79 protein-coding genes, 1 tRNA gene and 1 pseudogene (1 of these 81 running past the window's edge) are annotated in these 115343 nt (G+C 72.8%); 39 read left to right on the top strand and 42 right to left on the bottom strand.

Translation table 11 applies throughout. The features are described from left to right. The 3 genes and pseudogenes from ABZ822_RS09560 to ABZ822_RS09570 form a co-directional block, all read left to right on the top strand. A pseudogene (locus ABZ822_RS09560) lies at window positions 1–56 on the top strand (Gfo/Idh/MocA family oxidoreductase) (its annotated part extends 1087 nt beyond the left edge of the window); the annotation flags it as partial. Between the two features lie 161 nt (window positions 57–217). Next, entirely contained in the window at window positions 218–1426 is a 1209-nt protein-coding gene (locus tag ABZ822_RS09565; RefSeq protein ID WP_360849526.1) for a dihydrodipicolinate synthase family protein, read from the top strand. Continuing rightward, on the top strand, window positions 1423–2286 hold the full coding sequence (locus tag ABZ822_RS09570) for a sugar phosphate isomerase/epimerase family protein (RefSeq protein ID WP_360849529.1): 864 nt from the start codon (window positions 1423–1425) through the stop codon (window positions 2284–2286). The genes ABZ822_RS09565 and ABZ822_RS09570 overlap by 4 nt, the downstream gene beginning before the upstream one ends. Before the next feature lie 55 nt (window positions 2287–2341). On the opposite strand, the gene ABZ822_RS09575 is transcribed toward ABZ822_RS09570, so the two are convergent. Then, the gene (locus ABZ822_RS09575) at window positions 2342–2650 is read right to left on the bottom strand and encodes a hypothetical protein (protein WP_360849532.1); all 309 of its coding nucleotides are present in this window, start codon (window positions 2648–2650) and stop codon (window positions 2342–2344) included. Window positions 2651–3012: 362 nt separating this feature from the next. Further along, the gene (gene rbsK, locus ABZ822_RS09580) at window positions 3013–3936 is read right to left on the bottom strand and encodes a ribokinase (RefSeq protein ID WP_360849535.1); all 924 of its coding nucleotides are present in this window, start codon (window positions 3934–3936) and stop codon (window positions 3013–3015) included. A 125-nt stretch (window positions 3937–4061) separates the two neighbouring features. Here rbsK and ABZ822_RS09585 point away from each other — a divergent pair, with 125 nt between their 5' ends. After that, window positions 4062–6323, top strand: coding sequence for an ATP-dependent RecD-like DNA helicase (locus ABZ822_RS09585; RefSeq protein ID WP_360849538.1), 2262 nt, complete (start codon window positions 4062–4064; stop codon window positions 6321–6323). Between the two features lie 159 nt (window positions 6324–6482). Further along, on the top strand, window positions 6483–7772 hold the full coding sequence (locus tag ABZ822_RS09590) for a citrate synthase (protein WP_360849541.1): 1290 nt from the start codon (window positions 6483–6485) through the stop codon (window positions 7770–7772). A gap of 654 nt (window positions 7773–8426) precedes the next feature. Here the strand turns inward: ABZ822_RS09590 and ABZ822_RS09595 are convergent. Together ABZ822_RS09595 and ABZ822_RS09600 are read right to left on the bottom strand one after the other, a co-directional pair. Then, window positions 8427–10898, bottom strand: a complete 2472-nt coding sequence (locus ABZ822_RS09595) for a heavy metal translocating P-type ATPase (protein WP_360849544.1) — start codon at window positions 10896–10898, stop codon at window positions 8427–8429. Window positions 10899–10908: 10 nt separating this feature from the next. Continuing rightward, a complete protein-coding gene (locus ABZ822_RS09600) occupies window positions 10909–11148 on the bottom strand; it encodes a heavy-metal-associated domain-containing protein (protein WP_360849547.1) in 240 nt (79 codons plus the stop codon). A 199-nt stretch (window positions 11149–11347) separates the two neighbouring features. Here ABZ822_RS09600 and ABZ822_RS09605 point away from each other — a divergent pair, with 199 nt between their 5' ends. Continuing rightward, a complete protein-coding gene (locus ABZ822_RS09605; protein WP_360849550.1) occupies window positions 11348–12190 on the top strand; it encodes a VTT domain-containing protein in 843 nt (280 codons plus the stop codon). Window positions 12191–12267: 77 nt separating this feature from the next. Here the strand turns inward: ABZ822_RS09605 and ABZ822_RS09610 are convergent, their stop codons facing one another. Next, window positions 12268–12921 (bottom strand): TetR/AcrR family transcriptional regulator, encoded by a 654-nt coding sequence (locus ABZ822_RS09610; protein WP_360850452.1) that lies wholly within the window; start codon window positions 12919–12921, stop codon window positions 12268–12270. A 221-nt stretch (window positions 12922–13142) separates the two neighbouring features. Here ABZ822_RS09610 and ABZ822_RS09615 point away from each other — a divergent pair, with 221 nt between their 5' ends. Then, window positions 13143–15485 carry an MMPL family transporter gene (locus tag ABZ822_RS09615; RefSeq protein ID WP_360849553.1) on the top strand — a complete coding sequence of 781 codons (2343 nt, stop codon included), beginning with the start codon at window positions 13143–13145 and terminating at the stop codon, window positions 15483–15485. A gap of 336 nt (window positions 15486–15821) precedes the next feature. Here the strand turns inward: ABZ822_RS09615 and ABZ822_RS09620 are convergent, their stop codons facing one another. The 4 genes from ABZ822_RS09620 to ABZ822_RS09635 form a co-directional block, all read right to left on the bottom strand. After that, window positions 15822–16025, bottom strand: a complete 204-nt coding sequence (locus ABZ822_RS09620) for a MerR family transcriptional regulator (protein WP_360849556.1) — start codon at window positions 16023–16025, stop codon at window positions 15822–15824. A 217-nt stretch (window positions 16026–16242) separates the two neighbouring features. Then, window positions 16243–17262, bottom strand: coding sequence for a Gfo/Idh/MocA family oxidoreductase (locus ABZ822_RS09625; RefSeq protein ID WP_360849559.1), 1020 nt, complete (start codon window positions 17260–17262; stop codon window positions 16243–16245). A gap of 565 nt (window positions 17263–17827) precedes the next feature. Then, window positions 17828–18847, bottom strand: coding sequence for a Gfo/Idh/MocA family oxidoreductase (locus ABZ822_RS09630; RefSeq protein WP_360849562.1), 1020 nt, complete (start codon window positions 18845–18847; stop codon window positions 17828–17830). A 229-nt stretch (window positions 18848–19076) separates the two neighbouring features. Beyond that, a complete protein-coding gene (locus ABZ822_RS09635; protein ID WP_360849565.1) occupies window positions 19077–20003 on the bottom strand; it encodes a sugar phosphate isomerase/epimerase in 927 nt (308 codons plus the stop codon). A 229-nt stretch (window positions 20004–20232) separates the two neighbouring features. On the opposite strand from ABZ822_RS09635, the gene iolC reads away from it, so the two are divergent. The 13 genes from iolC to ABZ822_RS09700 all read left to right on the top strand — a co-directional run bounded on the left by iolC (window position 20233) and on the right by ABZ822_RS09700 (window position 36939). Beyond that, on the top strand, window positions 20233–21246 hold the full coding sequence (gene iolC / locus ABZ822_RS09640; protein ID WP_360849568.1) for a 5-dehydro-2-deoxygluconokinase: 1014 nt from the start codon (window positions 20233–20235) through the stop codon (window positions 21244–21246). A 100-nt stretch (window positions 21247–21346) separates the two neighbouring features. Beyond that, on the top strand, window positions 21347–22225 hold the full coding sequence (locus tag ABZ822_RS09645) for a deoxyribose-phosphate aldolase (RefSeq protein ID WP_360849571.1): 879 nt from the start codon (window positions 21347–21349) through the stop codon (window positions 22223–22225). Window positions 22226–22256: 31 nt separating this feature from the next. Next, window positions 22257–23159, top strand: a complete 903-nt coding sequence (gene iolB, locus ABZ822_RS09650) for a 5-deoxy-glucuronate isomerase (protein WP_360849574.1) — start codon at window positions 22257–22259, stop codon at window positions 23157–23159. Further along, window positions 23156–25033 (top strand): 3D-(3,5/4)-trihydroxycyclohexane-1,2-dione acylhydrolase (decyclizing), encoded by a 1878-nt coding sequence (gene iolD / locus ABZ822_RS09655; protein ID WP_360849577.1) that lies wholly within the window; start codon window positions 23156–23158, stop codon window positions 25031–25033. Before iolB ends, iolD begins: the two co-directional genes overlap by 4 nt. Window positions 25034–25134: 101 nt before the next feature. Continuing rightward, on the top strand, window positions 25135–26634 hold the full coding sequence (gene mmsA, locus ABZ822_RS09660; protein ID WP_360849580.1) for a CoA-acylating methylmalonate-semialdehyde dehydrogenase: 1500 nt from the start codon (window positions 25135–25137) through the stop codon (window positions 26632–26634). A gap of 117 nt (window positions 26635–26751) precedes the next feature. Continuing rightward, complete coding sequence (locus ABZ822_RS09665) at window positions 26752–27477, top strand: flavodoxin family protein (RefSeq protein ID WP_360849583.1); 726 nt, start codon at window positions 26752–26754, stop codon at window positions 27475–27477. A gap of 249 nt (window positions 27478–27726) precedes the next feature. Beyond that, window positions 27727–30558 (top strand): alpha/beta fold hydrolase, encoded by a 2832-nt coding sequence (locus ABZ822_RS09670; protein WP_360849586.1) that lies wholly within the window; start codon window positions 27727–27729, stop codon window positions 30556–30558. Continuing rightward, complete coding sequence (locus ABZ822_RS09675; RefSeq protein ID WP_360849589.1) at window positions 30555–31427, top strand: ABC transporter permease subunit; 873 nt, start codon at window positions 30555–30557, stop codon at window positions 31425–31427. Before ABZ822_RS09670 ends, ABZ822_RS09675 begins: the two co-directional genes overlap by 4 nt. 232 nt (window positions 31428–31659) lie before the next feature. Further along, the gene (locus ABZ822_RS09680) at window positions 31660–32022 is read left to right on the top strand and encodes a VOC family protein (protein ID WP_360849591.1); all 363 of its coding nucleotides are present in this window, start codon (window positions 31660–31662) and stop codon (window positions 32020–32022) included. 16 nt (window positions 32023–32038) lie between these two features. After that, a complete protein-coding gene (locus ABZ822_RS09685) occupies window positions 32039–32458 on the top strand; it encodes a TIGR03668 family PPOX class F420-dependent oxidoreductase (protein ID WP_360849594.1) in 420 nt (139 codons plus the stop codon). A 328-nt stretch (window positions 32459–32786) separates the two neighbouring features. Then, window positions 32787–34160, top strand: a complete 1374-nt coding sequence (locus tag ABZ822_RS09690) for a potassium transporter TrkG (RefSeq protein WP_360849597.1) — start codon at window positions 32787–32789, stop codon at window positions 34158–34160. Next, window positions 34153–34875: a TrkA family potassium uptake protein gene (locus ABZ822_RS09695; RefSeq protein ID WP_360849600.1), complete on the top strand. Its 723-nt coding sequence runs from the start codon at window positions 34153–34155 to the stop codon at window positions 34873–34875. Before ABZ822_RS09690 ends, ABZ822_RS09695 begins: the two co-directional genes overlap by 8 nt. 96 nt (window positions 34876–34971) lie before the next feature. Continuing rightward, window positions 34972–36939: an NAD-binding protein gene (locus ABZ822_RS09700; RefSeq protein WP_360850455.1), complete on the top strand. Its 1968-nt coding sequence runs from the start codon at window positions 34972–34974 to the stop codon at window positions 36937–36939. A 78-nt stretch (window positions 36940–37017) separates the two neighbouring features. On the opposite strand, the gene ABZ822_RS09705 is transcribed toward ABZ822_RS09700, so the two are convergent. Beyond that, window positions 37018–37290, bottom strand: a complete 273-nt coding sequence (locus tag ABZ822_RS09705) for a GlsB/YeaQ/YmgE family stress response membrane protein (RefSeq protein WP_360849602.1) — start codon at window positions 37288–37290, stop codon at window positions 37018–37020. Window positions 37291–37545: 255 nt separating this feature from the next. Between ABZ822_RS09705 and ABZ822_RS09710 the strand changes: the two genes are divergently transcribed. Continuing rightward, a complete protein-coding gene (locus ABZ822_RS09710) occupies window positions 37546–37959 on the top strand; it encodes an ATP-binding protein (RefSeq protein ID WP_360849605.1) in 414 nt (137 codons plus the stop codon). Between the two features lie 255 nt (window positions 37960–38214). Then, window positions 38215–39306, top strand: coding sequence for a winged helix DNA-binding domain-containing protein (locus ABZ822_RS09715; RefSeq protein WP_360849608.1), 1092 nt, complete (start codon window positions 38215–38217; stop codon window positions 39304–39306). A 21-nt stretch (window positions 39307–39327) separates the two neighbouring features. Here the strand turns inward: ABZ822_RS09715 and ABZ822_RS09720 are convergent, their stop codons facing one another. The 4 genes from ABZ822_RS09720 to ABZ822_RS09735 all read right to left on the bottom strand — a co-directional run bounded on the left by ABZ822_RS09720 (window position 39328) and on the right by ABZ822_RS09735 (window position 46144). Next, a complete protein-coding gene (locus tag ABZ822_RS09720) occupies window positions 39328–41400 on the bottom strand; it encodes an IPT/TIG domain-containing protein (RefSeq protein ID WP_360849611.1) in 2073 nt (690 codons plus the stop codon). Window positions 41401–41705: 305 nt separating this feature from the next. Beyond that, window positions 41706–42446, bottom strand: coding sequence for an IPT/TIG domain-containing protein (locus ABZ822_RS09725; protein ID WP_360849614.1), 741 nt, complete (start codon window positions 42444–42446; stop codon window positions 41706–41708). A 180-nt stretch (window positions 42447–42626) separates the two neighbouring features. Further along, window positions 42627–42902, bottom strand: a complete 276-nt coding sequence (locus ABZ822_RS09730) for a hypothetical protein (protein WP_360849616.1) — start codon at window positions 42900–42902, stop codon at window positions 42627–42629. A gap of 410 nt (window positions 42903–43312) precedes the next feature. Beyond that, window positions 43313–46144, bottom strand: coding sequence for an AAA family ATPase (locus ABZ822_RS09735; protein WP_360849619.1), 2832 nt, complete (start codon window positions 46142–46144; stop codon window positions 43313–43315). A 252-nt stretch (window positions 46145–46396) separates the two neighbouring features. Here ABZ822_RS09735 and ABZ822_RS09740 point away from each other — a divergent pair, with 252 nt between their 5' ends. Further along, on the top strand, window positions 46397–49234 hold the full coding sequence (locus tag ABZ822_RS09740; protein ID WP_360849622.1) for an AAA family ATPase: 2838 nt from the start codon (window positions 46397–46399) through the stop codon (window positions 49232–49234). A 78-nt stretch (window positions 49235–49312) separates the two neighbouring features. On the opposite strand, the gene ABZ822_RS09745 is transcribed toward ABZ822_RS09740, so the two are convergent. The 4 genes from ABZ822_RS09745 to ABZ822_RS09760 all read right to left on the bottom strand — a co-directional run bounded on the left by ABZ822_RS09745 (window position 49313) and on the right by ABZ822_RS09760 (window position 55036). Beyond that, a complete protein-coding gene (locus tag ABZ822_RS09745) occupies window positions 49313–52132 on the bottom strand; it encodes an AAA family ATPase (RefSeq protein WP_360849625.1) in 2820 nt (939 codons plus the stop codon). A gap of 314 nt (window positions 52133–52446) precedes the next feature. Then, window positions 52447–53307, bottom strand: a complete 861-nt coding sequence (locus ABZ822_RS09750; RefSeq protein ID WP_360849628.1) for a PT domain-containing protein — start codon at window positions 53305–53307, stop codon at window positions 52447–52449. Next, window positions 53304–53903, bottom strand: coding sequence for an RNA polymerase sigma factor (locus ABZ822_RS09755; RefSeq protein WP_360849631.1), 600 nt, complete (start codon window positions 53901–53903; stop codon window positions 53304–53306). Before ABZ822_RS09755 ends, ABZ822_RS09750 begins: the two co-directional genes overlap by 4 nt. A gap of 218 nt (window positions 53904–54121) precedes the next feature. Next, the gene (locus ABZ822_RS09760; protein ID WP_360849634.1) at window positions 54122–55036 is read right to left on the bottom strand and encodes a LysR family transcriptional regulator; all 915 of its coding nucleotides are present in this window, start codon (window positions 55034–55036) and stop codon (window positions 54122–54124) included. Between the two features lie 105 nt (window positions 55037–55141). Between ABZ822_RS09760 and ABZ822_RS09765 the strand changes: the two genes are divergently transcribed. The 3 genes from ABZ822_RS09765 (at window position 55142) to ABZ822_RS09775 (ending at window position 58292) form a co-directional block, all read left to right on the top strand. Further along, complete coding sequence (locus ABZ822_RS09765) at window positions 55142–56179, top strand: zinc-dependent alcohol dehydrogenase family protein (RefSeq protein ID WP_360849637.1); 1038 nt, start codon at window positions 55142–55144, stop codon at window positions 56177–56179. Between the two features lie 157 nt (window positions 56180–56336). Next, window positions 56337–57017, top strand: a complete 681-nt coding sequence (locus tag ABZ822_RS09770; protein WP_360849640.1) for an NAD(P)H-binding protein — start codon at window positions 56337–56339, stop codon at window positions 57015–57017. Between the two features lie 171 nt (window positions 57018–57188). Continuing rightward, window positions 57189–58292 carry an endonuclease/exonuclease/phosphatase family protein gene (locus ABZ822_RS09775; RefSeq protein WP_360849643.1) on the top strand — a complete coding sequence of 368 codons (1104 nt, stop codon included), beginning with the start codon at window positions 57189–57191 and terminating at the stop codon, window positions 58290–58292. Between the two features lie 49 nt (window positions 58293–58341). Here ABZ822_RS09775 and ABZ822_RS09780 read toward each other — a convergent pair whose 3' ends face one another. Then, window positions 58342–58848 (bottom strand): DUF3995 domain-containing protein, encoded by a 507-nt coding sequence (locus tag ABZ822_RS09780; protein ID WP_360849646.1) that lies wholly within the window; start codon window positions 58846–58848, stop codon window positions 58342–58344. A 464-nt stretch (window positions 58849–59312) separates the two neighbouring features. Further along, window positions 59313–59388 (bottom strand) — tRNA-Arg (locus tag ABZ822_RS09785). 296 nt (window positions 59389–59684) lie between these two features. Here ABZ822_RS09785 and ABZ822_RS09790 point away from each other — a divergent pair. The 7 genes from ABZ822_RS09790 (at window position 59685) to ABZ822_RS09820 (ending at window position 70039) form a co-directional block, all read left to right on the top strand. Then, complete coding sequence (locus ABZ822_RS09790; protein ID WP_360850458.1) at window positions 59685–61361, top strand: dynamin family protein; 1677 nt, start codon at window positions 59685–59687, stop codon at window positions 61359–61361. A 5-nt stretch (window positions 61362–61366) separates the two neighbouring features. After that, window positions 61367–64054: a GTPase gene (locus ABZ822_RS09795; RefSeq protein WP_360849649.1), complete on the top strand. Its 2688-nt coding sequence runs from the start codon at window positions 61367–61369 to the stop codon at window positions 64052–64054. A 317-nt stretch (window positions 64055–64371) separates the two neighbouring features. Next, window positions 64372–64842, top strand: coding sequence for a single-stranded DNA-binding protein (locus ABZ822_RS09800; RefSeq protein ID WP_360849652.1), 471 nt, complete (start codon window positions 64372–64374; stop codon window positions 64840–64842). 275 nt (window positions 64843–65117) lie between these two features. Then, window positions 65118–66509, top strand: a complete 1392-nt coding sequence (locus ABZ822_RS09805; RefSeq protein WP_360849655.1) for a Cys-Gln thioester bond-forming surface protein — start codon at window positions 65118–65120, stop codon at window positions 66507–66509. Between the two features lie 646 nt (window positions 66510–67155). Then, a complete protein-coding gene (gene ettA / locus ABZ822_RS09810; protein WP_360849658.1) occupies window positions 67156–68820 on the top strand; it encodes an energy-dependent translational throttle protein EttA in 1665 nt (554 codons plus the stop codon). Between the two features lie 5 nt (window positions 68821–68825). Continuing rightward, entirely contained in the window at window positions 68826–69269 is a 444-nt protein-coding gene (locus ABZ822_RS09815) for a thioesterase family protein (protein WP_360849661.1), read from the top strand. Then, window positions 69266–70039, top strand: coding sequence for a hypothetical protein (locus tag ABZ822_RS09820; RefSeq protein ID WP_360849663.1), 774 nt, complete (start codon window positions 69266–69268; stop codon window positions 70037–70039). Before ABZ822_RS09815 ends, ABZ822_RS09820 begins: the two co-directional genes overlap by 4 nt. Window positions 70040–70127: 88 nt before the next feature. On the opposite strand, the gene ABZ822_RS09825 is transcribed toward ABZ822_RS09820, so the two are convergent. Next, window positions 70128–71645 (bottom strand): cytochrome P450, encoded by a 1518-nt coding sequence (locus ABZ822_RS09825; protein ID WP_360849666.1) that lies wholly within the window; start codon window positions 71643–71645, stop codon window positions 70128–70130. A 47-nt stretch (window positions 71646–71692) separates the two neighbouring features. After that, on the bottom strand, window positions 71693–72097 hold the full coding sequence (locus ABZ822_RS09830) for a globin (RefSeq protein ID WP_360849668.1): 405 nt from the start codon (window positions 72095–72097) through the stop codon (window positions 71693–71695). Between the two features lie 169 nt (window positions 72098–72266). Between ABZ822_RS09830 and ABZ822_RS09835 the strand changes: the two genes are divergently transcribed. Next, entirely contained in the window at window positions 72267–73367 is a 1101-nt protein-coding gene (locus ABZ822_RS09835) for a methyltransferase domain-containing protein (protein WP_360849671.1), read from the top strand. Between the two features lie 145 nt (window positions 73368–73512). On the opposite strand, the gene ABZ822_RS09840 is transcribed toward ABZ822_RS09835, so the two are convergent. The 7 genes from ABZ822_RS09840 to ABZ822_RS09870 form a co-directional block, all read right to left on the bottom strand. After that, complete coding sequence (locus tag ABZ822_RS09840) at window positions 73513–74928, bottom strand: FHA domain-containing protein (protein WP_360849674.1); 1416 nt, start codon at window positions 74926–74928, stop codon at window positions 73513–73515. 79 nt (window positions 74929–75007) lie between these two features. Then, the gene (locus tag ABZ822_RS09845; RefSeq protein ID WP_360849677.1) at window positions 75008–76354 is read right to left on the bottom strand and encodes a VWA domain-containing protein; all 1347 of its coding nucleotides are present in this window, start codon (window positions 76352–76354) and stop codon (window positions 75008–75010) included. Window positions 76355–76552: 198 nt separating this feature from the next. Then, complete coding sequence (locus tag ABZ822_RS09850) at window positions 76553–77737, bottom strand: PP2C family serine/threonine-protein phosphatase (RefSeq protein WP_360849679.1); 1185 nt, start codon at window positions 77735–77737, stop codon at window positions 76553–76555. Between the two features lie 372 nt (window positions 77738–78109). After that, window positions 78110–80305 (bottom strand): tetratricopeptide repeat protein, encoded by a 2196-nt coding sequence (locus ABZ822_RS09855; RefSeq protein ID WP_360849682.1) that lies wholly within the window; start codon window positions 80303–80305, stop codon window positions 78110–78112. A 665-nt stretch (window positions 80306–80970) separates the two neighbouring features. Then, window positions 80971–82383, bottom strand: a complete 1413-nt coding sequence (locus ABZ822_RS09860) for a hypothetical protein (protein WP_360850461.1) — start codon at window positions 82381–82383, stop codon at window positions 80971–80973. Between the two features lie 75 nt (window positions 82384–82458). Beyond that, entirely contained in the window at window positions 82459–83502 is a 1044-nt protein-coding gene (locus tag ABZ822_RS09865; RefSeq protein WP_360849685.1) for a glutamate ABC transporter substrate-binding protein, read from the bottom strand. Window positions 83503–83510: 8 nt separating this feature from the next. After that, window positions 83511–84944 (bottom strand): hypothetical protein, encoded by a 1434-nt coding sequence (locus ABZ822_RS09870; RefSeq protein WP_360849688.1) that lies wholly within the window; start codon window positions 84942–84944, stop codon window positions 83511–83513. A gap of 395 nt (window positions 84945–85339) precedes the next feature. Between ABZ822_RS09870 and ABZ822_RS09875 the strand changes: the two genes are divergently transcribed. Then, on the top strand, window positions 85340–88048 hold the full coding sequence (locus ABZ822_RS09875) for a hypothetical protein (RefSeq protein ID WP_360849691.1): 2709 nt from the start codon (window positions 85340–85342) through the stop codon (window positions 88046–88048). On the opposite strand, the gene ABZ822_RS09880 is transcribed toward ABZ822_RS09875, so the two are convergent. The 8 genes from ABZ822_RS09880 to ABZ822_RS09915 all read right to left on the bottom strand — a co-directional run bounded on the left by ABZ822_RS09880 (window position 88033) and on the right by ABZ822_RS09915 (window position 97413). After that, window positions 88033–89034: a BadF/BadG/BcrA/BcrD ATPase family protein gene (locus tag ABZ822_RS09880; protein ID WP_360849694.1), complete on the bottom strand. Its 1002-nt coding sequence runs from the start codon at window positions 89032–89034 to the stop codon at window positions 88033–88035. The two genes, ABZ822_RS09875 and ABZ822_RS09880, sit on opposite strands and share 16 nt — an antisense overlap. Further along, entirely contained in the window at window positions 89025–90290 is a 1266-nt protein-coding gene (locus tag ABZ822_RS09885) for a 6-phospho-beta-glucosidase (protein ID WP_360849697.1), read from the bottom strand. Before ABZ822_RS09885 ends, ABZ822_RS09880 begins: the two co-directional genes overlap by 10 nt. A gap of 101 nt (window positions 90291–90391) precedes the next feature. Then, complete coding sequence (locus tag ABZ822_RS09890) at window positions 90392–91624, bottom strand: ROK family transcriptional regulator (protein WP_360849700.1); 1233 nt, start codon at window positions 91622–91624, stop codon at window positions 90392–90394. A gap of 244 nt (window positions 91625–91868) precedes the next feature. After that, entirely contained in the window at window positions 91869–92102 is a 234-nt protein-coding gene (locus ABZ822_RS09895; protein ID WP_360849703.1) for a hypothetical protein, read from the bottom strand. Window positions 92103–92205: 103 nt separating this feature from the next. Beyond that, a complete protein-coding gene (malQ, locus tag ABZ822_RS09900; protein ID WP_360849706.1) occupies window positions 92206–94662 on the bottom strand; it encodes a 4-alpha-glucanotransferase in 2457 nt (818 codons plus the stop codon). Continuing rightward, on the bottom strand, window positions 94663–94950 hold the full coding sequence (locus ABZ822_RS09905) for a hypothetical protein (protein WP_360849709.1): 288 nt from the start codon (window positions 94948–94950) through the stop codon (window positions 94663–94665). A 270-nt stretch (window positions 94951–95220) separates the two neighbouring features. Then, entirely contained in the window at window positions 95221–96636 is a 1416-nt protein-coding gene (locus ABZ822_RS09910) for an amidase (RefSeq protein WP_360849712.1), read from the bottom strand. A 240-nt stretch (window positions 96637–96876) separates the two neighbouring features. Then, the gene (locus ABZ822_RS09915) at window positions 96877–97413 is read right to left on the bottom strand and encodes an HNH endonuclease (RefSeq protein WP_360849715.1); all 537 of its coding nucleotides are present in this window, start codon (window positions 97411–97413) and stop codon (window positions 96877–96879) included. Between the two features lie 229 nt (window positions 97414–97642). Here ABZ822_RS09915 and ABZ822_RS09920 point away from each other — a divergent pair, with 229 nt between their 5' ends. Next, a complete protein-coding gene (locus ABZ822_RS09920) occupies window positions 97643–98719 on the top strand; it encodes a mechanosensitive ion channel family protein (protein WP_360849718.1) in 1077 nt (358 codons plus the stop codon). Window positions 98720–98829: 110 nt separating this feature from the next. Here ABZ822_RS09920 and pepN (ABZ822_RS09925) read toward each other — a convergent pair whose 3' ends face one another. Continuing rightward, complete coding sequence (gene pepN / locus ABZ822_RS09925; RefSeq protein ID WP_360849721.1) at window positions 98830–101409, bottom strand: aminopeptidase N; 2580 nt, start codon at window positions 101407–101409, stop codon at window positions 98830–98832. Window positions 101410–101519: 110 nt separating this feature from the next. Here pepN (ABZ822_RS09925) and ABZ822_RS09930 point away from each other — a divergent pair, with 110 nt between their 5' ends. Beyond that, window positions 101520–102023: a DUF1203 domain-containing protein gene (locus tag ABZ822_RS09930; RefSeq protein WP_360849724.1), complete on the top strand. Its 504-nt coding sequence runs from the start codon at window positions 101520–101522 to the stop codon at window positions 102021–102023. Window positions 102024–102076: 53 nt separating this feature from the next. Here the strand turns inward: ABZ822_RS09930 and ABZ822_RS09935 are convergent, their stop codons facing one another. Continuing rightward, on the bottom strand, window positions 102077–103105 hold the full coding sequence (locus tag ABZ822_RS09935) for an aspartate-semialdehyde dehydrogenase (protein WP_360849727.1): 1029 nt from the start codon (window positions 103103–103105) through the stop codon (window positions 102077–102079). A gap of 408 nt (window positions 103106–103513) precedes the next feature. Continuing rightward, window positions 103514–106834 (bottom strand): S8 family serine peptidase, encoded by a 3321-nt coding sequence (locus ABZ822_RS09940; protein WP_360849730.1) that lies wholly within the window; start codon window positions 106832–106834, stop codon window positions 103514–103516. Between the two features lie 525 nt (window positions 106835–107359). Here ABZ822_RS09940 and ABZ822_RS09945 point away from each other — a divergent pair. Together ABZ822_RS09945 and ABZ822_RS09950 are read left to right on the top strand one after the other, a co-directional pair. After that, on the top strand, window positions 107360–109108 hold the full coding sequence (locus tag ABZ822_RS09945; protein ID WP_360849733.1) for a TIGR03767 family metallophosphoesterase: 1749 nt from the start codon (window positions 107360–107362) through the stop codon (window positions 109106–109108). Window positions 109109–109277: 169 nt separating this feature from the next. Then, window positions 109278–110513: a serine hydrolase domain-containing protein gene (locus tag ABZ822_RS09950; RefSeq protein ID WP_360849736.1), complete on the top strand. Its 1236-nt coding sequence runs from the start codon at window positions 109278–109280 to the stop codon at window positions 110511–110513. A 128-nt stretch (window positions 110514–110641) separates the two neighbouring features. On the opposite strand, the gene ABZ822_RS09955 is transcribed toward ABZ822_RS09950, so the two are convergent. Continuing rightward, window positions 110642–111673 (bottom strand): hypothetical protein, encoded by a 1032-nt coding sequence (locus ABZ822_RS09955; protein ID WP_360849739.1) that lies wholly within the window; start codon window positions 111671–111673, stop codon window positions 110642–110644. A gap of 852 nt (window positions 111674–112525) precedes the next feature. Then, window positions 112526–115159 (bottom strand): aminopeptidase N, encoded by a 2634-nt coding sequence (gene pepN / locus ABZ822_RS09960; protein ID WP_360849742.1) that lies wholly within the window; start codon window positions 115157–115159, stop codon window positions 112526–112528. Between the last annotated feature and the right edge of the window lie 184 nt (window positions 115160–115343).

Here is a 115343-nt window from a genome sequence, read left to right on the forward strand (position 1 = left end):
CCGAACTCGGCCTGCGGTCGGCCGCGGAGGGGCGCCGTCTCGACGTACCGGAGCTGACGCGTCCGGAGCCCGGCACCGGCACTGTTACCGGTAACGGCACCGGCACTGGTGCCGGGAACGGAGCAGGCGAGGGTGCCGGGAAAGGAGCAGGCGAGGGTGCCGCCGGGGCGCGCCCGGCCACCACTCGATCCCCTCTCGGTGCCGCGAGGACCCTCCGGTGATCCGGCTCCCCGGCCCCCGGGGCGGCTTGCGCGTGTACGAGCCGCGGCCCGACCCCGCCCCCTGCGTCACCGCACCCGCCCCGACCCCGTCCCTCCACGGTCAGGAGGCCCGAACGGCCGCCGCCCCGGCGCCTTTTCGCACCCGTACCGTCTACGCCGCCGCGCACGTCGTCGCCGATCCGTGTGCCGACACCACCCCCGACGGCCCGGCGGCGCTCGACTGGGACGCCACGCTCGCCTTCCGCCACCACCTGTGGTCCCACGGCCTGGGCGTCGCCGAGGCCATGGACACCGCGCAGCGCGGCATGGGCCTGGACTGGCCGGCCGCGGCCGAACTGATCCGCCGCTCGGCGGCCGAGGCCCGCGCGGTGGGCGGCCGGATCGCCTGCGGCGCGGGCACCGACCAGCTCACGGGACCGGCCGCCGGCCTCGGGCGGGTGCGCGCCGCCTACGAGGAGCAACTCGCGTTCGTCGAGAGCACCGGAGCCCAAGCCGTCCTCATGGCCTCCCGCGCCTTGGCCGCCGCGGCCCGCGGGCCCGACGACTACCTCGCGGTCTACGGCGATCTGCTGCGCCAGTCCGCGCGCCCCGTCGTCCTCCACTGGCTGGGCCCGATGTTCGACCCGGCGCTCACCGGCTACTGGGGCAGCGACGACCTCGACGCGGCGACCCGCACGTTCACGGAACTCGTCGCCGCCCACCCCGGCACGGTCGACGCCGTCAAGGTGTCGCTGCTGGACGCCGGCCGCGAAGTCGCCCTGCGCCGCCTGCTCCCGCCCGGTGTGCGTGTCCTCACCGGCGACGACTTCCACTACCCCGAGCTGATCGAGGGCGACGCAGACGGATTCAGCCATGCCCTGCTCGGCGTCTTCGACCCGCTGGCGCCGCTCGCCGCCGAGGCCGTACGCGTCCTGGACAGCGGGGACACCCAGGGCTTCCGGGCCCTGCTGGACCCCACCGTCGAGTTGTCCCGGCACCTGTTCTCGCCTCCGACCCGCTTCTACAAGACGGGGGTGGTGCTGCTGGCCTGGCTGGCGGGACACCAGGCGCACTTCACCCTGGTGGGCGGCTTGCAGTCGGCCCGCTCCCTGCCCCACCTGGCGCGGGCCTACGAACTGGCCGACAGGCTCGGCCTGTTCCCCGACCCGGCGCTGGCCGAGGCCCGGATGCGGTCCCTGCTCGCGCTGTACGGGGTCGACGGATGACCGCCGCCCACCGCCCCGAATTGGCGCGGCTGAGCCTCAACCAGGAGACCCTCCGCCAGTTCTCCCTCCCCGAACTCGTCGACGGCTGCGCGCGGGGCGGCGTCCCCGGAGTCGGCCTGTGGCGCGCGCCGGTAGGGGAGTACGGGGCGGATCGCGCGGCACGGCTCGTACGGGACGCGGGCCTGACCGTGACGAGCCTGTGCCGCGGGGGGTTCTTCACCGCGGCCGAACCGGCCGCACGGGCGGCCGCCCTGGACGACAACCGCGCGGCCGTCGACGAGGCCGCGACCCTCGGCACGGACACCCTGGTCCTGGTGTCGGGCGGACTGCCCGCGGGGAGCAGGGACCTGGCGGGCGCCCGCGAGCAGGTCGCCGACGCCCTGCGCGAGTTGGCGCCGTACGCGGCCGGGCGCGGGGTGCGGCTTGCGATCGAGCCGCTGCACCCGATGTACGCGGCCGACCGCTGCGTCGTCTCGACGCTGGCCCAGGCGCTGGATCTCGCCGAGCGGTTCCCGCCGGAACAGGTCGGTGTGGTCGTGGACACGTACCACCTGTGGTGGGACGACACCGTGGACGGGCAGATCGAACGCGCCGGGCGCGGCGGACGGATCGCCTCCCTCCAGCTCGCGGACTGGGTGACGCCGCTGCCCGAGGGCGTGCTGCTCGGGCGCGGCCAACTGGGGGACGGCTGCGTGGATCTGCGCCGGTTCCGGGCGCGGACGGACGCGGCGGGGTACGACGGCCCGATCGAGGTCGAGATCTTCAACCCGGGGCTGTGGGCACGTGACGGGACCGAGGTCCTCGCCGAGGTCGCGGAGCGCTACGTACGGCACGTCCTGCGGGTGTCCGGGGAGGAGTGAGGACCTGCCGGTGCGTGAGCTCCTGGGGGCACGACCAGGGGTGATGCCCCGGCCGTCACTTCCGCGCTCTGCGGTGGTCCGCGATCACCGACAGGACCACGGGGAGCAGGAGTTCGAGGGCGCGGGAGACGGAGTCGGGCGGAAAGCCGGTCCGCTCCGCCACGGTGGCGGTGGTGGAGGCGGAGATCCTGCTGATGACTCCGGCGAGCGTGCCTTCCCCGGTCGAGTCGGGCAGGGCCGAGACGGTGGCCTCGACGACCCTCTGTGCCCCGCGGGCGTCGGTGCCGAGCTCCCCGGCGAGTTCCCGGAGGCGGTCGTCGCCCAGCTCGGCCAGAACATCTCTCAGCAGAGATTCGTCCCTCATGGGTCAAACGCTACGGTGCGCGCCTGCTGTCGGCACGTCGGGTGACAAAACAGTAACTGCCGGAAACCGTGCAACCCTTCCTGCCCCTCGTGGGTCGTACTCCGCGTCAGGCCTCTTCTGGAGGGCCCGAGGGGGGAGATTCCGGGAGGCCTGAGGGGTGGGAAACGACGAGGGGCCCGGCTGACGAGCCGGGCCCCTCGATGTATGCGCAGGGGCGCGGGTCATGAGGACTCGCGCGTCATGAGGACCGGCGGTGCCCCGCTCAGCGGTTCCTGTTCGCGGCGCCCTGGTGTTCATGACGTCCTCGTGTTCGCGGCGTCCTCGTGTTCGCGGCGCGGATCGCGTTCACGGCGGCCCGGTGTTCACCGGGCGGGCGGTGCCGGGATCTCGTCCACCGCGGGGAACGACTCCTGCGCGCCTGCCCGCGTCACCGCCGCCGCACCGACCCGTACGGCGAACCGCACGGCGGTCTCCAGGTCCTCGCCCGACGCGAGCCGCCAGGCGAGCGCGCCGGTGAAGGCGTCGCCCGCGCCCGTGGTGTCCACGGCCTGCACCGGCGGGCTCGGTACCCGTACGGACGCCCCGTCCCCATGGGCCAGCGCGCCCTCCGCGCCCAGGGTGACGACGACGGAGCGGGGGCCGAGGGCGGTGAGGGCGGACGCCCACGCCTCCGGCTCGTCCGCGTCCTCCTCGGGCCGCTCGCCGAGCAGGACGCGTGCTTCGTGCTCGTTGACGACGAGGGGATCGCAGGCGGCCAGGACGTCGGCCGGCAGGGGCGCGGGCGGCGAGGCGTTGAGCACCACGCGGGTGCCCGCCGCTGCGGCCGCACGCACGGTCGCGGCGACCGTCTCCGGCGGGATCTCGAGCTGCAGCGAGACGACGGCGGCGCCGGCCGCGGGCCGGGCGGTGCCGGTCACGTCGGCCGGTGCGAGGCGCGCGTTCGCACCGGGGGAGACGACGATGCTGTTGTCGCCCGCCGGGTCCACCGTGATGAGCGCGACGCCCGTGGGTGCTCCGCCGACCAGGACCGCGGAGGTGTCCACACCCGCGGCGCGCAGCGACTCCAGCAGCAGCCGCCCGTGCCCGTCCTCGCCCACGCGCGCGAGCAGGGCCGTACGGGCCCCGAGACGCGCGGCGGCGACCGCCTGGTTGGCGCCCTTGCCTCCGGGGTGGACGGCGAGGTCCGATCCGAGGACGGTCTCGCCGGCGGCGGGACGGCGGTCGACACGGACCACCAGGTCGGCGTTGGCCGAGCCGACCACCAGCAGGTCGTAGGGGTGCGTCACGGTGCCTTCTCTCCTGTCGTGTCGGTGGCCGGGCCGGTGCCCGGTCCTCTCGTCGGCGACGTGTGCCTGCGGCCGTTGTCCACAGGGCTGACGGGTTGTCGGTGTGCGGCGATAACGTCGGGGCCATGGTGCAGCTTGCCGTGGTCGAAGGGGTCCTGGAGCGGATCACCTATGCCAATGAGGAGAACGGCTACACGGTCGCCCGGGTCGACACCGGCCGCGGCGGTGGCGACCTGCTGACCGTCGTCGGCTCGCTCCTCGGCGCACAGCCGGGCGAGTCGTTGCGGATGGAGGGCCGCTGGGGCTCCCACCCGCAGTACGGCCGCCAGTTCACGGTCGAGAACTACACCACCGTGCTGCCCGCCACCGTCCAGGGCATCCGCCGCTATCTGGGCTCGGGCCTCATCAAGGGCATCGGGCCGCGCATCGCCGAGCGGATCGTCGACCACTTCGGCGTCGACACGCTCGACGTCATCGAGAAGGAGCCGGAGCGGCTCATCGAGGTCCCGGGCCTCGGCCCGAAACGCACCAAGCTGATCGGCGCGGCCTGGGAGGAGCAGAAGGCCATCAAGGAGGTCATGGTCTTCCTCCAGGGAGTCGGCGTCTCCACCTCCATCGCCGTCCGGATCTACAAGAATTACGGCGACGCCTCGATCTCCGTCGTGCGCAACGAGCCGTACCGCCTGGCCGCCGACGTGTGGGGCATCGGCTTCCTCACCGCCGACCGGATCGCGCAGGCGGTCGGTATCCCGCACGACAGCCCTGACCGCGTCAAGGCGGGCCTGCAGTACGCCCTTTCGCAATCCGCCGACCAGGGGAACTGCTATCTGCCCGAGGAGCGGCTCATCGCGGACGCGGTCAAGCTGCTCCAGGTCGACACCGGTCTCGTCATCGACTGCCTCGGCGAACTGGCCCAGGGGGAGGAGGGCGTGGTCCGTGAGACGGTCCCGGGGGAGGGTGCCGGATCGTCGTCGGAGGGCGGAGGGGAGCCGGTCACGGCGGTCTATCTGGTGCCGTTCCACCGGGCCGAGATCTCCCTGGCCGGGCAGCTCATGCGGCTGCTGCGCACGGACGAGGACCGGCTGCCCGCCTTCCGCGACGTGGACTGGGAGAAGGCGCTGGGCTGGCTGGCGCGCCGTACGGGCGCGGAGCTCGCGCCGGAGCAGCAGGAGGCCGTCAAGCTGGCGCTGTCGCACAAGGTGGCGGTGCTGACCGGCGGTCCGGGGTGCGGCAAGTCGTTCACCGTGCGGTCGGTGGTCGAACTGGCACGCGCGAAGAAGGCCAAGGTGATCCTGGCCGCCCCGACGGGCCGGGCGGCCAAGCGGCTCTCGGAGCTGACGGGTGCCGAGGCGTCCACGGTCCACCGGCTGCTGGAGCTGAAGCCCGGCGGGGACGCGGCCTACGACCGGGACCGGCCGCTGGACGCCGACCTCGTGGTCGTCGACGAGGCGTCGATGCTCGATCTGCTGCTCGCCAACAAGCTGGTGAAGGCGGTGCCCCCGGGCGCCCATCTGCTGATGGTGGGCGATGTGGACCAACTCCCGTCCGTGGGCGCGGGGGAGGTGCTGCGGGATCTGCTCGCGCCGGACAGCCCGGTGCCGGCCGTGCGGCTCACCCGGATCTTCCGGCAGTCCCAGCAGTCGGGGGTGGTCACCAACGCCCACCGCATCAACTCCGGTGTCCCGCCGATCACTCAGGGGCTGCCGGACTTCTTCCTCTTCGCCGAGGACGACACGGAGGAGGCAGGGCGGCTGACCGTCGACGTGGTCGCCCACAGGATCCCGGCGAAGTTCGGGCTCGACCCGCGCCGGGACGTGCAGGTGCTCACCCCGATGCACCGCGGCCCGGCCGGTGCCGGTGCGCTCAACGGCCTGCTCCAGCAGGCCGTCACACCGGCCCGCCCGGATCTTCCGGAGCGGCGGTTCGGCGGCCGGGTCTTCCGCGTCGGCGACAAGGTCACCCAGATCCGTAACAACTATGACAAGGGGATCAATGGCGTCTTCAACGGCACCGTCGGTGTCGTGACATCACTCAACACGGTGGATCAGCGGCTCACGGTGATGACCGACGAGGACGAGGAGGTGCCGTACGACTTCGACGAACTGGACGAGCTCTCGCACGCCTACGCCGTGACCATCCACCGGTCGCAGGGCAGTGAATATCCGGCCGTGGTGATCCCGGTCACCACGAGTGCATGGATGATGCTGCAGCGCAATCTGCTCTACACGGCCGTGACGCGGGCAAAACGCCTGGTCGTGCTGGTCGGCTCGCGCAAAGCCCTCGGGCAGGCGGTGCGTACGGTCTCGGCCGGGCGGCGCTGGACAGCACTCGATCACCGTCTCGGCCGGGCCGTCGGGATGGGGAATCGCGCCACACGCGTTTCCTAAAACACGCGAAGAGGAGCAGGATAGGGCCGCACGCGCGGCACTGCGTGCCATCCGTGGGCCTTGCGGCCGACCCCGAGTGCACGACCCCGTGCCAAATGGGGGAAGGTAGAGATAGTCAGGGCACCTCGAAGAAGAGGCACAACGTCGGTGAGGGATGACGTGAGCGACAACTCTGTAGTACTGCGGTACGGGGACGGCGAATACAGCTACCCGGTGGTCGACAGCACGGTCGGCGACAAGGGTTTCGACATCGGCAAGCTCCGCGCCCAGACCGGTCTGGTGACCCTGGACAGCGGTTACGGCAACACCGCTGCGTACAAATCGGGCGTGACGTACCTCGACGGTGAGCAGGGCATCCTGCGGTACCGCGGCTACCCGATCGAGCAGCTCGCCGAGCGCAGCACCTTCCTGGAGACTGCCTTCCTGCTGATCAACGGCGAACTGCCGACGGTCGACGAGCTGGCGACCTTCCGCGAGGAGATCACCACCCACACGCTGCTGCACGAGGACGTCAAGCGGTTCTACGACGGCTTCCCGCGCGACGCGCACCCGATGGCGATGCTGTCCTCCGTGGTCAGCGCGCTGTCCACGTTCTACCAGGACAGCCACAACCCGTTCGACGAGACGCAGCGCCACCTCTCGACCGTCCGTCTCCTCGCCAAGCTGCCGACGATCGCCGCGTACGCCTACAAGAAGTCCGTCGGCCACCCCTTCGTCTACCCGCGCAACGACCTCGGTTACGTCGAGAACTTCCTGCGGATGACCTTCTCCGTGCCGGCCGCCGAGTACGAGCTGGACCCGGTCGTCGTCAGCGCCCTCGACAAGCTGTTCATCCTGCACGCCGACCACGAGCAGAACTGCTCGACCTCCACCGTGCGCCTCGTCGGCTCCTCGCAGGCGAACATGTTCGCCTCGATCTCCGCGGGCATCAGCGCGCTCTGGGGCCCGCTGCACGGCGGCGCCAACCAGTCGGTGCTGGAGATGCTCGAGGGCATCCGGAACTCCGGCAGCGACGTCGATACCTTCATCCGCAAGGTGAAGAACCGCGAGGACGGCGTGAAGCTCATGGGCTTCGGTCACCGCGTCTACAAGAACTTCGACCCGCGGGCGAAGATTATCAAGGCGGCGGCGCACGACGTCCTCTCGGCGCTCGGCAAGAGCGACGAGCTGCTCGACATCGCGCTCAAGCTCGAGGAACACGCGCTGGCCGACGACTACTTCGTCGAGCGCAAGCTCTACCCGAACGTCGACTTCTACACCGGTCTGATCTACCGGGCCATGGGCTTCCCGACCGAGATGTTCACCGTGCTGTTCGCCCTCGGGCGGCTCCCGGGCTGGATCGCCCAGTGGCACGAGATGATCAAGGAGCCGGGTTCCCGGATCGGCCGCCCGCGGCAGATCTACACCGGCGTGGTCGAGCGCGACTTCATCCCGGTCGAGAAGCGCTGAACCCTCGGTCGAGCGCTGCCCCTTGGCCGGACAACCGGCTGAACGCGACTGACGGCGGCTGAACCGGCCGCACGCGGCGGAAGGTACCGGCCCGCACGACGGCGGGCGGGCACCGCGGCCGCCCGCACGGAGCGGTCACCGCTCGCATCGCATGGCCGAAGCCCGCACCGCAGGGTCACAGGCCGCATGGCCGCAGAAGGTCGGAAGGCGCCCCGCCCGATCGATCCCCCCACGGGTCGATCAGCGGGGCGCCTTCCATTCCCGGTTCGGATTCCCCCCACGGGATCCGGCCGGGCGTCTCTTTCCCCCCGGCGCACCGTGTGGTGCGCCGTGCGATCTGCCGGGGCCGTACGGACGGGAGGGCCGCTCAAAGCTCCCCGCGCACGTGCCCCGGCCACGCTGACCCGGCTCGTCCCCCAAGACGGAACCTGGTCTGGTTCGATGCCTCACCCCGCCGGGAGTTTGGCATCGCACTGGTTAGACTCGCGACCCCCCACGATGGTTACGTTCTCTCCACTGTGATCTGGGTCTCTTGCCATAACGACACTAAAACGGGCAAGAGCCTCGACCTGGAGATCGAGGCCCCCTCGTAAGAGTGCTGTGACCCATGTGGGGATTATGTAAAAGTCTACCGCCGTTGTGAAGGTGCCAGGCTCATCTGAAATTTCTGAGTCTCAGACTGTTGGTCACGACGAAGATCGACGAGAAGGCCATGGCGGCCCCGGCGATCATCGGATTGAGGAGCCCGGCGGCTGCCAGTGGCAGTGCGGCGATGTTGTAGCCGAACGCCCAGCACAGGTTTCCCTTGATCGTCGCTAGCGTCCTGCGGGACAGCCGGATCGCGTCCGGAGCCACCCGCAGATCGCCCCGTACCAGTGTGAGGTCGCCCGCCTCGATCGCGGCGTCCGTGCCCGTCCCCATGGCCAGGCCCAGATCGGCGGCGGCCAGTGCGGCCGCGTCGTTGACCCCGTCGCCGACCATGGCGACCACCCGGCCCTCGCCCTGAAGGCGCCGTACGACGTCCACCTTCTCCTCGGGCAGCACCTCGGCCAGAACGTCGTCGATGCCGACCTCGCGGGCCACCGACTCCGCCACCGCGCGGTGGTCGCCGGTCAGCAGTACGGGGGTCAGCCCCAGCCGCCGCAGCTCCGCCACCGCCTCCGCGCTCGACTCCTTCACGGCGTCCGCGACGGTCAGCACGCCCCGAGCGCGGCCGTCCCAGGCCACGGCCACGGCCGTACGCCCCTGGGCCGCGGCGGCGTCCATGGCGTTCGCCAGGTGCCGCGGCAGGTCGACGGAGCTCTCCTCGAGGAGCCGCGCCCGTCCGACGAGGACCTTCCGGCCCTCGACGACGCCCTGGACGCCCAGGCCGGCCACGTTCTCGAAGGTCTCGGGGGCGCGCAGCGTCCCCTCGCTTTCGAGGGCGGCCGCGGCGATCGCCCGTGCCACCGGGTGTTCCGAGGCGTGCTCCAAGGTGCCCGCCAGCCGCAGCAGTTCGCGCTCCGCCTCCTCGCCGCTCCCCGCCGGGGCGTGCTCGCCGCTCGCGGCTGGGGCGTGCCCGTCCGCCAGGGCCTCGTCCGACGGGTCCGGGTCGGCTGCGTCCCGGTCCGCCGTGACGACGTCCTGCAGCGCCATCCGCCCGGTGGTCACCGTGCCGGTCTTGTCCAGCACGACGGTGTCCACGCGGCGGGTGGACTCCAGCACCTCGGGACCCTTGATCAGGATTCCGAGCTGAGCGCCACGGCCCGTACCGACCATGAGCGCGGTCGGCGTGGCGAGGCCGAGAGCGCACGGGCACGCGATGATCAGGACCGCGACGGCCGCGGTGAAGGCCGCCGTGACGCTGTCGGTCGCCAGCAGCCAGGCCACCAGCGTGCCCAGCGCGATGAGCAGCACGGCGGGCACGAACACCCCGGAGATGCGGTCGGCGAGGCGCTGCACCTCCGCCTTTCCGTTCTGGGCGTCCTCGACGAGCCGCGCCATCCGCGCGAGCCGGGTGTCCGATCCGACGCGGGTGGCCTCGACGACCAGCCGGCCCGAGGTGTTGACCGTGCCGCCGGTGACGGTCGCGTCCACGGCGACGTCCACCGGTACCGATTCGCCGGTCAGCATCGATGCGTCCACCGCCGACGCGCCCTCGGTGACGCGCCCGTCGGTGGCGATCTTCTCGCCCGGCCGGACGACGAACCGGTCCCCGACCGCCAGGCGGGCGACAGGGATCCGCTCCTCACGGCCGTCGGTGTGGAGCAACACCACATCCTTGGCGCCGAGTTCGAGCAGCGCACGCAGCGCCGCGCCCGCCCGGCGCTTCGACTTCGCCTCCAGGTAGCGGCCGAGCAGCAGGAACACGGTGACTCCGGCCGCGACCTCGAGGTAGATCGACGACGATCCGTCCGTGCGCGCGATCGTCAGGTCGAAGCCGTGCCGCATTCCGGGCATCCCCGCGTGGCCGAGGAACAGCGCCCACAGCGACCATCCGAAGGCCGCCAGCGTGCCGACGGAGACGAGGGTGTCCATGGTGGCCGCGCCGTGCCGGGCGTTGGTCCAGGCGGCCCGGTGGAAGGGCAGCCCGCCCCACACCACGACCGGGGCGGCCAGGGTCAGGGACAGCCATTGCCAGTTGTCGAACTGCACGGCCGGGACCATCGCCATCAGGACGACGGGGGCGCCGAGCAGCAGCGAGACCAGGAACCGCTGCCGCAGGGCGGACGTTTCGCGGTTCCCGCCCGCGTCGCCCTCGCCCCGTGCAGGGGCCTCAGCGCCCGCGTACGCCCCTGGAACGGGGTGGTCGAGGGTCTGGGGCTCCGGCTCGGGCGGAGGGGGCGGTGCGGCCGTATAGCCGGTTCGCTCCACGGTGGCGACGAGATCCGCGACCGAGAGGCCGTCGCCGTACGTCACAACGGCCTTCTCCGTGGCGAAGTTGACCGCGGCCGTGACGCCGTCCATGCGGTTGAGTTTCTTCTCGACGCGCGCCGCGCAGGCCGCGCACGTCATACCGCCGATGGCGAGTTCGACCCGTGTGGTGCCGGCGGTGTCCGTCTCGGGGCCGGTCGCGGGCCCCGAAGCCGTCTCGGCGGCGGTCGGGGCCGGGACCGGGGCGGGGGAGGTGGGAGCTGTCCTGGTCATGCGCGCTCCCTTACGAGGCCGTGCCCACGAGCTCGTACCCGGCCTCGTCGACCGCCGCACGGACGGCGTCCTCGGTGAGCGGGGCCGCGGAGACGACGGTGACCCGGCCGGTGGCGGCGACCGCCTCGACGGAGGCGACGCCGTCGAGGCCGGAGAGCTCCTCGGTCACGGCCCCCTCGCAGTGGCCGCAGGTCATGCCCTTGACCTCGTAGGTGGCGGTGACGGGACCGGTCGTCGTCTCGGTGGCCATGGAACGTCTCCTTGCTCGTGCGTGTGGTACGGGTGGTACTCAGGTTCGGCTCCGAGTGTACCCCTAGGGGGTATCTGTCTCCGCAGGCCGCCCCGTCTTTTCGCGAGTAGGCTTTGTCCTGACTAGCCCAGATCTGTCGGGTTTGTCCCTCCTCGGGGCTCGGGGCAGATGCTGCGGCTCCCGCGGAGGGGCGGCCGACATGGAAGTGCTCTGGATCTACGGACTCCTTGTGCTGACGACTGCCCCGCCTCTCGTGCCCAACTCCGGTCTCCTGGTGACCGCGGGCGTTCTCGCGTCCCGCGGCAACCTCGACCTCGCGATCGTCCTCCTCGTGGTGGCGGGCAGCGCGCTGCTGGGCGATCTCCTGATGCACGCGTCCGGGCGCCGGTTCAGCGAGCCCGTACAGCGGTGGATGGTGCGCAACCACCGGCGCAGGGCGCTCCTGGAGTGGCTGGCCGCGCGGCTCGAACGGCGCGGGGTGCCCTTCGTGGCGGCCGTGCGCTTCCTGCCCAGCGGGCGTCTGGTCGGCGGGATGGCGGCGGGCGTCGTCGGCTACCCGGCGCGGCGCTACCTGATCGGCGCGGGTATCGCCGAAGCGATCTGGGCGTCCTATTCGGTGGGTCTCGGCTACCTGGGGAGTGCGGCTTCGGGCAACCCGCTGTTCGCCGCGGCCATCGGGATCGGCGTCTCGGTGGTGGTGGCCGGAGTGGGCGGCCTGGTGCAGGCGGCCGTGCGGCGGCGCCGCACGGCGGAGCCGGTTACGGGCTCCCGGGCTTCGGAGTCCGCGGCGGGTGCGGGGGGTGTTCCGGACGGGGCGCCGGTACCTGAGGACCGCGGCAGTGCGGGTGGGCTCCGTCCGGTGCGGGCTGCGGGTGCCGTGCGTGTTTCGGGTTCGGAGGGTCCGGTGCGGCCTTCGGGGCCGGCGGGTCCGTGCGGTCCGGTGGGTCCGTACGGACCGGATGCGGGGTGCGGCCCGCTGCCGGGACCGGTGCCGGGCGCGGTGCTGGGCCGTGGTGCCGTGCGGCCCCCGGGGTGCGGCTGACGAGAGCCGCGTCAGGGCCGGCTGAGCCGGCGGTGGGCCCGAGCCGGGCCTGGGACAGGACTGGCGGCAGGTCCGGGTCAGGGTCGGCGGTCGCCGCCCCCGGCGGCGGGTGACCCGGTCGCCTCTCCAGCAGGGTTCCCTGCCGTCCCTCCCGCCGGATCGCAGCATCCGGATCCCAGGACGGGCTCCAGGTAGCGGTACATCGACGCTTTCAACTCCCCCACGTAGGCGCTCCGTTCGGCGCCTTCGTGGGCGATCACCAGCTCCAGTCCCGCCTTGAACAGGGCGAACGCCATCGCGGCCGTACGGGTGCGCTGGTCCGCGGGCATGGCCGGCACGTAGACGGCGATCAGCTCGCCGACGCGGGCGAGCAGGGACTCGTGCAGCGCGTCGTGGTCCTCGACGAGCCTGCCCGGGATGTCGGAACTGTTGAGCAGGGTCAGGAACGCGGGGTTGTGGCAGTTGAAGTCGATGAGCGGATCGAGGACGGTCTCCAGCATCTCGGCGAGCGGCAGCGAGGCGTTGGCCTCGGTGAAGACCTGGGTGTGGGCCTCGCGCATCCGGTTGAGGTAGCGGTCGCCCAACTCCACGGCGATGGCTTCCTTGTTGGGGAAGAACTGGTAGAGCGTGCCGGGCGAGACGCCCGCCTCGCGGGCGATCGCGTTGGTGCTCGCGGCCGTGTAGCCGACCTGTTCGAACACGCTGGCCGCGGCCTCCAGGAGCTGCGTCATGCGGCGCTCGCCGCGGGCCTGCCGACGACGCGGCCGCGCCGCGGCCGCGTCATCGGTCGCGCTGGTTCCGTCCTCAGCCGCTCCGGCCTTCGCCACGCGCCATCCCCAGCTTTCGGTCTCGGTTGACAAACACGAGTGGTCGCTCGCATTCTTGGCTAACGCGAGTGAGCGCTCGTGTTTGCAGTCTACGGGCTGCCAAGGGGGAAGGGGATACCTGCGCCATGGCTGCTGTCAACCGCGAGACCGGAGGGTGGACCCGGCTGGTCACCGCCCGGCCGCGGCTCTCGCTTCTGCTCGCTCTGCTGTTCACGGCGCTGGCCGTGGTCGCCGGGAGCGGCGTCGCCGACCGTATGGGCAGCGGCGGATGGGAGGCCCCGGACTCCCGGTCCACGTACGCGACCAAGGCGCTGGAGCGGGAGTTCCCGGCGTCCCAGCCCAATCTGATCCTGCTCGTCGACAGCGGCGGGAAGCGGGTGGACGACCCGGCCGTCGCGGCCGAGGGCAAGCGGCTCGCCGAGCGGCTGGCCGGAGAGAAGTCCGTCGCAGGGGTGACGTCCTACTGGCAGACGCGGTCCCCGGGCCTGCGCGCCGAGGACGGCCGCGAAGCGCTGATCATGGCGCGCATCGCCGGCGACGAGAACGCGACGTCGGACGTCCTGGACCGCATCGCACCCGAATTCCGCGGCGAGCAGGGCCCGGTGGAGGTCTCGCTCGGCGGACCGGTGGCCGTGCGGCACGAGCTGCAGACCACCATCCAGGAGGATCTGCTGCGCGCCGAGATGATCGCCCTGCCGATCACGCTCGTCCTGCTCGTCATGGTCTTCGGCAGTGCCGTCGCAGCGTTGCTGCCGCTGGTCGTCGGCATCGTGGCGATCCTGGGCACCAATGCGGTGCTGCGCGGCCTCACCGAATTCACCGACGTCTCGGTCTTCGCCCAGAACCTCACGACGGCGCTCGGCCTCGGACTCGCCATCGACTACGCCCTGTTCATCGTCCGGCGCTTCCGTGAGGAGCTCGCGGCCGGAGCCCTGCCGCTGCCGGCCGTAGGCGCGACGCTGCGCACCGCGGGCCGCACGGTGCTGTTCTCGGCGCTGACCGTCGCCGTGTCGCTCGCCGCGATGCTCGTCTTCCCGCAGTACTTCCTGCGCTCCTTCGCCTACGCGGGGATCGCCGTGGTGCTGCTGGCCGCGGCCGCGGCCCTCGTCGTCCTCCCCGCGGCCCTGGTGCTGCTGGGGGAGCGGGTCAACGCGCTGGATCTGCGCCAGCTGCTGCGGCGCGGACGTCCGGCGTCCGGCGCCGGCGAGCAGAGCGAAGGCCAGGAGAGCGGGGCGCGGAAGGAGAGCGGGGCGGGCTGGGCGCGTACGGCCCGGCTGGTGATGCGCCGCGCACCGTTCTTCGCCGCCGCCACCACCGCGGGACTGGTGCTGCTCGGACTGCCGTTCCTCGGGGTGAAGTTCGGCACCGCCGACGACCGGCAGCTCCCCGACACGGCCGAGTCCCATGTCGTGCAGCAGCACATCCGCGACGATTTCCCGGGCCGTCCGGGCGGCGCCGTGGAGATCCTGGCCGAGGGCAAGCCCTCCGCCGCCCGGCTCGCCGACTACAGCAGCCGCGTCTCCGAACTGCCCGGCGTGCTGCGGGTGGACGGGCCCACCGGGCAGTACGTCCGCGGGGAGCGCATCCAGAAGCCGGGCCCCGCCGAGGCGGCCCGCCGCGCGGGTGACGTGGCGCAGATCAGCGTGGAGCCGAAGAGCAAGGCGGTGGACACCGCCAGTCAGGAACTGGTGCGGGACATCCGGGCGGTGGCCTCCCCGGTCGACACCTCGGTCACCGGAACGGCCGCGGTCCTGGTCGACTCCAAGGACGCGATAGCGGACCGGCTTCCGTGGGCGGTCGCCATCATCGTCGTGGTCACACTGCTGCTGGTCTTCCTGCTCACCGGCAGTGTGCTGATACCTCTCCAGGCCGTCGTGCTCAACGCGCTCAGCCTCACAGCGATGTTCGGCGCCCTGGTGTGGGTCTTCCAGGACGGCCACCTGTCCGGCCTGCTGAACTTCACCTCCACCGGCGACATCGAGACCACACTGCCGGTGCTGATGTTCTGCGTCGCCTTCGGACTGTCCATGGACTACGGCGTGTTCCTGTTGTCCCGGATCAAGGAGGAGTACGACAGGACCGGTGACCACCAGGGTGCGGTCGTCTTCGGGCTCCGCCGCACCGGCGGACTGATCACCGCGGCCGCGGTCATCCTCGCCGTCGTCATGGTGGCCATCGGCACGTCCCGCGTGACCAACACCAAGATGCTCGGCCTGGGCATCGCGCTCGCTGTCCTGATGGACGCCATGGTGGTGCGCAGCCTGCTGGTCCCGGCGGTCATGCGGCTCACCGGACGCGCCACGTGGTGGGCGCCGGGTCCGCTGCGCCGGCTGCACGCCCGAATAGGCCTGAGCGAGGGAGAGAGCCCGGCCGACCGCACCTCCGCGTCCGTCACCGGCCCGGATGCCGGATCGACACCGCCCGAGGAGTCCGCGGAGCGGGACCCGGTCGGGGCGGGCCACCGGTAAGCGGGACCCGGTCGCGGCGGGCCATTGGTGGCGCGGCCACGGGGAGTTCCGGCCCGGGACCGGCGGACCGCGTACCAGGGCCTTGTGCCCGAGTCCGCAGACCAGGTGCCCGTGGAGCATGCGGACCACGCCCCATGGCGCCGCGGGCCCTCTTCCGCAGACCTCTCCCCCGGGTGGTCCCGGGGAGAGGGTCTGCGGGGCGACTACCGGGGTGGCGCCGGGGAGAGGGCATGCGGGTCGACTGCCCGGGCCCGCCGCCCCTGCGGACCGGCGGAACACCGGTGCCGGTAGGGCCACCAACTCCTGGTGGGCGGTGGATCTCCGGAGCCGATGGGCCTACTCCTGGGCCCGCCGCCCCCGGTTCCCCGGTCGCCGGGAGACCCAGGCGCGGATCGTGTCGGCGAACCAGTAGGGCTTGCCGGACTCGACATGGTCGGGTGGCGGCAGCAGCCCATGCTTGCGGTAGGAGCGCACGGTGTTGGTCTGCACGCGGATGTGTGCGGCGATCTCCTTGTACGACCACAGCCGGCGGTCGGTCATCTGAGCACCTCCTCGCGGCCGCCGCAGCGCGGTCCTTGGGGGAGCCGGTGGGGCGCTGCGACGCATCCGCTCGTGATCAGTCAGCCTGCGCACGGTCAACGACGCGGATCGGGGACAGGGAGGGGCTGTGGTGCGGCTGTGACGGGAACCGAGTGGAGTGGTGACAACCGTGGCAAAGACGGGACCCGGAGGAGGGGGCGAGTCCAGACAGAAGTGGTCAGACCGGGTCGGCGAGTTCCGTGAGCAACTCGGCGGGCCGCACGGGCCGGTGTTCCCTCCGTGACACTTCACAGGCCTCGGCGACCAGCAGGGCGTGGAGGGCGTCCTTGCCCGAACAGGGATTGGGGATCTCGCCCCTCGCTGCCTGGACGAAAGCGGCCAGTTCGGCGCGGTAGGCGGGGGCGAAGCGTTCGAGGAAGCCGGTCCAGGGCCGGGCGGGCGGCTCGGGGCCGTCGGGCTCCGCAGAGGTGAAGGGGGACCGGGCGTCGAGGCCGACGACGAGTTGGTCGCGCTCGCCGGCGATCTCCATGCGCACGTCGTAACCGGCGCCGTTGTAGCGGGTGGCAGTGGCGGTGACCAGGGTGTCGTCGTCCAGGGTGAGGAGGGCGGCGGCGGTGTCGACGTCACCGGCCTCGCGGAAGAATGCCGCGCCGCCGTTGGCTCCGGTCGCGAACACCTCGATGACCTCACGGCCCGTCAGCCACCGTACGGCGTCGAAGTCGTGCACCAGGCAGTCCCGGAACAGCCCACCGGAGAGGGGGAGGAAGGCGGCGGGGGGCGGGGCGGGGTCGGAGGTGACGGCCCGGATCGTATGCAGCCTGCCGAGCCGTCCCTCGGCGACCGCATCCTTCGCGGCCCTGTATCCGGCGTCGAACCGCCGCTGGAACCCCATCTGCAGCAGAGTTCCGGCCGTTTCGACCTCCCGCAGGGCGCGTACGGTCCCGGGCAGGTCGACGGCGATCGGCTTCTCGCAGTAGGCGGGCAGCCCGGCACGTGCGGCGCGGGTGATGAGTTCGGCGTGGGACGCCGTCGCGGTGGCGATGACGACGGCGTCGACACCGGCTGCGAAGACGTCGTCCACGGAATCGGCCGACCGCGCCCCGATGCGGTGGGCGACCTCGGCCGCCCGGGCGCTGTCCACATCACCGATCAGTACGTCGTCGACGCCGGTTGTGGCCTTCAGTGCTTCGGCGTGGAAGGCACCGATCCGTCCGGCACCGAGGAATCCGATCCGCATACGTCAGCTCCCATGGCGGGGTGGGTGGTTGGTTGTCGGACGCGTTGTCGCCTGCGCGGCTGTCGGCTGTCGGCTGTCGGCTGCCGGGCGTCCGGGGGTAGGGGTCGGGGCGCCTGGCGTCCGGTGGCCGGGCGTCCGGTAGTCGATCGCTGGGCGGCCGAACCGCGTGCCGTCGAACAGAGCGGGGCAGGTGCGCCTGCCTGCTGCCTGCCGCTCGGACGGACCGGCCGGACCGCGCGGTGCGCGGGCCGGTCCGTCCCCGGCCCCGGGGAGTCGCTTCGGAGCCCTCTGGAGCCCTCCGGAGCCGTCCCGAAGCCGCGTCCCCCGCGCCGCCCCGAATCCGTCCCCGAGTCGTCCCCGCGCCGTCCCGAAGCCGTCCCCGAGTCGTCCCGAAGCCGCGTCCCCCGCGCCGCCCCGAATCCGTCCCCGAGTCGTCCCCGCGCCGTCCCGAAGCCGTCCCCGAGTCGTCCCGGAGCCGTCCCCGCGCCGCCCCGGAGCCGTCCCCGAGTCGTGCCGGAGTCGTCCCGGAGGCCGGGCGGGCTGCCGGGCGCGGGGCCATGGCGGATCAGCGGTAGAGCGCGGGCCGATCGGTCAGGAGCGTGGGGGTTCGTTCGCCGGTGGCCTGAGCCCGTACGCCCGCCTCGCAGACCACGGCGGCCGCGTAGCCGTCCCAGACACTGGGGCCCTCCACCTCGCCGCGGCGGGTGGCGTCCACCCACCGCTGCACCTGCCGGTCGTAGGCGTCCTCGAAGCGGGAGACGAAGTCCATGTCGATGTCCCCGCCCCAACGCCCCGCCGAGTTGGTGACCATGGCATGCCCGTCGCCCACCCGGGCGCTGCCGGACTCGCAGACCGCCTCGCACTGCACCTGGTAGCCCCAGCCGCAGTTGACGAAGATCTCGACGTCCACGACCGCGCCGTCCGAGGTCTCGAAGAGCACGAGCTGCGGGTCGCTCAGCGTGTCCGGGGCGGCGCTCGAGGGACGCGGACGGAGCACCGTCACCGCGGTGATCTCCTGCTCCAGCAGCCAGCGGGTGGTGTCGATCTCGTGCACCACCGAGTCGTTGATCATCATCTGGCTGGTGAAGCCGGGCGGGGTGGAGGCGTTGCGGTGCCGGCAGTGCAGCATCAGGGCCCGGCCGAACTGCCCGCTGTCCAGCAGGGCCTTGAGCTCCAGGTACTCGGAGTCGTAGCGGCGCATGAAGCCGACCTGTACGCGCCGGTGGCCCAGCTTCTCCTCTGCCTCGAGCACGCGCAGTGCGGAGGTGGCGTCGGGTGTGAGCGGCTTCTCGCACAGCACCGGCAGATCGTGCTCGAACGCCTGGAGCAGGGTGGCCTCGTGCGCGGGGCCGGGGGAGGCGATGAGGAGCGCGTCGACGTCGGGCGAGGCCATGGCGGCGGCCGCGTCCGTGAACGCGGTGCAGCCCTCGATGCCGTCGGCGAGCTGCTTGGCCCGCTCGGCGTCGATGTCGACGACGGCGGCGACCCGGGCCCCGCTCGTCACGGAGTCGATCCGGCGTACGTGGTCGGCGCCCATCCGACCGGTACCGATGACGGCGACGCCGAGCGTTCCCTGCTTGGTCATGGGTGTCCCTCGAGAAGTCGTGGCTGATCTGCAGTGTGCGGCTCGCCGGCGGTCCCGGGTGTCTCCCGCGCCTCGGCTCTCCGGCGTTTCGCCCGCCCGCCGGACCCCGGCCCCGCTCTCCCTCACCGTAGGCGCCCGGGTCAGGTGCGACCCGTATCGCCCCGTACCCCCGCCCCGCGGCGGCGCGCCGTGGCGGGCCATGGCAGGCCGTGGCCCGCCGGGGAGCGGCCTACGCGCCGCAGCTGCGCAGGAAGCGCCGGGTGCGTTCGGCGATCGGGTACGGCTGGTCCGGTGGGCACGGGTACATGTCCTGCTCCACGATCGCGAACAGGTCCACCCCCAGACCCTGCGCGGCCGTGAGGACGGGCTCCAGCTCGGGGACGCCCTTCGGCGGCTCGCACATCACCCCCCGCTGGACGGCCGGCCCGAACGGGACCTCGTTCGCGACGACATCGGCCAGGATCTCCGGGTCGACCTGTTTGAGATGGAGATAGCCGAGCCGTTCCCCGTACGTCTCGATGAGCTTGACGCTGTCGCCGCCGCAGTACGCGTAGTGGCCGGTGTCCAGGCACAGGCTGACCGCGTCGGGGTCGGTGCCGTCCAGGAAGCGGGCGACGTTCTCCTCGCCGTCGATGTGGGTGTCGGCGTGCGGGTGGACCACGATGTCCAGCCCGTAGCGCTCGCGCACCTCGCGGCCCAGCCGCTCCATGCCCGTGGTGAGGTCGCGCCACTGCCCGGCGTCGAGCACCGGGCTCTCCAGGACCTCGGCGGTCTTGTCGTCGCGCCAGAAGGACGGGATGACGACGAGGTGCCCGGCCCCCATGGCGCGGGTCAGCTCGGCCACCTGTGAGACGTGTTCCCAGGTCGCGTCCCAGACGGTGCGGCCGCGGTGCAGCGAGGTGAAGACCGTGCCCGCCGAGACCTTCAGCCCCCGGCGCCCCGTCTCGTCGGCGAGCCGGGCGGGATCGGTGGGCAGATAGCCGTACGGTCCGAGTTCGATCCAGGAGTATCCGGCCTGCGCGACCTCGTCCAGGAAGCGCTGCCAGGGGACTTGCCGCTCGTCGTCGGGGAACCACACCCCCCAGGAGTCGGGGGCTGAGCCGACCCGGATCCGGTCGAGGCTCCGAGCGGGGGACGGGGACTGGCTGGCTGTCATGCCGCGTAGCCTTCACCGCGCTCCGAGCCGTGTCAAGAGTTCGTCCTGACATAAGGACGTAACGTCAATGCGTTTCCCGGTGGGCTCGAACGGTGTCCGTCGCGCACGACCGGTACCCCGCCACACGTCAGGTCAGTATGTAAGGACAAACTATTGACAGTGTCCGACGGTCAGGGCTAGACCTGTCACCGGGCCAGCCCAGTCCGGCCGAGCGAACGAAGGGGCGCGCATGCCTGAGCCTTACGAGCCGTACGACCCGTCCAGCCCTCATGACCTGATCACCATCGGACGCATCGGGGTGGACATCTACCCGCTGCAGACCGGAGTGTCCCTGGCGCAGGTCGAGACGTTCGGGAAGTTCCTCGGTGGCTCGCCGACCAATGTCGCCGTCGCCGCGGCCCGGCTCGGCCGCCGCTCCGCCGTCATCAGCCGCACGGGTGACGATCCGTTCGGCCGCTACATCCACCAGGCGCTGCGCGACTTCGGTGTGGACGACCGCTGGGTGAGCGCCGTCGACCGCTACCCCACTCCCGTCACCTTCTGCGAGATCTTCCCGCCCGACGACTTCCCGCTGTACTTCTACCGGGAGCCCAAGGCACCCGACCTGGAGATCGCCGCGGACGAGCTGGACCTGGACGCCGTCCGGGCGGCCCGGGTGTTCTGGATGACGGGTACCGGTCTGTGCGAGGAGCCGAGCCGCTCCGCGACGCTCGCCGCACTGGAGGCCCGCAGCACCGCACCCTCCGCAACCGGCACCCACGACTCCGCGAGCAGCGCCACCGCCACCGTGTTCGACCTCGACTGGCGCCCGATGTTCTGGCCCGACGCCGCGAACGCCCGCGCGTACTACGCCGAGGCGCTCGCCCACGCCACCGTCGCCGTCGGCAACCTCGACGAGTGCGAGGTCGCCACCGGCGAGCGCGAACCCCGCCTCGCCGCCGAGGCGCTCATCGACGCCGGCGTGGAACTCGCCGTCGTCAAGCAGGGACCCAAGGGCGTCCTCGCCGTCCACCGCGACGGCACCTCCGCCGAAGTGCCGCCCGTCCCCGTCGAAGTGGTCAACGGCCTCGGCGCGGGCGACGCGTTCGGCGGTTCGCTCTGCCACGGGCTGCTCGCGGGATGGGACCTGAAGCGCACGATGCGCCACGCCAACGCGGCGGGCGCCATCGTCGCCTCCCGCCTCGCCTGCTCCTCCGCGATGCCCACCGATGCCGAGGTCGAGGACCTCCTGGCCCGCTCCTGACCCACCCCGCCGACACGCCGGTTGAAGACCGGACGAGACACCGCTGACGCACCCCGCAGACGCCCACCTGACGCACCGACGACACATGAGAAGGCATCCCTTGAGCATCCGTCTCTCCGACATCGTGAAGGTGCGGACCCGGCATCCGGAGGCCATCGCCGAGGCCGCGGCCCGCCGTATCCGTCGCCCCCTGATCGGGGACAGCGGGCGGCTGATGATCGTCGCCGCCGACCATCCCGCGCGCGGCGCCCTCGCCATCGGCGACCACGACCTGGCCATGGCCAACCGCACCGATCTGCTCGAGCGGCTGTGCCTCGCCCTGTCCAGACCCGGCGTGGACGGCGTCCTGGCCACCGCGGACATCCTCGACGACCTGCTCCTCCTCGGTGCCCTCGAGCACAAGGTCGTCATCGGCTCCATGAACCGCGGCGGCCTCGCCGGAGCCGTCTTCGAGATGGACGACCGCTTCACCGGGCACCGCGCCGAGGACATCCACCGCCTCGGCTTCGACGCGGGCAAGCTCCTGCTGCGCATCGACTACGACGACCCGGGCTCGCTCACCACGCTGCACTCCACAGCGCGCGCCATCGACGCCATGGCCGCCCACCGGCTGCCGGTGTTCGTCGAGCCGTTCATATCCCGGCGCGTGGACGGAAAGGTGCGCAACGACCTGAGCGCCGAGGCCGTCACCAAGTCCATCGCCATCGCCTCCGGCCTCGCCGGAACCTCCGCGTACACGTGGCTGAAGGTGCCGGTCACCGAGGACCCGGACGAGATGGCGCGCGTCATGGAGGCGTCCACGCTCCCCGCCGTCCTGCTCGGCGGCGAGGTCGGCCGCGACCAGGACGAGATCTACGAGAAGTGGCGCAAGGCGCTGCGGCTGCCGACCGTGCAGGGCCTGGTCGTCGGCCGCTCCCTGCTCTACCCGGCCGACGGGGACGTCGCCGGGGCCGTCGACACCGCCGTCGGACTGCTGTGAACCGCCCCACCCCCGCAGGAGACTTGACCCCATGACCTCCACCAGCTTCCATCTCCCAGCCGGGAGCGCGGCCGGCGGCCCGTACGCCGTGGACATCGATCCGCGGAGGGCCGGCTGGGGCTACTCCGCCCTGCGTGTCCTGGAGCTCGCGCCGGGTGCCTCGCACTCCTTCGACGCCGGTGACAGCGAGTGGATCGTGCTGCCGCTGAACGGCGGCTGCGGCGTCGCCGTCGAAGGCGAGACCTCGGCGACCTTCGAACTGCACGGCCGGGAGAGCGTGTTCAGCGGCGTCACCGACTTCGCGTACGTGCCGCGCGACGCAAGCGCCCGCATCACCTCGGCCGCCGGAGGGCGGTTCGCGCTGACCGGTGCGCGCTGCGAGCGTCGTCTGCCCGCCCGCTACGGGCCCGCCTCCGCGGTCCCCGTCGAACTGCGCGGCACCGGGAACTGCTCCCGCCAGGTCAACAACTTCGGCGCCGCCGGGGTGTTCGAGGCCGACCGCCTCATCGCGGTCGAGGTGCTGACGCCCGGCGGCAACTGGTCCTCCTACCCGCCGCACAAGCACGACGAGTGCCGCCCGGGCCAGGAGTCGGAGCTGGAGGAGATCTACTACTTCGAGATCGCCGCGGCCCACGGCACCGACGGGCTGGGCTACCAGCGCGTGACGCCCTCAGGCCCCGGCAAGGACACCGACGTCCTCGCCGAGGTCGGTACCGGCGACGTCGTCCTCATCCCCGACGGCTGGCACGGCCCGTCCATCGCCACACCCGGCCACGCCATGTACTACCTCAACGTCATGGCCGGTCCCGGCGACGAGCGCGCCTGGCTGATCTGCGACCACCCCGACCACGCCTGGATCCGCGGCACCTGGGACGACCAGGCCGTCGACCCGCGGCTCCCGCTCTACGAGGCTCCCGCTGGAGGAAACCGATGACCACTCGACGGCTCACCGTCGCCCAGGCGCTGGTCGAGTTCCTGTCCCGGCAGTACACCGAGCGCGACGGACGCAGGCAACGGCTCATCGGCGCCTGCTGGGGCATCTTCGGCCACGGCAACGTCGCCGGCGTCGGGCAGGCGCTGCTGGAGTCCGGGCCCGAGCGCATGCCGTACTTCCAGGGCCGCAACGAACAGGCCATGGTCCACGCGGCCGTCGGCTACGCCCGCCAGTCCGGCCGTCTCTCCGCGCACGCCGTCACCACCTCCATCGGTCCCGGCGCCACCAACCTCGTCACCGGCGCCGCGCTCGCGACCGTCAACCGGCTGCCCGTGCTGCTGCTGCCCGGCGACGTCTTCGCGACCCGGCCCGCCGACCCCGTCCTCCAGCAGCTCGAAGTCCCGTACGCGGGCGACGTGTCGGTGAACGACTGCCTGCGGCCGGTGTCGAAGTACTTCGACCGGATCGTGCGGCCCGAGTCGCTGATCCCGGCCGCCCTCCAGGCCATGCGGGTCCTCGCCGACCCCGTCGACACCGGCGCCGTCACCCTCGCCCTCCCGCAGGACGTTCAGGCCGAGGCCTTCGACTGGCCCGAGGAGTTCTTCGCCGAACGCGTCTGGCACATCCGCCGCCCCGCTCCCGACGCGGACGCGCTCGCCGAGGCCGCCCGCCTCGTACGGTCCGCCGCCCGGCCCCTGATCGTCGCGGGCGGAGGCGTCCACCACAGTGAGGCCGAGGACGCGCTGAAGGCCCTCGCCGATGCCACCGGCATCCCGGTCGCCTCCACCCAGGCGGGCAAGGGCTCGCTGCGCCACGACCACCCGGCGGACGTCGGCGGCATCGGCCACACCGGTACGGCCGTGGCCGACGACCTCGCTCGTACCGCCGACCTCGTGATCGGCGCCGGAACCCGCTGGACGGACTTCACGACCGCCTCGAACACCCTCTTCGCCACCCCCGGTGTCCGCTTCGTCAACCTCAACATCGCCGCCTTCGACGCCCACAAGATGGCCGGGCTCTCGCTCGTCGCCGACGCCCGCGCCGGACTCGACGCCCTGACCGCCGCGCTCGACGGCCACCGCGTCGACCCGGAGTACGTCCGCGAGTACACCGAGGGGAAGCAGCGCTGGGAGGAGGCCGTCGACCGCGCGTACGCCGCCCCCGACGCGGGCGCGCGGCCGAGCCAGACCCAGGTGCTCGGCGCGCTCGACGCCGTCGTCGGCGACGAGGACGTGGTGATCAACGCGGCCGGGTCCCTCCCGGGCGACCTGCACAAGCTCTGGCGGGCGCGGTCCCCGCGCCAGTACCACCTCGAGTACGGCTACTCCTGCATGGGCTACGAGATCCCCGGCGCCATCGGCGTACGCCTGGCCGCGCCCGACCGCCCCGTGTGGGCCCTCGTCGGCGACGGCACGTATCTGATGATGCCGACGGAGATCGTCACCGCCGTACAGGAGGGGATCGGCATCAACGTGGTGCTGGTCCAGAACCACGGCTACGCCTCCATCGGCGGCCTCTCCGAGCTGACCGGCGGAGAGCGCTTCGGCACCGCCTACCGCTTCCGTGCCGCCGACAGCACCTACACGGGCGACCCGCTGCCCGTCGACCTGGCCGCCAACGCCGCCAGCCTCGGCATGGACGTGATCCGCGCGCAGACCGTCGGTGAGCTGCGTGAAGCGTTGGCCACCGCTCGGGCCTCGAAGCGTCCCACATGTGTCTATGTGGAGACCGAAACAGCAGACACTCTGTCCGGCGCGCCCGGGGCCCAGGCGTGGTGGGATGTTCCTGTGGCCGAGACCGCCACCCGCCCGGCGGCCGTGAAGGCCCGGGAGGAGTACGAACGGCACGTCGCCGGCAGGCGCCGGCACCTGTAGCGCTCCGGCACGGGGGCCGTCCGGCCACGAGAGCCGAACGAACGGCCGGTCACCGGCCCCCGCACCACCGCCCACCCGTCGCCCACCGCCTCTCGCAAAGGATGACCATGAAGACCATCGACCACTGGATCAGCGGGAAGTCCGTCGAAGGCGCTTCCGGCAACTACGGCCCGGTGACCGACCCGGCGACCGGTGCGCAGACCACCCGGGTCGCGCTGGCCTCGGTCGAGGAGGTCGACGCCGCGGTGGCCGCGGCGAAGGAGGCGTTCGCGACGTGGGGCACCTCCTCGCTCGCGGCCCGTACGGCGGTGCTCTTCGCGTACCGTGCGCTGCTGGACGCCCACCGCGACGAGATCGCCGAGCTGATCACCGCCGAGCACGGCAAGGTGCACTCCGACGCGCTGGGCGAGGTCGCCCGCGGCCTGGAGATCGTCGAGCTGGCCTGCGGGATCACCACCCAGCTCAAGGGCGAGCTGTCCACGCAGGTCTCCAGCCGCGTGGACGTGTCCTCGATCCGGCAGCCGCTCGGCGTCGTCGCGGGCATCACCCCGTTCAACTTCCCGGCCATGGTGCCGATGTGGATGTTCCCGCTCGCCATCGCCTGCGGAAACACCTTCGTCCTCAAGCCCAGCGAGAAGGACCCGTCCGCGGCGCTCCTCCTCGCCGAGCTGGCCGGCCAGGCGGGTCTGCCGGAGGGCGTCCTCAACGTCGTCAACGGTGACAAGGTCGCCGTCGACCGGCTCCTCGAGCACCCGGACGTGGCCGCCGTCTCCTTCGTCGGCTCCACCCCGATCGCCCGCTACATCCACACCACCGCCTCCGCGGGCGGCAAGCGCGTCCAGGCCCTCGGCGGCGCCAAGAACCACATGCTGGTCCTCCCCGACGCCGACCTCGACGCGGCCGCCGACGCCGCCGTCTCCGCCGCGTACGGCTCGGCCGGCGAGCGCTGCATGGCCATCTCCGCGGTCGTCGCGGTCGGCGGCGTCGGCGACGAGCTGGTGGCGAAGATCCGCGACCGCGCCGAGAAGATCAAGATCGGCCCGGGCAACGACCCGACCTCCGAGATGGGCCCGCTCATCACCAAGGCCCACCGGGACAAGGTCGCCTCCTACGTGACGGGCGCCGCGTCCCAGGGCGCCGACGTCGTCCTGGACGGCACCGCCTTCACCGTCGAGGGCTTCGAGGACGGCCACTGGATCGGCCTGTCGCTGCTCGACCACGTCTCCACGGACTCCGACGCGTACAAGGACGAGATCTTCGGCCCGGTGCTGTGCGTGCTGCGCGCCGAGACCTACGAGGAGGGCCTGGACCTCATCAACTCCTCGCCGTTCGGCAACGGCACCGCCATCTTCACCCGCGACGGCGGCGCCGCCCGCCGCTTCCAGATGGAGGTCCAGGCGGGCATGGTCGGCGTCAACGTGCCGATCCCGGTGCCCGTCGGCTACCACTCCTTCGGTGGCTGGAAGGACTCGCTCTTCGGCGACCACCACATCTACGGCAACGACGGCGTGCACTTCTACACGCGCGGCAAGGTCGTCACCACCCGCTGGCCGAACCCGGAGGACGGCGGCGTGGACCTCGGCTTCCCGAAGAACCACTGACCTCCGATCGGCGGATCACGTCACACGGCCCGGCGGCATGCCGGGCCGTGTCGCGTCCGGGGGAGCGGGGAGCCGTGGTGAGCTGAGCTGCCGGGGGGCAGTCCGAGGAGGAGACCCGTGCCCGCATCAGCCGCAGCCCCGCGTACGTACGACGACCTGAAGGCCCTGTTCATCAACTGCACCCTCAAGCCGTCCCCGGCGGTGAGCAACACCCAGGGCCTGGTCGACATCAGCCGCTCGATCATGGAGCGCGAAGGCGTCCAGGTCGATCAGATCCGCGCCGCCGACCACGACATCGCGACCGGCACCTGGCCCGACATGACCGAGCACGGCGCCGCGAGCGACGTGTGGCCGCAGCTCTACGAGCGGGTGCTGGCCGCCGACATCCTCGTCCTGGCGGGCCCCATCTGGCTCGGCGACAACAGCTCGGTCACCAAGCGTGTGGTCGAGCGCCTCTACAGCTGCTCGTCCCTGCTCAACGACCGCGGCCAGTACGCCTATTACGGGCGCGTCGGCGGCTGCCTCATCACCGGGAACGAGGACGGCGTCAAGCACTGCGCCATGAACCTGCTCTACAGCCTCCAGCACCTCGGCTACGCCGTCCCGCCGCAGTCGGACGCGGGCTGGATCGGCGAGGTCGGCCCCGGACCGTCCTATCTGGACGACGGTTCCGGTGGCCCGCAGAACGACTTCACCAACCGCAACACCACCTTCATGACCTGGAACCTGATGCACCTGGCCCGGCTCCTGAAGGACGCGGGCGGCTTCCCGGCGTACGGCAACCAGCGCTCCGAGTGGGACGCGGGCTGCCGCTTCGACTTCGAGAACCCCGAGCACCGCTGAGACGCCCGCCGCCGCTGTGTGAGATCCGGTACACCCCCGGACGGGGAAGTCCGTACGGTTTTTCCTGACTTGTGCGCCATCTGGCTGACACCGGCCGTTTCTTCCGCGGAGGACCCCTGTAAGGGCCACGGAGACGCCGCGTACCGCCGCCGCGGTACGTGTCCGGTCCCTCCTACCGCGGAGGGAGGTGCCGGGATTCCGTCCACCGGCCCCCTCGGGATGTCCGAGGGCGTCCGTAGGATCCGGGACATGGATCTCCGACTGCCCGGACGCGTACCCCGGCCCCGGATGCCCCAGCGGCGGGGGCGGTGGCTCGTGGTCCTTGCCGTGCTCGCCGTCCTCGCCGGCGGCGTCACCTGGACTGCGGCGGCCGGGGGCGAGGAGCCGGTGCACCGCGAGGACCGGATGCTCGCCCTGCCCGAGACGCCGGGGTCCTCCGAGGACGTCAGGGTCGACACGGCCTTCTACACGGCCGGTCCGGCCGGCACCCGCCGCCCCGCCGTCCTCCTCGGCCACGGCTTCGGCGGCAACAAGGAGCAGCTCCGCACCGAGGCCGAGCAACTGGCCCGCGAGGGCTACGCCGTTCTGACCTGGTCCGCGCGCGGCTTCGGCAAGTCCACCGGCCGGATCGGGATGAACGACCCGGACCGCGAGGTCGCCGACGTCCGCCGGATGATCGACTGGCTCGCGAAGCGGCCGGAGGTGCGGCTGGACGCCCCCGGCGACCCGCGCGTCGGCGTCACCGGCGCCTCGTACGGGGGCGCGATCTCGCTGCTCGCCGCCGGCCACGACAAGCGCGTCGACGCCATCGCTCCGCAGAACACGTACTGGAACCTGGCCGACGCGCTCTTCCCCAACGGCGTCTTCAAGAGCCTGTGGGCCGGGATCTTCTTCTCCACCGGCTCCGCCCCGCTCCCGACCGGCGGCGACGAGGAGGGCGCGGCCCCGGGCGACGGAAGCCAGGCCGCCGCCTCCGGCCAGGACCCGGCGGCCGGACAGAGCCTGGGCGGAGCCGCGGGCGCCGCGCCCGGCGCGGTCCCGCCGCCCGGACAGGAGCCGGGCTGCGGCCGGTTCGAGAAGGAACTGTGCACGATGTACGAGCGCGTGGCGGTCGCGGGCAAGCCGGACGCGGCGGCGCGTGAACTCCTCACCGAGCGCAGCCCGTCCGCCGTCGGCGACCGCATCAAGGTCCCCACCCTGATCCTGCAGGGCCAGACCGACTCGCTGTTCCCGCTGGACAACGCCGACCGGATCGCCCGCGCGGTCCGGGGGAACGGCGCGCCGGTCTCGGTCGACTGGCTCGCCGGCGGCCACGACGGCGGCGACCAGGAGACCGACCGGGTCAGGAGCCGTGTCACCGCCTGGTTCGACCGCTATCTGAAGGACGAGAAGGCCACCGACACCGGACCGGCCTTCCGCGTCTCCCGTACCGGAGGCATCGACTCCACCGACGGGCGTTCCCAGCTCCGCGGCGCGGACGGCGAGCGCTACCCGGGTCTCGACGGCACCGAGCGCCGCACGGTCGCCCTCACCGGCCGCGAGCAGCGGATCGCCAACCCGGCCGGAGCCACGCCGCCCGCGATCTCCGGGCTGCCCGGCGTCGGCAACTTGTCCCGGCTGTCCGGGCTGGGGGTCGGGATGTCCGTCGACTTCCCCGGCCAGTACGCGAGTTTCCAGTCCGCGCCGCTGAAGGAGGGCACCCGCGTCACCGGCTCGTCCTCGGTCCGCGTGAAGGTGCGGACCGACGCGGACGAGGCCGTGCTGTTCGCCAAGGTCTACGACGTCGGTCCCAACGGCACGAGGGTGCTGCCCTCGCAGCTCGTCACGCCCGTCCGTGTCACGGACGCGAAGGAGGGCAGGACGGTCCGGCTGCGGCTTCCGCCCGTCGACCACAACTTCCAGGCCGGGCACCGGATGCGGCTCGTCCTCTCCTCCACCGATCTGGCGTACGCGTCCCCGGCCGAGCCCGCCGCGTACTCCGTCGCGCTCGACGAGCCCGGCGCCCTGACCGTGCCGACCGCGCCCGAGGTGCAGACCGGCTACGACGCCCTGCCCTGGTGGACCTGGGGTCTGCCGCTGGCCGGAGCCGTCGCGGCGGCCGCCCTGCTGCTGACAGGCCGCCGTCGTACCGCGGAGTCCCCGCCTGACGCGGCACTGGCCGAGGTGCCGCTGCAGATCACGGACCTGAGCAAGCGGTACGCCAGGTCCGCCGACCGGTACGCCGTCCGCGACCTGTCCTTCCGTGTCGAACGCGGCCAGGTGCTGGGGCTGCTCGGGCCCAACGGCGCGGGCAAGACCACCACCCTGCGCATGCTCATGGGCCTGATCCGGCCCGACGCCGGGGAGATCCGCATCTTCGGCCACGCAGTCGTCCCGGGCTCGCCCGTGCTGTCGCGGGTCGGCTCGTTCGTCGAGGGCGCCGGATTCCTGCCGCATCTGTCAGGGCGCGCCAACCTGGAGCTGTACTGGCGGGCCACCGGACGCCCGGCCGCGGACGCGCACATCGACGAGGCGCTGGAGATCGCCGGTCTCGGGGACGCCCTGGAGCGCGCCGTCCGCACGTACTCCCAGGGCATGCGGCAGCGGCTCGCCATCGCCCAGGCCATGCTCGGCCTGCCGGACCTCCTCATCCTCGACGAGCCCACCAACGGCCTTGACCCGCCGCAGATCCGCGAGATGCGCGAGGTCCTGATCCGGTACGCGGCCGCCGGGCGGACCGTCATCGTCTCCAGCCATCTGCTGGCCGAGGTGGAGCAGAGCTGCACGCACCTGGTCGTGATGGACCGCGGCGAGCTGGTCTCCGCCGGGCCCGTCGCGGACATCACCGGCAGCGGTGACACGCTCCTGGTCGGTGTCGCGGGCGGCCCGCCGTCCGGCGCCGTGGCGGACCGGGTCGCCGCCCTGCCGGGTGTCGTCTCCGCCGTGCGCACCGACGAGGGCCTGCTCGTACGGCTGGACGGACTGACCACCTCTCAACTGCTCGTCGAACTGGTCCGGTTGGAGATCCCGGTGGACCGGGTCGGGCCGCACCGCCGCCTGGAGGACGCGTTCCTCACCCTGATCGGAGGAGGCACCCCGTGACCGCGACGGACCGCACCAGCGCACTGGTGGACTCGGCGCCGGGCTACCGCGCACGGCACACGCTGCCCCTGCGGGTGGAGGCCATGCGCCAATTGCGCCGCCGCCGCACGTTCGTGATGGGCGGGGTGCTGGCCGCCCTGCCGTTCGTCCTGATCGCCGCCTTCGCCATCGGCGGCGGCTCGGACAACGGCAACGGCCGGGTGACGCTCATCGACACCGCCACGGCCTCGGGCGCGAACTTCGCCGCGACCTGCCTGTTCGTCTCGGCGGGCTTCCTGCTGGTCGTTCCGGTCGCACTGTTCTGCGGCGACACGGTCGCCTCGGAGGCGAGCTGGTCCTCGCTGCGCTATCTGCTGGCCGCGCCGGTGCCGCGCACCCGGCTGCTGGTCGCCAAGCTGACGGTCGGGCTGGCCTTCAGCGCGGCGGCGATGGTGCTGCTGCCGCTGGTCGCGCTCGTCGCGGGTACGGCGGCGTACGGCTGGGGTTCCCTCCAGCTGCCCACCGGCGGCTTCCTGGAGCCGGGCACGGCACTGCCGCGGCTGGCGGTGGCCGTCGCGTACATCTTCGTCGGACAGCTCGTCACGGCGGCGCTGGCCTTCTGGCTCTCGACGGTGACCGACGCCCCGCTGGGCGCGGTCGGCGGCGCCGTGGGCCTGACGATCGTCGGCAATGTGCTCGACCAGGTCACGGCGCTCGAATCCTGGCGCGACTTCCTGCCCGCGCACTGGCAGTTCGCGTGGGCGGACGCGCTGCAGCCGCAGCTGGAGTGGGCCGGGATGATCAAGGGCACGGCGGTCTCGGTGGCGTACGCGCTGGTCCTGACCGCGCTGGCGTTCCGCGGCTTCCGCACCAAAGACGTCGTGTCCTGAGGGGCGTGCGGTCCCTGACGGGCGTGCGGTCCTGAGGGGCGTGCGGTCCCTGACGGGCGTGCGGTCCTGACGTGCTTGGTGCCGTGACGGACAAGGCGTCCTGACGGTGCGTCGGGGGCCGGGGTCTCCCGGCTCCGTCTGCCCCAGGCCCCGCGCGCTCGCCGGGCGGCGGCGGCCGGCCCGCCGTACGGTGGTCGGTGCGGCGACCGTCACGACCGAGGGAGCGAGCCCCATGACCGGTGAACCGGCCTTCTTCGAGATCGGTGTGGAGGACCCCGAGCGCGGCCGTGCCTTCTACGGCGCCCTCTTCGGGTGGAGCTTCGAGCCGGGCCCCTCGGGCGGAGGGTCCGCCATCGGTACGCCTGGCCTGCCCGGCGGTCTGCACGGGGGCGACCCGGGTGCCTCGCCGTATCTGTTCTTCCTGGTGGACGACATGGAAGCGGCGCTCGCCCGCGTCCGGGACCTGGGCGGCACGGTCGAGGAGGCGGACGTGGAGGGCGACGACGACTCGGTCCGGACCTTCGGCCGGTTCCGGCTCTGCCGCGACGACCAGGGCTCGCGCTTCGGGCTGCACCAGCGGCCGTCCCCGTCCTGATCGCCGGCGGTGCGCGATGGAGCTTCAACCGGCCGAGGCGCGGCGGCGCTTCGCGGCGGCACGGGTCGCCCGGCTCGCGACCGTGAGCGACGACGGCCGGCCGCACCTGGTGCCCGTCACGTTCGTGCTGGACGGCGACATGCTCTTCTCCGCCGTCGACGACAAGCCCAAGCGCACCGCGGATCTGCGGCGGCTGCGCACCATCCGGGCGAACCCGGCTGTCACGCTGCTGGCCGACCACTACGCGGAGGACTGGACGACGCTCTGGTGGGCGCGCGCCGACGGTACGGCCACGGTCGTGGAGGACGAGACCGGACGGGCCCGCCCGGTGGCGCTCCTGCGGGAGAAGTATCCGCAGTACCGCGAACAGCCGCCCCGTGGACCGGTGGTGGCGGTCACGGTGGACCGCTGGTCCGGCTGGTCGTACGCACTCTGAGCCCGCGCCCCGTTCGTGTCGTACGCACTCTGAGCCGCGCCCCGTTCGTGTCGTACGCACCCTGAGCCGCACGCCGTCTGAGCCGGGCGCTTGCGGCCGACTCCTGCCCCCCCACACCGGCCCCCCTGCGGCCCGCCGGTCAGGACGCGCGTCGCGTACGGCACCCGTGCGGACGGGTGCAAAACGGGCGAATGCCTCCACGGTGAATGCCTGCCGCGCCGGTAGGGTGACGCACCGCCGAGAAGTCGGCACACCAGCGCGGCAGGTACGGCCCGCCGGTGCGGTGAGGCCGGGACAGCGGGGCCGGCACGGCGGAAGGGGCGGTGCGGTGGCCACGGTTCCGCCTCGGACGCGATGGTCCCGCCTCGTCACCCATCCGGCGAAGGTCGTGGTGCTCTCCTTCGCCCTCGTGATCGCCGTGGGCACGTTCCTGCTCGCCCTCCCCGTCGCCACCCGCAGCGGCAGGGCGACCGACGTCCTGACCGCCCTGTTCACCGCCACCGGCGCCGTCACCGGCGGTCTCACGATCGTGGGGACGGGCTCGTGGTTCGGCCCGTTCGGGGAGTGGGTCGTCCTCGTCCTCATCCAGGTCGGCGGACTCGGCATCATGACGCTCGCCTCGGTCCTCGGCCTGCTCGTCTCCGGACGCCTCCGGCTGCCGATGCAGCTCACCGCGCAGGAGGAGACGGGGAGTCCGGGCGCCGGCGACGTGCGGAGCGTCCTGCTGGGCGTCGCGGGCACCACGTTCGTCATCGAACTCCTCACCGGCGCGGTGCTGTTCCTCCGGTTCTGGCTCGGCTACGGACAGGGCGCCGGGGAAGCGGCGTTCTACGGCTGCTTCCACTCCGTCTCGGCGTTCAACAACGCCGGCTTCGGCCTGCGGGACGACAACCTCGCCGGCTACGCGGACGACCCCTGGGTCCTCGTGCCCGTCGCCGTCGCCTGCATCCTCGGCGGCCTCGGCTTCCCCGTGCTGCTCGAGCTGCTGCGCCGCGGCCTTGCACGGCGCCACGGTGTCCGCGCACGCCGCTGGTCGCTGCACACCCGGCTCACGCTCATCACGTACGGGATCCTGCTCGCCGCGGGGAGCGTGTACATCTGCCTGCTGGAGTGGGGCAATCCGGCCACGTTCGGCGCCATGTCCTGGGGCGACAAGGTGCTGAACGGGTTCTTCCTCTCCACCAGCGCCCGTACCGCGGGCTTCACCTCCGTCGACATCGGCGCCATGGAACCCGCAACCCTCCTGGGCATCAGCGTGCTGATGTTCATCGGCGCCGGCAGCGCGGGGACGGCCGGAGGTATCAAGGTCACCACCTTCGCCCTGCTGGGCGCCGCGATCGTGGCCGAGGTCCGCGGGGACTCCCGGGTGAACGTCCTCGGCCGCCGGGTCCCCTCCTCCGCCGTCCGCCAGGCCCTCACCGTCGCGCTGCTGGGCATCGGGCTGGTCCTCGCCGGAATGCTCGTGCTGCTCACCGTCACGGAGGAGTCCGTGGAGGCCGTACTCGTCGAGACCGTCTCGGCCTTCGGCACCGTCGGCTTCACCACGGGCATCACAGGGTCCCTGCCCGCGGTGTGCCAACTGACCGTCATGGTGCTGATGTTCGCCGGGCGGCTCGGCCCGATCACCCTTGCCTCCGCCCTCGCCCTGCGCGAGCACGGCCGCCGCTACGAACTCCCCGAGGAGCGACCCGTCATTGGCTAGCCATCCGAAGGACCGGCGCGAACGCCGCCGCCGGCGCCTGGAGACCGTCCACGGGCGGCGCGCCGCCGAGGCGCGGGTCGCCGTCCTGGGGCTGGGCCGCTTCGGCTCCTCCCTCGCCCTGGAACTCATGCGGCGCGGCTGGGACGTGCTGGGCATCGACGCCGACCCGCACGTGGTGCAGAAGCTCAGTGACGACCTCACGCACGCGGCGGCCGCGGACTGCACCGACCCCGAGGCGCTGGTCCAGCTCGGGGTCGCCGAGTTCGCCGACGTCGTGGTCGGCATCGGCACCGACCTGGAGTCGAGCATCCTGGTCACCTCCAATCTCTCCGGCGCCGGGGTGCCCAACATCTGGTCACGCGCCTCCAGCCGCCAGCACGGCGAGATCCTGCGGCGCATCGGCGCGCACCATGTCGTGCTCCCTGAACACGAGATGGGGGAGCGCGTCGCCCATCTGGTCACCGGCCGGATGCTGGACTTCATCGAATTCGACAGCGACTACGCACTGGCCAAGACGATCGCCCCGGAGGAGGTCGACGGGGTGCCGCTCGGCGAGAGCCGGGTACGCAGCCGGTACGGCGTCACCGTGGTCGGGATCAAGCGCCCAGGCGCCGACTTCACGTACGCAACGGCCGAGACGGTCGTCCACGCCGGGGACGTCGTGATCGTCACGGGGAGGACACAAGCGGTGGAGAGTTTCGCCGAGTTGGCTTGATCCGTGACCTCACCGGTGTCGAACAGGCATGCTCTACGCGTGCCTTCCCTGCCGTTCCAGCTCCCCTTTCCGCGCCGTGCACCGCGCGCCGGCCACATGGTCGTCTGCGGGGACAACGCGCTCGCGCACCGGCTCGTCACCGAACTGGCCACCGTCTACGGCGAGCGGGTCACCGTCGTCCTGCCGTCCGTCCGGCACCGTCACGGACCGCAGATCGCCGCCCTCGCCCGCCGCTCCGAGCTGGAGGTCTCGGTCGTCGAGGCGGCGGAGCCGGACGACGGGGCGCTGATCGAGGCGGGCGTGGAGGGCGCCGCGGCGCTCGCGCTGACCATCGGCAACGACCAGGACAACATCCACGCCGCGCTGCGCGCCCGCCGCCTCAACCCCGAACTGCGCATCGTCGTACGCCTCTTCAATCGCAAACTCGGACGGCATCTCGAAGCGCTCCTGGAGCGGGCCTCGGCCGTCCGCTCACCGAGCATGGATCCGGCGGCGATCGAGGCCTCGACGACGGTGCTGTCCGACGCGGACACCGCCGCCCACTCGCTCGCCGCGGCCGCCGTCACCGGCACCACCAAGATCGTCCAGGCCGACGGGCTGATGCTGCGCGCCTCCGATCGCAGCGCGGGCGAACGGAGGAGCCGGGGCGCGCTGTGCACCCTCGCCCTGCACGCCACCTCCGACGACGAGGAGCCCCAACTGCTCCCGGACGACGAGACGCTGGCCAACACGCACGCCGCGCACCCAGCCGTCGTCCTGGAGGCGCTCAGCCACGGCACGGAAGGGGCGCCGCCGGCACCGCGGCTGACCGGATCCCTCCCGCTGGCCTCCTTCTTCTCCCGCAGGCTGCGCATCGCGACCGCCGGGCTGACGGGGCTCGTGGTCCTGCTCGCCGTCTTCACCTGGCTGGTCACCCCCGCCGATCCGCTGAGCGCGTTCTACCTGGCGCTGCTGGACGTCTTCGGTATCGGCGATCCCGCCGTCGGCGAGTCCACGGGCCGTCAGGTCCTGCAACTCCTCGCGGGACTTGCCGGGTTGATGATGCTGCCGCTGCTCTTCGCCGTCGTCCTGGAGAGCTACGGGTCCTTCCGCGCCGCCTCCTCCGTCCGCAGGCCGCCGAGCGGTCTGTCCGGGCACGTCGTGCTGCTCGGCCTCGGCAAGGTCGGGGCCCGTGTCCTGGACCGGCTGTGCGAACTCGACGTGCCCGTGGTCTGCGTGGAGCGCGATCCGAACGCCCGCGGACTGGCCATCGCGCGCAGCCGCAGAGTGCCGGTCGTCATCGGCGACGTCACCGAGGAAGGGGTATTGGAGGCGGCCAAGATCCGCCGCAGCCGCGTCCTGCTGGCCCTCACGAGCAGCGACAGCACCAACCTCGAAGCGGTGCTCTACGCGCGGGAGATACGGCCCGATCTGCGGGTCGTCCTGCGGCTGTACGACGACAAGTTCTCCACCACCGTCTATCGCACGCTCCGGGACTCCTACCCGGGTGCCCTCACTCGCAGCCGCAGTGTGTCGGCGCTCGCCGGACCCTCCTTCGCGGGAGCGATGATGGGCCGCCAGATCCTCGGCGCGATCCCGGTGCAGCGCCGGGTGCTGCTCTTCGCGGCGATCGAGGTGGGCGGCCATCCCGAACTCGCGGGCCGTACGGTCGCCGAAGCGTTCCGCCCCGGCGCCTGGCGGGTTCTGGCCCTCGATGTGGCGGCCCCCGAGGACCGCACGCCTGACCTGTCGCTGCCGCTGCGGATCGATGCGGAGCGCCGTGGGCCGGAGCTGGAATGGGACCTGCACCCCGGGTACGTGCTGCGGCCCGAGGACCGCGTCGTCATCGCGGCCACGCGGCACGGACTGGGGCATCTGCTGCAGCGGGGTGCGGCACCGGACACGCCGCCGGGCCGGAGCCCGCGGCGTACGCCCGCGCCGGGGCGCGTCACGGACCCCGGGCGGGGCGACGAACCGGACCGCGGGCCCGAGGCGCGTCGGGATCCGGACGGGGACCGGGATCCGTCCCCGGACCGGGATCCGGACGCGGACCTCGACCGCGACGCGGAGCCCGGGGCGCGCTGAACCGCGGTGCCCGGCGCGGTGGTCCGAGGACGTCCGCGGCCGGGCACCTCTCCTGACAGCGCCCGCCGAGGGCGCGGGTCAGCGGCGTTCTCGTGAGTGGCCGAAGAGGATCCGGTAGCCGATCAGCAGCACCAGGGCACCGCCGATGGCCGCGACCCAGGTCTCGGGGTCGTAGAAGTCCGTCGACACCTTGCGGTCGAGGAAGTGCACCGCGAGCCATCCACCGACGAAGGATCCGACGATCCCGATGAGGGTCGTGCCGATCAGCCCACCCGGGTCGCGACCGGGGAGCAGCACTTTCGCGATGACTCCGGCGATGAGGCCCAGGATGATCCAGCTCACAATGCTCATGTCGGCGTCCTCTCCACGCACATGCCGTTCCAGTCCGGAACTCTGTCCGGAACCTGCCCGGAGTTCATGTCCGGACACTGGAAGGACGCTTTCTGTCGCCTCTGTGGTTCTTCCGGTCAAGTTGCGTACGCCTCAGCGCAAAAGTTGTGACACGTGGTGGCGCGCGATGACGCCGAGTAGCGTCATATGCGGATTGCGGTTTCCTCCGCAGTGCACCGTGCGGCTTGTCCTGAACGAGGTCGAGGTGGCGATGCCATGAACGCGGACGTGGCGGACTTGCGGCGGGAGCGGTTGCTGGAGCTGCTCTTCGCGGCCGAGGACGTGCCCATACTGCGGCGGCAGCTCACGGACTGCGCGGCCCGCGCCGGTCTCGGGGAGCCCCGCCGCAGCGACTTCGTCCTCGCCGTGCACGAGGTCGCGTGCAACGCCGTCGAGCACGGTGGCGGGGCCGGACGCCTCCTGCTCTACCGCTGCGACGGCGCCCTGCACTGCAGGGTCTCCGATCACGGGCCCGGCTTCACCGAGGAGGTCATCCCGCCCGACCCGCCGGGGTTGTGCGGCGGTGAGGGCGGGCGCGGGCTGTGGCTCACGCAACAGCTCACCGACCGGCTGGAGATCGCAGCGGGGGCGGTCGGCGCGGTGGTCACCCTCGCCATGGGCCTGTCCTGAAGCGACCTGTCCTCAGCCCCCGCCGGGCGCGGCAACCGTCTTCCTGCAACTCCGTTCGCCGACTACGGAGCGTGCCGAAGCGGGCCGACCGAATCTGTCCAGGTGAGGGACACGGATGGGCACGTACCCGCACGGAGCGGCCATGCCTCCGGGCACTCTCCTGGGAGCCGAACGGGCCCTGCCCGTACGGGGGTTCATCGCGGCCGGCCGGAGCGGAGACCGGGCGTTGTCGTACCCGGCTGCCAGAGTGGGCCCATGGAACGGAACCGAGCGGACCGGCTGCTGCGCGCCCGCGCCCAGCTTCTCGGCGGAGGGATCAGGGAGACGACGGTCGCGGGGGTGCTCGCCCGTGTCCTCGCCGTCCAGGCCCAGGACCTCACGGCCGCCGGCCTCGGGCTGCGGGTCCGGGCCCGCGGCCTGACGGCCGAGGACGTCGCGCGGGCCACGGACGTCGAGCGCACCGCCGTCCGCGGCTGGTACCTGCGCGGCACGCTCCAGCTCGTCCCGGCGGCCGACGCCCCCTGGCTGCGGGCGCTGTTCGGCCCGGTCTTCCTGCGGCTCGCCGCACGCCGGTTCCGTGAACTCGGCCTGGACGAGACCCTGTGCGAGCGGGCCGAGCGGCTCATCGTCACGGCCGTCGACGGCGAGGGTCCGCTGACCCGCCGGGAGCTGACCGACCGGCTGGCCACGCTCGGGGTGGACCCCACGGGCCAGTCCGCCTACCACCTCATCCGCCGCGCCGCGCTGTCCGGCCGTATCTGCCACGGCCCGCAGAGGGACGGTGAGGCGACCTTCGTCCTCCTCGACGACTGGCTCCCCTCCACCGGTCCGCTGCCGTGGGAGGGCCAGGCCGCCGAGGCCGAACTCGCCCGGCGCTATCTGGCCGCCCACGCGCCCGCCACCGTGCAGGACTTCGCCCACTGGTCGGGACTGAAGCTCACGGCGTGCAGACGGGCCTGGGAAGCCGTGGCGGACCAGGATCGGGATGCGGAGCCTCCGGGCGCCACGGACCCGGGCGATGCTGATTCAGGAAGTGCGGGCCCGGACGTACGGCTCATTCCCGCCTTCGACAACTACCTGGTGGGCTACCGCAGTCGGGAGCTGTCGGTTCCCGCCGAACACGAACGCGCGGTCCGGCCCGGCGGCGGCCTGATCCGTCCCACGGTCCTGGCCGACGGCTGGGCGGTCGGCACATGGACAGCGCCGACCGACCGCCGGCCCACCGTGGGCGTCGAGGCGTTCGGCGGACCCGCCGGGACATCGGGCTTCCCCGCAGAGGTGCTGGAGGGCCTCCGCGCCGAGACGGAGGACATCGCACGCTACGCCGGGACGGAGCCACGGCCTTGAGGGGGCAGGGCTGAGGCGCTGTCAGACCGCGGGCGGGGCGACGCGTGTGTAGGTCCGGGTCGCGCTGCCGCCCGGGGTCGTCACCGCGACGGTGACCGAACCCGCCGAGCCCGGTGGGGCGATCGCGGTGATGAACGCATCGGAGACCACCGTGAAAGCGGCCGGCGTACCGCCGAAGGTGACGGACTGCGCCAGGGTCAGCGCGGTGCCGTTCAGGGTGACGGTGTTGCCGCCGGTGGCCGGCCCCGAGGACGGCGCGAGGGCGGTGAGAGAGGGGGCCGCGACGTAGATGTACGTGACCGTGGGCGCGCTGGTGCCGCCCGGGGTGACGACCGTGACGGCCACGACCCCGGCGGACGCCGCGGGCACGGTAGCGGTGATCTGGGTGTCGGAGACCACCGTGAACGACGGGGCGGACGTGGCCCCGAACTTCACCGCCGTGGCCCCGAGGAGGTTGCTGCCGGTGAGCGCGACGGTCGTACCGCCGGACACCGGGCCCTTGTCGGGGGAGAGGTGTGTCACGGCGGGGACGCCCCGGTAGAAGTAGAAGACCGTGGGCGGCGTCGTCCCGGCAGGGGTGCTGACCGTGACCGCGGCGGCACCGGGGCACGCGGCGGGCGTCACGGCGTTGATCTGGGTGTCGGACACGACCGTGAACGACGTGGCGGGTAAGGCGCCGAAGGTCACCTCGGTCGCGCCGGTGAACCCGCTGCCGGTCAGGGTGACGCTCGTGCCTCCCGCCGCGGGCCCCTGGGAGGGCGTCACGGCCGTGACAGTGGGTGCCGAGGCGTAGGCGTACGGGAGCCCGTTGGTCGTTCCTGCGGGGGTGGTGACGGTGACTTGGACGGTTCCGGTGCCGGCGGGTGCGGTGGCGGTGATCTGGGTGGCGGAGACGACGGTGAAGGAGGTGGCGGCTGTCGTGCCGAACTTGACGGATGTGGCGCCGGTGAGGTTGGTGCCGGTGAGGGTGACGGTGGTGCCGCCCGTCGCCGGTCCCGAGGTCGGACTCAGCGAGGTCAGTGCCGGGACTTCGACGTAGGTGTAGGGGAGGCCGTTGCTGGTGCCGCCCGGGGTGGTGACGGTGACTTGGACGGTTCCGGTGCCGGCGGGTGCGGTGGCGGTGATCTGGGTGGCGGAGACGACGGTGAAGGAGGTGGCTGCTGTCGTGCCGAACTTGACGGATGTGGCGCCGGTGAGGTTGGTGCCGGTGAGGGTGACGGTGGTGCCGCCCGTCGCGGGTCCCGAGGTCGGACTCAGCGAGGTCAGTGCCGGGACTTCGACGTAGGTGTAGGGGAGGCCGTTGCTGGTGCCGCCCGGGGTGGTGACGGTGACTTGGACGGTTCCGGTGCCGGCGGGTGCGGTGGCGGTGATCTGGGTGGCGGAGACGACGGTGAAGGAGGTGGCTGCCGTCGTGCCGAACTTGACGGATGTGGCGCCGGAGAGGTTGGTGCCCGTCAGCGTGACGGTCGTGCCGCCCGCTGCCGGTCCCGACGTCGGACTCAGCGAGGTCAGCGTGGGCGCGGACACGGCGACGTAGGTGTACGGGACGAACTGGGGGCTGACACCGCCGGGGGTGGCCACGCTCACCCCCACCGTCCCCGTGCCCGCCGGTGCGGTGGCGGTGATCTGGGTGGCGGAGACCACGGTGAAGGAGGTGGCTGCCGTCGTGCCGAACCTGACCGCCGTGGCGCCGGTGAAGTTGGTGCCCGTCAGCGTGACGGTCGTGCCACCCGCGGGCGGACCCGAGGACGGGCTGACGGAGGTGAGCACGGGTGCCGGCACGGCGACGTAGGTGTACGGGACGAACTGCGAGCTGATGCCGCCGGGCGTGGTCACCGTCACCCCCACCGTGCCCGAGCCCGCCGGGGACACCGCCGTGATCTGGGTGTCGGAGACGACCGTGAACGAAGCCGCCGCGGTGGCGCCGAACCGTACCTGGGTGGCGCCGGTGAAACCGCTGCCGGTCACGGTGACGGCACTGCCCCCGCCCGTCGAACCCGAGGACGGACTGATCGAGGAGACCACGGGTGCGGCCAGGACGGCCGCGGCGTGTATCGGGTCCTTCGCCTCGCGTGACGGTTCGTGCCTGCTCATGGCTGCTCTCCTGACGGGCGTGATGGCGCGGGCCCCGGCCGTCCGTGGCGGAGAACCGGCCGGGGCCCGCCGACGGAAGGACCCTGTTCGCCCCGCCCCGTACACGACGGTTCCGGGGGGGGAGTCCGTGCAGCGGATGTGCTGCAGCGGCCGTGCGCGGTCCATGAGGGCCGTCAGCGGTCCGTGGAGCGACCGTGCGGCGATCCGTCGCCGCCCGCGGTGACGACACGGGCGGCGGCGGATCTGTGGGTCACGGATCCGCGGCCACCGGTCTGCGGCCGCGGATCCGTGTGCTGCGGACCGGATCAGATCCCGGGACCGGCCACGTAGGTGAAACCGTCGGTCTCGGTGTCGCTCCCGGCAGCGTTGGTGACGACGACGTCGACCGTGCCCGTCCCGGGAGGCGAAACGGCGGACAGCGTGGTCGAGTTGATCACCGCGAACGGCGCCGCGACGGCGTCGAAGGTGACCGACTGGGTGCTGCCCAGGTTGGTGCCCGTGATGGTCACCGCGGTGCCACCGGACTCCGGGCCATCGGCCGGCGCGACCGTGGTGATCGTGGGCGCTCCGACATAGGTGTACGACAGCCCGTTGTTGCTGCCGCCCGCCGTGGTGACGGTGACGCTCACCGGGCCCGCCGCGTGTGCGGGCGCGGTCACGGTGATGACGCTGTCCGACACCACGGTCGGAGTGGCGTTGGTGCCGCCGAAGGACACGTTGGTCGCGGTGGACAGGCCCGTCCCGTTGACGGTGACGGTGTTGCCGCCTGCCGTCGAGCCCGCCGCCGGGCTCAGCGACGACTTGAACGGCGACCCCACGTAGAAGAAGGGTATGGGGTTGCTGGTGCCGCCCGGGGTGGTCAGGGTGACGTCGACCGTGCCGCTGCCCGAGGGCGAAGTGGCGGTGACCGTCGTGGGGTTGACGACGGTGACGTTGGTGGCGAGCTTGGAGCCGAACCGGACGGCGGACGTGCCGGTCAGGTTGGTTCCGGTGATCGTGACCGCGGTTCCGCCGCCGGTCGATCCCTGGTTCGGTGAGATGGGCATGGGATACCTCCTGGTTGCCTGGTGCGGTGTGCCTGGTGCGGTGTGCGTCTGTGCGGTGTGCCAGTGCGGATCGCCTGTGCGGATCGCCTGTGCGGTTCGCCTGTGCGTCGAGGGGCGGAGCGGGGGGAGAGAGGCCGTCCGCCGCGTGGCGCCGCGCCGGGACGGGCGCGGGCGGGTGGGTCAGCCCGAGCCGAAGGGCACGCTGCCGGGCGGGGCGTAGTTGTTCGGGGCGTCGCTCCTGACCACGGTGCCCACGAGGTTCACCGAGGCGGACAGTTCGTGGATCCCCCCGCCTCCGGCGGTGTCCGTGGCCACGGCCGCCTCGACCACGTCGACGAGAGCGCCCTCGCCGCAGCTCACGAACAGGACGGCCCCGGCCTGGCCGGGGACGCGAGCGAGACTCACCGGCGGGGTCGCGGCCCCGAGCAGAGCGGGGACTCTACGGGTGGCTCGCATGGGGACGCTCCTTCGTGCCTGAAGGGGCGAGCCGCACCAGTCGGTGCCGTGCTGGACGGCACCGACTGCTGGATCCATTTCCCTCCGCGGGGGAGCCTGCCCAGCGACGCGGCGGCTGGGAAGCCCGGGTCGGCCGTGAAGCCGGCGACGGGACCGCCGTGTCGTCACTCCTCCGGGAGGGTGGGCGGCCCGCCGGTGTGGATGAATTCAGCGAAGCACCGGGTGTGAAGGCTCACAAGAAAGGGGGAATTAGTCGTACCGGCTTTTCCGATGTGCGAGGTGAAAGGCCGTCAGGGCGTACCACCACTCGTACCACCGCGCGATTCCTTCTGCGCTCCCACGGCGGGTACGGGAGCCGCCGCAGGTCCGTCGAGCGGGAATCCTCTCATCTCACGGACCGGACAGCGGAGTTACGGCTGACTCTGCAGATGATGAGAGGTGACTTCTGTGGCGAGTTCGACGCGGGAGCCGAGGCTGAGTTTGGACAGAATATTGGAGACATGGGTCTGCACGGTGCGCCGGGAGATCCGCAGACGCGCCCCCACATCCGGGTTCGACAGCCCCTGGGCGACCAGCGAGGCCACCGCCACCTCGGTGTCGGTGAGGCTGTCCCAGCCGCTGGTGGGCCGCCCCCGCAGGCCCCGGTGGCCCCTGCGGACCCCGAGGGCGCGCAGCCGCGACGCCGCGCGGGTGGCGTCCCAGGTGGCGTCCAGCCCGGCGTAGACGTCCATGGCCCGGTTCAGCGCCGCCCGGGCGTCGGGCATCCGCCCCGCCTCGGCCAGGGCGGCGGCCACGTCCTCGTGGTACAGCGCCCGGAAGAGCACCCAGGAGAACCGGTCGTAGAAGTGGGACGCTTCGAGCAGCACGTCCGGATCGTTGTCGAGCAGCCCCCGGCAATGGGCGGCGAATGCGGAAATCCCGTCCGGTACGCCGGTGGCCGCCCGGGACTCGACGGCGACCGTCAACTCCCGCGCGAATTCGGTGTTCCCCGCGTTGAGCGCGAGGCCCACCACTCGTGGTGCGAAGAATGCCAGGACCGAACTCATCACGGTGACAAAGCCTTCGCCGACCAGAGCCAGGCAGCGGTCGAGCGCCCGGCCCGCATCGCCCTCGGCCTCCTCCAGTTCGCAGGCCGCCCACACCGCAAGGTGGTCGAAGAAGAATTTCTGCGGGGCGGAGTCGGTGGCGTTCTCCACCGCGCCCAGATGCGTCCTCGCGGTGACGAAGTCGTTGCGGTGCACGGCGATGACGGCCGCCAGGCTGTGCAGCGGCTTCGGCAGTGATTCGTTCGACGGCTCCAGCCCCGCCTGGATCTCGACCAGCGCGTCGTCCCACCGCCCGTCGGCGAACATCACCTGCGCCCGGGACAGGTCGCACAGCGGCACATGGTCCCAGAGCTGCTTGGCGACCTGCTGACTGAAGCCCATCGCCTCGTCCGCCTCCTGCGTACGGGCCAGCGCCAGCAGGCAGTAGCCGCGGATGAGGTGCAGCGGGATCTGCTTGTCGACCGGTGCGTTCTCGTCCCGCGCCATCCGCAGGGCACGCTCGGCCCGGTCGAGCCCCCGGCGGGTCTCGCCCCGCAGCAGATGCAGCAGGGCAAGCGTCTGGTACGCGTCCGAGAGCGCGTTGATGTCCCCCAGTCCGAGCGCGTCCCGCTCCGCGTCGCGGGCCATCTTCTCGGCCCGGTCCAGCTCGCCGAGGGCCAGCAGGACGACCGACCCGAAGGCCTGCAGACGTACGGTCTCGATCTCCGAGAGGACCACCGAGGTCCGCGCGTGCTCGATCTCGGCCCACGCCAGCTCCGGCTCCCCCGTCACGTACGGGGCGCGCGCCAGGATCCACCAGATGGTGCCCTCCGACGCGAGGTCGTGGTGGTGGGCCAGGGCGCGGCGCGCCTGGTCCTCGGCCTCGGCGGCCCGGCCTGAGCGCAGCAGGGCGGCGGCGAGCAGGATGTGCAGGCGGCCTCTGCGGGGCTCGGTCGCGTCCGCGCAGTCCAGGGCAGGGCGCAGCAGTTCGACCGCCAACCGCGGTACGCCGACGATGAGTTGCTCGCCGTTCTCGACCAGCCAGTCGATCACCCGTGGGCTGCCCGAGGGTGTCCCCAGCGTCAGATGCTCGGCGATCAGCTCGGGCGGGGCGGGGGTCTCGGCGAGCGCGAGGCCCGCCTCCAGGTGGAAGGCGGCGCGCAGCGGCCCGGGCAGGTCGTCGTAGAGGGCCTGGCGGACCACGGTGCGCCGGAAGGAGAACCGGCCGCCCTTCTCGTTCAGCACTCCCGCATCACGCGCATCCATGAGCACACCCAGCACATCGTGCACAGGGCGGGCCGCCACGACGGCCAGGTCCTCGACGGTGATGCCGGCGCCCAGGACGGAGGCCACCCGCAGCACGGACAGCGCCTCGGGGGAGAGGAAGTTGAGCCGCTGGAGCACGGCCGCGCGCAGGGACGGGGTCGTGGTGGGAACGCTCGTCTCCACGGTTCCGTCGGTGACCCGGATCGCGCCGCTCGCGGTGAACGTCTCGACGAGCTGGGTGACGTAGAGCGGATTGCCGCCGGCGTCCTTCATCAGCCGCAGCAGGTCCTCCTCGGGCCGCGCGCCCAGCATGCGGGTCACCAGCTCCCGTACGGTGCCCTCGTCCAGCGGCTCCAGCGTCAGCACGGTCGCCCCGCGCTCCGGCAGCGTGCGGCGCAGCCGGTCGAGCTCCGGCCCGCCGGGCGGAGCGGTGCGGCACGCCCCCACCAGCAGGACGGGAAGCTGGCCGAGCGAACGGCTCAGCTCGGCCAGTACGCGCAGGCTCGCCCCGTCCGCCCACTGCAGGTCGTCCAGCACCAGCGCCAGCGGCCCCGAGGCGCACAACTGGTCGACCTGGGCGAGGAAGGACTCGCTGAACGCGGCGTCGGCTGCCTCGACCCCGAGCGGCGTGCTGGTCCAGCCCGCGCCGCGGATGAGTGCGTCCACCCCGGCGTCACGGGTCTCGCCGGTGGTGGCCCGCGCGCCCAGGCACGTGGAGATCGCGGCGAAGGGGAGACGCTGGTCGATCTCGTCCGCCGCGCCGCTGAAGACGCGCAGACCGAAGCGGTGGGCCTGCTCCTCGGCGTGGGAGAGCAGCGCCGTCTTGCCGATGCCCGGCTCGCCCTCGATGAGCAGGGCCCGGCCCACGCCGGTCGCGACCTCGCGGGCGAGCCCTTCGACGGCTGCTGTCTCGGCGGTACGCCCCACGAGTCCCACGGGCACGTCGGCCACGCTGGTCTCCCTCCCTCCGGAGGCTGACCCGTCAAGTGTGCGATACCTCGCATTCACTTACAAACCCTATGACAACTCCCGTTACGGACCCCGCAGTAGTCGATCTGTAACCGTGTGTGAGCTAAGTGAGGGTATGAGCGAAACGTCAGTAAAGTGGGAGTCTTATGATGATTCGGGGGGTGCCGGGGCGACGCTCGGTCGGTGAAGGGGCGGCGGTGCCCGGCACACCGGGTACAGATCGGTGGGCGACGCATGAGTGTGGCAACAACCGGACTGGCAGGGCGTTCCCAGGAGATGCGGGAGCTCGACACCGCCGTCACCCGGGCGTCCTCGGGGCTCGGCCAGGCCGTCCTCCTGGAGGGCGAGCCGGGCATCGGCAAGACGGCGCTGCTCCAGGCGGCCGCCGCCGCTGCCCGGGAGAGCGGCATGCGCGTGCTCCACGGCGCGGCGGAGGAGCTGGAACAACGCGTGCCGTTCGCCTCGATCGGGCGGTGTCTGGGCATCGACACCGCGTGGGCCGACCCCCAACTGCGCGCCCTGGCCGGGCAGATACGCGGAGAGGGCCGACCCGACGTCATCCCCGGACTCGAGGCGGACTTCGCCACCGTTGAGGCGATCCTCGCCCTGCTCGACGACTGGTCGTCCACCGGCCCCGTCGCCCTGCTGATCGACGATCTCCAGTGGGCGGACAACGGAACGCTCGTCCTGCTCCACCAGCTCGGCAAGGCTCTGCACAGCATGCCCCTGGTGCTGATCACCGCCTTCCGCCCCGCCGCGGCGGGCACGGAACTCGATCAGCTCCGCCACAGCCTGATCGGCCGCGGCGCGGCCCTGATCGAAGTCGGACCGCTGGGTGAGCACGCGGTCTCCCAGATCGTGCGCGGTCTGCTCGGTGCGCCCGCCGGCCCGGAGCTGCGCCGCCTGCTGCACGACGCGACGGGGAACCCGCTGTTCGTCACCGAGATCGTCGGGGCGCTGGAGCGGGAGCGGGCGATCCGTATCGCCCAGGGCACGGTGGAGGCGGACTCGGCCGACGTCCCCGCCTCTCTGGCCTCCGCGATCATCGGCCGGCTGGACTGGGTGTCGCCGGAGGGCCTGGAGGTGCTGCGGACGGCGTCCCTGCTCGGCTCCGGCTTCACGGTGCCGGAGCTGTCGACGGTGACCGGCAAGCCGGCGGCGGACCTGGTCGACTCGGTCATGGAGGTCGTCCGGTACGGCCTGCTGCGGGAACAGGGCGAACGCCTGGTGTTCCGCCACGACTTGATCCGCCAGGCCCTGTACGAGGCGATCCCCGCGCGGGCCGCCTCCCACAGCGCCGTCGGCCGGGCCCTCGCCCGCAGCGGCGCGCCCGTGGAGCGTGTCGCCGAGCATCTGCTGATGGGCGCGGACACCGATGGGGGCGGCAGCGCGGCGACCGGCGGTGACGCGGTCGTCGACTGGGTCGCCGACCACGCCGCGGCGCTCACGCTCCGCGCGCCCTCCCTCTCCGTCGAACTGCTCCGGCAGACCCTGCACGGCACGGACCCGGACACCGAGCGGGCCGGACGCCTCGAAATCCTGCTGGCCTCGGCCCTGTTGTGGTCCGCGCGCGCCGCCGAGGTGCAGCCGCAGGCCGAGGAAGCCCTTCCGCACCTTTCCGACGCGGCGCAGCGCAGCGAACTGCTCTGGGTCCTCGCCCAGGCGGACGTCGCCGTCGGCCGGCCCGACCTCGCCGTCCAGCGGGCCAGGGACGCCCTGGACTCCGGGACGCTGTCGCCCCCCGAGACCCGCCGCTACCAGGCGTTCCTCTCCACCTGCCTGTTCCGCTTCGGCCAGCTCGACCGGGCGCTCGCCATCGCGCAGGAGGTACGCGCCGACTCCGTGCGGTACGGGGAGTACCACGCGATGGTCGACTCCCTGCTGACGATCGCGATCGTGCGGATGTTCCACGGCAACTACCGCGAGGCCATCGAGGCGGCCGACCAGGCCCTGCGGAACGCACCGGGGCAGGCCGTACCGGCCCACAGCCTGATCGGCCTCTACATCATCCGGGGGCGGAGCCTGTTCGAACTCGACCGGACGGCGGAGGCCCACCAGTCCATCGCCGCCGGCCTCCAACTCGGTGAGCGCAGCGGCGGCATGCTGCTGACCCTGTGCCACGCCAGCCGCGCCTCCTTCATGTTCCACGCCGGACGCTGGGACGACGCCCTCGCCGAGGCGCAGGTCGGCATCGAACTCCCCGACCACCTCAGCACGCCCCGTGCGATTCACGGCCTGATGGCCCTGATCGCCGGATTCCGAGGGGACTTCGCGGCCGCCGACGAACGCCTCGCGGCCGCCGATTCCGCCACCTCGTCCTCCACCACCACCCCCTACGTGGAGTATCTGCCGCGCTGGGGGCACGAGTTGCGGCTGGAGTCGCAGGGCCGCAAGGAGGAGGCGCTCGCCGATCTGCTGGAGGGCTGGCGGCGCGGCTTCGGCCCGGTCCAGGGCGTCGGGCTGCTCTTCCGGGCCGCCGACCTCGTACGGCTCGCCCTGGACGTCGGCGACACCGCCACGGCGCACGAGGTCATCGAGGAGGCGGAGCGGATCGACGACGCCGAGCGCACCACACCGCGTGCCCGCGCGATCATCTCCCACTGCCGGGGGCTCGCCGACCGGGACCTCGGCACCCTCGCCGAGGCCGCGGACTACTACCGGGAGACGCCCTGGCTGCTCTCGCGCGGGCAGTACTACGAGGACGTCGCCGCCGTGCTCGCCGGCGCCGGACGCCTGGAGGAGGCCCGTACCGAACTCGACCGGGCCCTCGACGTCTACGCCCAGATGCGGGCCGACTGGTGCGCCACGTGCGCGGAGGAACGCCTGGAAGCGGCCGGCCTGCCCAAGCGCCGCACCGACCGCCGCCGGCGGCCGGCCAGCGGCTGGGAGGCGCTCACCGACACGGAGCACAAGATCGCGGCGCTGGTCGCGGAAGGACTGTCCAACCCGGCCATCGCGGCCCGGATGTTCATCTCGCGGCGGACCGTGCAGTCACATGTCTCCAGCATCCTCGCGAAGCTCGGGCTCACCTCGCGCGTCGAACTGGCGACGGCCGTGACACGGCAGCGCTGACCGTACGGGCGCCCGTACGGTGGCGCGAACGGCGCCCATGATGCGTACGGGCCGAGCCGCCGGACCCACTCCGAACGGTCAGACGTGGCGCGCCACTTCGACCGCGATCTCCACCCGCGACGTCAGCTCGAGCTTGCGCAGGATGATCGACACATGGGACTGCACGGTCCTCCGTGAGACGAAGAGCTGCGTCCCGATCGCCGTGTTCGACAGCCCCTGGCCCACCAGCGCGGCCACCGTGCGCTCCGTCGCGGTCAGGGACGCCCAGCCGCTGCTGGGACGGGGCGGGCGGCTGCGCCGGGCGCGCACCACACCCGCCGCGGCGAGCCGCGCCTCGGCCTGCGCCACGCACCGATCGGCCTGGAGGAGGGAGTAGAGACCGAAGGCCCGGTCGAGCTCCGTACGCGCCTCGTTCACCCGTCCCGCCCCGGCCAGAACGGCCGCGCAGTCCTCGTGGTACTGGGCGCGTGACAGCAGCCGCGGCGTGCGCTCGTAGTGCCCGGACGCCTGAGCCATCAGCAGCGGATCGCCGTCCACCAGGCCCTGGCAGTGCAGCGCGATCGCACGGGTCCCCGGGGCCGAGCCCTCCGTGTCCGCCAGCCGCTGCTCGAAGGCCGCGACGTCGCGCGCCACGCCGCGTTCGCCGAGCGCGAGCGCCAGCCGTACGAGGTCGGCCGCCCGGAAGGTCAGTCCGGCGCCGCCCATCGCCCCGAAGCCGTGCTCCCAGCCGTCCAGCAGATCCTCGAATGCCTCCCGCGGACGGCCGTCCGCCTCCTGCAGGACCTGCCCCGCCCAGCGCGGCAGATACTCGTGTACCGGCGTGGTGGGCGTCCGCACCGCACGGTCCGCCGCCTCCAGGCGCTCCCGGGCCCTGTCGATGTCGCCGCGGAGCGCCGCGATGAGCGCGGCCAGCCCGTCCACCGCCCGCGGTACGCCCAGGAAACCGGGGAGATCCCGCCCCGAGTCGAGCACCGCCAGCGCGTCGTCCCACTGCCCGCTGTGGAACATGAACAGGCTCCGGCCGACCTCGCAGAAACCCAGCAGCACACTGCCCTTCCGCTCCGCGAGCCGCCGGGCGGACTCCATGGCCTCCTCGGCCTCTCCCGAGCGGTCCAGACTCATCAGGCTGAAGGCACGCGTCGTGTGCAGGGCGATGACCCGGTCGCTGTGCACGGGTTCGGAACGGGCGATCCGCAGCCCCTGGTCCGAGTCCTCCAGGGCCACCTGGGGCAGTCCGCGCAACTGCGCGACGGCCGCCAGCGGATGGAGCGCGTCCACCAGCGGGGCCACCTGCTGCAGCTCCCCGGCCTCGGCCCGTACGCGCTCCGCCAGGTCCGCGGCCCGGTCCATGTCGCGGGCGTGGAGCAGGGAGATGGCGAGGAACGCCTCGAGCCGCAGTGTCTCCGCGGTGCTCAGCCCGCCCGTCGCCAGCGCCTCGCGCGCCCGCTGCGCGCCGAGGCCGGGCCGCCCCCGGGCCATGCACGCCTGGCCGAGCAGCGCCAGCAACTCCCGTTTCCGCGCCGGGTCCTGGGTGTCCGCCAGCGCCTCCTCGGCGAGGCGTTCGGCCTCGGGAGCGCGTCCCGTCCACAGGAGGCCGGACACCAGCTGGACCCGCAGCCGGGGGATGCGCGGATCGTCCGGAGCCGTCCCGGCGAGGGTCGCCTGCAGCAGTTCGACGGCGAGACCCGGCGCGCGGACGGTGAGGGCCTGGGCGTTGTCGAGGACCCAGTCGGGCAGGGTGTCCTCGCCCGCCCCGGCCCCCAGCAGCAGATGTTCGGCGACCCGCTCGACGGCCGAACCGCCGCGGGCCAGGGCACGGGCGACCGCCGCGTGGGAGGCGGTACGCGCCGGAACGCCGTCGTACAGCGCCTGGCGGATCAAGTCGTGGCGGAAGACGAGCCGTTCGCCCTGTTCCGTCAGGACTCCGTTGCGTACGAACTCCAGGATCGGTTCGACCAGCCGGGCGGGCGAAATGCCCGTCACCGCGGACAGTTCGACGACCGTGAACGCGGATCCGAGGATGGAACCGGCACGCAGGATCTCCTGCCCTTTGGGGGAGACCCAGTCCAGCCGTCCCACGATCGCCGAGGGCAGCGTGGCGGGCGCGTCGCCCCCACTGACGTCGGCCGTGCCCCCGGACGCCACGATCGCCTCGTCCCGCTGCAGCGCGGCGACGATCTCGGTGACGAAGAGCGGGTTGCCCGCCGCGCCGCCGAGCAGCTTGCGCAGCCCCGGCCCGGCGGGGGCGCCGAGCAGCTCCTCCGCCAGCTCGCCCACCGCCTTCTCGTCCAGCGGACCGACGGTGACCCCCTGCGCGCCGCTGGTCGTCAGGCTGCGCCGCAGCCGGTCCAGCTCCTCGCCCGGCACGGGGCGGCTCGCGCAGACGACCAGCAGCGGAACGGTTCCCAGCGACTTGCCGAGGCGGTGCAGCAGCAGGAGCGTTCCGCTGTCCGCCCAGTGCAGGTCGTCGACCACCAGGGCCACGGGGCCAGCCGTGCACCACTCGTCCAGCAGGCCCAGGACGGCCTCGGCCGTGGCGAAGTCCGCCCCCGGCGAACGGCCGGCCGCGGACTCTCCCTCGCGGCGTACGAGCCGGGCGAGCGCGCGGGCCTGCCCGTCCAGCCGCCCGGGTGTCCCCGTGTCGAGGCACCGGGCGATCGCGGAGAACGGTACGCGGCGCTCCAGTTCCTCGCCCGCACCCTCCAGGACGCGGAAGCCGGACTCCCGCGCGCGGCCGACGGCCGCTTCGAGCAGCGCGGTCTTGCCGATGCCCGGTTCCCCCTCCACCAGCACGGCCTGCCCGACTCCCGACGCGGCGGACGCGATCGCCGTCTCCAGGAAGCGCAGCTCGTCCGAACGGCCCGGCAGTTCGCCTCCGCGCATCCGCACCTTCGCCATCGCACCGCCGCCCCTTCGCGCGCCGTGGCCGTGTGCCGTCGGCTGCCCCCTCCATCCACGCTAGACCGGAGCGGACGGGCGCGACGGAACACCGGGGAGTAGCCCGGCCCCTTCGCGGATTGCGGTGGGGCGGGTGCGGAGAGTGAGCAGCCTGGGCGGGGCCCGACGCGCCTCTCCGGCGGTCCTCGCCCGGGCGGGGACGAGGACCGCCGGGAGGGATCCGGGGGCCGGGGTACGGGACCACCGGAGGCGGAGCGGGACGTGAGGCCCCGCGAGGATGCCTGCCTTACGGTTCAGGCCTTTGAGTTCAGGCCCTACGGGTTGTGGACCACGGCACCCGGGGGCAGCGCCGGCAGGCAGTCCGGTCCGTCACCCGGTGCGAGCCCGACCTGCCAGATGCTCAGGCCGTGCTCGGGGTCCGTCTTGGCGAGCGGGAAACCGAAGGTCAGGGTGGTGCCCTTGGGGATCCGGTCCGGCATGACCAAGGCCACGAGCTTTCCGTTCTGCTTGCCGATCCAGTACGACTTGCCGTCGCCCCACATATCGAACCTCTTGCCCTCGGAGGCGGGCGCCGTGGGCTTCACGGTGACATCCCCCGTCGGCTCCCCGCTCGGCTCGCCTGTCGGTTCCGTGGTGGGCTCCCCCGTCGGCCCACCCGTCGGTTCCGTGGTCGGCTCCTCCGTCGCGTCGGGATCCCCGCTCGGGTGTGTGGGGGGCCGCGGGGACGGGCATGCGGGGTCGCCCACGTACACGCGAGCGCGCACGCCCATGCTCTCCAGGTCCTTCCGCATCCCTTCGATGTCCGGCTTGCCGGAGGGGTCCTCGATGGTCAGCTTGACGATGCCCGTCTTCTTGCGCTCCACCGTGTAGGCGGCGTTGACGATGCGTGACTGCGAACCCCCGCCGTCCGCACGGGAGCCGGCGACGGCGTCACCCGAACCGTCCGGCCCGTTCTGCCCGATGACGAACGCGGTGGCCACCATGGCGACCGCGACCCCCGCGGCCAGCCCGACCTGCACCGCGCGTCCCCGTCCGCGCACGCGCCGTTCCGCGGGCCCGAGGACCACGCTCTCCGCGACGCCGGTGTCCTCAGGGGCGTCGCTGTGCAAGGGCGGGTGCTCGATTCGGGCCTTGAGCTCCTGCAGCAGCCGCTCCTCGAAGCGTCCGGTGTTCATGAGGCCTCCAACAGCGACCGATGGGATGAAGCGGAGTCCCCGTCGACGGACGGGGCGGGGGCATTGCGTACGGCCTGGCGGGCGCGGTGCAGCCGGACGCGCGCCGTCACCGCGTTGATGCCGAGCACCGAGGCGGCCTCGGCGACGGACAGGCCGTCGACCGCCACGAGTTCGAGCAGTTCACGCTGGCCGGGAGGCAGGGCCGCGATCTGCTCCAGCAGACCGCGGCAGGCCCGTTCGGCGTCGATCCGTTCCTCCAGCCGCGCGATGTCCTCGCTCTCCAGCAGCCGGCGGCCGGCGATGCGGCTCTCGGCGGACCGGGCGCGGGCGGCTCGCCGGTTCTCGGAGGCGACGACGTTACGGGCGATGCCGTGCAGCCATGCCGCCGGGCTGCCGTACTCGGCCCGGTATCCGTGGGCTCCCGCTATCGCGGCGACGAAGACGTCGGCCACCAGATCGGCGGCGGCGTGCGGATCCCGGGTGCGCCGGGTCGCGTAGCGCAGCACGGCCTGCACATGGTCGCGGTAGAACGCCTCGAAGACCTCCGGATCCTCACCGATCCGCGACGTGTCGTAGTCGCCCGGTGGATGTCGCATCTCGTCTCCCTGTCGTTCGGTGCCTTTCCTCACCTCTTGGCGCGGGACGGCGGAGGCGTTACACGGGCAGCCAACAAGGCGGGGATGCGTGCCGCTACGGGCGGGCGTACTCAGTTCCGGTGCGGGCCCGCCGGAGCGCCGCGGCCCCGAGAGGACGTGCGGGGATCACAGGAACGCGGGATGCGGGCCCTCTTCGGCGCCAGGCCCGGGTACCGTGCTCAGCTCGTGGCGCCCGCCGCCCCCAGGGCGTCGAGGCAGGCGGCGACGGCGGGCCGGTCACCCGTACCGCGCCGGACAGCCGCCTCGATCGTGCGGGTCAGCCCGGGGGTGTCGACGGGGCGGGCGACCAGGCCGGGCGGCAGCGCCGTGGCGGCCAGGCCGGGGACGAGCACCGCCCCGGCGCCGGTGGCGGCGAGTGTGAGCATCGCGGCGAAACCCGAGCAGGTGTGCCGCACCTGCGGCGTGAAGCCGGCGTGGCGGCAGGCGAAGAGGGTCGCGTCGTGGCAGGCGGTGCCTTCGGCGGCGGTGATCCACGGGGTCTTTGCCAGGGACGCGAGGGCCAGCGGCTCGGTACCGTCCCGCCTGGCGGAGGCGGGGTGGGACGCGGGAAGGACGACCAGCAGGGGGTCGGTGAGCAGGTGGTGGGTGTCGAACCCCTGCGGAGCGGTCGTGCCCAGGTGTGTGTAGCGGTAGACGACGGCTACATCGGTCCGTCGCTGCCGCAGCGCCGGAAGGCTGCCCTCCGGCTCGGCCTCGGTGATGTGCGGCGTCAGTCCGGGGTGGCGGTGCGCCAGGGTCTCCAACAGGGGTGCGATCAAGGGGGACATGGCACTGGTGAAGCAGGAGACGCGTACGGGCCCGACCGGCTCCGCGGCCGGTCGCGTCAGCCGGGCATGGGCGCGTTCCAGGGCGGCCAGGACGGCTTCCGCGTCCTCCACGAGCCCCTGGCCCGCGGACGTGAGCCGGATCCCGCGGCCCTCGCGGAGCACCAGCGGGACGCCCGTCTCTGCTTCGAGCTGCTTGAGCTGCTGGGAGACGGCGGAGGCGGTGACGCCGTGGAGCTCGGCGACGGCGGTGACCGTGCCGTACTCGGCCAGATCGCGCAGCAGGACCAGGCGCCGGACATCAAGCATTAGAACAGCTTAAACGCTGTTGAAGTTCATGTAGCTGGACGCGAGGTCCGGGGGCGGTGCAGGCTGCGCGAGTACAGCCCGAACTGGCATTCCCCTGGAGCATACGTGCGCGCCACCGTCATCCATGGCCCCAAGGACCTGCGGGTCGCAGAGGTACCCGACCCGCGGATCGAGCGGCCGACCGACGCCGTGGTGCGCGTGACGCACGCCTGCATCTGCGGCAGCGACCTGTGGGCGTACCGCGGTGTCGCGGAGCGGCAGCCCGGTCAGCGCATCGGGCACGAGTTCCTCGGCGTCGTCGAGGAGGCCGGGCCGGAGGTCACCGGGTTCCGCGCCGGAGACCGGGTGCTGGCGCCCTTCGTCTGGTCGGACGGCTCCTGCGGCTTCTGCACCGAGGGCCTGCACACGTCCTGCCCGGAGGGGGGCTTCTGGGGGGAGCCGGGGTCGGACGGCGGCCAGGGCGAGGCCGTGCGGGTGCCGTACGCGGACGGGACGCTCGTACGCCTGCCCCACGACCTGGACGAGACGCTGGTCCCCGCCGTCCTCGCCCTGACGGACGTGCTGTCCACCGGGCACCACGCGGCGGTCGCGGCGCGGGTCCGGCCGGGCGCCACCGTCGCGGTCGTCGGTGACGGGGCGGTCGGACTGTGCGGGGTGCTCGCCGCCCGCCGCCTGGGCGCCGAGCGGATCATCGCCCTCGGCCGGCACACCGAACGCACCGCGATCGCCCGGGAGTTCGGCGCCACGGACGTGGTGCCCGAGCGCGGCGAGGAGGCGGTCGCCGCCGTGCGCGAGCTGACCGGCGGCACCGGGGCGCACGCCGTGCTGGAGGCCGTCGGCACGGAGGAATCGATGCGTACGGCGATATCCGTCGCCCGCGACGGGGGCGCGGTCGGCTTCGTGGGGGTCCCGCACGGGGGGAGCGCCGGCGTCGACATCGGGCAGATGTTCGGCCGCAATGTCGCGCTGTGCGGCGGCGTGGCACCGGCGCGCGCGTACATCCCCGAACTGCTCCCGGACGTCCTGGCCGGACGCCTGGACGCCTCGCCGGTCTTCGACCTGACGGTCGGCCTGGACGGGGTGCCCGAGGGCTACGCGGCCATGGACGAGCGCCGCGCGCTGAAGGTCATGGTCCGCCCGTGACGCCCCGTCATGACGCCTTCGTCATGACGTACTTGCACCGGCGGCCGTTGCGAGAGCCGGGTGGGAGGCTCTCGCGACGGCCGTACCGCCGGAACGCAACCGCCGTACGACACCGACCCGTTGGAGGAGAACCGGTGCGTGACATCGAGGAGTGCCCGTGCGCGTCGTGATCGCCGGAGGCCACGGACAGATCGCCCTGCGCCTGGGACGGCTGCTGAGCGGCCGCGGCGACACGGCCGTCGGCCTGATCCGCAACCCCGCTCACATCGACGACCTGCGTGCGGCAGGCGTGGAACCGGTGGTGTGCGACCTGGAGGCGGCCACGACCGAGGAGGTCGCGGCCCATCTGAAAGACGCGGACGCCGTGGTCTTCGCCGCGGGCGCGGGGCCGGGCAGCGGCGCCGCGCGCAAGGACACCGTGGACCGCGCGGCCGCCGTCCTGCTGGCCGACGCCGCGGTACGGGCGGGCGTACGCCGCTACGTGATGGTCTCGACCCGGGGCGCGGGCAGCGAACCGCGCGCCGGACTGGACGAGACCGGCGTCGCGTACGTCCGCGCCAAGACGGCGGCGGACACGTACGTGGCGTCCCAGGACCTCGACTGGACGATCCTCCGCCCGGCGGCCCTGACGAACGAGCCCGGCACGGGCGCGGTCCGCCTCACGGCGGAACGCGGCCCGGGGGACGTCACCCGCGACGACACGGCCACGGTCCTCGTCGCGCTCCTCGACACCCCGTCGACCCGGGGCCTGACCCTGGAACTGGCGCAGGGCGAGACCCCGTTGGCCGCCGCGGTGTCGGAATGCGCGCGGGAGCGGACGGGAGCGCGGCAGGCGTAGTCCGGGAGGTGACACGTCCGCCGTCCCGGCCGGGACGGCGGACCCCTCTCTCCGGTTCTCTCCGGTGGACAGAGGGCGGCGAGGCTCGGAGAATTGAAGTGTCGGCGAGCAGTGACTCGGCGGCGCCTGACCCGTCGGCCGCGTGAATTCTGCGCCGCGTGAGGAGGCGCCATGACACTCCGCATCGCCACCTTCAACGCCGAGAACCTCTTCCGCCGTCCCCGGGTGTTCGCGCTCGAGGACCAGGCGGAGCGGCGGGAGGTCCTGCAGGACTTCGCCGCCCTCGTCTCCGTCCTCGACCACGAGACCTACACGGCCGAGGACAAGGAGACCATCACCGGGATCCTCGAGAAGTACGACGTCCACAACTCCCGGTCCAGGACGCGCCCCTTCGTGGTGAACGAGACGCGCGGTGGCGCCAAGCTCTTCAAGGTCAAACAGGGCGGCGCCATCGAGATCGTCGCCAAGGGGCGGCAGAACTGGGTCGGTTGGGCCGAGATGGTCCGTGACGACCTGAACTGGGACGCCGTACAGAACACCGGCCGCCTGATCGCCGAGGTCGACGCGGACATCCTGCTCACGGTCGAGGTCGAGGACCGTCTCGCCCTGGACCGCTTCAACGAGCAGGTCCTCAAGGACGTGATGGGCGCAAAGAGCTACCCGTTCAACATGCTGATCGACGGCAACGACAGCCGCGGCATCGACGTCGGCCTGTTCAGCCGCAGGCCCGTCGAGTGCGTCCGCTCGCACATCTTCGACACCGTGTCCGGTCGCACGATCTTCAGCCGCGACTGCCCGGAATTCGAAGTCGAACTGGCCGACGGGAAGCCGCTGTGGATTCTCGGCAACCACTTCAAGAGCAAGGGCTTCGGCAATCCGGCCGAGAGCGCGGCCAAGCGGAAGATGCAGGCCAAGCGGGTCAAGGCGATCTACGAGGCCGCCCTCGAACGTTCCGCCCGGGTCGTGGTCGCCGGAGACCTCAACGACACGCCCGACAGCGATCCGCTCGAACTCCTGCTGGACGCAGGCCTCCAGGACGCGATGAGCCACCCCAGCTACACGGGAGCCCCCGGCACGTACGGGACAGGCCAGTCGCTGAAGCAGAAGATCGACTACCTGATGTTCTCGCCGGACCTCTTCGACCGGGTGCAGGCGGTGGACGTCGAACGCCGCGGAATCTGGGCGCCCCACACGTTCAAGTCCTTCGAGACGGTCACGTCGAAGGCCACGCAGGCGTCCGACCACGGGGCGCTGTTCGCGGATCTGGAGATGTGAACCCGGGCCGCCGGCCGGTCCTGCTGCGGTGTCCGGCCTGCGGCGGGGATCAGGGGCGCAGCGCCTCCGGCGAGCCGGGCCGGGCTCTGCCGGAGGCGCGAAAGGCGAGTGCGGCCAGGGCGAAGGTGATGCCACCGGCGACGAACCAGGGGTTCCAGAGCGCCAGCGTCCAGAAGCGCTGACCCGGGCCGATGTCGGCGTCGAGGCCGGTGAGGTCGGTCAGCAGCAGCACCTCGACCAGGACGCCCCGGACGGACAGGACGGCGGCCACCGCCCACCCGAGACCGCCGACGGCCGCGCGCACCAGAGGGCTTCGCGGCCGCCCGAGCGCCAGCACGAGACCGAGCGCGCCCCCGAGGACGCAGAGCGTCCCGACGCCCCAGAGGCCGGTGACGACGAACCACACGGGCCGGTGAGCGGCCAGCTCGGGCCCCGCGGAAACGCTCAGCCCGACATCGCCGCCCAGGGCCCAGTAGTAGTGCAGCCCGGCAAATCCGACCGCCCACGCGCACGCGCCGTAACCCCACCGCCGCGAACGACGCCATTCCCCCGCCATGTCTCCCCTTCGCCCTGAACGCCGAGACTGCCACATGACGCCCCGAACGCTACGGCGCCCCATGGCAGGAAATGCCGGACGCCCTGGGCCTGTTGAGCCGTCCCCGTACGGCACCCTGGACCCCGGCCACCCAACGCGCCCGCGAGCAGATGCCACTGACGCACCATATGCGCGGTCGTTCGGGAGTTGTCAGGCTGTACAGGCCCGGCGCCGGCCGCCTTGGACGACAACGATGCGTGCTCGGTGGTGGGCGGTGCCGCGTGACCGGGGATGCGAGCGTCAGGCTCACCCGCCACGGCCACGGTTGGTTCCTCGACGGCCGGCCGTGTCCGGGAACCGTCGTGGTCGATCGAGGGCGGGCCTGGGGCGCCGTGCCGCGCTCGCGCACTCGCAGATCCCGCCCGGCGCTCGGCCGGACCCCCTCCGACCAGCACAAAAGCCCTCCGGGAGGGAGGGCTGTTCGGTGGCGCCCCCGGCAGGACTCGAACCTGCGGCCAAGCGCTTAGAAGGCGCCTGCTCTATCCACTGAGCTACGGGGGCCGGGTGTGGTGGCCGGATTGGCCTGGACAAGGATAGGGCTCCCTACGCCTCGTCCCGGTTGCTTCACCTCCGTGACACGATGTGGAGGTTCGGTGAAGCAGTCCGATAATCGCAGGCAGATACGAATCCTGCACCGCTTTTCGCGCTCCGGACGCCTGCTGTTGTGCACTCGTTATGCCTGAGCCTCGGGCGCCACACACGTACCGCGTTGCTCCGGTCGGGACGCGGTGGCGCGCAGAGGTAAGCATACGCTTCAAAAAGGCTCCAAAATTGGGCATTCTTCGCATGTGGCGACCTTGGACGTACGGCCCCAGATGCTCGAAGCACTGTCCGCACTGCGCGACCGTGTCGCCGCCGCGCGCTTTCCGCTCGCCCTGCCGGGTGCCGCGCGGGCGCGGCGCGACCGGGCCGAACTCCTCGCGCAGCTCGAGGACTACCTGATCCCCCGGCTGCACGCCCCCGACGCGCCCCTCGTCACCGTCATCGGCGGCTCGACCGGCGCCGGCAAGTCGACGCTCGTCAACTCCCTCGCCGGCCGCCAGGTCAGCGCCGCCGGCGTGCTGCGTCCCACGACCCGCACCCCGGTGCTCGTCTGCCATCCGGATGACCACCACTGGTTCGCGGGCCAGCGCGTCCTGCCCGGCTTCACGCGCGTGTGGACCCCGGTCCACGCCGCGACGGCGGGCAAGGGGGACGGCAAGGGCCACGGAAGCGGCGGCGCCTACGACCCGTACGACGCCTACGAGTCGTACGACGACGAGCACGCGCGCCGCGGGCCCCGCAACGGGCCGCCCTCCCTGCGCATCGAGACCGTCAACAGCCTTCCGCCGGGCCTCGCCCTCCTCGACGCCCCGGACATCGACTCCCTCGTCTCGCGCAACCGCGAACTCGCCGCCGAGCTGATCTGTGCCGCCGACATCTGGGTCATGGTCACCACCGCGACCCGCTACGCCGATGCGGTGCCCTGGCACCTGCTGCGCACGGCCAAGGAGTACGACGTCACGCTGGTCACCGTTCTGGACCGCGTGCCCCACCAGGTCGTCGCCGACGTCTCCCGGCAGTACGGCGCCCTGCTGGACAAGGCCGGGCTCGACGACGTACCCCGCTTCACCATCCCCGAACTGCCCGAGTCCACCGGCGTGGGCAGCGGGCTGCTCCCCGGCAGCGCCGTCGCCCCGCTCCGCGAGTGGCTCGTGCGCCATGCCCAGGACACGGGGGCCCGTTCGGCCGCCGTGGCCCGCACCGCGCGCGGCGTGCTCGCCTCCCTGAACGTCCGTCTGCCGGCGCTCGCCGGTGCCGCCGCCGCCCAGCACGCGGCCGCGCTGCGGCTCGCGCACTGCGTGGAGGAGGCGTACGCGGGAGCCGGTGAGCGGGTCCGCCGTGACGTCGCCGCGGGCAGCGTTCTCGCGGGCAACGCCCTGACGCGCTGGCGCGGTTACCCGCAGGACAGCGGTGCGGCGGAGTTCCTCGACGCCCTCGCCGACAGCCTGACCGCCCTCCTGTGCTGCGCCGTCGCGGGCGCCGACGAGCGGACCGAACAGGCCTGGCACGCCGACCGGATGGGCGCGCAGGCGTACGAGCCCGGCAGCACGCGCACCGAAGGATCCGCGGCGCGCATCGGGGTCGCCGTACGCCGCTGGCGACGCTGTCTCGAAGAACTGGTCGACGAGGAGATCCGCGCCCTGGAACGTCCGGCGACCGTCGACGCGGACCGGACCGCCGTCCTCCTGGCGGCGGTGCTGCTCGGCGGGGACCGAGGCCGGGTCGCCGGCGAGAACCTCGCCGACTCCCTCGGCGCGCAGGGTGCCGTGCGCCTGCGGGATCGCGGAGGGGAACTGCTCGCCGAGTGCCTGGACGAGGTTCTGGGCGGCGAACGCGACCGTCGGCTGGCTCCCTTGGACGCCCTCGACGTCACCCCCGAACAGCAGGCCTCTCTGATCGCCGCGCTGTCCGTACTGCAGAAGGAGAGGTGACCGCGGTGACCTCCGCCGCAACCGATCGCCCCGGCGAGTCCCGCCACCCGTCCGGATCCGAGTCCGCCCCCGCCCCCGACCGTCCGACCGCGCAGTGGGCGGGTCTTCCGCCGCGCGAGGACACGGAGCGCCCCTACGAGGCCCAGGACCCCTACGGGCCGGGCAGCAGCGGGTACGAGCCGGGCAGCGCGTACGAGCCGGAGCCGGCGCCGTACGGGCGCGGCAGCGCCTACGAGGACGCCTATGGGAACGGCGGCTCCTACGGGAGTCACGGCTCCTACGGTCGCGGTGGTCCCGGCGCCTCCTACGGTCCCGCTGGTTCCGGCAACGCCTACGGTCCCGGTGGTTCCGGCGGCTCCTATGGAGGCGGCGTGCCCGATGGACCCGGTGCGGTCGAGGACCGTGCCGAGCGTGCCGAGGCCACGGACGGGTGGCGGCCGCACCACGACTCCCAGGACCAGGCGACCCGTACGGAGACCGGGCAGGTCCCCGCACACCGGGACGGGCACGCACCCGCGTACGGCCCCGGCCGCCCCGCCGCCGAGTACGCCTCCGACGGCCATGCCGCGTACGGTCCGGGCGGTTCCGCCCCCTCGGGTCCCGGTGGTGACGACGCGTACGCTCCGGCCCCCGACGGACCCACGGCCGACGAGGAGCCGCGGCGCGCCCCCGAGAACGGCCCGGCGCACGCGGAGGAGCCCACGCCTCACGACGACCCCGACGCCGAAGCGGTGGGGGAGTGGGACGACGGACTCATCGCCCGCAGGGCCCGCGACGACGCCGACGCCGCGTACTACCGGGCGGCACGGCGACCGGAGGCCGGACCGCCCCTGTGGGAGACCGACACCGCACCCCGCCTGGGCCCCCGGGAGCAAGCACCCCCGCGCGTGGCGACGGCGCTTGCGCCGAGCACGCCCACGGCGCCGTCCCGCAGCGGGTTCGGCCGCGGGCTGCGTCAGCGGCTGGAGGCCCTGCGGGAACTCGTCGGGCTCTCGCGCGCCCGTCTCGAACCGGGGGCGCTCGCCGAGCCCTCCCGCGTCCTTGACGAGGCAGCCGCCCGCCACCGCCTCTCCCTGGGGCACACGGTCGTCGCCATCGCGGGCGCCTCGGGCAGCGGCAAGTCGACGCTCTTCAACGCCCTCGCCGGAACGATTCTTTCGGAGGCGGGCGTCCGGCGGCCCACCACCTCCTCGCCCATGGCCTGCACGTGGGCCGAGGGGGCGGACGGTCTGCTGGACCGGCTCGGCATCCCGCCCCGGCTGCGCCGCCGCCCGCAGCGCATCCACGACACGGGGCTCCGCGGGCTCGTCCTCATCGACCTGCCCGACCACGACTCGGCCGTGGCCGGGCGGCGCGAGCAGGTCGACCGGCTGCTCGGGCTCGTCGACGCGGTGGTGTGGGTCGTCGACCCGGAGAAGTACGCGGACGCGGTGCTGCACGAGCGCTATCTGCGGCCGCTCGCCGGGTACTCCGAGGTCACGTTCGTCGTCCTGAACCAGGTGGACCGGCTGCCCGGCGACGCCACCGACCAGGTGCTGGACGACCTGCGCCGGCTGCTCGACGAGGACGGACTGGCGCTGGGCGAGCACGGCGAACCCGGGGCGACCGTGCTGCCCATCTCCGCCCTGACGGGCGAAGGGGTCGGTGAACTGCGCCGGAGACTGGGCCAGTTCGTCTCCGAGGGCGGCGCGGCCGAGCGCAGACTGATCGCCGACGTCGACGGCGCGGCCGAACGGCTGCGCTCGGTCTACATGGCCAAGGGCCGCCCCGGGCTCACCGAGCAGGCGCGGGCGGACTTCGAGGACCGGCTGGCCGACGCGGTCGGCGCGGTGGCGGCGGGACAGGCGGCCGAGCGCGAATGGCTGCGCTACGCCGAACTGGCCTGCGGTGCGCCCTCGGCCCACATGCGGCGCCGGTACGAGGCGAAGCGCACTGCGGAGTCGGTCTCGGCGCCGGGTTCGGTCTCGGTGCCGGAGCCGGGGAGGGGCGGGGCGAAGTCCCGGTTCCGCCTCGGCGGCCGCGCCAAGGGCGCCGCCCCGTCCGACGCCACAACGGCGGGCGACGAGATGCTGCCGCCGCCCGCACAGGCGGTGCCGGGAGAGCGGGTGGCCGGTGAAGCCGGGGACGAGGCCGCGCTGCCGGTGCCGAGCACGGCACGCGCGATCGTCGAACAGGCCGTGCGCACGCTGACCGATGAAGCCTCGGCCGGACTTCCCGACGCCTGGGCCCAGTCGGTGCGGGAGGCCGCGGCCCGCGGCGGTACGCGACTCCCGGACGCCCTCGACCAGGCGGCAGCGGCGCAGGCGGCCGGTACGGCGCGGCCTGCGGGGCCGGGCTGGTGGCGCATCGCGTCGACGCTGCAGGGCCTGCTGCTCGCGGTCCAGGTCCTGTGCGCGCTCTGGCTGGTGGCGTCCGTGGTGGGCGGGCCGGGCAACAGCTGGATCCTTCCCGCGGTGCTGATGGGCATCGGTGTGGTCGGCGGTCCGGCGCTGGCGTGGTGCTGCCGGGCGGCGGCCCGCGGGCCCGCGCGGCGGTACGGCCAGGACGCCGAGCGGCGGTTGCGCGGCGCGGCGGCGTCGTGCGGGCGGGCCCGGGTGCTGGAACCGGTGGCGGCGGAGCTGCTGCGGTACCGGGAGCTGCGGGACCAGTACCTGGTCGCTGCGGGCGGCCCCTCGCACACCACCCTGCTGTAGGCGGGACGGCGGTCCGGCCGGAGTGCGACCGGCCGGACCGCGACCGGGAGGGGATCTCAGCCGGAGGCAGGAAACTCTGCCTCCGGCTGGACTGTTGAGGTGCACGACGCCGCGCCGGGTACCCGCCTCCCCCGAACCGCCCCGGGCGGGCAAGCCCTTGCATGCCTCGCCCCTCACCCGTCCCGGTGACGGAGTTGTCCACAGGACGGTCCCCGTCCACAGCCCTCAGCGGCCGCGCTCGATCGCGTGCAGCATGGTCGCCACGAGGAACGGAACGAGCGACGGGGGCAGGCATGTGTACGGGGCCGGGGGCGGACGTGAGGAAGAGGAACGGGAGCGGGGCGGGCGGCTCAGCGGTGGCCGGGGCGGCGGCAGTTGGCTCCGCGACCGTGCTGACGGTGGTGGGCAGGGCCGCGACACCGGTGCAGTTGTCCGAGACGGGTGAGGGCGTCCCCGTGGCGCGGTTCCGGCTGGCGGCGTCGACCGGCCGCGCATGGGAGGGCCCACGCACGGGACGGACCGGCGGGCACACCAGCTTCTACACCGTGTGGGCCGCACGGTCGCTGGCCGCCAATGTGGCCACGTCCGTGACGACGGGCGAACCTCTCCTCGTCCATGGCGCACTGACGGTCCGTGAGGAGTGGTGCGACGGCAGGCCGCGCCTCTCCGCGGAGATCGAGGCGACGGCCGTGGGACACGACCTGACGCACGGGACCGCCGTGTTCCGTCCGGTCTCCGACGCCGACCCGGCGCTGACGGGCCGGATAGGTGGCCGCAGCACCTGCTGACGGTCCGCTTCGCCGACTGTGGGAGTGCTGCTACCGCAATGCCTGTGTTGCCGAACTGGCCCTGAATCACCCGGGTTTGGAGTGCGGTTATGTCGATAATCCCAGGTCAGATACGGCCTGAGCGATAACGATTCCGATTCGGATCGGTTATCGCATGGGATTGGTGGGGACGGTGTTGCGCTTTCTCCTTAGGATCCGACCGTGCTCACGGGGGCACTTGAGTTCGCTTGCGGGGCGTTTCTTCCCCCCAACGTCGCCTCGCCGGAGGGGAATCCATGTTTTCTGTACGCAGGCGTGGCTCCGCCCGCCTCGCCGCCGCGGTCGTGGCCTCCGGCCTCGTCGCGGCGGGTGTGATAGCCGCCGCGGGCCCGGCTGCGGCTGACGACGTCACGCCGATTTCCGGCGGCGCGACCGCCACCCTCGACGGTCTCAAGACCTTCGACCAGGCGGTCATCACCGACGAGGGCGGCAAGCAGGAGGTCGGCGCCGGTCTCTTCGAGATGACCGTCGACGGCGGTGGCACGCTCCAGACGTACTGCATCGACATTCACAACCCGACGCAGAGCAAGGCGCAGTACCAGGAGAAGCCCTGGTCGGCCACGTCGCTGCACGACAACGCCGACGCGGGCAAGATCCGCTGGATCCTGCAGAACTCCTACCCGCAGGTGAACGACCTCAGCAAGCTCGCCGCGGCCGCCGACTCCGGCACGCTGACCGAGAAGACCGCAGCCGCGGGAACCCAGGTCGCGATCTGGCGGTTCTCGGACGAGGCGCACGTCGACGCCGTCGACCCGGCCGCCGAGAAGCTCGCCGACTACCTGGAGAAGAAGGCCCAGGACCTCGATGAGCCGAAGGCGTCGCTGACGCTCGACCCGCCGGCCGTCTCGGGCAAGTCCGGTGACCGGCTGGGCCCGATCACCGTCCACACGGACGCCGCCAACGTCACGGTGAGCCCGGACCCGGCCGCCGAGGCGTCGGGGGTCGAGGTCGTCGACAAGGCGGGCAAGCCGGTCACCAGTGTCGCCAACGGCGGCGAGCTGTTCTTCGACGTACCGAGCGGAGCCCCCGACGGCTCGACGTCGCTGACGGCCCAGGCCACCACCACGGTTCCGGTCGGCCGTGCCTTCGCCAGCCAGACCAGGAGCCAGACGCAGATCCTCGCCGGTTCCAGTGAGAGCACCGTCAGCGCCACCGCGACGGCGAACTGGGCCAAGAAGGGCGCGATCCCGGCGCTGTCCGCGGAGAAGAACTGCGCGAAGGGCGGCGTGGACGTCACGGCCGCCAACGAGGGCGACGAGCCGTTCACCTTCGAGCTGGCCGGCACCGAGCACACCGTCGAGGCCGGGAAGTCCCGGACGATCACGGTCCCGGTGAAGGAAGACCAGTCCTACGACTTCACGATCACCGGTCCGAACGGGTTCGAGAAGAACTTCTCCGGTGTTCTCGACTGCAAGACCGCCGAGACGCCCGGCACGCCCTCCTCCGAGCCGAGCCCGGCCACGGCCGGCGGTTCCTCCGCGGGTTCCACCGGTGGCGGTGACCTCGCCGAGACCGGTAGCAGCAACGCCACCCCGATGATCGCGGGCGTGGCCATCGGGCTCCTCGTGCTCGGCGGCGGCACGGTCTTCTTCCTCCGCAAGCGGAAGGCCGACGCGGCGGACGACTGACCCTCCGGCGCTCAGCGCCCCGTTCGTACGGTGAGGGCCGGGACCTGGACAGGGTCCCGGCCCTCGCGCGTAGCGGCTGTCAGGAGCGCCTCGCCGTTTCCGCGTCCCCGCGCTCGTGTTCCCGCGCCCGCGCTCCTGCGTTCCCGTGTCCCCGTGTCCCGCGCTCGCGTTCTCGTGCCGTGTCCCGCGCTCGTGCTCACGCGCTCGCGTCCCCGCGCTCGTGTTCCCGTGTTCCCGCGCTCGTGTTCCCGCGCCCGCGTTCTCGCGCGTTCCGAGGGCGCGATCGCTTCGGTCGCGGTCGGCCGTTCCGTGGTCCCTTGCGTCTCCGCAGCCACCCGCGTCACAGCTCTCCCGCCGAGGGCGCTCGTCACGTGAACCGGCGGCCGTAGCCTTCTACGACGCGGTGGTGGTCCGCCCGCGGCAGCTCGTCGCCCTACACATCCCCATACACCCGGTCCGTCCGGACCTGCCGCGTCTCGAGGCCGCCGCGCCCGCCCCGGAGGTGCGCGACGACGCCCCGCACGCCGTGCGCCGTCCCGTATCCCGTGCCAGGTGGGCGGTCCGAGGAGATCTCGTTTTCGTGCAGCGCGGGCGTTACGGCAAGATGGCTGTATCTGCCCACCCATCGATTGCCGGACGGTTTCTCTTGGCTGAGTTCATCTACACCATGCGCAAGGCGCGCAAGGCGCACGGCGACAAGGTGATCCTCGACGACGTCACGCTGAGCTTCCTGCCCGGCGCGAAGATCGGCGTGGTCGGACCGAACGGCGCCGGGAAGTCCACGGTCCTCAAGATCATGGCGGGGCTCGAGCAGCCGTCGAACGGCGACGCCTTCCTCACCCCCGGTTACAGCGTCGGCATGCTCCTCCAGGAGCCGCCGCTCGACGAGTCGAAGACCGTGCTGGAGAACGTCCAGGACGGCGTCGGCGACACCATCGCCAAGCTCAAGCGGTTCAACGAGATCGCCGAGCAGATGGCGACCGACTACTCCGACGAGCTGCTCGAGGAGATGGGCAAGCTCCAGGAGGACCTCGACCACCGCAACGCCTGGGACCTCGACACCCAGCTCGAGCAGGCCATGGACGCCCTCGGCTGCCCGGCCGGCGACTGGCCGGTCACCAACCTCTCCGGTGGTGAGAAGCGCCGCGTCGCGCTCTGCAAGCTGCTGCTCGAGGCCCCCGACCTGCTGCTCCTCGACGAGCCCACCAACCACCTGGACGCCGAGTCCGTCCAGTGGCTGGAGCAGCACCTCGCGAAGTACCCCGGCACCGTCGTCGCCGTCACCCACGACCGCTACTTCCTCGACAACGTGGCCGAGTGGATCCTCGAGCTCGACCGCGGCCGCGCGCACCCCTACGAGGGCAACTACTCCACGTACCTGGACAAGAAGGCCACCCGCCTCAAGGTCGAGGGCCAGAAGGACGCCAAGCGCGCCAAGCGCCTGAAGGAGGAGCTGGACTGGGTCCGCTCCAACGCCAAGGGCCGCCAGGCGAAGTCGAAGGCGCGTCTGACCCGCTACGAGGAGATGGCCGCGGAGGCCGAGAAGACCCGGAAGCTGGACTTCGAGGAGATCCAGATCCCCCCGGGCCCGCGCCTGGGCAATGTCGTGGTCGAGGTGGAGAACCTCTCCAAGGCGTTCGGCGAGAAGGTCCTCATCGACGACCTCTCCTTCACGCTGCCCCGTAACGGCATCGTCGGCGTCATCGGCCCCAACGGCGCGGGCAAGACCACGCTGTTCAAGATGATCCAGGGCCTGGAGACGGCGGACTCCGGCTCCATCAAGGTCGGCGACACGGTCAAGATCTCGTACGTCGACCAGACCCGCGCCAACATCGACCCGAAGAAGACGCTGTGGGCCGTCGTCTCCGACGAGCTGGACTACATCAACGTCGGTCAGGTCGAGATGCCGTCCCGCGCGTACGTGAGCGCGTTCGGCTTCAAGGGCCCGGACCAGCAGAAGCCCGCGGGCGTCCTCTCCGGCGGTGAGCGCAACCGCCTCAACCTGGCGCTCACCCTCAAGCAGGGCGGCAACCTGCTGCTCCTCGACGAGCCGACCAACGACCTCGACGTCGAGACCCTCTCCTCGCTCGAGAACGCGCTGCTGGAGTTCCCCGGCTGCGCCGTGGTCGTCTCCCACGACCGCTGGTTCCTCGACCGCGTCGCGACCCACATCCTCGCCTACGAGGGTGAGTCCAAGTGGTTCTGGTTCGAGGGCAACTTCGAGTCGTACGAGAAGAACAAGATCGAGCGCCTCGGCCCGGACGCGGCCCGTCCGCACCGTGCCACGTACAAGAAGCTGACCCGGGGCTGAGCGGCGTGGCCCGGCACGTCTACTCCTGCCCCCTGCGCTGGTCCGACATGGATGCGTTCGGCCATGTGAACAACGTGGTCTTCCTCCGCTACCTGGAGGAGGCGCGCATCGACTTCATGTTCCGGCTGGCGCGGCTCGACGACAGCCCGTCCTTCACCGGCGGCTCCGTGGTGGCGCGTCACGAGATCGACTATCTGCGTCCGCTGGTCCACCGGCACGAGCCGGTGATCGTCGAGACGTGGGTGACGAAGGTCGGCGCGGCGTCACTGAACGTGTCGTACGAGATCAAGGACGAGGAGCAGGTGTACGTCCGGGCCTCGACCACTGTCGTGCCCTACGACCTCGAGCGCGGGCGTCCTCGGCGGATCACCGCCGAGGAGCGCGTGTTCCTGGAGAAGTTCATGGACGACAGCGCCGGCGGGGCCTCCGAGGGGGCCGTCGTCGCATGACGGCGCTGCGTCTCGCCGACGCCGGGGAGGCAGCGGATCTCGCCGCCTTCCTGGCCCGGCTGCTGCACTACGACCGCCGTGCGGCCGTCCGGCTCCAGGCGGGAGGCGGGAGCGTGCTCGCGGTGTTCGGGCGCCCCGCCTCGTTCGAGGTGCTGGCGATCCGTACCGCGCGGCTGGACGAGCCGTACGAGCTGGACGTCACCGTCTCCGCCGGCCAACTCGCCGATGCCGTCGACGCGGCGTCGGCGGGGGGCCCGGAGCGCGGCCTGACCGTCACGGTCCCCGAGAGCGTCACCGGCCCGCCGTGGGCGGGTGTGCTGCCGCCGCGCGGTGGCTGGGAGCGCGTGGAGGGCCTGCCGGACACCGATGACGTCCGGGCGGCGGTCGCCGTCGCGGTCGGTGAATTCCGCGCGCGGACCGAGGAGTTGTCCGAGGACCGGCGTACCCGCGCCGAACTGGACCGTATCGGGCGGGAGATATGGTCCCGCACGTTGGGCGCCACCGAACTCCCGCTGCGCGCCGTCCACGCCGCCCAGTCGCTGGGCTTCCTCCGGCCGCTCCCGGCCGGAGCGGCGGCCCCCGTCACCCGAGGCGGCAACGGCGCGGTGCCCCAGCCGCGCGCGAACGGTGCGTCGACGGCGCTCGCGCAGCGGCCGCCGGAGGCACTGGCGCTGTTCGCGGCGGGAAGCTGGCTGCGGCTGCGGACGCCGTACGGTTCGATCGCCGTGCGCCGTGCGGGACTTCCCGGCCTGACCGTCACCCCCGGCTAGCTGTACGCGCACACCGGCGACCCGGGTCGGCGCGCCGACCCGGGTCGCGTCCCGAACGCAGGCGAACGCCCTCCACGAGGGCCGGGGGTCAGGAGGCTGTCGTCACCGGGACCTGGCGCGGTCCGCGGACCAACAAGCCGGGTCTGTACGGGAGTCCGGCGAGGTCGGCGGCCAGCCGCAGGCCGGGGAAGGCCGTGAAGAGGCGAGGCAGGGCGACCGCCGCCTCGAGCCGCGCCAGGCGCGACCCGACGCAGAAGTGCGGCCCGTGCCCGAAGGCGACGTGGGGGGCGGCCCGTCGCTGCCCGCTCACCGTCCCCGCGTGGTTCGCGGCGGAACAACCGTCCACCCCGGCACCCGCGCTTGCGCCGGCGCCGTCCGTGCCCGCCAGATACCGCTCCGGGCGGAAGGCATCCGGGTCCGGGTAGCGGGACGGGTCGCGGTTGGCCGCGGCCAGGACGGCGAGGACCGAGGCACCTGCCGGGACGAGGGCCCCGCCACCGAGGTCCACCGCCTCCGTCGTACGCCGCCACGTCGTGCCCTCCAGCGGGCTCGCGTGCCGCAGCGTCTCCTCGACGACCGCGGCCCACCGATCGGGACCCTGCCGCAGCGCCGTCTCCAGCTCCGCCGGGTGCGTGAGCAGCATCAGGGACGCCGAGGCCAGGAGGTTCATCGTGGTCTCGTAGCCCGCGAAGAGCAACAGGAAGGCCATGGCGAGCAGTTCGCCGTCGTCGAGCCCGCCCTCGGTCGCGTCGTGGACGAGCGCGCTGAACAGATCCTCGCCGGGGCGGCGCCGCTTCTCCGCGATCAGCCCGGTGAAGTAGCCGTACAGCGCGGTCCACGCCTCGTCGACGGCCCCGCGCTCCAGGGCGTCCGCGGGGGATCCGACCCGGTACGTCCACTCGCGCAGATCACCGCGGTCCGCCTCCGGCACCCCCAGCACCTCGCCGATCACCAGGACCGGCAGCGGGAACGCGAAGCCGTCGACGAGATCCGCCGTGGCCCCGCCCTCCAGCCGCGCCGCCAGGTCGGTGACGAGCCCGTCCGTGAGGCGCTCGATGCGCGGGCGCAGCGCGTCCACGCGGCGGGGCGTGAAAGCCGCCGCCGTCAGCCGGCGGAGCCGCGTGTGGTCCGGGACGTCGGAGTTGAGCATGTGGCGGGCCAGGCAGGCGCGGGCACGCTGGGCGGGGGAGTCGGGCTTGCGACGGCCCGCGCCCTGCGGCGGCACGTTGGAGAACCGGGGGTCGGTGAGCACGGCCCTGGACTGCTCGTAGCCGGTGACCAGCCAGGCGTGGGTGCCGTTGGCCAGCGCGACGCGCGCCGCCGGGCCCTGCGAGCGCAGGGCGGCGTAGTACGGGTACGGGTCGCGGGCGAAGGCCGCGTCCGCCGGGTCCAGTACGGGGCCGGGGTCCGGCTCGCCGACGGGGTCCGGTTCGCCCGCGGGGTCCGGCTCGTCCGTGAGGTCCGGCGTACGTGCCGTGCCCGGTGCGGTCGACCGAGCGCCCGCGGGTGCGGGTACGCCGGTGGACGGAGTGGCCGCCGGAGGGCCCGGAGGGTCCGGCGGCGGGTCGAGTACGGCACGAACGGCGAGGTCGGATGGGTCGGACACGGGCCCCATCCTGGCAGGGCCCGGCGGATCGCAGCGTGACGGGGGCCTCAGTCAGCGGTGTTGATCATGGATGCTGCCGCGTACTCGAGGTAACTCCACAGCTGCGCCTCGTGTTCCGGCGACAGCTCCAGATCGTCCACGGCGGCGCGCATATGAAGCAGCCAGGCGTCGTGCGCGGCACGGTTCACCGTGAACGGCGCGTGCCGCATCCGCAGCCGCGGGTGTCCGCGGTTGTCGCTGTACGTGCGCGGGCCGCCCCAGTACTGCATGAGGAACAGCACCAGGCGCTCCTCGGCGGGGCCCAGGTCCTCCTCCGGGTACATCGGCCGCAGCACCGGGTCATCGGCGACGCCCTCGTAGAAGCGGTGCACCAGCTTTCGGAAGGTCGGCTCCCCGCCGACCTGTTCGTAGAAGGTCTGATCCTGCACCGTGCCCCGTGGAATCTCAGTCACCCCACCATGGTCTCAGACACCCGGCCGAGGTCCAGGGGCTTAAGTCCGCGGACGGATCCCGGCAGGGGCGGCAGCCGTGCGGCCGGAGCGGTCAGGCGTCGGAAGCGGCCGGGACGCCGGAAGCGGCCGCGGTGTCGCGCCGCAGGGGCGCGGGCAGGACAGTGGAGGCATGACGGAGGCCGGGACACAGCCGGAGGCGGCGGCAGCGGCGCGGTCCGCACTCGTACGCGCCATCGCGGCCGAGGGGCTGCTGGCCGACCCCGCCTGGCGGGCGGCGTTCGAGGACGTGCCGCGCCACCTCTTCGTGCCCTCGTACTACCTGCCGGTCCGGGACGGCTTCGAGCAGCTCTCGTACGGCGACCCCGACCCCGGCGTACGGGCCCGCTGGCTCTCCGGCGCGTACGCCGACACGCCTCTCGCCATCGAGGCGCGTGACGGCGAGCTCATCTCCTCCAGCAGCCAGCCCTCGCTGATGGCGCAGATGCTGGAGGTCCTCGACGTCCGCGACGGGCACAGCGTCCTGGAGATCGGGGCGGGGACCGGGTACAACGCGGCGCTGCTCTCCCACCGGCTCGGCGCGGAGCGGGTGACCACCGTGGAGCTCGACCGGGAGATCACCGAGTCCGCCCGCGGCCATCTCGCCGCGGCCGGGTACCGCCCGGAGGTCGTGAGCGGTGACGGAGCGCACGGCTGTCCTGCGCGCGCACCGTACGACCGCATCCTGGCGACCTGTGGCCTGAGATCCGTACCGCACGCCTGGCTCGAACAGTGCCGGCCGGGCGGGCTCGTCGTCACGCCGCTCGCCACGGGCCTGCTGCGGCTGCGCGTTCGCGGCGCCGGCCAGGCCGAGGGCCGGTTCCTGAACACCTCCGCGTACTTCGTACCGCTGCGCGCCGGAGCGCCGGGAAGGACGAAACGACCGGAGACGGCCGGGACTTCACGTCCGGAGCGGGCCCGCACCGGCGCGCCGCCGCAGGGCCCGTCGCTGCCGGGGCTTCCGGCGCCGCAGCCGGAGGACGCCGAGGGAGTGCCCCAACACATCCTCCGCCACGAGCCGTTCACCTTCCTCCTCGCCCTGACCGCGGGCAGGCTGAGCCCCCAGGAGGCGTACGAGCTGTGGCAGCGCGCGCATCATCCCGAACGCAGCCGCTTCGGCGTCACCATCCGCGGCGCCGAGCAATGGGCCTGGCTGGACGACCCGGAGGGCCCGGGCGCCTGGCCGCTCGGCCCGGCGGTGCAGGGCACGACCTGGCGGCCCGGCCGGGCGTGAGCTGAGGCGGGCCGGTGAGGGGCCCGGGGCCGCGAACCGTCGCGCACGGGAGCAGAGGCCCAGGCCGCCGGGAAGGCCGCTCGGACGCCAGAGACCCGGGCGTCCCTCGTCACTGACGAGGGACGCCCGGGCCTCTGTGCGGAACTCAGCCCCGGTGGAGGGTGATCGTCGTCCAGGCGCCCACGTGCACGCGGTCGCCGTCCTGCAGCGGGACGGGGACGAACGGCTGGATCGGCTCCTCGCCGCCGTTGACGGTCGTGCCGTTGGTGGAGTCCTGGTCGACGACCGACCAGGATCCGTCGGGCTGCGAGACGAGCACGGCGTGCTTGTGCGAGACGCCCGGGTCCTCCGGCGGACGGGAGAGGTCGATGTCGGGGGACTCGCCGGTGCTGTTGCGTCGGCGGCCGATGGTGATCTGGCTGCCGGAGAGCACAAGCTGCTGCTCCGGTGAGTAGGCCGGGAGGTTGAGCCCGGCGGCCTCCGGTCCGCTGCGGTTCATCATGGCCAGGAAGTACTCACGGTCCGGGCCGATCACCGCGGTCCAGTTGGCCGGCGGAGCGGCCTGCGGCTCACCCGGGAACTGGCCCATGCCCGGCGCGGGCGCCTGTCCGGGGCCCTGCCCGTGGCCGGGCCCCTGGGCGGGCGGCGGCAGGGTCCAGTCGTCGCCGTGGCCTTCCGCGGCAGCGGGCCCGGGAGCCGGAGGTGCCTGCGGGAAACCGGCCTGTGCCGCGTACGGGGCCTGGGGAGCGCCCTGTGGTGCGCCGTGAGGAACGCCTCCGTGCAGCGGCTGCTGCTCCTGCCCGGGATGCGGCGGAGCCAGCGGCTCGGCCGGGCGGTTCATCTGGGACGGCCGCGAACTCTGGTAGTCGAAGCTGTTCGGCGGCTGCGGTGCCTGCGGTGCCTGCGGTGTTTGGGGAGGAGCACCGGCTCCGGGCCCCTGCGGCTGCATCGAGGGGAAGCCGGGAGGCCCGCCCTGCGTCCCCGGCGCGGGCGGCGCGGGAGGCGTGAACGTCGGTGAGTGCGTCAGGAAGTTGTAGCGGCACTCCTCGCAGAAGGGCGCCATCGCCTCACGGGGGGTGCGGCACTGCGGGCACAGCTCGGCGTGCCCGGTGGCGTTCGGGTCGAAGCCGTGACCCGTGGCGGGGCCGGGACCCTGACCGGGCACAGGCCCGGAGGCCGGGCCGGGGCCCTGGCCGTACGGGGAGGGCCCCGGCGGCCCGCTCGGGTTCGGGTATCCGTAGCCGCCCTGCTGGGGCTGGTCGGGGCCGGGGTAGTCGTAGCCGCCCTGCGGGGGCTGGTTCGGGTTCGGGTATCCGTAACCGCCCTGCTGAGGCTGGTCGGGACTGGGGTATCCGTAACCGCCCTGCGGGGGCTGGTTCGGGTTCGGGTATCCGTAGCCGCCCTGCGGGGCTCCGTGGGCGCCCGGTCCACCCGGGACCGGTGGCGGCGGGGGCGGCGGCGCGACCGCTCCGCCCTGAACTCCGGCACCGGCCATGCGGTGTCCGCAGATCTCGCACCAGTCGTCGGAACCCGACTGGTGTCCGTTCGGGCAGGTCGGCATGTCGGTGCTTCCCCCTCTCACCCGGCCCCCTCTGGACCGTTGTTCTTGCCTTTGCGACTGCTTCGGGATGGTTCCAGAACTATTTCTTGACGCGGACCGTCTTGGTCGAGCGCGTCTCGAGAGTCATTTCGTCCGCTTCCGCGACCTCTCTCTTCAGTCGCACAGTACCGGTCGCCCGGTCGACCACGTCCACCACCTTCGCAAGCAGTTTCGCAGTCTCCTCGTTGCCCGACGTATGCGCCAGATGCACGGCCCGCCCCAATTTCGCCGTGGCTCCGTCCCGATCGCCCGACTTGCGTGCTTCGAGCCCTTGCTGGATGGCCTGGGCCAGTTCGGCCTGGCCCGTGTAGTGCGCGACCTGGGGGTTGATGGAGGTCGACGCCGCCACGTCGTCGGTCCACACGGCCCGTACGAGCCCCTGTGCCAGCTTCTCCGGTGTGCCGCCGCCCGGTGGCGGGACCACGAGCGACACCCGGGCGGCCAGCATCTCCCGCCCGACCTCGGCGGGCGGCACCCGTACGCAGAGGTGGTAGTCGCGCGACTCGTCGCCCCACGAGCCGGTCGGGTAGTCCCCGGCGCGCGCTCCCGCGTCCGTGCGCCGGTCGGTGAGGTCCTGGACGGTGGGAGCCACCTGCTTCACGAACGCGACCTCGGCGCCGACGGGCGTCCACAGCCGCAGGTGCACGTCCGCGACCTCCTTGCCCATGGCCGTCTCCATCATCCGCGTGAAGTCGGCGGCGAGACCGGCCGGATCGGCGACGATGTCGGCGCTGCCCAGCAGCGCGGAGGCGATTCCCCTGACCTCCTTGACCTCCCAGTCCGTGCCCACCCCGCGTGCGTCGCAGGTGAACCGGCCCGCGCACTCCTCCAGCGCGGCGCGCAGCGCCTCGGGCGACTCGTGCTCGTTGCGCCCGTCGGTCAGCAGGATGCCGTGGCGGATGGACGCGTCGGCCCCGGAGGAGAGCAGCCGGTCGGCCAGGCGCAGCCAGGTGCCGATGGCGGTGCCGCCTCCCGCGCTCAGCGAGCGCAGCGCGTGCACGGCCTCGGCGCGGGTGCCCGCGCCGGCGACCGCGAGGCGGCCGTCGCCCGGGTAGACCTCGCGCGCCTGGTGGGTGCCGCCGACGACGGCGAACGCGACGCCGTCGCGCAGCGTGCCGATCGCGGCGGCCGTCGCGTCGCGGGCGTTGCGCATCTTCGTGGGCGGGTACTGCATGGAGCCGGAGCAGTCGACCATGATGACGACCGCGGCGTCCGGTCCGCCGCCCCTTGCCCCCGTCGGCTGCGCGGACGCCCGCGGGCCGCCGGTGCCGCCGTGCCGGGTGACCGTGACGATGGCGTTCACCTCGCGGCCGCCGGCCGGCAGGTACTCGTTCTGGTACACCTCGGCCGAGAACCGCGGTCCTGCCGCCTCCAGGTCACTGCCCATCCGTCTGCGCCCCCCGTGCGTCACTCCTCGTGCGTGGTCCTCGAGCAGGTCGGTGGCCGTACCGCCCCGTTCGCCGTACCGCCCCGTTCGCCGTGCCGCCCCGTTGCGAACCGGCCCCGTCGCGCGGCCTTGCGGACCATTGCGCGGCCGCCGACGCCCCTGGTCCCGGGGTTGTACTGCCGGCCCGCCCGCCCGCGCTCAGACCGATCCTGCCCCTTGGGCGGGGGAGGGGAACGGCACCACTGCCACTGTTACGTTGTCATGACCCCCGCTGTCGAGGGCGTACCCGACGAGCGCCTGCGCGCTGTGCAGCGGCCGGGTCCGGGCGTCGGCGGGCACGGCGCGGGCCATCTCCCCGACCGCCTCCGCGTAGTTCCACAGTCCGTCCGTGCAGACCACGACCACACCCGGCCGGTCCGGCTTGAACGACGCGGTGTGCGGCTCCACTTCGTACGCGTCCGCGCCGAGCCAGCCCGTGATGGCGTGCGCGCGCTCGTCCGTGTAGGCCTCCTGCTCCGACATCAGGCCCGTGGCCACCATCTGGGCGGCCCACGAGTCGTCCTCGGTCAGCCGCGCGGCGGGCGCCGTACGGTCGTCGGGCACCCAGTAGACGCGGCTGTCGCCGACCCAGCCGACCGTGAGGATTCCGGAGGTGACGACCGCGGAGACGATCGTGCACGCCGGGGAGTTCTGGTGGTGGCGGTGCGGATCGTGCTCCTCGGGCTGATGCGGCGATTCCGCCAGGGAGTTGACGGCCTCCGCGGCGGCCACGATCGCGTCGTGCATGGCCTGCTGCGGGTGGGTGCCCACGGGAAGGGCGGCGAGGAGCGAGGCCCCGGCCGCGTCCGCCGCCGCCTGCGAGGCCTCGTCGGGCCGCGTCGACGACGACACCCCGTCGCACACGACGGCGACGACGGCGGGCGCGCCGTCGGGCGTCGCGGCCGTGGAGACGGTGTACGCGTCCTCGTTGCGGTGGTGCCGCAGGCCCCGGTCGCTGACCGCCGCGACGCTGTCGAGCCCTTCCTCCATGTGGTCCCGCCGGCGGGGCTGGGCGTGTCCGCAGTGCCCGCAGTAGCCGTCGGCGTCGACGGCACCGGTCCGGCAGGCGACGCAGATCTCCCCCGGAGCTCCCGAGGAGACGCTGACGGAGCCGGCACGGCCCCCCGGGGTGTCGTCCACCGTCCGCCGGGGCGGGGCCAGGTCGTACGCGTCCGGCGCCGGGCCGGACGTCTCCCCGGTACGCCCGTACGTCTCCGCGGCCTGGGGGCCGGCGGGGGCCGCCTCGCCGGCTGCGACGGGTGGCGCGAGCGGGTAGGCGTCCTCGCCGGCGGGAGCCGGGGACGCCGGGCGGGCGACGTCGTCCGCGGAGTCGATTCCGGCCAAGTCCTCGGGGCGGTGGGCCTCGTGGGCGGACCGGGGGGCCGGGTCGGGGGCAGGCCAGCCCGCTGGGGTACCGGACCCGGGCGCCGCGGGGGCACCGGCCGCGGGGGCGGATTGGGCCCCGGGGGTCTCCGGGCGCGGCCGCGCGGATGCCGGTGCCGTGGGTGTGTCAGGAAGCCGGGTGTCCGGCCGGGGCGGGGGCGGCGTCACGCGGGCGGCAGCGCCGTGGCCGTCCGCGGGCCGGTCGCCCAGCGGGGCCTGCGCGGTCGGTACACCGGCACCGCACGCGCCGCAGAAGTTGTCACCGGGCTCCAGCGGCTCATGGCAGCTGGGGCAGGCCGACAGTTGGGGCACCTTGGGCATCTGCGACATCACTCACACCCACGTCCTGGGGCGGCAGCGGTTGGCCCGCTCCACCAGTTCGATCCTTTCCTCGCCGCGCTGGGCGAGCCGCGCGAGCACGCGGTACGAGCGTTCCAGCCCGAACCGCAGGCCCCGCTCGTCCAGTCGGCTGCCGAGCAGCACGGGCCGCTCCCCGGCACCGGTCCCGGCGAGTGGCCCGGGTCCGGCCTCGCCTCCGGCGGCCTCACCGCTCACGGCCGCGGCTCCCGTCCCGGTGCCGCCGCCTTCGGCCGTGCCGCCGGCGGTCGCGGTTCCGGGGGCCGGCTCCCCGGCCCCCGTACCTCTCACTGCCGTTCCCCCGGCCGTGCTTCCGGCGGCAGCGCTTCCGGCGGCAGCGCTTCCGGAAGCGGTCGCGGCGGTCGCGGGGCTTCCGGATGCGGCCCGGGCGGTCGCGGGCGCGCCCCGCGCACCCGCCATCACCCAGGTCAGCGCACAGCTCAGCACCTCGGTCGACAGCCGCTCGCGGCGGACCGCGTCCAGGCCGAACTCCTGCAGCCCTTCGACCTGCCGGGCGGCGGCCATGAGGTCGTCGAGCAGCGCATCACCCGCCGCCCGCTGCCGCAGCCGGGCCCGTACCGCCGCGATGCGCGCCGCCGTGTAGTGGATCGACGCCTCGGGCACGGACTCCAGCGCCCGTACCGCGCCGGTGCGGTCGCCGGCCGCCAGCCGCACCCGGGCGAGGCCGAAGGCGGCGCTCACATAGCCGGGGTCGGCGGACCGGACGAGGTGGTAGTACTCGGCGGCGTTGTCCGACTGCCCCAGGACCTCGGCGCACAGGGCGAGCGCCAGCTTGGGGGCGGTCTCGCCGGGGAACGCGTCGTAGACGGCGTCGAAGGACAGGGCCGCCCGCTCGTGGTCCCCCGTCACCAGCGAGGTGACGCCGCGGGACCAGACCACGCGCCAGTCGTCGGGGTGTTCGGCCTCCAGCTGAGCCAGCGCTCCGGCGGCGACGCCCATGTCCCCGGTCTCCAGCCGCGCCCGCAGCTCCCGCAGGCGCAACTCCACCGAGTCGCAGGGCGCGTTGGACAGGGTGGCCAGCAATTCCTCGGGGGCGGAGGCCATGAGCCCGGCCAGGAAACCGGCGTTCGGGTCACGGGAGTCGACCTGCGGTACGGGCAGGGCGAGGGCGGCGCCGCGCAGGTCGGGTGCCGCCAGGCCCTGACCGGCCGCCACCGCCTCCTCGGACGGCCCGGGGGCCGCCTCGACCGGCGCCGGCCGCGCCGACCCGGTCGCGGGCGGCGGCGCGGGGTCCTCCTCGGCGAACAACTGCGTGTCCGCGACCCGGAGTTCGGGCCCGAAGAGCGTGGACAGCGCGGGGCGCGGCTGCCCCGTTTTCAGTGCGACGACCTCCCGCAGCACGCCGGTGAGCTGCTCCGCCATCTCCTCCGCCGAGGCGAACCGGCGACCGGGATCGGGGTCCGTGGCGCGCACCAGCAGGCGGTAGAACGACTCGTAGCGGCGGAAGACGTCGATGTGGTCGGGGTCGGGGAGGCTGTCCGCGTAGACGTTGGTGTAGCCCTGGAAGTCGAAGGTCAGCACGGCCAGGGTCCGCGCCACCGTGTAGAGGTCGGAGGCCACGGACGGGCCCACGTCCGCGACTTCCGGTGCCTGGTAGCCGACCGTGCCGTAGATCGCGCTGGTCCTGTCGTCCATCCGCCGGACCGCGCCCATGTCGATCAGCTTGAGCTGGTCCTGCTGCTGGATGGCGTTGTCGACCTTGAAGTCGCAGTACAGCAGCTTCCGGCTGTGCAGATGGCCGAGCGCCTCGAGCGCCTCCAGGCCGTACGCGCAGGCCTGTTCCACGGGCAGCGGGTCGCGGCGGCCTTCCGGTGTCCGCCGCTCGTTCGCGATGTCCTTGAGCGACTTGCCGCCGACGTACTCCATCACGATGTAGCCGTCGAGGCTGCCGGTGCGCTGGTCGAGATGCTCGACGAAGTTGTAGATCCGCACGATGTTGGCGTGCTCGATCTCGGCGAGGAAGCGCCGCTCGGAGACAGCGGCGGCCAGTGCGTCCTCGTCACCGGTGTCGAGCAGGCCCTTGAGGACCACCCAGCGGTCCGAGACCGCATGGTCCACGGCGAGGTAGATCCAGCCGAGACCGCCGTGCGCCAGGCAGCCCGCGACCTCGTACTGCCCGTGCACGACGTCGCCGGGCCGCAGCTTCGCCACGAACGAGTACGGGTGGCCGCACTTGGTGCAGTAGCCCTCCGTGCGTCCCGGCCGACCCGCGCGGGCGCGCCCCACCGGGGCCCCGCAGTCGCTGCGGCTGCAGAACCGCTTCCGCTCCGGCACCTCCGCCTTCTCCAGCACGGCGCTCCGCGGGTCCGGGCGCGGCACCTCGGGCACCGACACCAGGCCCGCGCCGAGCCTGCCCCGGCCCGAGGGCGATCCGGAGGAGCCGGAGCTGCGCACCGACACCGAACGGGCGCCGCTGCCTCCCGAGAGCCGCCCCGACACCGACCGGCGGGACGAGGAGGACCCGGACGACGCACGGGCGGACGGCGACGAACGGCCGGACTCCATACCGACGGTCGCCACGCTGCCGGACGCGGACGCACCGGAGGACGGCCCGGAGGGAGACCCGCTGGAGGGCGCCGCACCGGACCCGGAGCCACCGGACCCGGAGCCACCGGACCCGGACCCAGGCGAGGACGGCGTACGCGACACCCCCGGTGTACCGCCCGCGCCCGCGACACCCGTCGGCGCCGACCCGACCATCCCGTCCGCGGAGACCACCGGCGCCAGACCGCAGGTGTCGCAGTACACCTGCCCGCCGCCGACGTCCTCGTACGTCCCCGGGCACTCCCGCCGCTGGCACGCCTCCGTGCTGGTGCTCATGGGCCCCCTTCACCGCCCCCGCCGGGTGAGGCCCAGCCCGTGTCTCCCGGCCCGGCGGCGCCCGCCCTGTCCGCGGGCTCCGCCTGCCGCGGCACCAGCACCTCGGCGGCCGCGGCCTGGTAGCGCAGCACCGCCGCCTCCGCGGCGCGAAGATCGCACGGCGCGCTCCACAGCATCCGGCGCGCCGCGTCGTACCGCTCCGTGAGCAGCGGGTCCTCGGCGAAGCCGTGCCGGGCGATCTTCGCCTTGTACGCGTCGAGCCTGCCGCGGAGTTCGGCCCGTACGGCCAGGGGCGCGGTCACCGCGGTCAGCGACTCACGGGCTCGTATCAGTTCCTCCTCGGACCGCTCCTCCAGGCGCTCCAGCAGCGGGGAGAGCCGGTGCCACTGGGACCGCCTGCGGTAGTCGGCTGCCGCGGCCAGCTGTTCGTGCAGCGCGGTGGGCGGGCCGCTGACCGCGGGCACCTCCGACGCGGCGATCTTCGCCAGCACCTCACCGCGCGCCTGCCGCGCCTCGGTGAGCGTGCGGTCGGCCCGGGAGAGCAGGTCCCGCACCGCGATCAGCCGCCGCTCCGCGTCCTGCCGCACGGCGAGGACCGCCTCGATCTCCCGCCGTACGTCCTCCAGCGCGCGGGCCTCGCGGTCGTATCGGGAGGTGTCCGGGCGGCCGCCGCCGGGTGCGGAACTGGCCGATGCCGACGGGTTCCAGAAGGCGAGCGGGTCGGAGACCACCTGGGCGCGCAGCGCGGTGAGTTCGGCCGTGATGCGCTCCAGGTCGTCGCCCGCCGGGTGCTCGCCGGGGCGGACACCGACGGAGTGCGCGAGCGAACGGGTGCGCTGCAGCTCGGCGGAGAGCAGGTCTATCCGGGCGGGCAGCGCGGACCAGACGGCGTCGGCGGCCACGACCACGTCCAGCGCCTGCGCGTACCAGGAGTTCATCCGGTCCACGAGCTGCTCCATGCTCAACTGCTCGCTGAGCCGGGCCGGTCCGGTGAGGCCGGGGGAGGGGGCGTACGCGTCGGGGCCGACGGCCGCGGCGGTGCTGCCGGGGATCGTGACGCGGGGGCCGCGCAGCAGATCGGTCAGTTCGACCAGATCGTCCCGGGACAGCCAGCGCCGCCGGGCCCGCACCGCGCGGGCCTCGCCCAGGGCTTCCGTGTAGAGGTCGAAGTGGGTCCACAGAAGGGAGACGACCTGTTCGGTCGAGGCCCACCGGCGCCGGGTCGTGCCGGTGAGCTCCGCCCCTTCCAGGAGTCTGCGACCCGCGTGGTCCTGGAGCGCGAGCAGGGACGTCTCGATCGCCTCGTGTTCGGCGCCGAGCCTGGACAGCGCACGGTCGGCCTCCTCACGGTCCATGACAGGACCGTGGGGCTCGTCCGCGGAGCTGGGAAAGGGTCCCGGGACCCCCATCGATCACCTCTCCTGTTCGTTACTCGGTCGTCGGCCGTCCTGGTCGTCCCCCTGCCGGCCGGTTCCCCTCCCGGCTCACCCCTTCCGGTACTTGGGCTCGGGCGGGCCCTTGATGCCCTTGAGGTCGGAGGCGAGCCAGCGCTTGTACGCCTTCATCCATGCCCCGCTCTCGCGATAGTCCTCCAGGACCTTGTTCACCCGGCGTACCAGATCCTCATCCTCCAGGTTCATGGCCACGCCGTAGGGCTCTTCCGTGAACGGCTCACCCACCAGTGTCACCGACGGGTCCTGCGCCGCCTGGCCCGCCGCCAGGGCGTTGTCGGTGACGACCGCGTCGGCCTCGCCGAGCTGCAGCCGCACCAGGCAGTCGAGTTGGTTGGGCACGGTGGTGACCCGCGCGCCGTGCGACTCCTTGCGCAGCTCGGCCTCCCCGGTCGAACCGGTCGCCGTGCAGACCCGCTTGCCGCGAAGGGTGTCGTCGAAGGCGGTGACCGACGAGCCCTTGGGGACGAGCACCTGCTGGCCCGCCTGGAAGTAGGCGGTGGAGAACGCGACGTGGCGGATGCGGTCGCAGTTGATGGTCATGGTGCGCGCGATGATGTCGACGGTGCGCTGCTCCAGCGCGGGGATGCGCTGGTTGGTGGGGATGGCGCGGTAGACGACCTTGGCGTCCTTGCCGAGGATGTCCTCGGCGATGGCGCTGACGAGGTCGATGTCGAAGCCCTCGAGCCGGCCGGTCGCGGGGTTGCGGTAGCCCCAGCGGTAACTGTTCTGGTCGACACCGGCGATGAGATAGCCGCGCTTCTTGATGGCGTCCACGGCCGGGCCGCTCTTGCCCGATGGGCGCAGTCCGGCCTCCGGGTCCGTGCAGGTCTCGTCGGCCGAGGGCCGGGCGCGGGAGGCTCCGGAGGCGTGCTCGGGCACGGCGGAGGGCACGTCCCCGCCCGGGTCCGCCTCGTGCTGGGCCAGGGGCAGCAGGGTCGCTGCCACGCCGCACGCCACCGCCATCGCGGCCACGCCGCCCCAGCCGCGCAGCCGTCCCGGAGCCCTGCGGCGTTCCGGAGCCGTGCGGCGTTCCGGAGCCGCGACGGGGCGCTTCGCCGGTTCCTCGCGCACCATGCCTCCCCTCACCGGTACTCCGACAGTCTGCGCCCTATGCCGAGCACCGCGCCCGCCCCGCCCAGAAGGGCGAGGGCGACGGCGCCCGGCGGCAGTCCCGTCAGGGCGCTCCGGCCGTCGCCCGCCGCGTGCGCGAACTCCCGCTGTTCGTGCGCCATGGCCTGCTGCAGACTCGCGTCGATCCGGTCGAAGTGACGGCCGGTCGTGTCGCCGGCGCCGATGACCTTCCGCAGCGCATTCTCGTACTCGCCGTTGTCGTCGGTCTCCCGGGCCTCGCGGTGGAGGGACCGCCAGTCCCGTACGGCGTCGGCACACGCGGCGACGGGGGCCGATCCCTCGCGGTCGTCTGCGAGGGACGCCGCGGTGCCGAGGAGGACCGGCCGTCCCGTCCCGGCCTTGCCGCCCTTGCCGTCACCTTCACCGTCCCCGCCGGGGCCGCCGCCGTCGCCCGTGCCGGCCAGCCGGTTCATGGCCGAGCGGTACCCCGCCTCGTAGAAGTCCTGCCCATCCCCGTTGAGCACCGCGCCGCGCGCCACCAGCGTCAGGCTCTCGTCGCCGCGTGCCTGGAGGGAGGTGATGCGCGCCTCGTTGAGGACACGCAGCGACCTCGCCCCGTCCTCGTACGAGGTGGTCAGGCCCGACCAGGCCAGGGTGTGCGCGGTCGCGAGCCAGAGCAGTACGACCGCGGAGGCGGCGCCGGCGGCGACCAGACCGGGGTTGAACACCCGGTTGGTCCGGCGGTAGTCGCGGCGCTGGGCCCATACCAGCGCCGTCAGCGCGACCACGCCGCTGCCGAGCGCGAGCCAGGGACCCGCCTCGGCGTCGTCGTAGTCGGAGCCCAGCCGGTCCGTCTCTGCGTCGTACAGCGCGCGGGCGGCGGGCAGCAGCTCGCTGCGCATCCGCTCGTTGGCGTGGCGCAGATACGCGCCGCCCAGCGGCAGCCCCTGCAGGCCGTTGGCCCGCGCCTGCTCGATCAGGCCGGTGTAGACGGGCAGTTGCGCGTTGAGGGTGCGGACGTGACGGCCGGCGGGATCGGAGGGGTCGCTCGCCGCCGCGGCCTGCACCAGCAGGGCGGACGCGGTCCCGATGTCCCGTTCGTAGCGCTCGCGCACCTCGCGCGGCCATTGGCCGCCGGTCAGGAAGCCCTCGGCCGCCGTGGTGTCGGCGTCGGCGAGCGACCGGTAGATGCTGGCGGCGTCGGCGCTGAGCGGCTGGCTGCGGCGCGCCACGCTCTCCGCGGCGTCCGCCCGCTCGGAGACCTGCCAGGCCGTCGTCGCACCGAAGAGGACGACCAGCGCGGCCAGGACCGCGCCGATGATCCGCAGCTTGCCGGGCTCGGTGGTCGCCGCGGCCCGCAGCCGGTCGACGCCCTCGGACCACGCGGTCCTGCGCGCGGGGGGCGGCGGCTGCGGAGGGGCGACGCCGGCCGGCGTCTGTGTCACGGGACCCCCCTCGGTCGATGCGTCGGTCCGTCGCCCGGTGGCCGGGGCGGAACGGTATACGGCCAGAAGTATGGCCCCGGGAGGCCGGCATCCACACCGGGATTGACTCGATCTTGTACGGATTGCCACAGGGAGCACAACCGGTGGCGACGCGGGAAGCGGCGCGCCTGCGCCGGCTCCGCTCGCCCCCCGATGGCGATGACGCGTTCGGTAGCTGTTCGGTTCCACCGTGTATCGGGTCGCGCTGTGACGGAAGTTGGACGGAACGTGGCCGAACCTCCACTCCATTCATGCGACTTGCCCTGCTTCGTGTGACGTACGTCTCTATAGTGCTCCCCGGATCGAGGGTCACGGGGACCGTGCGGCGGGAGCCGTACGGGGACGGGGGTCGTATCGTGGAAGAGCAACTGGACGCCGTACTCGCACAATTGGCGGTCCGCGACAGGCTGCGCCGGCGGAGGGTCCGGCTGGGGCGCAGGTCCGGCGGAGGGCTGATCCTCCAGATCGAGACCGGGGAGCACGCCGGCCTCGCCTGGACCGAGCGGTACCACGACACCTACCGGGGCGTCCTGCCGGTCAACAGCCCCGGCACGCTGCCGCCGATGGAGTCGCGAGAGCGGCAGATCGCCACCGAACTCCTGGCCATCGCCCAGGGCTGCGGCTACGACGGCCGCCCCGCCTACCGCTTACCCATCGTCTTCACCCGCTTCGCGGCGGCCTTCGCGGCCTTCTACGCGTGGGAGCCGGAGGACGGGGGCATGCCGGCCGAGCACGTCGACGGGCTGGCCCTCATGGTCAAACAGGCCATCGCGCGCGAGCGCCGCCACATCCTGCTGGAGCTGCGCCGACGCTTCAAGGGACTGGGCCCCGACCACGCCCCGCAGAACGTCAACTGGATCCTCGCCCTGGGCGGCTGGGCCGTCGACGCCCTCCGGTTCCCGCACCGCCGGACGGTCCACTGGTACCGGAAGAAGCGCTTCCCGAAGCTGGACGGCCACCCGTCCCGCGAGGTCTTCCGGGAGCTGCTCACCTGGCGCGAGAAGTCCGAGCAGGAGAAGACACTGCTGCTCGTCGAGGCGCTGCTCGCGGACATCGACGCGCACTTCGGCGTCTTCCGCCGCCTCAACCGTGCGCGCAGGCCGGTGATCCTGCTGCCGGGCGTGGACACCGCTCCCGCCCGCAGAGCGATCCGGGACGCCCTGCTGACGGCCTACGACGAGGAGTCCCGCAATCTGCGGACTTACCCCGTCGTCGTCACCACCGCGCAGCCTGGCGGTGCCACGCCCGATCGCGGAGCCGACGAGCCCGTACCCGTGGCCGATCTCGAGCGCCGGATCCCCCAGCTGTTCACCCGCCGGGCCCGGGCCGCGGAACAGCGCAGACAGGGCAAGGAGGTTCCGCTGCCGGGGCGTCTGCTGCGGGTGGCGCCGGCCGCGCGGGACACGGCCCCGCCCGCCCCGCCGGCCGTCGGCGAGCCCCCGGAGCGCAGGCCGCGCTTCACCCGCCTGGGGCCGGTGACCTTCGGCGCCCTCTCGACGGTCGCCGTCCTGGCCGTGGCCTACGGGGTGTACGGGCTGTTCGGTCCCGAGGGCCCCGCGAGCTGCGGCGAAGGGCTGGAGGTCCACGGCCGCGACTGCGTCGGGGTCTCGGACGGCACCGGGGTGTTCATGCCCGAGGTCGAGGGGATGGACGAGGTCTTCGGCCGCATCGAGGCCGAGAACCAGCGGGTCGCGGACAAGAAGCACGCCACGGTCGCCCTGATGATCCCCATGGAGTCGGACAACTCCGCCGTGCAGGAGCAGATCCTCAGCGAGGTGCAGGGCGCGTATCTCGCCCAGTACCAGGCCAACAAGGCCGACGCCGCGAAGCCCCCGATCCGTCTGGTCCTCGCCAACCCCGGGCGGGACTACCGGTCCTGGAGGCACACGGTCGACACGCTCGTACGGAACGAGCCCGGGCTGCGGGTGATCGCCGGGTTCAACCTCAGCCTGGAGAACACGCGCGACGCCATGACCCATGTGACGAAGGACCTGGGGATCCCGGTCGTCGCCAGCCTCGTCACCTCGGGCGATTTCGCCAACCCCGAGGGCCGCGACCGCGACAAGGACCCGTATCCGGGCCTCGCCCGGGTCGTCTCCACGAGCGAGGACCAGGCGCGTGCGCTGCTCGGCTTCGATCCGGGGCTGGCGGGCGAGCAGACCGCGCTCGTCGCCGACACCCGGCCGAAGGACAACTACAACCGGTCGCTCTGGACGGCGTTCACCCGCGCCCGCGGCGACCGCACGGACGGCGCGCACGGCGTGCAGGACATGACGTTCCGGTCCGAGGGCACCGAGACGGAAGGGGTCACCCCGAACGAATTCGAGGACTTCGCGCGCAACATCTGCCAGTCCCGTGCCCGGGTCGTCTACTTCGCCGGGCGCGCCTTCCACCTGGAGCTGTTCGTCAAGAAGCTCGCGGGCACCTACTGCGCCGGCAAGAAGTCCTACACCGTGATCACCGGGTCGGACGCGACGAGCCTCGGCCAGCGCCTGAACGCGGAGGAGCGCGACCTGCTGCGCGGCGACGCGGGCACGGGCAAACCCTCGGTGTCCGTGCGGTACTCGGCCCCCGCTCACCCCGACGCCTGGGACGCCGAGGTGCGGAAGTGGGAGAAGAAGGCCGCGAAGGAGGGGAGGAAGCACGGCCGGCAGGACCGCCCGCGCCACCTCGCCGAGCCCCAGGACGCGATGAACGAACTCAAGGACGCCATCCGGGCCGTCGGGGACATGGGGCCCGTACGGCTCGACGACGGCAGGACGATCGCCACCCACGACGTCGTCCTGACCGCCACCCGGGCGCTGGCGAAGGCGGCGTCGATCAGCAAGGCCGAAGTCCCCTCCACCGAGCGGATCAAGCAGGACTTCGCCCACCTCAACCTGGCCTCCCGGGTGCAGGGGGCCAGCGGCTGGATCTGCCTCACCAACGCGGGTAACCCCTACGACAAGGCGTCCTCCGTCGTCCGCCTGGACCCGGCGTCGGACCAGCTCACGTTCGAGGGGGTGGCCTGGCCGGAGGGGAAGGAGCCGCCGCGCAACTGCGCCGTGCCTCAGGCGGCGCCGTAGGACGAGCGCAGCTGTGCCGCGGCTTCCGGCGGCGCGCCCGTGGCGTCGAGGCCCAGCAGGGCGGCGCCCAGGACCGGTGGCGCGGTGACGACGCGGAGCACCGCCTTCGGGGCGTGCGCGGCGAGGAGTCCGGTGATGCGGTCGTGCAGCAGGGGGTGGCGCGCGGCCAGCACGCTGCCGCCCAGCAGGACGGGCGCCGCGGCCGTCAGCAGCCCCAGGCGGTCGAGGGCGACCGTGGCCATGGCCACGACCTCGTCCGCCTGCCGGTGCACGATGCGCCGGGCGACCGCGTCGCCGTCGGCCGCCGTGGCGAAGAGCACCGGAGTCAGCTCGTGCTTGCGCCCCGCCGGAAGCCTCCGCAGATGCAGCGCCTCGATCAGCGCGGCCATGGTGTCCAGCCCGAAGTGCGCGGGCAGTGCGGTGGAGAGCGCGGTGGACTCGCCCCGGCCGTCCTCGGCACGCGCCGCCCACCACAGCGCCTCCTCCGCCAGATGGGCACCGCCTCCCCAGTCGCCGGAGAGGCGCCCGACCGCGGGGAAGCGGGCGGTACGGCCGTCGGGCAGCATGCCGACGCAGTTGATGCCCGCGCCGCAGACGACGGCCACACCACGCGGGGCGTCCGTGCCCGCCCGCAGGACCGCGAAGGTGTCGTTGCGCACGCAGGTGGTGGTGGCCCAGCCGCGCGCGTGCAGCGCCTGCCCCAACTCCCGCTCCTCGGCCGGGAGATCGGCGTTGGCCAGGCAGGCGGAGAGGTGCGCGGCGAGCGGCCCTGCGCGTTCCCTGCGCCGTCCCGCCGCGAGGGCCGCTTCCCCAACGGTCGCCGCCAGCGCGTCGACGGCCGGGCCGACGCCCGCGGACGGCGGGCGGAATCCGCCCCCGCGCGCGGTGCCCAGGACGCGGCCGTCGGCGCCGACGAGTGCCACGTCCGTCTTGGTGTTCCCGGCGTCGATCGCGAGCACGGCCGCGGCCGGACCCCTCACGCCCACGCCAGATGCTCCCGGTTGTGCGCCAGCAGGCGGTCGGTGAGGGCGTCCGCGAGTGCGTACTGGCCGATCAGCGGGTGGGCGAGGAGCGCGGTGAACACCCGGTCGCGCCCGCCGCGCAGAGCCGCCTCCAGCGCCAGGTCCTCGTACGCCGCCACGTGCCCGATCAGGCCGGAGAAGAGCGGGCCGGGGGCGTCGGCCGGCAGCGGCTCGGCGCCGGCGGGGGTGACGCGTGCGGGGACCTCGATCACCGCGTCGTCGGGGAGGAAGGGGAAGGTGCCGTCGTTGCGGGCGTTGACCACCTGGACGCGGCCCCCGCCGCCGCCCAGCAGCGCCGCCGCAAGGTCCACCGCCGCCTCGGAGTAGAACGCGCCGCCCCGTTCCGCAAGGAGCGCGGGCTTCTCGTCGACCGACGGATCGGCGTACAGCTCCAGCAGACGGCGCTCCATCCGCGCCACCTCCGCCGCCCGGGACGGCCGGGTCCGCATGGACCGGACGACCTCGTCGTGCGCGTAGAAGTAGCGCAGGTAGTAGGAGGGGACGACACCGAGCCGGTCGAGGACGGAGCGCGGCAGGCGCAGGTCGTCTGCGATCGTGTCGCCGTGCCGGTCCAGCAGGGCGGGCAGGACGTCCTCTCCGCCGGGCCCGCCGACGCGCACGCCCCGCTCCCACGTCAGGTGGTTGAGCCCGATGTGATCGAGGTGGACGTCCTCGGGCCGTACGCCGAGCAGCTTCGCGAACTTCCGCTGGAATCCGATCGCGACGTTGCACAGCCCGACCGCCTTGTGACCGGCCTGCAGCAGCGCGCGCGTCACGATGCCCACGGGGTTGGTGAAGTCTACGATCCAGGCGTCCGGGTTCCTGCGGCGCACCCGCTCGGCGATGTCCAGGACGACGGGCACGGTGCGCAGGGCCTTCGCCAGCCCGCCCGCGCCCGTCGTCTCCTGCCCCACGCAGCCGCACTCCATCGGCCACGTCTCGTCCTGCTCGCGCGCGGCCTGCCCCCCGACGCGCAGTTGGAGGAGGACGGCGTCGGCACCGTCCACCGCGGCGTCGAGGTCGGAGGTGGTGACGATGCGGCCCGGATGGCCCTGGCGGGCGAAGATGCGCCGGGCGACCCCGCCGACCGGTCCGAGCCGGTCCTGCGCCGGGTCGAGGAGGACCAGTTCGGAGACCGGAAGGGTGTCGCGCAGTCGCGCGAACCCGTCGACCAGCTCGGGCGTGTAGGTGGATCCGCCACCCACGACAGCGAGTTTCATGGATCGCTCCAACCCTTCGGGCGGTGCGCCTCCCGCCGGCGGTCGCGGCGAGGGGGCTCGGGCGGTGTCGGGAGTGGGGGAGGCCGACGGGGGGCGGGGGATCAGCGGGAGGTGTCGAACACGTCGTCGCGCGTGGTGGCGAGGGCGCTCTCCAACGCACCGCGCAGGACCGGCCGTTCGCGGACGGTGCCCAGGACGAGACGCGGGCGGGGCACGGCCAGCTCAGCCAGCTCGGCCTGGAGCAGAGCGCGCAGCGGCTCTCCTCCCGCGGTGATCACCCCGCCGGACAGGACGACGAGCCCGGGGTCGAGGACGGCGACCATCGAGGCGAGCCCGGTCGCCAGCCCGGTGGCGAAGCGCCGCAGCAGCTCGGCGGGGGCCGTGGACCCGGAACCCTGCGACGCAGCCCGGGCGAGCAGCTCCGCAGCGACCTGCCGGTCCGGGCCCTCGGGCACGGGCAGTCCCAGCTCGTCCGCGATGATCCGTACGGCCCGGGCGCCCGCCAGTTCCTGGAAGCCGCCGCTGTTGGCCCGGGCCACCTGCCGTACGAGCGGAGTGCCCGGCACCGGGAGGAAACCGACCTCGCCCGCACCGCCCGTCCGGCCGCGGTGCAGACGGCCGCCGATGACGATCGAGGCGCCGATGCCCTCCTCGTTCCACAGCAGGACGAAGTCGTCGTGGCCGCGTGCCGCGCCGAGCCGGTGCTCGGCGACCGCGGCCAGGTTCACGTCGTTGTCGTACTCCAGCGGCATCGGCAGGGCCGCGGCGAGGTCGTCGAGGAGGCTGGGGGCGTGCCAGCCGGGGAGATGGCTCGCGTAGCGCAGCCGTCCGGTGCCGGGGTCGAAGGCGCCCGGGGTGCCGATGACGACCCGGCGCAGATCGGCGCGGGTCAGAGCCGCGGCCTTGACGGCGCCGTCGAGTGCGTCGACGACCTGGCGGACGGCGCCGCCGGCGCGGCGGCCCGGCGTCCTGAGTTCGTACGCGCCGGCGGTGCGGCCGGTGATGTCGGCGACCTCGGCGAGGATGCGGCCGGGTGTCACATCGAGCGCGGCGACGTGCGCGGTGGCCGGATTGACCGCGTAGAGCTGGGCGTTCGGCCCCGGGCGGCCCTCGCTGGTGCCCGTCGCGATCACGAGCCCGGCCGATTCGAGACGGGAGAGGAGCTGCGACGCGGTGGGCTTGGAGAGTCCGGTGAGTGTGCCGATACGGGCACGGGAGAGCGGTCCGTGCTCCAGCAGCAGATCGAGCGCGGCGCGGTCGTTCATCGCCCGCAGCACCTGAGGCGTGCCCGGCGCGGCCCCCGGTCTCGGCGTCGTCCCCGGTGTCACGGCCATGCCCGCCCTCCGCCGTCGCGCACTGTTAGGAAGGTTTCCTGTTGTCGAAGAACGCTAGGCCGAGGCGTGAGGGGGCGTCAATGGCGGGGTGCGACGGCACTGGAGCGGAACGCGGTGGACCCGGAGCGCGAGAGGGGCGCGGAACGGAACGAGGGCGCCTCCCCGGCTCGTCCTCAGAACGAGCGGGAGGCGCCCTCGACCGTGACGTGTCGGCAGGTGGCTGCGCCAGGCGGCGGCGCTGCCGTCAGCTCTGCTGCTTGTGGGACTTGTCGCCCACCATCACCAGACCCGCGATCACCACGAAGAGCAGGATCGGCAGGCCGACGAAGAGGCCCAGCGTCTGGACGACGCTCAGCCCGGGGCCCGGGTCGTCGCCGTCGTCGGGCGTCACAGCGAGCGCGGGAGACGACATCAGCAGCATCATCAGCGCGGAACCGGCGGTGACGACTCCGGCGCGCACGGCGTTCTTCTTGTCCACAGGCTCACCGTAGCGGGCGCCTCCGCACCCCGCGCGCCCGGGGTGCCCCAACGCCGTACGGGCTCAGCGTCCCTCCGCCGTACGCGGTCGCTCGCGCTCCGCCTCAGCCGCTCCTCCGCGCGGGGCGGTCGCCCGGCACAGGCGGCGGTACGCGCTCCGCCAGCTCCGCGATCAGCTCGCGCAGCCGCGGGGAGGCCGCGAGCTGCTCCAGCGTGACCGGCCGCCCGTCCGCATCGGCGACGGGGAGCCGCCAGTTGGGGTACTGGTCCCAGGTCCCCGGCAGGTTCTGCGGCCTGCGGTCCCCGACAGCGTCCGGCAGCCAGACGCCGACCATCTGCGCCGGGGTGGCCGCGAGGAACCGGTGGACCGCCTTGATCGCGCCCTCCTCGTCCCCGCTCCCCTCCGGCAGCAGACCCATCCGGTCGAGCAGCTCCAGCCAGTCCGCGACCTCGGCGGAGTCCTCGGCCTGCTCCGCCGCCAGCGGACGGGTGAGCAGCCCGAGCCGGTGCCGCAGTCCGACGTGGTCCCCGGTGAGCCGGGCCGCGGTGCTCGGCAGGTCGTGCGTGGTGGCGGTCGCCAGGCAGGCTGACCGCCATGCCGCGGGCTCCAACGGCCGTGCGCGCCGGGCCGGTTCGGGCTCGCCGCCCTTCGCTCCGTCGGCCCCGCCCCGCGGCGGCTCCGCACACCCGCCGACCGTTTCCGGAGCGGCCGCCGTCACCGAGGCGGCCACGGACTCCGCGCCGGGTGCCTCCGCCTCCCCGGACCGCCCCCGCAGGGCATCCGCTTCCTTCTCCTCCGCCGCGTAGTCGCGCTCGAACCACAGCACCGACGTGCCCAGCACGCCGCGGCCCGCCAGCGTCTCCCGTACGCCGCGCTCGACCGTCCCGAGGTCCTCCCCGATGACGACCGCGCCCGCCCGGTGGGCCTCCAGCGCCAGTACGCCGAGCATGGCCTCCGCGTCGTAGCGGACGTACGTCCCCTCGGTGGGCGCCCGGCCCTCCGGCACCCACCACAGCCGGAACAGCCCCATCACATGGTCGATGCGCAGCGCGCCGGCGTGGCGCATCAGTCCGCGCAGCAGGTCGCGCGGCGGGGCGTAGCCGGAGGCGGCCAGCGCGTCGGGGCGCCACGGCGGCAGACCCCAGTCCTGTCCCCGGGAGTTGAACGCGTCCGGGGGAGCACCCACGGACATCCCGGCGGCGAAGGCGTCCTGCTGCGCCCAGGCGTCCGAGCCGCCGGGGTGCACCCCGACCGCCAGGTCGTGGACGAGACCGATGGCCATACCCGCGTCGCGTGCCGCCCGCTGCGCGGCGGCGAGCTGTCCGTCGGTCAGCCAGGCGAGACGGCAGTGGAAGTCGACGCGGTCCGCCAGTTCGCCGCGCGCCCGTGCCGTACGGGCCGACCGCGGGTCGCGCAGGCCCTCCGGCCAGCTGTGCCAGTCGGAGCCATGGACCTCGGCGAGCGCGCACCAGGTGGCGTGGTCCTGCAGGGCAAGGCCCTGTTCCTCGAGGAAGGCGGAGTAGGCGGCGCGGCGGCCCGGGCTCAGCGGGACGGCGTGCACCAGCTCCAGCGCCTCCCGCTTGAGCCGCCACACCGCGTCCCGGTCGATGAGGGCGTCGTCGCGTAGGACGCCCTCCCGCAACTCCGCGGCCTGGGCGAGGAGTTCAGCCGCGCGCCGCAGCGCCGGGCCGTCCAGGTACCCGTACTCCGGGATCTCCTCGACACGCAGGTGCACCGGGTCGGGGAAACGGCGGGAGGAGGGGCGGTAGGGGGAGGGGTCGGTCGCATGCCGTCCGTCTCCGGGAACGGCCGCGTGCAACGGATTGAGCTGCACGAATCCGGCGCCGAGCGACCGCCCGGACCAGGCGGCGAGCTCGGCCAGGTCCCCGAGGTCGCCCATGCCCCACGAGCGGGCGGACAACAGGGAGTAGAGCTGGACCAGGAAGCCGTAACTGCGCCCCGGGGGCGCGGGCAGCCGCTCGGGGGCGACGATCAGGGTGGCGCGGGCGGACCGGCCGTCGGGGGCCAGCGCGCGCAATGTGTGGGTGCCGAACGGGAGTTGGCCTGCGGAGGAGGTGACGCCCGCGGCGGCGGACGCCGAGGCGAGCGCGGCACTGCCCGACGCCCTCAGGGCACGGTTGCCGCGGAAGAACGCGGATCCGTCCCACGGGAGGCTCTCGCCGTCCTCGGTGTCGACGTGCAGCAGCGTGCCCTCGGGGAGGGCCGGTACGGGCCGGGTGCGCTGGGAGTGGCGTGCGCGCCCGGTCCGCCCGCGGGCCGGCGGTGCGGCGATACGGGCCGTGGGCGTGCCGGGGTGCGGGGCCCCGGGGGCCGGAGCGGTCGGCCTCCGCAGGACAACCGTCTGCGGCAGCAGACGGTTCGCCTCCCAGTGGGCGTGCCCGTCGAGGGCCGCACGGACCGCGCGCGGCGTGGACGCGTCGACGCCCAGCGCGGCGAGTACGGCGACGACGGTGTCGTCGGGGACATCGATGCGATGCCCGGGTGAGGGTTCGTAGAAGGTGGCGACTCCGTGCAGGGCGGCGAGCCGCGCTCGGCCCATCTAGACCTCCAGGGTCTCCAGACCCGCACCCATGCCGGTGGCGGTCGGCTCGCTGGTCAGCGGAAGTTCGGAGGCGAGCGGCGGCTCGCTGGTGAGGGGGGCCGCGTCGGCCAGCGGCGGCTCGCTCGTGAGCGGGGGCTCGGCCCATTCACGGGAGCTGGCGCCATCGAGTCCGGAGTCCGGGTCGGACAGGCCCTCCAGGTCGAGCGGGTTCACCGGCTCGGTGGCCTGGGGGCCGACGGGTTTGGAATGGGCGGCGGACAGGAGCAGCGGTGCTGACGCGGCCACGCGGGGCCTCCGTGTGTGAGTCGTCGATTGCAGGTCACCAGTGGCCTACCCAGCGATCGCGGGAGCAGACGTGATCCCCTCGGGAACGTGGGGCAGGTCACACCCGCTCCCCGTGAGTGATTTCACGGCCGCACCCCGCGCCGAGCGCAGAGCTTCCGGCTAGGAGTGAGTCTACGGCGGCGGATTTCCTGACGGCGCGGGAGTGCGGCTCTATGGGGGGTGTGCGGCGCGGGGTGGAGTGCGGCCCCAGGGGGCGTGCGCCGGTGCCCGTCACCACACCTGGGGCCTCCGGTCCGCCCACGGGGCCGCAGCCTCGAGCTGCGCGGCCAGGGCCAGCAGCGGGCCCTCGGCGCCGTGCGGCCCGCCCAGCATCATGCCGACGGGCAGGCCACGGGCGGTCCAGCCCAGGGGCAGTGAGACCGCGGGCAACCCGGCGATGTTCCAGGGCGCGGTGAACGGCGTGAACGCGATCTGCGCCTCGAAGTCCGCCACCGGGTCCTCGTCGTTCCGCAGCGACCCCACGGGCTGTGGGAGCCGCGCGAGCGTCGGGGTCAGCACGGCGTCGTACGGGGCGACGGCCGCGGCCAGGCGCCGTCCCACCTGCTGCATGGCGGCCAGCGCCCGGGCGAAGTCCATGCCGGACGCGGACCGGCCCAGCTCGCGCAGCCAGCGCGTGAGCGGCATCAGCTCCGCCTCGCGCTCCGGTGCCACCGGGGCCAGGGCCGACAGCACCGCCCACACCGGCGTGAAGGCGTCCCGGTCGTGCGGGCGCAGCGGCTGCTCGGCGTCGATCACCTCATGACCCAGCTCGGCGAGGAGCGAGGAGGTCTTCTCGTACGCGGCGAGTACCTCGGGCTCCACGGTGACGCCCGGCATGTCCGGCTCGGCCCAGCGGGCGATCCGCAACCGGCCCGGAGGACGGTCGCACCACGTCAGGAAGGACGGGTCGGGGGCCGCCACGGGGATCGGGTCGCCGGGCACGGGCCCGGCCATCACGTCGAGCAGGGCCGCGGCGTCACGGACCGTACGCGCCAGTGGACCGGCCGTGGCGAGGCCGCTCACGTCGCCCGAGGGGGCCGGGCTGATCCGGCCGCGGCTGGGCTTGAGGCCGACGATGCCGCAGCAGCTCGCCGGGATGCGGATGGAACCGCCGCCGTCGCTGCCGGGCGCGGCGGGCGCCAGCCCGGCGGCCACCGCGGCGGCCGCCCCGCCGCTCGAACCGCCCGCGCCGAGGGCCGGGTCGTACGGGGTGCGGGCCGGAGGCCCGACGCGGCTCTCGGTGTAGGCGGGGAGGCCGAACTCGGGGGTGTTGGTCTTGCCCAGCAGGACGGTGCCCGCGCGCTCCAGCAGCTCCACCAGGTGCGTGGCGGCCTCGGGCGGGGCGACGCGGTCGGCGTAGACGGCTGAGCCGAGGGTCCAGCGCACGCCGGGCACGGGGTCGAGGTCCTTCACCGGCAGCGGTACCCCGAGCAGCGGCGGCGTCCCGCCCCCGCCCGCGAGCCGCTGCTCCGCGCGCCGCGCGTCGTCCAGCGCCCGCTCCGGGGTGACGGTGAGATACGCCCCGATGTCGCCGTCGAGCCGCTCGATCCGCCGCAGGTAGTGCTCCGCGAGCTCGACGGGGGAGATGTCGCCGCGGCGGACGGCCGCGGCCTGTTCCAGCATGGTCAGTTCATGGGCCTCGGACACAGCCCCACCCTAGGCCGCGTCGCACGGCCGCAGGCCCTTTTCAGCAGGTCCGGCGCACGTCCCCGGGCACGGGGACGCAGGCGACGGGGCGGTCGCGCGCCTCACCGGCACGGCACGACCGCCTCCCCGCCCCGGCGCGACGAACAGCTCCCGCCGGCCCGGCGAACCGCCCCTCCCGGCACGACGAACCGCCCAGCGGCGCACCGCCGCCGGGCGGCCGGGTACGACGATGGCCCGGCCTCAGGCGGATATGCCGTCGATCCGGGCCATCGCGTCGTCCGCGCCGTACGGCTGCAGGTATGGCAGCCAGCGCGGATCCCTATGGCCGGTGCCGATGATGCGCCACGCGAGCCCCGACGGAGGGGCGGGCTGGTGCCTGAGGCGCCAGCCCAGCTCGGCGACGTGCCGATCGGCTTTGACATGGTTGCAACGGCGGCATGCGGCGACCACGTTCTCCCAGGCGTGCTGCCCGCCGCGGCTGCGCGGAATGACGTGATCGACGCTGGTTGCGACGCCACCGCAGTACGCGCACCGGCCGCCGTCACGGGCGAACAGGGCGCGGCGGGTGAGCGGGACGGGGCCCCGAAAGGGGACCCGCACGAAGCGCTTGAGACGGACGACGCTGGGTGCGGGGATGACACGGGTCGCGCTGTGCATCAGGGCGCCGGAGTCCTCGAGGCTGATCGCCTTGTCGTTGAGGACGAGAATGAGCGCGCGGCGGAGCGGTACGACGCCGAGCGGCTCGTACGACGCGTTGAGGACCAGGACGTGCGGCACGGGTGCCTCCTTGTACGCCGGCGGCGCGTGGCTCGCGCCGGGACGATCTGGTCTCAGTCTCTCCTCATGCCTGGTCGCGGCGCCACCACGTGCCGGTAACGCATCAGGAGTGTTTTCGACCACATCTTGTTTTCCCCCTGGTCGGAAAGCTCACTCTCTCGAACAGAGCGACGGATGACATGGGATGCCCCGTTAGTGTGGTTGGTCGTCCCACAGGAAGGTCCTTTCCGTGTCCTGGTTTCTCGCCGACGGCACCTCCTCGCCCGACTCGCCCGCCCTCCGGGAGGCTCACGAGAACGCAACCGAGGCCGCCGGATACGTGGAACAGCACTGGGCCGACTGGCTCGAAGCCGGATTGCGCATCCTGCTGATCATCGTCATCGCGATGGTGCTGCGCTCGGTCGTCCGCAGGGCGATCACCCGGCTCATCGCCCGGATGAACCGCACCGCCCAGGCCGTCGACGGCACCGCGCTCGGCGGGCTGCTGGTCAACACCGAGCGGCGCCGCCAGCGCTCCGAGGCCATCGGTTCGGTGCTGCGCAGTGTCGCCTCGTTCCTGATCATGGGCACGGCGGCGCTGACGATCCTTTCCGTGCTGAAGATCAACTTGGCGCCGCTGCTGGCCAGCGCGGGTGTCGCGGGCGTAGCACTCGGTTTCGGCGCCCGCAACCTGGTCACCGACTTCCTCTCCGGTGTCTTCATGATCATCGAGGACCAGTACGGCGTCGGCGACACCATCGACGCCGGGGTGGCCTCCGGCGAGGTGATCGAGGTCGGTCTGCGCGTGACGAAGCTGCGCGGCGACGAGGGCGAGATCTGGTACGTCCGCAACGGCGAGGTGAAGCGGATCGGCAACAAGAGCCAGGGCTGGGCGACCGCCGCCGTCGACGTGCAGATCCGCTACGACGAGGACCTGGACAAGGCCCGCGGCACCATCCAGCGGGCGGGCGAGCAGCTCTCCAAGGAAGAGCCGTGGAACGAGCGGCTGTGGGGCCCGGTCGAGGTCCTCGGCCTGGACGCGGTGACGCTGGACTCGATGGTGATCAGCACGAGCGCCAAGACCATGCCCGGCAAGGCACTCGGTGTGGAGCGGGAGCTGCGCTGGCGGATCAAGCAGGCCTTCGACGAGGCGGGCATCCGTATCGTCGGCGGGCTGCCGCAGGACGCGGCGCTGGAGACGGCTCCCGATCCGGCCGCGGGTGTCGCGGCCCCGTCCGCGCTGGCCAACCCGTCCTCTCCGCAGTCGGCGAACGCCTCGCCGATCCCGGCGCAGCCGTCCGGCGGCTCGGCGAACCTCACCAAGTAGCGCCTGCCGACGCCCCGTACACGACGCGGCCGGCACCCGTACGACGAAGCGGCCCCGGCCCGGCACTCAAGGCCGGGGCGGGGCCGCTTCGCTGATGCGTCAGCCCGCCGCTACGGCTGGTCGGCGGCAGCCGCGTCCGCGGCCTGCGCCTTCAGCGCCCGCTCGACGCCGGCGCGCGACTCCGTGACCAGCCGCCGCAGTGCCGCGTTGGGCTCCGCCGACGCCAGCCAGGAATCCGTCGCGTCCAGCGTCTCCTGCGAGACCTGGAGCACCGGGTAGAGCCCGATGGCGATCTGCTGCGCCATCTCGTGGCTGCGCGACTCCCAGGCGCCCTTCAGCGAGGCGAAGTACCGGGCGGTGTACGAGGCCAGCAGCTCCCGCTGGTCGGTCTGGACGAAGCCGCCGATGACGGCCTCCTGCACCGCGTTCGGCAGCGTGTCCGACTCGACGACCGATGCCCACGCCTCGGCCTTCGCCTCGGCGGTCGGCCGCGCCGCCCGCGCCGTCGCCGCGTGCCGCTCGCCCGCCGAGGTCCGGTCGCGCTCCAGCTCGGCCGCGATCGCCTTCTCGTCGGCCCGGCCCGTCGCCGCCAGCCGCTCCAGCAGGGCCCAGCGCAGCTCGGTGTCCACGGTCAGGCCCTCGACCGTCTCGGTCCCCTCGAGCAGCCCGCTCAGCAGGTCGAGCTGCGCGTCGGTACGGGCCGTGGCCGCGAACGCCCGGGCCCAGGCGAGCTGGTGGTCGCCGCCCGGCTCGGCCGCCCGGAGCTGCTCCAGCGCCGCGTCGCCCCAGCGGGCCAGGCCCTGGGGACGCCAGCCCGGGTCGGCGTACAGGTCCAGGGCCAGCTTGAGCTGGCGCTGGAGCGACTGCACGACGCCGATGTCGGACTCCTTGGCGATCCCGGAGAGGACCAGGTCCAGGTAGTCGCGGGTGGCCAGTTCGCCGTCGCGCGTCATGTCCCAGGCCGAGGCCCAGCACAGGGCACGCGGCAGCGACTCGGTGAAGTCGCCGAGGTGCTGGGTGACGGTCGCCAGGGACTCGGCGTCCAGGCGCACCTTCGCGTACGACAGGTCGTCGTCGTTGAGGAGGAAGACGGCGGCCCGGCGCTTGCCCGTGAGCTGCGGCACCTCGGTCAGCTCGCCGTCCACGTCCAGCTCGATCCGCTCGGTGCGGACCAGCTTGCCGTGGCCGTCGAGGTCGTACGCGCCGATGGCGATCCGGTGCGGACGCAGCGTGGGCTCGCCCTTGGCACCCGCCGGGAGCGCGGGGGCCTCCTGGCGTACGGCGAAGGAGGTGACGACTCCGGAGCCGTCCACCGAGATCTCGGGCCGCAGGATGTTGATGCCCGCGGTCTCCAGCCACTGCTTCGACCAGGTCTTCAGATCGCGGCCGCTGGTCTCCTCCAGCGCGCCGAGGAGGTCCGACAGACGGGTGTTCCCGAAGGCGTGCCGCTTGAAGTACGCCTGCACGCCGCTGAAGAACTCGTCCATGCCCACGTAGGCGACGAGCTGCTTGAGCACCGACGCACCCTTGGCGTAGGTGATCCCGTCGAAGTTGACCAGGACGTCGTCCAGATCGCGGATCTCCGCCATGATCGGGTGCGTGGAGGGGAGCTGGTCCTGCCGGTAGGCCCACGTCTTCATGGAGTTGGCGAAGGTGGTCCAGGAGTGCGGCCACCGGCTGCCGGGCGCGTGCGCCATGCAGGCGATCGAGGTGTAGGTGGCGAACGACTCGTTCAGCCACAGGTCGTTCCACCACTCCATCGTCACCAGGTCGCCGAACCACATGTGGGCCAGCTCGTGGAGGATGGTCTCGCCGCGCGTCTCGTACGCCGCGTCCGTCACCTTGGAGCGGAAGACGTACTGGTCGCGGATCGTCACCGCGCCCGCGTTCTCCATCGCGCCCGCGTTGAACTCCGGGACGAAGAGCTGGTCGTACTTGGCGAACGGGTAGGCGTAGTCGAACTTCTCCTCGAACCAGTCGAAGCCCTGTCGCGTGACCTCGAAGATGGCGTCGGAGTCGAGGTGCCCGGCGAGCGAGGGACGGCAGTAGATGCCGAGCGGCACCGTGCGGCTGTCCTTCTCCCAGCTGCTGTGCACGCTGTGGTACGGGCCCACGATCAGCGCCGTGATGTACGTCGAGATCCTCGGCGTCGGCTCGAACCGCCAGATGTTCTCCACCGGTTCGGGCGTCGGCGAGTTGGAGATCACCGTCCAGCCCTCGGGCGCCTTCACCGTGAACTGGAAGGTCGCCTTGAGGTCCGGCTGCTCGAAGGAGGCGAAGACCCGGCGCGCGTCCGGCACCTCGAACTGGGTGTAGAGATACGCCTGCTGGTCGACCGGGTCGACGAACCGGTGCAGCCCCTCACCGGTGTTGGTGTACGCGCAGTCGGCGACGACCTTCAGCTCGTTGGGTCCCGCCTCCAGCGACGGCAGCGCGATCCGGCTGTCCTTGAAGACCTCGGCCGGGTCCAGCGCGGTGCCGTTGAGCACGACCTCGTGCACGGCCGGCGCCACGAGATCGATGAACGTCTGTGCACCTGCCTCGGCGGAGTCGAACTGCACCGTGGTCACCGAACGGTACGTGCCGCCCTCCTGGGCGCCGGAGAGATCGAGCTCGATCGCGTAGGAATCGACGGTGAGCAGGCGCGCCCGCTCCTGCGCCTCGTCGCGGGTCAGATTCGTGCCAGGCACGCGGTCACTCCTTGTTTTCGGACTTTCCGCCATCCTTCCACCAACCCCGCGGGGAACGCGACGTCGTATTGCCGCCGGAATTCGATCACTGCGTCGGCCAGGCTGACGCCATGACCACGTACGAAGCCCGGCCCATCGAGCCCGAGGTGGTGCGCCGGCTGCGCAGGCGCGACGACGCCGGCCACGCCGCTGAACCCTTCACGGACGGCGTGGGCGGAGCGCCGCTGCGCTGCTGTCTGCGCCCGAGCGAGCCCGGGGAGCGGATCGCCCTCGTCTCGTACGCCCCGCTGCGCCGGTGGGCGGCGCGGACGGGCGCCCACCCGGGCGCGTACGACGAGCAGGGCCCGGTTTTCGTGCACGCGGGGGACTGCGCGGGCGCGGTGCCCTCCGGGAGCTATCCGTTCGCGCACCCGGGCGCCCTGCGCACGGTGCGGATGTATGACGCGGAGGGCCGCATCGTGGGTGGGCGGCTGCTGGAGGTCCCGGACGCGGCCGTCGCGACGGATGCCTACGACCGGGCCTTCTCCGAGGCGTTCGCGGACCCGGGCGTGGTGCTGGCGCATGTCCGCGCGCTGGGGTACGGCTGCTTCCAGTTCGAGGTGCGCAGACCGTGACAAGGCCGTGGCCGCACCCCTGACGGTGCGGCCACGGCTATGTGTCCGGTGCCTCAGCCCTTGAGCTCGGCGGCCACCAGCTCCGCGATCTGCACCGTGTTCAGCGCGGCGCCCTTGCGGAGGTTGTCGTTCGAGACGAACAGGGCGAGGCCGTTCTCGGCCGTCTCGTCGGCGCGGATGCGGCCCACGTACGAGGCGTCCTTGCCCGCCGCCTGCAGCGGGGTCGGGATCTCGGACAGCTCGACCCCGGGGGCGCCGCCCAGCAGCTCGTAGGCGCGCTCGACGCTCAGCGGCCGCTCGAAGCGCGCGTTGACCTGCAGCGAGTGGCCGGAGAAGACCGGGACGCGGACGCAGGTGCCGGAGACCTTCAGCTCCGGGATGCCGAGGATCTTGCGGGACTCGTGGCGGAGCTTCTGCTCCTCGTCGGTCTCGAAGAGGCCGTCGTCGACGATCTTGCCGGCCAGCGGCAGGACGTTGAACGCGATGGGGCGCTTGTAGACACCGGGCTCGGGGAAGTCCACGGCACCGCCGTCGTGCGTGAGCTTGTCCGCCTCCGCGACGACCTTCGACGCCTGGTCGTGCAGCTCGCTGACGCCGGCCAGACCGGAGCCGGAGACGGCCTGGTAGGTGGCGACGACCAGGGCGGTCAGGCCGGCCTCGGCGTGGAGGGGGCGCAGCACCGGCATCGCGGCCATCGTGGTGCAGTTCGGGTTGGCGATGATGCCCTTGGGCCGGTTGCGGGCGGCGTCCGGGTTGACCTCGGAGACGACCAGCGGGACCTCGGGGTCGCGCCGCCAGGCGGAGGAGTTGTCGATCACGACGGCGCCCTGCGAGGCGACCTTGGGCGCCAGCTCCTTGGAAGTGGCCCCGCCCGCCGAGAAGAGCACGATGTCCAGGCCGGTGTAGTCGGCCGTGGACGCGTCCTCGACCGTGATGTCCCGGCCCTGCCACTCCAGCGTGGACCCGGCCGAGCGGGCGGAGGCGAACAGCCGCAGTTCGTCCACCGGGAAGTTCCGCTCCACGAGGATCGCGCGCATGACCGCCCCGACCTGCCCGGTGGCTCCGACGATTCCGACCCTCATGCGATTCCCTCTCGGTACGGGCGTGCCCTGCCGGCACGGCATATGCCTTTCATCATGAGCCGAGGCCAGGCCGTTCTGTCCACTCGATTGTCCTGATTGTCCGGAGTCCGGGACGGGGGGACGGGTGCTGGGAGCGGGCGTGCGGCCGGGCACGCGACCTTGGGGCGGATACCCAGGCCGGGGGCCCGTACGCCCGTGACCTGCGTCTCGTCGGCGGCTCCCCTGACGGGTGCGAGGGGCCGGGGCGCGTACGCCGGCGGGGCGGGTGCCCGTACGCCCACGGTGTCCGGGCCCCTGTACGCCGGCGGGGCGCGTGCCCGTACGCCGGCGGGGCGGGTGCCCGTTCCCGGACACCCGCCCCGCCTCTGTCATGGCCCGCTCACGGGCCGCCGCAGCTCCTGCCGGAGGTTACGGCGTGACCTTCTCGATCCGGACGCTGCCGACGCCCGCGGCGGTGCCGCGGCCGTTGACGAGCTGGACCTCGCCGAAGAACTGCCGTCCCTCGGGCGCCGCGCTGCCCACCACGACCTCGGCGGCGACCTGAGCCGACGCGCCGTTGGCCAGCTTCACGGCCTTCGACTCGTCGACCTTGACCTGGCCGAGCGAGGGCGCGAAGTACACGTCCCGGTAGTCGTACTCGGTGCTGCCGCCGGGGACCGCGTAGCCGATGACCTCGAAGGTGTAGGTGCCGGCGGCCGGTCCCGTGAGGCTGACCGCCTCCTCCGAGTCGCCGTCCGCGGACGAGCCGACCAGCGCGCCGTCGCGGTAGACGTTCAGGTCCAGGTCGGCGGCGTTGTCGGAGACGCTGCCGATGGCCACGTCGAGACGCTCGACGCCCTCGCCGACCGTCAGCTCGGTGGTCTGGGTCTCACCCTCCTTGATGGAGGGGCGGGCGGACTTGGACGAGCCGAGCGAGCCGCCCTTCAGCTTGCCGTCGATGGCGGCGAAGCCGTTGGTGACCTTCCACTCGACCGGGGCCGGCGTGCCGACCTGGGCCTCGGGGAGGGTCTTCACCTCGGGGTCGAAGGACGTGCCGAGCGCCGTGACGTCCAGCTTGTACGGGTTGTCCAGCAGAGGCGACGTGCGGCGCGCCTCGACCTCGATCTCCCAGACACCCGGCTGCGGGTTCGCGTAGCTGCGCAGGTCGGGGCGGCAGGTGTTGGCCGGGTTCTCGTAGTTGTTGTAGCAGTTCGGCGTGGAGGTCGGGTCGACCGGAACGCCGTAGGGGTGGATGGCGATGAAGCGGGTCTGGCTGCCCTTCTTCAGTCCGCCGATGGCGACCTCGAGGCTCTTCGCGCCCTCGGGCACCGTCACGAAGTACGACGTGGAGCTGTTGCGCTGCACGGTGCCGGAGACCGGGACGGTGTACCCCGGCTCGGCGAGCGCCTTGGCCACGACCACGGTGGTCATGATCTGCCGGTCCACGCCCTCGGTGCGCTCGTCGTCCACGGTGAGGATCGCGCTGTGCAGTCCGGCGGTGGCGGCCTTGGCCTCGACCCGGACGGTCACCGGCTTGTTCAGCGGCAGGTCGACCTCGTCGTAGCTCGCGAGGCGGAAGGTGCCGTCGTTGTTGGCCAGGCCGATCTTGTGGCGCACCGCGCGGTCCGGGCCGGAGGTCCGGGTGACGGTGATGCTGTACGTCTTCTTCTGATTCGCCTTGAGGCCGCCCTCGCGGTCGTAGAGGCCGGTGCCGAAGCCGGGCTCCTTGAGCGCGAAGTCGATGGCGGTGTCGACCGGGGCCTTGACCGTGTAGTCATGGGCCGAGGCGTTGTTCCGGATGGACTTCCAGGCGCCGACGACGTCGATCAGGCCGGAGCCCTCCGCGTACGCCTGAACTCCCTTGACGTGCTTGGCCGTGCTGGTCAGCGCCGTGCGCAGCTTCGCCGGCGGCAGCTCGATGTCGTCTCGCTTCGCGGCGGACAGCAGCAGCGCCGAGGCGCCGGCGGCCTGCGGGGAGGCCATCGAGGTGCCCTGCAGCATGCCGTAGCCGGCCGGGAGGGCGTAGCCCGCCTCGGCGACCGGGGCGCCCGGCAGCCACGTCTGGATGGTGTTGATGGAGGCGCCGGGGGCGGAGATGACCGGCGTGAAGCCGCCGTCCTCGCGCGGGCCGCGCGAGGAGAAGGGCATCATGCTGTAGCTCTTCTCCACCTTCGAGCCGTAGTTGGCGGCCCAGGTCTCCTTGGAGACGGTGGCGCCGACGGAGATCACCTTGTCGGCCAGGCCAGGGTCGCCGATGGTGTTGGCGCCGGGACCGCTGTTGCCGGCGGAGATGACGAGCTGGACGCCGTACTCGTCGATGAGACGCGTGTAGAGCTCGGCGCGCGCGTTGTTGCCGTCGTTGAGCGCGGGCAGGCCGCCGATCGACATGTTGACGATGTCGACGCCGCGCTTGGTGACGAGGTCGATCATGCCCTCGGTGAGCGCGACGTTGGTGCAGCCGCCGGTCCAGGTGCAGGCGCGGGAGGAGACGAGCTTGGCGCCGGGCGCCGCACCGTTCATCTTGCCGCCGAAGAGGCTGTTGGCCGCGGTGATGCCGGCGACGTGCGTGCCGTGCTCGGACTCGATGATGCCGATGTTGACGAAGTCGGCCTTCTTGCCGACCCAGTCACCGCCGTACGGGTCGGTCGGGACGTCCTTGCGGATCTCCACGACGAACGGCACGCGCTCGGCGACATCCGTCGACGGGTCGTCCTTGCCGAAGTACGCGACCTGGTGGCCGTCCTTGTACGGCTTCATGACGTCGTCGTCGGTGAAGTCGCCGTTGTCGTCGAGGTCGACGCGGACGGTTCCCGCGGCCGGGTCGTAGAGCACGCCCCACAGGTCGGTGGTGTCGCCGTCGCGGTTGAGGTCGCCCTTCGCGTCCCCGCCGGTGCTGGCCGACTCGCGGAAGACGCTGACCTGGTACGAGCCCGCGGGAGCGGTCCACGTACGGCCGTTGAAAGTGAAGCTGGGACCGCTGACCGGGTTGGTCATCCGGCGCCAGGTGGCGTCGGCGTCCACGATCGGGTCGGTGGCCGTCACCCAGTCGACGATCTTGCGCTCGCCGGTGGTGGTCTTCTGCAGCGCGGGATGACCGAGGTCCACGCCGGAGTCCAGGATGCCGATGGTCACGCCCCGGCCATCCGCCTTCGGGTTCTGCTTCACGAAGTCGACGGCGCCGGTCTCGAAGGCCGGCTGGTACGGGTTCTTGGCCGGGGTGTCCTTGCCCGGCGCCGGGTAGGTGCCCTCCGCCTTCACCGCCGCGCCCTTGGCCCGGTCGGCCTGAGGCGTCGGGTCGTCCAGCGCGATCTCGTGGCGGAGATCGATGCCGTGGACGCTGGAGAGCTTCTTCGCCTTGGCGATCGCCGCGTCGGCCTTGCCGGTGGGCACGGTGGCCCGCACATAGCCCAGCTTGTCGTCGGTCCTGCCGACCGATCCGCCCTTGACCGCGTCGAGCTGGCCGGCGACCTGTTCGGTCGCGCCCGGAGCCGTGGCGATCATCAGCGTGACGTTCTTGTCGCCGTCGGCCTTGGCCTCGGCGAGGAGATCGGCATCGGCCGAACCGAGCTTGTCGTCCGCCGACTTGACCGGGGCGGGTGCCGGGGCGGCCGGGGCAGGGTCGCTGTCCGCGGCCAGTGCGGTGATCGGGGCGGTCGCGGCCAGTGCGGCCACCAGTCCCGCGGCGATCGCGATCCGCACCGTGCGTCTCGGCCCGGGTTCGGGCGAGTCGGGTATCGAAGGTGAAGGCATGGTCATCCCTGCTTCTCAAATGGAAAAGGGGGTCCGGATTTCGGAACCGGATGACCGAACTTTTATGTAAGGGACGGGTGTTTGGGGAGAGTTGCCCGAGACGCAATGAGTCCGTGGCACATTTCCGCCAGCCGCCACCGGCCCCAAACTGCCGCCAATCAGGGCAAGTCAACCCGCTCGCGGTCACCCGTGGTCGTCATCCGTACCGGTGCCGTGGCCGACCGGACGCTCCCCGGTCCCGTTCGGTCGGGCCGCGACGTGCCCCGCTGGGGCCTGCCGCGTGGCGCCTCGGGGCCTCCCGCGCGCACCGCGTGGAGCAAGCGCGTACCCCGCCAAATGAACACGCGGTGAGCGCCGGGCCTCCGGCACGCGAGGAGCGGATGGCCGTGCGCCTCGAACGTGATCCATGTGCGGTGATCGGCGTCGCTCGTTCCTGCGTCGTTCAAGCTCAGGCCACCCCGGGTGCCAACCATCCCAGAGGCGGGAGAACCCCGCCCGTGCCCACCGCACTCGGGGAGAAAGCGCATGTCCCGGACCACGTCCGTCGCCTCCGCCCTCGACCGCCGTTCCCTGCTCGCCGCCGCGGGCGCGGTCGGCGTCTCAGCGGGGCTCGGCCTCGCGTTCGGACCGGGAGGCGGTGAGGCCGAGGCGTCCCCGCCCCCGCGAGCGGGCGGTGCGGGACGGCGCGCCGTACGGGCCGCACCCGGTGCCCCCGGCGAACCGTCCGCCGCGCCCTCGACGGCCGGCACCACACTCCGTACGGTCTCCGCGCCGCGCGGGTCGGGCAGTTACCGGGGGCTGACCGGCGGCCCCGCCTGGGCCCGTGTCACCCGCACCGAGCCGGCCGCCGCGAAGTCCGGACGTGAGGACCGCCGTACGGCCCTGGCCTCCTTCGTGCAGTTCACCGATCTGCATGTGGTCGACGTCCAGCACCCGCTGCGCTACGAGTACATGCGCTCCCAGACCGCCAGCGCCTGGCGGCCGCAGGAAGCCCTGTCCGTCGCCGGTGCCGTCTCGCTCGTCGAGCGGGTCAACCCCCTGCGCGGCGGCCCGGTCACCGGCGCCCCGCTCTCCTTCGTCATGACCACCGGCGACAACACCGACAACAATTCCCGCACCGAGCTGGACTGGTTCCTCTCCACGATGAGCGGCGGCCGGATCGTCCCCAACTCCGGTGACCCGAAGGTCTACGAGGGCGTGCAGGACAGCGGACTGAAGCTGTACTGGCAGCCGGACTCCGCCGTGCGCGACAGCGACAAGCAGCTCGGCTTCCCGCGGATCGTGGGCTTCCTCGACGCCGCGATCCGCGAGGTCAACAGCCCCGGTCTGCGCATGCCCTGGTACTCCACCGTCGGCAACCACGACGGCCTGCCCGGCGGTTGCTACGCGCCCGGCCGCGGCTTCTTCGCCGACTTCGCGGTCGGCGGCCGCAAACTGGAGACGCTGCCCGAGGCCGAGGGCGCCGCCCTGTGGAAGGCCGTGCAGAAGGGCCTCGACCCGAAGGGGAAGAACTTCGAGGAGCTGCTGAAGAAGTACGCGCGCAAGATGCGCAGCGTGACGCCCGATCCGGGGCGCGCCCCCTTCACCCCGCGCGAGTACCTCGAGGCCCACCTCGACCCGCGGTACAAGGGCGCGGGTCCCGTCGGCCACGGCTACACGGCCGCCGCCCTCGACACCGGCCGGCTGTACTACTCCTTCCGCATCTCCGACGACGTCATCGGCATCAGCCTGGACACCACCGATCCCGGCGGCCACTACGAGGGCTCACTCGGCACGGCCCAACTCCGCTGGCTGGAACGGACGTTGAAAGAGCACCGGGACGACTACGCCCTGATTTTCAGCCATCACACCAGCGCGTCGATGCGCAATCTGCGCCCGGACCCGGCACGGCCCGGTGAGAAGCGGCACGGCGGCGACGAGGTGGTCTCCGTCCTGGAGCGCCACCGCAACGCGGTGGCGTGGATCAACGGCCACAGCCACAAGAACCGGATCACCCCGCACGGCACCTTCTGGGAGATCTCGACCGCCTCGCACATCGACTTCCCCCAGCTCGCCCGGATCGTCGAGCTCGTGGACAACGGGGACGGGACGCTGTCGCTGTTCACCACGCTCATCGAGTCGGCCGCCCCGTACCGTACGGACGTCACCGACCTCTCCCAGACCGGGCTGGCCGCGCTGTACCGCGAGCTGTCCTTCAACGCGCCCGGCACACGCTCCACGCTGGCCGGCGACCCGGACGACCGGAACACCGAACTGCTGCTCAAGAAGCCCTGACCCCCGAACCGACGAGGCCGTCACGACGACCGACCGTGGCCGGATATCGATCACCGCACGGACGTCGAGCAACGTCGGCCGCCCTGGCGGAGTCCTTCCTCGCGTACGGACACAGCAGTTCACGAGGGGACGGTTCATGCCGGTACGACGTGTTCGACGCAATTCCGTGGTGGGAGCAGTGCTGGTGGCCGCGGTGGTGGGCACCGCGTGGGCGGCGCCCGTCATGGCCTCCACGGCCGCAGACGCCGGCCGCAAGCAGTCCGGCGGCGGCCACGACGCCGCTCAGGCAGCCATGGACGCCAATGTGCAGGCAGGGGTTCCGGGAGTGCTGGGCCGGGCGCAGGACGCCCGGGGCAGCTGGTCGGGATCCTCCGGGGTCGCCGACCTGAAGACCGACAGGCCCCGGCGGGCCGAGGACCGGTTCCGCATCGGCTCCATCACCAAGACGTTCATCGCCACCGTGGTGCTCCAGCTGGAGAAGGAGAAGAAGCTCGGCCTGGACGACACGGTCGACTCCTGGCTGCCCGGCGTCGTCGAGGGCCACGGCCACGACGGCCGTGCCGTCACCGTGCGGCAGCTGCTCAACCACACGAGCGGGATCTACAACTACACCGAGGACCCGGCGTTCCAGAAGAAGTACCTCACCGAGGGATTCCTGGAGCACCGGTACGACACCCTGACTCCGAAGCAGCTCGTGGGCGTCGCCATGCGCCACAAGCCGCTCTTCGAGCCGGGGACCGACTGGACCTACTCCAACACCAACTACGTGCTCGCCGGGATGATCGTGGAGAAGGCTTCGGGCCGCTCCTACGCCTCGGAGATCGAGCGCCGCATCATCCGGCCGCTCGGTCTGCGCGCCACCACTGTGCCCGGCACGAAGGCGGCCATGCCGGGCCCGCACGGCAGGGCCTACGGGAAGCTCGACACCGCACCGGATGCCAAGATCCACGACGTGACCGAGCTCAATCCTTCCTGGGGCGGGGCCGCCGGCGAGATGATCTCCTCGGCCGGTGATCTCAATCGCTTCCACCGCGCCCTGCTGGGCGGCAAGCTGCTGCCGGAAGGGCAGTTGAAGAAGATGCTCACGACGGTGCCGACGGGCGGCGAGGAGCCCTTCGCCCGCTACGGGCTGGGGATCAGCCCGTCGAAACTGTCCTGCGGCAAGGAGGTGTGGGGCCACACCGGGGGCATCCACGGTTCCATCTCCGTGGCGGGGGTGACGCGGGACGGGCGGCACTCCGCCGCCTTCAACCTCAACGGGGACTGGGTCGGAGACGTCCTGCTGCCCATGGAGGGCGAATTCTGCGGCACGTTGCCGGAGAAGCCGGAGAAGGGCGCGGCGAAGACCCTCCGGAAGCCCTGGCAGCCGGTGACGGCCGGCGTCCGGGCGTCCGACGCCCGGTAGGGGCCACCGGCAGAGGACCAGGCTCCGGCGGTCTGCCCGCGACGCTCACCGGCGGCGGTCTCCGCGCGACGCTCACCGGCGGCGTTCTCGTTCCGGGAGCTCAGGGTCGGAGTGCTTGCCGGCGGGCCTCACCGGGGGAGCACGATCACGTACTCCGCGGGCTCCCGGTCCCCTGCCGCCATCAGCGCCGTGCGGACGACGGCGGCCTGCTGGTCCATCGCCTCCCTCAGCTTCCTGGGGGTGGTGTGCACCACGGTGATGCCCAGCCGCTCCAGGCGCTCACGTTTGCGCGCACCCTCCGACCAGGCGGTGTTCTCGTCCCGGCGGGGGGTGCGTGCGTCGATCTCCAGGGCCACCGAGCAGTCCGGCCAGTAGGCGTCCACGCCGCCGAGGTGCGGGCCGCCGGGCAGGCGCAGCTCGACGTTCCACAACGGCTCGGGCAGCCCGGCCGAGCGGACCATCTCGTAGAGCCGGCCCTCGGCCAGAGCCCGGCCCTCCGCGAGGAGCGTGTCGACGGCGTCCACGACGTGGGGGCGGGAGAGCAGCCGGGCACGGCTCAACTCACCGACGATCGCGCCGGGTTCGCAGTGACCGCCCCGTACGGCCTCGGTCAGCAGGCGGCGTACGGCGGTGGCGTCGGCGAGCTGCGCCACGGCGTCGGCCAGGGCCCGCGGTACGGGAACGACGGGCAGACCGGTGATCTCCTGCGGCTCGGGGAGTTCGCCGGAGCGCAGGATGTGCGCCATCCCCGAGGACCGTACGCGGCGGGTCCGCGGCACCAGCACGTCGATGCGCTCCAGCGCGCGCAGCGGGGGAGTGGAGGAGAAGCCGTGCAGCGTGAGCGCGGCGAGACCACTGATCATCGCCGTGTCGCGGGAGCCCTCGGGGGATGGAGGCGCTCCCGGTCGCAGACCGGCCGCGGGAGGGCGGTCGGCGTACAGCAGGGCGGCGCGCAGCCGCTCCTCGCTGGTGGGCGGTCCGGGGTGCAGCAGGTAGACGCCGGGCAGCAGGCGCTGCCAGCAGCCTCCGGGACGGGTGCGCTCGGCGGCGTCGGCCGACGTGATGCCGTGCTCGCGGAGTTGGTGGAGGGTCAGGACCCGGCGCTGGGCGTCCGAGAGGTGACGCAGGGGGCGGGGGGAGAGAGGGATGTTGGAGTTCATGCCCCGCAATTTCCCGTCGATCCGCCGCTCGCTAACCGCTGTTACACGGTCGTCGACAAACCCGGACAGTACCGCCCTAAAGTACGAGCGTTCGATGGCCGAGAGCGGTTCCGCCGAACGGGGGTTCCGAGCGGCAGGTCGCGGCTCCGTCCCTGGCGGGAGGGGTTGTGCGCCGGGGTGGCGGGTGCGCCGGGCGCCTTCGGGCGGGCCTGTGCCCCTGATCATCGGCGTGCGCCCGGCGCGCGGGTGTTCGCACCGAGCACCCTCGCGCGCGCCCCAACGCCGGCACGACTCCGCTCAACGCCGCGTGTGGGGTGGGGAGTTGGGGTGCTCGTGGATGAGCGTTTCTCGCGTCGGGGCGCGTGTGCGCGTGGTCCGGGCGGCGCATGACGCGAATGTCCCGGCGTCGCGCAGCCCCGGAGGAGACCGGCGCCGGTCGTTGCGCATGAGGTCGACCGCGGTGTCGAGGTGGCCGCGAGAGGTGTGTTCGGCCTCGCAGATCGGGATGCCGGGTCGTTGAACTCCCGGCGCGAGCGCAGGAGTTGAATCGGACCGTTCCCAACTCCAAGCGTAGGTACGGGAGTAGGCCGGGCCCCCTTAGGGTGCATCCGCGGCCGAAGGCCTGCGCTCGTCCGCGCAAGGACCGTACGTGTCCGCTCTGTTCGCGTGGCGCCCGCCCGTACGCGCGTGGCGCCCGCCCGTACGCGCGTGGCGCCCGCCCGTACGCGTACCGCACGTGCTCGCACCGCGCCCGCCCGCATGCCCGCCGCGTGCGTACGCGCAGGTTCCGGTATAGCGGCTACCGGTTCCGTCCGCGCGACGGCCTGTCCGGCCGCCGCGCGGACCGCCGTCTCACGCCCCGGCCGCGCCGGCCTTCGCGTCGCACTCCTGACCGCGCAGCGCCCGCGCCAGATCGTCGTGTGCCTCGAGCACCAGGCGCCGGAGGGCAGCCGGTGCGTCCCGGTGCTCGTCCAGCCACGCCTGGGACATCTCCAGCGTCCGCCGGTCGTCCTGCAGCATGGGGTAGAGCCCGCGGACGATCGCCATGGCGATCTCGATCGACCGCTCCCGCCAGATCTGCTCGATCACGGCGAAGTACCGCGGCGCGTACGGCGCGAGCAGATCCCTCTGGTCGGCCTGCGCGAACCCCGAGATCGTCGCCTCCACCAGGGCGTTGGACAGCCCGTCGGACTCCACCACCTCCGACCACGCCCGTGCCTTCACCTCGGCGGACGGCCGGGCGGCCAGGCAGCGCACCTGGTGCCGCCGGCCCGACGCGGTGTCGTCACGCGCCAGTTCGGCGTCGATCGCGGACGCGTCCGCGGCGCCCTGGGCGGCCAGCGGCTCCAGGAAGGTCCAGCGCAGTTCCTGGTCCACGTCCAGGCCGTCGATCCTGGCGGTGCCCGCCAGCAGGCCGGTCAGCAACTGCCGGTCCGCGTCCGAGGACGCGACGTGCGCGAAGAAACGCGCCCACGCGAGCTGGTGCCCGCTCCCCGGGGCGGCCAGGCGCAGTTCGCGCAGCGCTCCCTCGGCGAGCGCCCGGCCGCCCTCCTCGCGCCACTCGGGCGCCGCGTAGTGCGTCAGCGCCGACTCGGCCCAGGCGTGCAGCATCTGCAGCACGCCGATGTCGCTCTCCTGGCCCGCGAAGCGCAGCACCAGGTCCACGAAGTCGCGGCTCGGCATGAGCCCGTCCCGGGTGAGATTCCACAGCGCGGACCAGCACAGGGCGCGGGCCAGCGGATCGCCCAGGTCGCCCAGGTGCGCCCGCAGCGTGGCGAGCGATTCCTCGTCGAAGCGGATCTTGCAGTACGTGAGGTCCTCGTCGTTGACCAGGATCAGGTCCGGCCGCTCCGCCCCGGCCAGTTCGGCCACGGCCGTACGGGCCCCGGTGACGTCCGCCTCCGCCTGTGCGTACCGGACGAGCGCGCCCCCGTCGGACGCGTCCCGCCGGTAGAGCCCGACCGCGACGCGGTGCGGCCGGAGCGTGGGGTGCGACTCGGGGGCCTCCTGGAGGACGGCCAGCTCGGTGATGCGGCCCTCGGCGTCGTAGGTCGCCTGCGGCGTCAGTGCGTTGACGCCCGCGGTCTGCAGCCAGGCCCGGGACCACCCGGCCATGTCGCGCCCCGAGGTCTCCGCCAGCACCTCCAGCAGATGCTCGAGGCGGGTGTTGCCGTACGCGTGACGCCGGAAGTAGCGGCGCGCGCCCTCCAGGAACGCGTCCCGTCCGGCGTAGGCCACGAGCTGCTTGAGGACCGAGGCGCCCTTGGCGTACGTGATCCCGTCGAAGTTGAGCTTGGCGTCCTCCAGGTCACCGATGTCGGCCGTGACCGGGTGGGTGGAGGGGAGCTGGTCGGCGCGGTAGGCCCAGCTCTTGCGGCGGTTGGCGAAGGTGATCCAGCCGTCGGTGAAGCGGGTGGCCTCGACCAGTGAGAAGGCGCCCATGAAGTCCGCGAAGGACTCCTTCAGCCACAGGTCGTCCCACCACTCCATGGTGACGAGGTCGCCGAACCACATGTGCGCCATCTCGTGCAGGATGACGTTGGCCCGGTGCTCGTAGGAGGTCTGCGTGACCTTGCCGCGGAAGACGAACTCCTCCCGGAAGGTCACACAGCCCGGGTTCTCCATCGCGCCGAGGTTGTATTCCGGCACGAACGCCTGGTCGTACTTCCCGAACGGGTACGGGTAGTCGAAGTGCTCGTGGAAGAAGTCCAGGCCCTGCTTGGTGACGGTGAAGATGTCGTCCGCGTCGAAGTGCTTGGCCAGCGAGCGCCGGCAGAGCGCACCGAGCGGGATCTCCAGGGCCGAGCCGTCGGGCAGCTCGCGCCGGTAGTGGTCGTGCTCCCGGTGGTACGGACCCGCGACGACGGCCGTGATGTACGTCGAGATGGGCCGGGTCGTCAGGAAGCGCCGGGTCGTGGCGGAGTCCCCTGCCGGTTCCGGATCGCCGTCCTCCGCACCGTTGCTCAGAACCGTCCAGTCGGCGGGGGCGGTGACGGAGAAGGTGAAGGGGGCCTTGAGGTCGGGCTGCTCGAAGTTCGCGAAGACGCGCCGGGCGTCCGCCGGCTCGTACTGCGTGTAGAGGTAGACCTCGCCGTCCTCCGGGTCCTCGAACCGGTGCAACCCCTCGCCCGTCCTGCTGTACGCGCACCGGGCGTCGACGGTGAGGACGTTCTCCGCGCGGAGACCGTCGAGCGCGATCCGCGCTCCGTCGAAGACCGTGGCCGGGTCCAGCTCCTGTCCGTTGAGGACCACGGAGGTCACGGACGGGGCGATCAGATCGGCGAAGCTCGCCGCGCCGGGCTCGGCACAGCGGAAGCGGATCGTGGTCACCGACCGGAAGGTGCGCCGCCGCTCATCGCCGCCGGGGCCGGTGGCGGGGGATGCGCCGACGGCCGAGCGCACGTCCAGTGCCACCTCGTACCCGTCCACGGACAGCAGCCGGGCCCGCTCGCGGGCCTCGTCACGGGTCAGGTTCTCACCGGGCACGGCGGCTCCTCTGCCAGTCTCACATTCCGAACGCCCGCCATCGTGTCACGCGGCGCTGACGACGTGTACGAGGCATCGGCGGGAGCCGTGAGCGGGAGCCGCGGGCGGAACGGCGGGCGGGAGTGTCGGGCGGGAATGTCAGTGGCACCCGGCATGGTTGTTGCCGACGACCTGTGCGACCCCG

It is taken from the genome of Streptomyces sp. NPDC047108, from assembly GCF_040643575.1.
Taxonomy (GTDB): Bacteria; Actinomycetota; Actinomycetes; order Streptomycetales; family Streptomycetaceae; genus Streptomyces.

Coding starts and splice junctions, on each gene's coding strand:
- ABZ822_RS09715 (WP_360849608.1), top strand. CDS start 38,215: ATGGAACGGAACCGAGCGGACCGGCTGCTGCGCGCCCGCGCCCAGCTT.
- ABZ822_RS09835 (WP_360849671.1), top strand. CDS start 72,267: ATGACGGAGGCCGGGACACAGCCGGAGGCGGCGGCAGCGGCGCGGTCC.
- ABZ822_RS09775 (WP_360849643.1), top strand. CDS start 57,189: ATGACACTCCGCATCGCCACCTTCAACGCCGAGAACCTCTTCCGCCGT.
- ABZ822_RS09730 (WP_360849616.1), bottom strand. CDS start 42,902: ATGCGAGCCACCCGTAGAGTCCCCGCTCTGCTCGGGGCCGCGACCCCG.
- ABZ822_RS09720 (WP_360849611.1), bottom strand. CDS start 41,400: ATGAGCAGGCACGAACCGTCACGCGAGGCGAAGGACCCGATACACGCC.
- ABZ822_RS09780 (WP_360849646.1), bottom strand. CDS start 58,848: ATGGCGGGGGAATGGCGTCGTTCGCGGCGGTGGGGTTACGGCGCGTGC.
- ABZ822_RS09865 (WP_360849685.1), bottom strand. CDS start 83,502: ATGGTGCGCGAGGAACCGGCGAAGCGCCCCGTCGCGGCTCCGGAACGC.
- ABZ822_RS09885 (WP_360849697.1), bottom strand. CDS start 90,290: ATGAAACTCGCTGTCGTGGGTGGCGGATCCACCTACACGCCCGAGCTG.
- ABZ822_RS09595 (WP_360849544.1), bottom strand. CDS start 10,898: ATGACCAGGACAGCTCCCACCTCCCCCGCCCCGGTCCCGGCCCCGACC.
- ABZ822_RS09955 (WP_360849739.1), bottom strand. CDS start 111,673: ATGAACTCCAACATCCCTCTCTCCCCCCGCCCCCTGCGTCACCTCTCG.
- ABZ822_RS09705 (WP_360849602.1), bottom strand. CDS start 37,290: ATGAGCATTGTGAGCTGGATCATCCTGGGCCTCATCGCCGGAGTCATC.
- ABZ822_RS09625 (WP_360849559.1), bottom strand. CDS start 17,262: ATGCGGATCGGATTCCTCGGTGCCGGACGGATCGGTGCCTTCCACGCC.
- ABZ822_RS09760 (WP_360849634.1), bottom strand. CDS start 55,036: ATGCTTGATGTCCGGCGCCTGGTCCTGCTGCGCGATCTGGCCGAGTAC.
- mmsA (WP_360849580.1), top strand. CDS start 25,135: ATGACCATGAAGACCATCGACCACTGGATCAGCGGGAAGTCCGTCGAA.
- ABZ822_RS09840 (WP_360849674.1), bottom strand. CDS start 74,928: ATGCCGACCTGCCCGAACGGACACCAGTCGGGTTCCGACGACTGGTGC.
- malQ (WP_360849706.1), bottom strand. CDS start 94,662: ATGGGCCGAGCGCGGCTCGCCGCCCTGCACGGAGTCGCCACCTTCTAC.
- ABZ822_RS09845 (WP_360849677.1), bottom strand. CDS start 76,354: ATGGGCAGTGACCTGGAGGCGGCAGGACCGCGGTTCTCGGCCGAGGTG.
- ABZ822_RS09680 (WP_360849591.1), top strand. CDS start 31,660: ATGACCGGTGAACCGGCCTTCTTCGAGATCGGTGTGGAGGACCCCGAG.
- ABZ822_RS09615 (WP_360849553.1), top strand. CDS start 13,143: ATGGCTGCTGTCAACCGCGAGACCGGAGGGTGGACCCGGCTGGTCACC.
- ABZ822_RS09700 (WP_360850455.1), top strand. CDS start 34,972: ATGGTCGTCTGCGGGGACAACGCGCTCGCGCACCGGCTCGTCACCGAA.
- ABZ822_RS09745 (WP_360849625.1), bottom strand. CDS start 52,132: ATGGCGAAGGTGCGGATGCGCGGAGGCGAACTGCCGGGCCGTTCGGAC.
- ABZ822_RS09620 (WP_360849556.1), bottom strand. CDS start 16,025: ATGACCGACCGCCGGCTGTGGTCGTACAAGGAGATCGCCGCACACATC.
- ABZ822_RS09635 (WP_360849565.1), bottom strand. CDS start 20,003: ATGACAGCCAGCCAGTCCCCGTCCCCCGCTCGGAGCCTCGACCGGATC.
- ABZ822_RS09670 (WP_360849586.1), top strand. CDS start 27,727: ATGGATCTCCGACTGCCCGGACGCGTACCCCGGCCCCGGATGCCCCAG.
- ABZ822_RS09685 (WP_360849594.1), top strand. CDS start 32,039: ATGGAGCTTCAACCGGCCGAGGCGCGGCGGCGCTTCGCGGCGGCACGG.
- ABZ822_RS09930 (WP_360849724.1), top strand. CDS start 101,520: ATGACCACGTACGAAGCCCGGCCCATCGAGCCCGAGGTGGTGCGCCGG.
- ABZ822_RS09945 (WP_360849733.1), top strand. CDS start 107,360: ATGTCCCGGACCACGTCCGTCGCCTCCGCCCTCGACCGCCGTTCCCTG.
- ABZ822_RS09600 (WP_360849547.1), bottom strand. CDS start 11,148: ATGGCCACCGAGACGACGACCGGTCCCGTCACCGCCACCTACGAGGTC.
- ABZ822_RS09575 (WP_360849532.1), bottom strand. CDS start 2,650: ATGAGGGACGAATCTCTGCTGAGAGATGTTCTGGCCGAGCTGGGCGAC.
- ABZ822_RS09940 (WP_360849730.1), bottom strand. CDS start 106,834: ATGCCTTCACCTTCGATACCCGACTCGCCCGAACCCGGGCCGAGACGC.
- ABZ822_RS09585 (WP_360849538.1), top strand. CDS start 4,062: ATGGTGCAGCTTGCCGTGGTCGAAGGGGTCCTGGAGCGGATCACCTAT.
- ABZ822_RS09610 (WP_360850452.1), bottom strand. CDS start 12,921: ATGACGCAGCTCCTGGAGGCCGCGGCCAGCGTGTTCGAACAGGTCGGC.
- ABZ822_RS09755 (WP_360849631.1), bottom strand. CDS start 53,903: ATGCGACATCCACCGGGCGACTACGACACGTCGCGGATCGGTGAGGAT.
- iolC (WP_360849568.1), top strand. CDS start 20,233: ATGCCTGAGCCTTACGAGCCGTACGACCCGTCCAGCCCTCATGACCTG.
- ABZ822_RS09890 (WP_360849700.1), bottom strand. CDS start 91,624: ATGGCCGTGACACCGGGGACGACGCCGAGACCGGGGGCCGCGCCGGGC.
- iolB (WP_360849574.1), top strand. CDS start 22,257: ATGACCTCCACCAGCTTCCATCTCCCAGCCGGGAGCGCGGCCGGCGGC.
- ABZ822_RS09860 (WP_360850461.1), bottom strand. CDS start 82,383: ATGGGGGTCCCGGGACCCTTTCCCAGCTCCGCGGACGAGCCCCACGGT.
- ABZ822_RS09820 (WP_360849663.1), top strand. CDS start 69,266: ATGACGGCGCTGCGTCTCGCCGACGCCGGGGAGGCAGCGGATCTCGCC.
- ABZ822_RS09630 (WP_360849562.1), bottom strand. CDS start 18,847: ATGACCAAGCAGGGAACGCTCGGCGTCGCCGTCATCGGTACCGGTCGG.
- ABZ822_RS09725 (WP_360849614.1), bottom strand. CDS start 42,446: ATGCCCATCTCACCGAACCAGGGATCGACCGGCGGCGGAACCGCGGTC.
- ABZ822_RS09805 (WP_360849655.1), top strand. CDS start 65,118: ATGTTTTCTGTACGCAGGCGTGGCTCCGCCCGCCTCGCCGCCGCGGTC.
- ABZ822_RS09605 (WP_360849550.1), top strand. CDS start 11,348: ATGGAAGTGCTCTGGATCTACGGACTCCTTGTGCTGACGACTGCCCCG.
- ABZ822_RS09570 (WP_360849529.1), top strand. CDS start 1,423: ATGACCGCCGCCCACCGCCCCGAATTGGCGCGGCTGAGCCTCAACCAG.
- iolD (WP_360849577.1), top strand. CDS start 23,156: ATGACCACTCGACGGCTCACCGTCGCCCAGGCGCTGGTCGAGTTCCTG.
- ABZ822_RS09750 (WP_360849628.1), bottom strand. CDS start 53,307: ATGAACACCGGACGCTTCGAGGAGCGGCTGCTGCAGGAGCTCAAGGCC.
- ABZ822_RS09935 (WP_360849727.1), bottom strand. CDS start 103,105: ATGAGGGTCGGAATCGTCGGAGCCACCGGGCAGGTCGGGGCGGTCATG.
- ABZ822_RS09740 (WP_360849622.1), top strand. CDS start 46,397: ATGAGTGTGGCAACAACCGGACTGGCAGGGCGTTCCCAGGAGATGCGG.
- ABZ822_RS09710 (WP_360849605.1), top strand. CDS start 37,546: ATGAACGCGGACGTGGCGGACTTGCGGCGGGAGCGGTTGCTGGAGCTG.